Genomic DNA, 115,343 nt, shown 5'->3' with positions numbered 1-115,343 from the left:
ACCATCGAAGAGTTTAATGAGACATTCGGAACCAACTTCAGCGATGAGGAAGTTGATACCGTTGGTGGTATGGTCATGACTGCCTTTGGTCACTTACCTTCTCGTGGTGAACTGGTTGAAATTGAAGGCTACAACTTCAAAGTCACCGCTGCCGATAACCGTCGTGTCATTCAACTCCAAGTGACGATCCCAGACGAAGAAACCCTGGTTGAAGCCACTCAAGAGTAACGCGATACCCATTGGGAATCTCAGAAATTACAATGATGAATGAACTCTTTCATCGCCTTAAGCGGCCCTTAGTGGCCGCTTTTGTTGGCGCCTCTACTACACTCGCTTTCGCTCCTTACCAGCTGTGGCCTATTGCCATTCTTAGCCCAGCAATTCTACTGATTCTTCTTGCTAACCAAACTCCGAAACGCGCACTATGGATTGGTTATGCTTGGGGGTTAGGTCAATTTGCAACTGGCGTTAGCTGGGTTTACGTCAGTATCTCCGGTTTTGGCGGTATGCCGCTCATTGCCAATTTATTTTTAATGGGCTTGCTTGTTGCCTACTTGGCTGTTTATTCAGGCTTATTTGCTTGGCTCAACAACAAGCTGTTTCCTCAATTTACGCTCACAAAAGCACTTCTCGCTGCACCTGCTTTATGGCTGATCAGTGATTGGTTACGTGGTTGGGTGATGACTGGCTTCCCTTGGTTATGGCTAGGCTATAGCCAGATAGATGCTCCACTCGCAAGCTTTGCACCAATTGGCGGCGTAGAACTGCTTACTCTATTTATCCTTATCAGCGCAGGGGCGTTAGCCTACGCATGGATTCATAAGCAGTGGCTGATGGTGATTATCCCTGCGGTACTACTCAGTACTGGCTTTGGGGTTCGCAACTACGATTGGGTAACACCCCGACCAGAAGACACGACTAAGCTCGCGCTGATTCAAGGTAACGTAGACCAGAACCTAAAGTGGCTACCAAGTCAACGCTGGCCAACCATCATGAAATACGCTGACTTAACTCGTGAAAACTGGGACGCTGACATTATCGTTTGGCCAGAAGCAGCAATTCCCGCTTTTGAAATTGAAGTGCCTTCATTTTTGAGCAATATCGACAGCGCTGCAAAAATGAATAACAGCGCAATCATCACCGGTGTCGTCAATCAAGCTGAAGATCGACAGTTCTACAACAGTATTCTGTCCCTCGGCATCACACCATACGGTGACTACAGCTTCGATTTAAGCGAACGTTACCATAAGCATCACCTACTACCGTTTGGTGAGTTTGTACCATTTGAAGATATTTTGCGCCCATTAGCGCCATTCTTTAACCTACCGATGTCATCGTTTAGCCGTGGGGCTTTTGTGCAGCCAAACATCGTTGCGAATGGCATGCACATGGCACCAGCGCTTTGCTATGAGATCATCTTTAATGAGCAAGTGCGTCAAAATGTGACTGACGAAACAGACTTCATTCTAACGCTTTCAAACGATGCATGGTTTGGTCACTCTATCGGCCCTCTTCAGCATATGGAGATCGCCCGTATGCGTGCCTTAGAGTTGGGCAAACCGCTCATCCGCTCGACTAACAATGGATTAACAGCGGTAACCGATCACAAGGGTAAAATCGTTGAGCAAGTTCCGCAGTTTGAAACTGCAGTACTGCGCGCAGAGCTCACCCCAACCGATGGGAAAACGCCATATCGAATCGTTGGTACTTGGCCATTGTATATTTGGGTAGGGTTAAGTTTAGCGCTGGCTTTCGGTTTAAGAAGAAAACAGAGCTGATAACAGCTTGAAAGTAGAAAAGACAAAAAAGAGGCGACTAAGCCTCTTTTTTATTCATTGCATTATACAGTCGTTACTCGCCATTTATGGCTTTAATGACTGACGAGTAAAGCCTTTGTGACCACACTTAATACACGGAATGATTACTGTTGGGTGGTTATACGTTGTCTTGTGACCACACTCATCACAGACTAAAGTTCCTAAGCCTATCACCTCTCCTGCTTCATATAGCCCTTGATGCTCTAAGTCATCGAACAACTCAACCCACTCAACTTTAGTTCGGTCTGTAATCTCTAACAGCCCTTGCCATATCGAATCCGCAATCGTTAAGTAAAACGGACCGCTTTTGCTATCCTCGTAACTCTCTGAAAACTCTTTTAAGTCTGCTTTAAGGTACGCTTTGATTAAAGCCAATTCATCTTTGGTCAAGTCATTAGCAGCATCCACCACTTTGCCCGACGTCTCAATCGCTTTGTTAACTTCTTCCGGACTGTGCTTCAAGGTTTCAATCACATCCTCGAGCATTTCCTCATAACCTGTTTTACGTTTAGGCATAACTGACCTCCATCTTTCTCCTACCTGCGTCACTTAAGGGCGCATGGGTACAGATTGGCTATTGTTGTGATCCCTAGCTTTAGGTATTCTATGACGATCTATTTAAGTCTGTTCTAACCGAACTCACAAATTCCAAGATAACGGATACCATCGATGCAAGAACAATACAACCCACAAGATATTGAACAAAAAGTTCAAAAGCACTGGGATGACAACAAAACCTTTGTTGTAAGTGAAGACCCAAATAAAGAAAAATTCTACTGTCTGTCCATGTTCCCATACCCAAGTGGTCGACTGCACATGGGTCACGTGCGCAACTACACTATCGGTGATGTAGTATCTCGTTTCCAACGCCTACAAGGCAAAAACGTGATGCAACCAATCGGTTGGGACGCATTCGGTCTACCTGCAGAAAACGCAGCAGTAAAAAACAAAACTGCGCCAGCACCTTGGACTTACGAAAACATCGAATACATGAAGAACCAACTTAAGCTTCTAGGCTTTGGTTACGATTGGAACCGTGAATTCGCAACATGTACACCGGAGTACTACCGCTGGGAACAAGAGTTCTTCACTAAACTTTACGAGAAAGGTTTAGTTTACAAAAAGACTTCTTCTGTTAACTGGTGTCCTAACGACCAAACTGTTCTTGCAAACGAGCAGGTTGAAGACGGTTGTTGTTGGCGTTGTGATACGCCTGTAGAGCAAAAAGAAATCCCTCAATGGTTCATCAAAATCACTGAGTACGCTCAAGAGCTACTAGACGACTTAGACAAGCTTGAAGGTTGGCCTGAAATGGTGAAGACCATGCAGCGCAACTGGATTGGTCGTTCTGAAGGTGTTGAACTGAAGTTTGAAGTTAAGGGTCAACAAGACCTAGAAGTTTACACAACACGTCCAGATACGCTAATGGGTGTGACTTACGTGGGTATCGCAGCCGGCCACCCTCTTGCAGCTCTTGCAGCAGAGAACAATCCAGAGCTTGCAGCGTTTATCGACGAATGTAAGAACAACAAGGTTGCAGAAGCTGAGCTAGCGACAATGGAGAAGAAAGGTATGGCAACTGGCCTTACTGCTATTCATCCATTGAACGGCTGCGAAGTACCAGTATACGTAGCAAACTTCGTACTGATGGACTACGGTACAGGCGCGGTAATGGCTGTACCTGCACACGACCAACGTGACTACGAGTTCGCAACGAAGTACGGTCTAGACATCGTGCCAGTTATCAAGCCTGCTGATGGCAGCGAGCTAGACATCTCTGAAGCGGCATACACAGAGAAAGGCGTACTGTTCGATTCTGGTGAATTCGACGGCCTAGAATTCCAAGCGGCGTTCGATGCAATTGCAGCGAAGCTAGAAGCAGAGGGCAAAGGCACTAAGACTGTAAACTTCCGTCTACGCGACTGGGGTGTATCTCGTCAACGTTACTGGGGCGCACCAATCCCAATGGTAACGACTGAAGACGGTGAAGTTCACCCAGTACCTGCTGACCAACTACCAGTGATTCTTCCAGAAGACGTGGTAATGGACGGCGTAACGAGCCCAATCAAAGCAGACAAAGAGTGGGCGAAGACAACCTTTAACGGCGAACCTGCTCTACGTGAGACAGATACGTTCGATACGTTCATGGAATCTTCTTGGTACTACGCGCGTTACTGTTCACCACAAGCGGACGACATCCTAGACCCAGAAAAAGCAAACTACTGGCTACCAGTAGATCAGTACATCGGTGGTATCGAGCACGCTTGTATGCACCTACTGTACTCACGCTTCTTCCACAAACTACTGCGCGATGCGGGTTACGTAACGTCTGACGAACCGTTCAAGCAACTACTGTGTCAAGGCATGGTACTGGCTGATGCGTTCTACTTCGAGAACGAGAAAGGCGGCAAAGAGTGGGTAGCTCCAACAGACGTAGCCGTTGAACGTGATGGTAAAGGCCGCATTACTTCTGCTAAAGACACTGAAGGTCGTGATGTAACGCACTCAGGCATGATCAAGATGTCTAAGTCTAAGAACAACGGTATCGACCCTCAAGAAATGGTAGACAAGTACGGCGCTGACACAGTACGTCTATTCATGATGTTCGCGTCTCCAGCGGACATGACACTTGAATGGCAAGAGTCTGGCGTAGAAGGTGCGAACCGCTTCCTAAAACGTGTTTGGAAACTAGTGAAAGAGCACACAGCGAAAGGCGCAGCAGAAGCAGTAGATACCGCAGCGCTTTCTGGTGATCAAAAAGCACTTCGCCGCGACGTTCACAAAACTATCGCGAAAGTGACGGACGATATCGCTCGTCGTCAAACATTCAACACCGCGATCGCAGCGATCATGGAGCTGATGAACAAACTAGCGAAAGCGCCTCAAGAATCTGCGCAAGATCGTGCAATCCTTGACGAAGCACTGAAAGCTATTGTTGTCATGCTTTACCCTATCACTCCGCATATCTCATACGAGCTATGGGCAGCACTAGGTGAAACAGACATTGATAACGCGGCATGGCCGACGTTTGACGAAAAAGCGCTAGTTGAAGACGAAAAAACCATCGTTGTTCAAGTTAACGGTAAGCTACGTGCGAAGCTAACAGTCCCAGCGGATATCTCTAAAGACGATATCGAACAGCTTGGTCTAAACGACGAAAACGTGGTTAAGTTCACTGATGGCCTGACTATTCGTAAAGTCATTTACGTTCCAGGTAAACTGCTGAACATCGTTGCAAACTAATCACAGCTTGCAATTTGTCTCAGTTTAGCGAACTTATTTGTTAACCAAGAGTCATTAAACAGGGTAGTTCGCTACCCTGTTTATTTACCTCAAACCATTCACATGAGTGGTTTAAGGTAAATAACCCCTTCAATTTAGGATGAATACAATCAATGCGCTTTTTCTCTTTGATTAAACTACCAGTGGTATTGGTATTAGCGGGGCTTCTTTCTGCCTGTGGTTTTCACCTTCGCGGCGAGTATTCCGTACCGGAAGAGCTGCACACTATGTCTTTCTCCAGCTACGATGAATACAGTGAATTAACTCGCTATGTACGCTCTCAACTCGAACTGAACAAAGTTGAACTTGTTCAACCATCATCGACGGTACCCAACCTTCATTTGACGGAAGCGACAATCGATGAGCGTACACTATCGCTTTATCAAAATAGCCGTGCAGCAGAAAAAGAGCTGACATACGTAGTAAAATACCGTGTGACAATTCCTGGCTATGGTTCTAAAAACTTTACGACAACAGTAAACCGCAACTACCTAGACAACCCGTTGACCGCACTTGCAAAATCTGTTGAGCGTGACGTAATTGAAGACGAGATGCGCTTGCAAGCTGCAAAACAGATGATGCGCCAGTTGGGCCGTATTCGTGCCGAATATGAAGCAGGACAAATCTCTGAGCCAGCGAACAAAAACTCTTAGTCACTATGCGAATTTATGCCGATAAGCTAACGGATCATTTAACTAAACAAGTTAAACAGGTTTACTTAATCTTTGGTAATGAGCCGTTACTGATTCAAGAAAGCCGCCAAGCCATCCAAAAGGCAGCGTTTCAACAAGGTTTTGAGGAAAAACACCGTTTTGCTGTGGATGCTAGCATCGACTGGAACCAAGTTTACGACTGTTTCCAAGCGATGAGTCTGTTTTCAAACCGTCAATTGATTGAGCTTGAAATTCCTGAAAGTGGCGTGACAACCGCCGTCAGCAAAGAGCTGCAAACACTGTGTGATATGCTTCATGATGACATCATGCTCGTCATTGTTGGTAGCAAACTGACCAAAGCCCAAGAAAATGCGAAATGGTTTAAAGCATTAAGCTCAAAAGGCGATTGGGTAAGCTGCTTGTCGCCAGACCTTCAACGCCTACCTATGTTCATTCAGACACGTTGCCGCACGTTGGGACTAAAACCCGATCAGCAATCACTGCAAATGTTGGCTCAATGGCATGAAGGTAACCTATTTGCATTGACACAAAGCTTAGAGAAATTGGCCCTACTCTACCCGGATGGTGAGCTGACCATCATACGTTTAGAGGAAGCCCTAAGTCGCCATAATCACTTCACTACCTTTAACTGGATCGACGCCTTACTGGCAGGTAAAGCAAACCGTGCACAACGTATTCTTCGCCAACTTGAGGCGGAAGGGGTTGAGACCGTGATCTTGATTCGAAGTGTACAAAAAGAGTTGAGCCAACTTTTAAATATGCATCAAGACTTAAGTCAAATGGGAATGAACCAGGTATTTGAGAAATATCGAGTTTGGCAAAACAAGCGTCCACTCTATAACGCAGCACTGACCCGCTTATCAGCGAGTCGTATTTGTGCATTGCTCTCCTTGTTGGCTCAAGCCGAGATAAAAGCCAAAACTCAGTATGACGAGTCTGTATGGCCAACTATTCATCAGTTGAGCTTAGAAACCTGCTCTCCTGATATTAAGCTGGCAATTTAAAAATCAAAGCGTGATATAGTGCGCGACCTGTTTTGCAAGCAAGAATGTAAAACACTGTAGAGATAAGAGACAAACCGAGGAAAACCGAGTGCTTCGCGAAGAACTGAAAGACTTTTTAGCTGATAAAGCCGACGACATGAAAGCGGAAGACATTATCGTCCTAAATGTGGAAGATAAATCAAGCGTGACAGATTACATGATCATCTGTACTGGTACATCCAAACGCCACGTTTCATCCATCGCTGACCATGTTGCAACAGAGGTGAAAAAAGCCGGTCTTGAGCCACTAGGAATGGAAGGTGAAAACGAAGGTGAATGGGTAGTCCTTGATATGGGCGACGCCATGCTTCACGTGATGCAAGAAGAGCACCGCGAACTCTACCAGCTAGAAAAACTCTGGGGTTAATCTTTTGAAAATTCAACTAATTGCTGTTGGTACAAAAATGCCAAAATGGGTTGAGGAAGGCTTTCAAGAATATCGTCGCCGTTTCCCGCATGATATGCCGTTGGAGTTGATTGAAATCTCTGCTGGCAAACGCGGAAAAAATGCCGATATCGCTCGCATCCTGCAAAAAGAAGGGGAAGCGATGCTCGCTGCGGTACCAAAAGGCAACCGTATCGTCACGTTAGATATCCCAGGTAAAAAATGGGACACTCCTCAACTCGCTGAGCAGTTAGAAGCTTGGAAATTAGATGGCCGTGATGTATCAATATTAATCGGCGGTCCCGAAGGACTCGCTCCTGCATGCAAAGCTGCAGCAGACCAAAGCTGGTCATTGTCTGCCTTAACGCTACCCCACCCTCTAGTGCGTATCGTAATGGCAGAAAGCTTGTACCGAGCGTGGAGCATCACCGCTAACCACCCTTATCATCGCGAATAATCGTTGTTTAACTTTAGAGCCAAGCGTTAATGATTCGTAAACGCCGCAGTCAAATCCGAGATTATCAAGCCGAAGCGCGTCTGTTTGCCAGCCGCGCTATTGTTGCTTTTATCGGCATTGTTGTCTTGATGGGAGCTCTGGTTGCCAACATGTACAACATTCAGGTGAACCAGTTTCAAGACTATCAAACCCGCTCGAACGATAACCGCATCAAAGTAGTGCCTATCGCGCCTAACCGAGGTCTAATTTATGACCGAAATGGCGTTTTACTGGCAGAGAACCGTCCCGTCTTTAACTTAGAACTGACCCCAGAAAAAATTAAAGACATTGATGCAACCATCCAAGAATTACAAACTATTCTGGAAATTACACCAGACCAGATTGAACGTTTCCACCACGAGCGTAAACGGACTCGTCGATTTAAATCGGTCCCACTGCTTACCCAACTGAACGAAAAACAAGTAGCGGTATTCTCCGTCAATCAGTACCGCTTTCCAGGTGTGGAAATAAGTGCGACCTTAAAGCGCTACTACCCTTTCAGCGAAGTCTTAACCCACGTGATTGGGTATGTTTCTCGAATTAATGATCGCGACATGCAACGCCTGATCCGAGAAGAAAAAGACGCAAACTATCAAGCCACTCGCGACATTGGTAAGCTGGGTATTGAAAAATACTACGAAGACCTCTTACACGGTACAGCCGGATATCAAGAAGTCGAGGTAAACAGCCGCGGCCGAGTAATTCGTACCTTAAAGTACGTTCCACCTGTACCCGGAAAAGACATCGTTTTAAACCTTGATATCAACTTGCAGTTGTACGTACACCAATTGTTGGACGGCCGCCGAGGCAGTGCTGTAGTAATCGATCCTAGAGACAACGGCGTACTGGCTATGGTTTCAAGCCCTAGCTACGATCCTAACTCGTTCGTGCACGGAATCTCAGGTAAAGATTATCGCGCCCTTTTGAACGATAAAAACCGTCCTTTGGTCAACCGCACTACACTTGGCATTTACCCTCCTGCGTCTACCATCAAACCATTTATGGCGGTAGCCGCGCTGCAAGAAGGTGTCGTCACACCTAACACCACACGAAATGACCCTGGTTATTGGCGCATACCAAACTCCAACACACGCCCGTTTCGTGACTGGTTGCGTTGGGGACACGGGCGCGTCGATATCATTAAGTCGATCGAAGAGTCTGTTGATACCTTCTACTATCAAATCGCTTATGACATGGGTATTGACCGTATTTCGAATTGGATGATGATGTTCGGTTTTGGTGATTACACTGGCATTGATATCTACGAAGAAAGTAAGGCGAATATGCCGACTCGTGACTGGAAAATGTCTCGCCATAAAACCCCATGGTATAAAGGTGATACGATCCCTGTAGGTATCGGCCAAGGATATTGGACAGCAACACCAATGCAAATCGCCAAAGCAACCTCCGTATTAGTAAACGAGGGAGAAGTGATCGCACCTCACTTGCTCAAAGCGACGATAGAAAATGGTAACGACTTCGAAGAGCAGCAAACGACAGAATACGTGACTTACCCACCAATCAAGAATGTGCCTAAAAAGTACTGGGATATGGCGAAAGAGGGCATGCGTCGGGTAAACCATGGCACGCGCGGAACAGCTCGCCGCTCATTCTACAAAATGAATTATGAAACAGCGGGTAAATCAGGTACTGCACAGGTCTTCGGTCTGGGTGAAAACGAAGAGTACAACGCCGATGAGATCGCCGAGCACTTACGTGACCATGCGTTATTTACTGGCTTTGCACCATTTGATGATCCTAAAGTGGTCGTCACTGTAGTACTAGAAAATGCCGGTGGTGGTTCTAGTAACGGTGCCCCAGTAGTAAGGAAAATTTTTGACCGAGTCGTTCTTGGTCCAGAAGAAATTGAGCCTGAAAACAATGCGAAGAAAGAGGTAAAACAGTAATGAAGATGGATCCCTCTACAGGTAAAAATCGCGCCCTGTTTGAACGCTTCCATATCGACTTACCACTCCTACTTGGCATACTGGCCCTGATGGGGTTTGGCCTGGTGATCATGTACAGCGCCAGTGGCCAAAGTTTACTGATGATGGATCGCCAAGCCATGCGAATGGTGCTTTCACTCGTTGTGATGCTCGTCCTTGCACAGCTTTCTCCACGAACTTACGAAAGCTTGGCACCTTTGATGTTCGTTGGTGGCGTTATACTGCTTTTCGGCGTGCTGTTTTTCGGTGAAGCATCGAAAGGCGCGCAGCGTTGGCTTAACCTCGGTTTTGTGCGCTTTCAACCGTCAGAGCTATTGAAGCTCGCAGTGCCATTAATGGTGGCTCGCTATGTCGGTAGACAGCCCCTTCCACCAACGCTAAAAACACTCATTGTTGCACTGATTATGGTCTGCTTACCAACCATTCTCATTGCAAAGCAGCCTGACTTAGGTACCTCGATCCTGATCGCCGCTTCCGGTATTTTTGTTATCTTCCTCGCCGGCATTAGCTGGAAAATCATCGCTGGTGCTGCGATTGCATTAGGTGGTTTCATTCCAATTCTGTGGTTTTTCTTGATGCGAGAGTATCAAAAAGTGCGAGTTCGTACTCTATTTAACCCGGAATCTGATCCGCTAGGAGCGGGCTACCACATTATTCAGAGTAAAATTGCGATTGGCTCCGGTGGTATTTCCGGCAAAGGTTGGTTGCAAGGTACGCAGTCACAACTAGAATTTCTTCCAGAACGACACACTGACTTTATCTTTGCAGTAATTGCTGAAGAATGGGGTATGATTGGCTTCCTTTGCCTTTTAGCCATCTATCTATTTATTATTGGACGAGGTTTATATCTCGCCAGCCAAGCGCAAACCGCATTTGGACGAATGATGGCAGGCAGTATTGTACTCAGCTTCTTCGTGTATATTTTTGTAAATATTGGCATGGTAAGTGGCATCCTACCTGTAGTAGGTGTACCGTTGCCACTCATCAGTTATGGCGGCACATCAATGGTAACCTTGATGGCTGGTTTTGGTATTCTGATGTCGATTCATACGCACCGAAAAGCATTCTCTAAGGCGACCTAGACATGCAAAAACGCGCTTTATATTCCTTGGTTTTCTCTGCTCTTATTTTGGCAGGCTGTTCATCAACTAGCCAAAAAGAACAAGAAGGCCGTTACGAACTCGAATCCGATGTTGCACCGGATACACCGCTTTCAGTCGAACACATCGAGGATGCGCATCCTAAATATGAACCGTACAGCCTAGGTGGGAACAAAGATTACCACTTGCGAGGCAAAGACTACAAAATAGTTCGCAATGCGAAAGGCTTTAAAGAAAAAGGCCGCGCATCTTGGTATGGGAAAAAATTCCAAGGTCATTTGACTTCTAATGGCGAAATCTATGACATGTACTCAATGACGGCAGCGCATAAAACGCTACCGTTACCAAGTTACGTAAAAGTTACCAATACTGACAACGGCAAAACCACCATAGTACGAGTTAATGACCGAGGTCCTTTTCACGATGGCCGTATCATTGATTTAAGCTATGCCGCCGCGCACAAGTTAGATGTCATAAAAACAGGCACCGCGAACGTGGAAATTGAAGTGATCAGTATCAATCAGCCCACGGACAAAAAGTCATTAGAAGCGCACCCTAGGTACGTTATTCAAGTGGCATCATCAAAAAATGAAGAACGCGCGCGAACTTTAGGTACCGAGCTTGGTCAAAAATTGGATACAGAAACTTTCCTAGAGAGTGCGAAAGAGTCTTATCGCTTGTTGTTAGGGCCATTTACTGACTATTCCCTGACGCAAGCCACATTAGATAAAGTAAAGTTGCTCGGCTATTCGTCTGCATTTATTAAAAAACACAACACTGCCAAATGACCTCGTGTCATGAATTTCTCTTTGATCCCCCTCTTACATAACTAGGGATTCTGATAAGATGTCTGCAGTTAACCCAAAAATTTGAATTACCATGAATAAAAATAAGTTTGTGAAATCTATTCTCGTTTCTTCGGTTGCCCTTTCTGCAACTTTCGCTCAATCTGCTCTTGCATCACCTATCGTTGTTCCAGATGCCCCTCAAATCGCGGCGAAGGGCTACGTGCTGATGGATTACCATTCAGGTAAAGTACTGGCAGAGAAAGAGATGAACACAAAATTGTCTCCAGCTAGTCTGACTAAGATGATGACCAGCTATGTAATCGGCCAAGAGCTAGCGCGTGGTAATATCTCAGAAGATGATGATGTCACCATCAGTAAAAATGCGTGGGCGAAAAACTTCCCTGATTCATCAAAGATGTTCATTGAAGTAGGCACAACAGTTAAAGTACGTGACCTGAACCGAGGTATCATCGTCCAGTCAGGTAACGATGCCTGTGTTGCGATGGCAGAACATATTGCAGGTTCAGAAGATGCATTTGTTGACCTAATGAACGCTTGGGCCAACACATTGGGTATGACTAACTCGCACTTTGCCAACGTTCATGGCTTAGATAACGCAGAATTGTACTCAACACCATACGACATGGCACTGCTAGGTAAAGCACTTATCCGTGACGTACCAAATGAGTACCGAGTGTACTCAGAGAAGAAATTTACTTACAACGGCATCACCCAATACAACCGTAACGGTCTACTTTGGGATAAGAGCATGAACGTTGACGGCATCAAAACGGGTCACACAAGTAATGCGGGTTACAGCCTAGTAAGTTCAGCAACTGAAGGTCAAATGCGCTTGGTTGCGGTCGTTATGGGTACTAAAGATGCCAATGCTCGTAAGTCAGAAAGCAAAAAGCTGCTAAGCTACGGCTTCCGTTTCTTCGAAACAGTGGCACCGCACAAAGCAGGTGAAACGTTCGTAGAAGAAAAAGTGTGGATGGGTAACAAAGACACCGTAGCACTGGGTCTTGACCAAGATACTTACGTAACACTACCGCGTGGTGAAGCGAAAAACCTAAAAGCAAGCTTCGTCCTTGAAAAAGAGCTAGAAGCCCCAATTAATAAAGGTGATGTAGTTGGTAAGCTATACTATCAGATCGATGGTGAAGATATTGCCGAGTACCCACTAATGGCACTAGAAACCGTAGAGCAAGGTAGTCTATTTAGCCGCATGTGGGATTACATCGTATTGTTATTCAAGAGCTTCTTCTAAAAAGAACGTTAGAGTAGCAAACTTATTCGCAAAGCCGCCTGAATGGGCGGCTTTTTAAGTTTGAGCTCCTCGTCTTGAGTTCCCCCTAATTTGACTGTACTATTTCGCACCGCAACGAATATCTACTGGAGTTATCGATATGCTAACCATCAACTCTGATGCAAAATTAAAAGACCTGCTTGAGTTCCCTTGTTCATTTACTTACAAGGTAATGGGTCATGCAAAGCCTGAACTTCCAGAGCTTGTTCTTGAAGTTATTCAGCGCCATGCTCCAGGTGACTACAGCCCGACCGTTAAACCAAGTGCTAAGGGCAACTACCACTCTGTGTCAATCAACATTACTGCAACCTCTATCGAGCAGGTTGAGACACTGTACAAAGAGTTAGGTGAAATTGACATCGTACGCATGGTTCTATAATTTTTTGATATATTAAATTTTTTTTGAAAGCAGCCTTGGCTGCTTTCTTTTTATTTATCAAAGAGATAACGAGGCTTTACATCGCTTTCAGTTAAAAATCTGTTACGCAGCGGTAGAGCATCAGGGTTATCCGGTTTATAATCCAAAAACTTTATATATTAGCAACAGGAATTCCCATGCAACACCAACTTGTTGTAAAACGACTTGGCCGCCAAGACTATGAGCCTGTATGGAAGGCGATGCATGAGTTCACCGACCAACGCACAGAAGAAACCCGTGATGAAGTCTGGTTGGTAGAACATAACCCAGTATTTACGCAAGGACAGGCAGGTAAAGCTGAGCACTTGATTAACACTGGCGATATTCCTGTTGTACAAAGTGATCGCGGAGGCCAGGTTACGTATCATGGCCCTGGTCAGTTGGTCGCCTACTTCTTGATCAACCTACGCCGCAAAAAATTAGGTGTACGAGATCTCGTTACCACAATCGAGAACCTCGTGATCAACACGCTAAAAGCATACAATATTGACTCAGCCGCGCGACCTGACGCACCAGGTGTCTACGTTGCCGGTAAGAAAATATGCTCTCTCGGTTTACGCATTCGTAAAGGGTGCTCGTTTCATGGTTTAGCCTTGAACGTAAATATGGATTTAACACCGTTTCTGCGTATTAACCCTTGTGGTTATGAAGGTATGGAAATGGTTCAGGTCAGCCAATTTGGCGGCCCAGACAATGTAGAAGCCGTAGAAAAACAATTAATAGAAGAACTCGTTACTTTGCTCGATTATGAGCAAGTAGAATTCAGCACAGAAGCACCTTCTCAAGGTAATAAAGCATGAGCAAACCAATCCAGATGGAAAAAGGCGTTAAATATCGTGACGCCGATAAAATGGCATTGATTCCCGTAAAGAACATGCCTACAGAGCAGAAAGAAGTGCTACGTAAGCCTGATTGGATGAAGATCAAGCTACCAGCCGACAGCCAACGAATTCAAGACATCAAAGCGGCGATGCGTAAGAATAAACTTCACTCCGTATGTGAAGAAGCATCTTGCCCGAACCTAGCGGAATGTTTTAACCACGGTACAGCAACCTTCATGATCTTAGGTGCTATTTGTACTCGTCGTTGTCCTTTCTGTGACGTTGCTCATGGCCGCCCATTACCACCGGAAGCAGAAGAGCCTCAAAAACTGGCGAAAACCATTGCCGATATGAAGCTGAAATACGTAGTAATCACTTCTGTTGACCGTGACGATCTGCGTGACGGCGGTGCACAACACTTTGCCGATTGTAACCGCGAGATCCGTGCGTTAAACCCGCATATTAAGATTGAAACACTGGTTCCTGACTTCCGTGGTCGCATGGATGTAGCGCTTGATCTAATGAAAGACAATCCGCCAGATGTCTTCAACCACAACTTAGAAACCGCGCCACGTCTTTACCGTAAAGCTCGCCCAGGTGCGAACTACAAATGGTCACTTGAGCTCCTTAAGAAGTTCAAAGAGCAGCATCCAGATGTACCGACCAAGTCTGGTTTGATGATGGGTCTTGGTGAAACCAAAGAAGAAATCATCGAAGTACTGAAAGATCTACGCGCACACGGCGTAACGATGCTGACTCTAGGCCAGTATTTAGCGCCAAGCCGTCACCACTTGCCAGTAGAACGTTACGTTCCACCATCAGAGTTTGACGAGCTAAAAGAAGTTGCACTAGAACTTGGCTTCACGCATGCAGCGTGTGGTCCATTTGTTCGCTCTTCTTACCATGCCGATATGCAGGCTCAAGGTATCGAGATTAAGTAAGCTCTCGTTTGTTTTCAAAAGAAAGGTTGGCTCAGTGCCAACCTTTTTTGTATCTGTCAAATGATGATAAAAAGCCATTCTACCTCCGTCATTCTGAACAGCGAGGAACGAGCGTGATTCAGAATCTGTTTTCAGAATACTGATGATTTTTAGGGAAACGCTGAGTAAAAGAGTGTGCCTCAACAAGATTCCTGCTCTCGCCTAGGCTCGTCGGAATGACGCGGTTTGGATATATTGAAAGGGACAGTGTTGGTAGCCATCTCCTTATCACACACTCTTCGCTATATCTCATTCCAAACGCCAGACAAACAAAAAGGCCCTCAATTGAGGACCTTTAGTATATCAATGTTCAAAATAGATGAGTCGAGTTCTAGGAGAACACACGGAGTTTGCGCGAGCAAATGAGTATGTTCGACACCGAAATCGACTCACTCGATGAAAAGCAGTTATGCGTAAACTGGTAGACGCTTACAAATTTCTAGCACTTTCTGTTTAGTCGCTTCGATAACTTCTTCGTTGCCGATGTTATCTAGAACGTCACACATCCAGTTTGCTAGCTCTTTTGCATCTTCTTCAGTGAAGCCACGGCGAGTGATCGCTGGCGTACCTACACGAATACCAGACGTTACGAATGGGCTGCGTGGGTCATTTGGTACTGAGTTCTTGTTTACAGTGATGTTTGCTGCACCTAGTGCCGCGTCTGCGTCTTTACCAGTGATATCTTTGTCGATTAGGTCAACAAGGAACAAGTGGTTTTCTGTACCGTTAGATACGATTTTGTAGCCACGCTCTTGGAACTGACCAACCATTGCTTTTGCGTTTTTCACTACGCGAGCTTGATAAGCTTTGAACTCTGGCTCCATCGCTTCTTTGAACGCTACTGCTTTACCAGCGATAACGTGCATTAGAGGACCACCTTGACCACCAGGGAACACTGCTGAGTTCAGTTTCTTGTACATATCTTCGCCAGCATTTGACAAGATAAGACCACCGCGAGGACCTGCTAGTGTTTTGTGCGTCGTTGTTGTTACCACGTGAGCATGCGGTACTGGTGTTGGGTATTCACCGGCAGCGATAAGACCAGCTACGTGCGCCATATCAACAAATAAGTAAGCACCTGCTTTGTCAGCGATTTCACGCATGCGTTTCCAATCAACGATTTGCGAGTAAGCAGAGAAACCACCGATGATCATCTTAGGTTTGTGTTCAAGTGCTAGCTGTTCCATCTCGTCGTAGTTGATTTGACCAGCTTCATCGATACCGTAAGGGATAACGTTGTAGTGCTTACCAGAGAAGTTTACTGGTGAACCGTGAGTTAGGTGACCACCGTGCGCTAGGCTCATGCCTAAAACTGTATCGCCTGGGTTAAGAAGCGCCATGTAAACTGCGCTGTTTGCTTGAGAACCTGAGTGAGGCTGTACGTTAGCGTACTCACAACCAAATAGTTGGCATGCACGCTCAATTGCTAGTGCTTCAGCTTTATCTACGTACTCACAACCGCCGTAGTAACGCTTACCTGGGTAGCCTTCAGCGTATTTGTTCGTTAGCTGAGAACCTTGCGCTTCCATTACACGTGGGCTTGTGTAGTTTTCAGAAGCGATAAGTTCAATGTGTTCTTCCTGGCGAAGGGTTTCTTCCTGGATAGCTGCGAACAGTTCCGCATCGTAATCTGCGATGTTCATATCACGCTTAAGCATCTGTATCTCCTGACTCAGATTAGTACTGAAAGTTGCAAAAAAACTGTTGAATGACCCAACGCAAACGTTTTCGTCACCCTAATGGCGCGCATTCTACATAATTTGATTTAGGTCATAAAGAGAAATTTACAATTTTTCTCATGCAGTTTTTTCATGATGACAAGCAATGTTTACCATGCCAGCATTGCAATCGCATAACGACAATCTATTGCCTGTCAAATTTGTGCTTTACACCCTGTAAAACAGCAATTACATAGGTTTACCGTAAATTTTACCCTCTAGCTACCGAAAAGATCATCTTTTTACTACTATGCACGCCTTATTTATCACTAATGACTGCAACATTGATGGAAAAACACTCATTAAAAGAAGACTGGATAGCGATTCTCACGGGTACCTTTTTAGTAGCTCAAGGCGTTTTCTTTCTCCAATCCGCGAACCTTCTAACGGGAGGCACGACTGGATTGGCTCTGCTTATTAGCCAATTTACACCTTTTACCTTTGGTGTGCTGTACTTTTTAGCAAACAGTCCTTTTTACTTACTAGCATGGAAACGCTTCGGCCGTCATTTCGCCATTAATAGTGCCATTTCTGGCGCGTTGGTTTCTATCTTTGCCGATCATCTTTATTTGCTAATCTCGCTCGAATCGGTAAATGAAGTTTATTGCGCCGTCGCAGGCGGACTTTTAATGGGGCTTGGTATGCTGATCCTATTCCGACATCGCTCCAGCTTGGGTGGCTTTAACGTGCTGTGTTTGTTTATCCAAGACAAATTTGGCATTTCAGTTGGCAAAAGCCAAATGGCAATCGATGCATGTATCCTGTTTGCTTCATTCTTCTTTGTCACACCAGAAGTGATTGGCCTTTCAATTTTGGGGGCGTTTGCACTCAATCTCGTGTTAGCGATGAACCACAAACCGCACCGCTATTCCGTGACCTACGGTTCATAAATTTTTGATAATGATTGAAGCGCGATTTATAAGATTTCGCGCTCCAATCGCTATATAATACTTCGCGATTTCCAAATAGATCGGTACGGTATGCGCGACTTTCTGCAACAAGCTAAACAGACTCACAGTTGTATTGCGATTGGAGAGCTGATCTATAACCCGAAGACACAGACCCTTCATCAAGATGCTATCGCGATTGATCTTGAACCTCGCACCATTGAATTATTAGAACTGCTGTTAACAAGCGTTGGCCACCCACTCTCTGCTGACACCATTATTGAAACCATTTGGCAGAGCAAGTTCATCTCTAAGAATGTGCTCACGAACCGCATTAGCACCTTACGTGCCCTGCTACAGCAGTACTTACCCGAATACGATGCCGCTAAGCTCTTGGTCACTTACCCCCGCAAAGGCTACTTTCTTAACCCTGCCAATATTCGTTTAGTGCCACCAGCGAAAAACCATCGGCGCGTTATCTCAACCCAGGTGGCGAGTAATAAGAACTTCAAGCTGATTTTTGCTTACAGCTTATGTGCCATACTTGCGGTATGTAGCATGACACTCGCAAGCTTGTTATGGCAACGCCAAGAAATCTCAACACAACAAACACGTCATCAACTACTGATTCCCAAAGTCGAGCTACTACTCAACCGTGTCGATTCAATCGGCTCTCAGGCGCGAAAATACCGCATACTGGTCAAAGCCATCTTGCTGCAACAACAGGTCGAATATCCATACACCGACATCGCCAACCAAGATGCTCCCAGTTACTTTCTTGATCCTATCGGTCATACGCCATATTTCCCTGGCGCACGAAACATGCAGACCAGCGACTACGAGCTCAATATCGAGTTAAAAGACGGCGCAGAGCAAGGCATCTTGAAAGCGCAGATGAACCTTATTTATCCTGCGACGGGCAAGCTGGCGTTTCGCAATGAGTACACACTGCGTTTATCTGACCTACAATCGGATATTTTCCAAATGCACTCGGATGTCGCGCAATACTTCAATCTGCCTGCACCTTCGGCAAGTACGTGGCAGCTTTCGGATCTTCACAAAAAAATGTTATTCGAGAATGCCTTTTCTAGCCAACCTCTCCGACAATCTGATGAGTTTGCGGCTATAACAACGGCAAGACATCTCGCCTTATACGAGCACGAACATCAAAAGCTGGAAGCGTATTTAACTCAAGTACAATCGTCGTTTGATGTTTTGCCAGATGAGCTGAGCCTCTGGTTAGGTCTATTGCATTTCAAATTAGGTAACTTAGACAGGGCAAAAGCCCTGTTAACGACACCAGATGGCGACTCACGTATCCAAAACGCACTGATTTATACCTTTGTGTCTCACATTGCTTACAAGCAGAACAAACTTGAACAGTTCCGTCTCAACTACATGGAATCACTGGTGGCGCTGCTGCGCGTTTTACCTTCCGAAACCTTGTTTGAGCGTCTTTCTCAATCTGAATCAAAAGAGACTTGCCTCCAACCGTGGAAAACGTTGCATGTTAGTGTGACCGATCAAGAAATCATAAGCCGATGGAAAGCGCTCATTAACGAGTATTGCACTAATGTAGCCAACGAAATAAATCCAAATAAAACAAAGACCTAAATATAAAATTAAGCTTTCATTAACCCCTGTTATCTTTTGTTTTTTGCCCTTTTTCTCTCGCTGAACTTAGCATGCTCGCATTCAAGCAACGGCCCAACATGAAGCGGCCTTATCAATCAGGAATGTAAACCATGCTAAACAAAATGACGCTTATCGCAGCAGCAACTCTGGCTCTTTACGGCTGTGGCGGAGGTTCGTCTTCTGGCAGTGCGAATCCAAACAAAGTGCCTCAAGAAAGTTTCGACGTCTCGATTCACAACTCCATTTTCGCTCCTGTACCAAACACACAATTGAGCTATTCGTTTAGCTTGGATGGCCAACCAGAGGGCGACATGAAACTGAGCTTCCAAGCGATGGATAGCGAGCAAATATTGGCAGCATTGGCACAAATCCCAAACAGCGAGGCAATGGTCCAGTTGGTTAATGACTTGATGAACTACGGCGCCGAACAGTTCTACTATTCAGACGAGCAGTACAACGACGACGAAGAGAGCAATACGCTTTACTTTGCAGGATCAGATGGTGCACTCCATGAAATCACTGACGCTTATTTCATTGGTCATCAGTTTATTGCCATGCTTATGCACAGCGGTCCGATTTTCCGCCTAAACGGTGACGACGTAAAAGAGAAAAGCCCGAATATTGACATCGGTGAAGAAACTATGTCTCTGCAAACCACTCTTACAGGCTACTCAGTTCACAACCTACTAGACCGTTTTGAAGAGCATGAGTGGGTACAAAACCTTCCTATGACAGCATCTTGCCAAGTGGTTTGGCAACAGCAAATCCGAGAAACTGGCGTGCGTAAAGCGTTCTCGATCTCAGGCAAGAAAATTGAAGCGGCATACCTGATGGAAGAGAACATCTACAACCTAAACTGTGATGATATGGACTCAATGGAGTTCGCCACTTCGGCAGAACGTTGGTTTAATCCGAGCTTAGGTCTGATAGAACAAATTGAACTGCTGAAAGTACAACAAGTACAAATCAACGAAGAGAAAGTGCAGCTAACAGCGATTGAAACAAAATAAGCTTGCATTTTTTATAGATATCTCAATAAAAGAAGGCTTTGGGGAGCACACCAAAGCCTTCATCTCGAACATCAATCTTAGGGGTGATGACACCCGAGTTTATTCTTCTATCAATAAAATACGAGTTTCGTAAGGTCGTAACACTTGATGGTTTGACGCGACTGCGCTCGCTGAGTTTTGATAGTTAGATAGCAAGTTTTTCGCTTTACTCATATCAAAACGTTCTGGCAGAACGCATTCCACCTCTTCAGCATAGTAGTTATTGATACACAGCAGCGTTTGCTTATCGTTCTGACGAGCGTAAGCGAAAATACGTTTGTGCTCTGGCAGTAAATCTTCATAACGGCCATCGGTGATGACTGGAACCTGTTTACGCAGTTCAATCAGACGCTTGTAAAAGTAGAACACCGAGTTCAAATCGGCAACCGCAGCTTCAGCATTGATTTCAGAGTAATTCTGCGCCACTTCAAGCCACGGCGTTCCCTCAGTAAAGCCCGCGTGTTTTGCACTGTTCCATTGCATTGGTGTACGTGAATTATCACGCGACTTCTGTGCCAAGATCGCCATCATATCGTCATGAGATACACCATCACGGTTGACCATGATGTCGTACATGTTAGTACTTTCAACATCACGATATTGGCTGATTTCGGTATAACCCGGGTTGGTCATGCCGATCTCTTCCCCCTGGTAAACATAAGGTGTGCCTTGCATCATGTGCACTGATGCCGCAAGCATCTTGGCAGATTCAACACGGTATTGCTCGTCGTTACCTAATCGGCTCACAACGCGTGGCTGGTCGTGGTTACACCAGAACAGCGCCCCCCACCCTTTGCCATTTAAGCCCGTTTGCCAATGATTGAAGATCTGTTTTAACTGAATGAAATCAAACGGCGCTTTGGTCCATTTTTCACCATTTGGATAATCGACTTTCAGATGATGGAAGTTGAACACCATGGATAGCTCTTTGCCGTCTAGCGAAGAATATTGCTGGCAGTGCTCTAGCGTAGTGGAAGACATTTCACCCACCGTCACGCTGCCGTATTTTTGAAACACAGATTCGCTAATCTCTTGAAGGTATTCGTGCACACGTGGACCATCCGTGTAGAAACGACGACCATCACCAATATCGTCACTTGGAAAATCTTGCTGCTTGGAAATCAGGTTGATAACGTCGAGACGGAAACCATCGACACCTTTGTCTGCCCAGAAGCTGATGACTTCTTTCACTTCTTCACGCACTACTGGGTTTTCCCAGTTTAAGTCCGCTTGCTCTTTAGCAAAAAGGTGCAAATAGTACTGGCCTGTTTTTTCATCCAGCGCCCAAGCGTTACCACCAAACTTAGATTGCCAGTTGTTTGGTTCTACACCATCTACCGGATCTTTCCAAATGTAGTAATCACGGTATGGGCTGTTTTTATCACCCAGTGCGGATTGGAACCACTTGTGTTCTGTCGACGTGTGGTTCACTACAATGTCCATGATAATACGAATGCCCAACTGATGCGCTTCTGCTAGCAAAGTATCGAAATCTTCCATAGTGCCGAACTCAGGGTTGATCGAGTAGTAATCGGATATGTCATAACCGTTGTCGATCATTGGTGATTGGTAAACCGGCGTCAGCCAAATCGCATCCACACCAAGATGCTTAAGATAATCCAGCTTAGAAATGATCCCTTTGATGTCGCCCGTGCCTTTACTGCCACTGTCACAAAAGCTTTTTGGGTAAATTTGATAGATGGTTGCGGTTTTCCACCAGCTCTCATCATGCTTGGTCATAGCCATTTCTAACACTCACTTACCAGTAATCGGAAACTTAAAATTTGAAAAGAAAAATAGGAGGAGGCAGCCAAGTCACTGCCTCAAATAGAATTACGCGTTTGCAGGCTCAAGCTCACCTTTGGCTTGTGCACGCTTATAAAGAATTAACGTTAATGCAGCAGGTACTAGCATTGCGACTAACATAGCCAAAGCAAAAATGCCCCAGAACTGCGGTTGGATAGACAAGATGCCCGGCAAACCGCCCACACCGATACCGTTCGCCATTACGCCCGCACTACCACAAATAGCAGCAGCACACGCACTACCGATCATCGCGCTCAGCATTGGGAACTTGTATTTCAAGTTGATGCCGTACATCGCCGGCTCGGTCACACCAAGGTAAGCAGAGATAGCCGCAGGTACTGAGATATCACGCTCGCCATGTTTTTTACTGATGATAATGATGCCGACGACCGCAGACGCTTGAGCAATATTTGAAAGCGCAATCAGAGGCCAAATTGGCGTGCCGCCTAGCTCTTGCATTAATTGAAGGTCAACCGCGTTGGTGGTGTGGTGAATACCAGTAATGACCAATGGCGCGTATAGGAAGCCGAAGATGGTTGAGCCAATCATTGCGAAGTCACCTGTCATGGCTGCTTTTGCTGCGAAAGCAACACCATCACCCAACATACGACCGAATGGGCCAATGATAGAGTGCGCAAGAATCACAGACACAATGATAGAGACAAACGGCACAACCACTAGGTAAAGGTAAGACGGAATGATGCGTTTTAAGTTGGTTTCAATAAACGCCAGTGCCATACCAGCGAGCATTGCCGGAATCACTTGCGCTTGGTAGCCCACTTTCTCGATGGCGAATAAGCCAAAATCCCACACTTCGGGTACTTGCTTACCAATTAGGTAGGCGTTCATTAACTGTGGCGAAACCAGCGTGACACCCAATGTGATACCCAAAATCGGAGTACCGCCGAGTTTTTTCACTGTCGACCAACACACGCCAACTGGTAGGAAGAAGAAGATTGCTTCACCAATTAGCCATAGGAAAGAGTGTACCGTTGCCCAAAACTGGCTGATTTCCGTTAGCGTTTGACCATCAAACATCTTGATGTCGCCAATCACGTTACGGAAGCCAAGAATCAGACCACCGGTGATGATCGCAGGTAGCAGTGGTACAAAGATTTCAGCAAGGTGGGAAATACCACGCTCAACGATGTTCATGTTTTGACGAGCAGCGTTCTTAGATTCATCTTTGCTCGATTCACTTTTGCCGCTTAGCTCGATCAGTACTTTGTAAACTTCATCAACTTCAGTGCCGATGACGACCTGAAATTGACCTGCGTTGGTAAAGCAGCCCTTCACCATAGGCAGTGCATCTAACTGTTTTGTATCGGCTTTGTCAGTGTCATTCAACACGAAACGCAAGCGAGTTAAGCAGTGGCTTACACTGGCAATATTGTCCGATCCCCCGACCAGCTCAATAAGACGCTGTACATCTTGACGCGCAATCTTACTCATAACTTTGTCCACCCTGTATTGGATACATTCGATTCATCATTTTGTTTTTATAAATGGGAACATTCCCATTTCTTAATTTTAATATTGCCATTCGAAGACAAAAAACAAAATGGGAACAGTCCCATTAATTGAGAATGATCACAGTATAATTTTAGAGCAGATCGTTTTAGTGTGGATTAACAAACGATAGGCTGTTGAGTAAAGTGAACCACTTCCTCATCGCCATTTAATTGATTGATCAGCATGTTAGCGGACTTCTCACCTGCAAGGGTATAACCTGGGTCGACACTAAATACTTTAGGGAAAAGGAAAGAGAGCAATTCATTACCACCAACACCTGTCACAACCACGTCTTCACGTCCTAACTCTTGAAGACGCTTAATCACGCCCAACGCGATAGTGTCACTGGCGCACACGATGGCCTGAGTATCAGATTGAAGGACTTTGTCTACCAACTGATAAGCACTTTCATGGCTCAACTTACCCGTTTGGAAACAAGGTGCAATTTGCTTGCGTTGACACCAAGCTTTATAAGCATTTAGACGAGCTAAGCCAGTGGTTTTGTCTTCAGGATCAACACCAATATAAGCAATGCGAGATAAAGATTGCTGCTCAAGGTGAGACAAAGCCATGTCTATCACACCTTGGTTATCGTAGTTGATCGAGGAAACCATTTGCGTGTCCATCGCGATCACGACGATACGATTCCCCCACTCCGCCAATGCTCGCTCATCACATCCAGTAAAGCCAAACACGATCACCCCATCGACGTTGCGACGTTTAAGCACATCCAAATGCTCATTGGTTTTATCGCGATCGAATTGGCTTTCCATGATCACCGCATCATAACCAGCGGAATACAAAGCATTGAGCATGGTACCAACGGCGCGATTTTCTGATGGTGAGTCTAAACGGGAGATGATAACCCCAATGACTTTTTGGCTGCCACCACGCATCGACTGCGCCGACTTTGATGGGACGTAGCCTGATTCACGAATGATTTGCTCTACCTTCTCACGCGTTTGCGGTTTTACCTTGGGATCGTTAGTAAGCACACGGCTTACTGTTGATTTGCCCACGCCTGCCAATTTTGCGATATCAAGAATGGTGAGTTTTTTGCTCATAAGTGTTCAGATTAAAAGAAGGAATCAAACAAAAGGGAAGCAGTGGCTTCCCTTATCTCAGTCAGTAATGAAGATTACTTGTTTAAGTACGCAGGCACATCTGCAATGCTATCTAATACTACCGTTGCAATGGCTTCGCCCTGTTCCGTTACTGGCTTACCAGTGCGAACCAAAATCTTAGTGCCAACGCCTGCCGCTTCTGCTGCCATCATGTCTTCAGCTTTATCGCCGATCATCACAGATTTCTCCATGTCGATCTTCAAGAAGTCACGCGCAGAAATGAACATGCCTGGTTTTGGCTTACGGCACTCACAATCTTGCTTGTACTCGCCAATGCCATGTTCTGGATGATGTGGACAGTAATAGATACCATCGAACTCAACACCTTTATCAGCAAAGTTCCAATCCATCCATTGAGTCAGAGACAAGAAACGGTCTTCACTGAATTTACCGCGTGCGATGCCCGATTGATTCGTCACTAACACTAGAAGGTAGCCTTTATCTTTTAGCGCTTTCGTCGCTTCAAATACACCATCAATGTACTCAAAATCATGTTCGTCATGAACGTAGCCGTGGTCAACGTTTATCACGCCATCACGATCGATAAAAACAGCAGGTTTTGCCAAAACGTATTTCTCTATTAACTCGGTTTAATCAGATTATTACATACCTTATAAACTTCAACACTATCTAATTCATTCTAGGCCTCGACAAAACGGTTGATTTGTTGGGCAAGAATCGGTAAATCTGAGGGTGCCCTGCCGTCTACCTCCTCCTTTCTATCTATACATCTCCGTTTCGAAACAGAACATCCATACATTTAGACGTCTAGACGTAAAAATATCTATTGACTTCATTCAGCTTAACCCATAGCATCAACTGAAAATTGAGATAAAGCTCAACATTAAGTTCTGTCAAAGGCCGTTTTTGACAGCGAAGTTCCCCGTATCTTTGGGCAGGTTGAAACATGATAGAAATAAAAAACGTCAATAAAGTGTTCTACCAAGGCAGTAAGGAAATCCTTGCCCTGAAAGACATTAACCTACACATCGACAAAGGCACCATCTTTGGTGTTATCGGTTCATCAGGTGCTGGTAAAAGTACGCTGATTCGCTGCGTAAACATGTTAGAAGCGCCGACCTCTGGTTCCATCATCGTTGATGGTGTGGATCTAACCAAACTCAGCAAAAAACAACTAGTCGAAACACGCCGTAACATTGGCATGATCTTCCAGCACTTTAACCTGCTTTCGTCTCGTACTGTGTTTGATAATGTAGCACTGCCACTAGAACTGGCAGGTAAAGACAAATCGCAAATCACAACAAAAGTAACTGAGTTGCTAAAGCTTGTAGGCTTAGCCGACAAACACGAGAGCTACCCATCTAACTTAAGTGGCGGCCAAAAACAGCGTGTGGCAATTGCTCGTGCATTGGCATCCGATCCTAGCGTGCTGCTTTGTGATGAGGCCACTAGTGCGCTAGACCCGGCAACAACTCAATCTATCCTTGAGTTATTGAAAGAGATCAACCGCAAACTCAACATCACGATTTTACTTATCACTCACGAAATGGAAGTCGTAAAAAGTATCTGTCACGAAGTAGCAATCATCGGTGGTGGTGAGCTGGTGGAAAAAGGCACCGTTGGCGATATTTTTGCGCACCCTAAGACAGAGCTAGCGCACCAATTCATTCGCTCAACGCTGGATCTTTCCATTCCTGAAGATTACCAAGCTCGTCTGCAAGCAGAGCGTGTTGATGGCAGCTACCCGTTGGTTCGCTTAGAGTTTACTGGCGCAACCGTCGATGCACCGTTAATGTCGCAAATTTCTCGTAAATACAATATTGATGTGAGTATTTTGAGTTCCGACCTTGATTACGCTGGTGGCGTGAAATTCGGCATGATGGTCGCAGAGCTATTTGGTAACGAAGAAGATGACAACGCAGCTCTTGAATACCTGCGTAAGCACAACGTAAAAGTAGAGGTACTTGGTTATGTCCTTTAATACGATTTCTGAATGGCTGAGCTTAAACAGCAAACTACTTTTAGGTGCAACGTGGGAAACGCTTTACATGGTTGCGGTTGCCGGATTAGTCGGCTTTGCTGTGGGTATTCCATTAGGCGTAATCCTCCATATTACTAAGAAAGGCGGCCTACTTGAAAACACCAAACTAAATAGCGGCTTAGGCGCTATCGTTAACATTGGTCGTTCTGTGCCATTCCTCGTACTGATGGTTGCGATTATTCCAGTGACAAAAATGCTAGTTGGAACCTTTATCGGTACAACCGCAGCAATCGTCCCACTGACTATTGGCGCCATTCCTTTTGTCGCTCGTCTTATTGAAGGTGCTTTATTAGAAGTACCGACAGGCTTGGTGGAAGCAGCGCAGTCAATGGGGGCGACACCAACACAGATCATCACAAAAGTTCTACTACCTGAAGCAATGCCGACTATTGTTAACTCAGTAACGATTACCTTGGTCACTCTCGTTAGCTACTCAGCTATGGCGGGTACGGTAGGCGGCGGCGGCCTAGGTGACGTAGCCATTCGTTACGGTTTCCACCGCTACGATGTAACTATCATGGCCGTGACTGTCGTGATGTTGATTGTTCTAGTACAGATTATTCAGTCTATCGGTGACGCAGTGGTGCGCCGTGTAGACCACAGATAAGTATCAAAAATACAAATTATAAGGAGATAAAGATGAAATTTAGCCTTAAAGGTCTTTTGACTGTAGCAACGGCTGCCTCTGCTCTTGCTCTAGCGGGTTGTGGCGACAAAGAAGTAGACGTAAACAAAGTAAAAGTTGGCGTTATTGCTGGTGCTGAAGCACAAGTAGCCGAAGTTGCCGCTAAAGTAGCAAAAGAGAAATACAACCTAGACGTTGAGCTAGTAACATTTACCGATTACGTAACACCAAACGCCGCTCTGGATGATGGTTCAGTAGACGCGAATGCGTTCCAACACAAACCATACCTAGATCAACAAGTGAAAGACCGCGGCTACAAACTGGCTATCGCGGGTAACTCATTCGTTTACCCTATTGCTGGTTACTCAAAGCAAGTAAAATCAATTGATGAAATTCAAGATGGCGCACGCATCGCAGTACCAAACGACCCAACTAACCTAGGTCGCTCACTACTGCTTCTTGAGCAACAAGGTTTGATTACGCTACGTGATGGCGTTGGTCTACTCGCTACAGTACGTGACATCGTAGGCAACCCTAAAAATATCGAAATCATTGAACTAGAAGCCCCACAGCTTCCGCGTTCATTGGATGACGTAACGCTATCTATCATCAACACCACTTACGCAAGCTCTATCGACCTATCGCCAGAGCGTGACGGCGTGTTCGTTGAAGATAAAGACTCACCATACGTAAACCTAATTGTCGCTCGCGAAGAAAATGTTAATGCGCAAAACGTACAAAACTTCGTAAAAGCTTACCAAACGGAAGAAGTTTACGAAGCGGCAAAAGAGCTGTTCAAAGGCGGTGTTGTGAAAGGTTGGTAATCCCACTTTTCAAAACATGACTGAAAACAACGTTCTAAACATAAACGTTCTAAACACAAAAGGGCTGATGTGAAAACATCAGCCCTTTCTATTTGTCTATCTACCCATTTAAGTAGCTTCAATTCGCTACTTAAGATGGTCCCAAGAGATATTCGACACGATTCGGCAGTCATCACACTTAAAATGAAATATGTCATGTAGTGGCTCATCGAGTAGCCACTCGCCATCGCATTTTGGACACTTGCGCGCTTTCTCGCTCTCCAGCGACTGACCACCGACACGATACTGGTAATAGTACGTAGGGATCTTCGTGATGTATTCGATACGGCCACGTAAGTCCCAACCTCGGCGAAACAGCACACTATCCACATCGCAAATTTCGTGCAGCGCCGCATGTTCCGCTCGGCAACCCCCTGCCATTTGGATTTCATCACACGCTTGCCACTCAGTCTGCCACTTAATGACGGCTTTATGGTCTCCATTAAGTGTTGGCTCATTACGATACAAAGGAATTGGCAACAGGGTTTCACCACTTCGCAAAGGCGAACACGTATGAACATAAGTCGTGTACAACACTTGCCAGCTAGGTGTCTCTTCTTCGGCTGCTTGTTCTGAATTCAAATCACGCCCCAGCATGCGCATTTTCGGTGCAAGCAAAGACGCATCCGACAAACGGTTCATGCACACTTTGACGAAATCTGAGTGATAACGTGGATGCAAGCTGTCTTGTTCTGGGCAAACAACACGAACGAAAAATTCACCTTCTCCCATCACTATTGGGAATTCACGACCTAATACTTGGCCGTTGTAACGCAGAGCATCCATCAAGCCATTAATGGCTTTGTCTACCGCGCTGACGGTGGTGTTATCAAAACACTCAAACTGCAACTCAACAACATACATACTTAGACGGCAGCCTCTAACTTATTCAAGAACTCAACCAATGAATCTGCCAATACATCACGTTTAGAGGTGCCCAAACGCTCTAGAATCACATTGCCAGTGAGGTTACAAATAGAAATCACATCCATTTCCTCATCTGTCGCTGCTATAAATACTGTTGGTTTAAGTTTCAAGCGGCGCTGCGTCACCAAATGACCAAGAATATTTTCTTGTAGACGCACGAAATCGTCATCGCTCCACACTTGCAGCAGCGTCAACGAATTACCTTGCCAAGTTGCCTCCATATCAGCGCAGTATTGAGAACCATAAAAGGCTTTAACATCATCTTGCAGTGACAACTCAATCGCATTTTCCACATTGGTGAAATCGGCCATTTCATCACGTGCGACCGCTTTCCAAAGCACCTTTCCATCACGCTTCTCTTCGACACAAGGAGAAACAAGCTCTGCAAGCTCTGCAAGCTCTTCACTGCTTGGCAACTCATTGTGCTTAGCTTGCCAAGCTTGTTGGTAGCGCAGGCTGAACTCTTGTAGCGCCTGAGTAACGTTTTGGGTCATGAAGGTCTCCTCATTCCTTATTTATCAGATAGCCGTACTTGCCGGATGGCAATTGACCAGCGGATTCAGTAAAATTCTCGCCATTCTAATCGAAAACGACCACAAAGTATGAGCAAATATTCTGACGCTAAAGAGCTTGCTGGCTTAACACTAGGTAAAACGACCGAGTATGCGAACCAGTATGACCCAAGCTTGCTGCAACCAGTCCCTCGCAGCCTGAACCGAGATGACCTCCAGTTAGGCGATACTCTGCCTTTCATGGGGCACGACATTTGGACGCTGTACGAACTGTCTTGGTTAAATAGTAAAGGTTTACCACAAGTGGCCGTTGGCGAAGTATACATTCCAGCCACCAGCGCAAACTTGATTGAATCGAAGTCTTTCAAACTGTACTTAAACAGCTATAACCAAACCCGCTTTGCAAGCTGGGAAGAAGTGACTGAGCGTTTAACACAAGACCTTTCTGAATGCGCAGGTGAAAAGGTGCTGGTTGAGGTGAATCCAGTGACCCACTATACCAATCAACCTATCGTGACAATGGACGGTGAATGTGTAGATGACCAAGACATTGACATCACCAGTTACGATTTTGATGCCGATTTGCTTGAAGGTGCGGCAGGTGAAATACAAGTTGAAGAGGTGCTACATAGCCACCTATTGAAATCAAACTGTTTGATCACTAACCAACCCGACTGGGGCAGTGTAGAAATTCGCTACCAAGGCGCAAAAATAGATCGTGAGAAGCTGTTACGTTACTTAGTGTCTTTCCGCGAGCACAATGAGTTCCACGAACAGTGTGTAGAGCGTATTTTTACGGATCTAATGAAATATTGCCAACCAAGCAAACTGACCGTATTTGCCCGCTATACGCGCCGTGGAGGCTTGGATATCAACCCTTACCGCTCAACGGAACAAGATAAGCCAGCTCACAATCACCGTATGGCTCGTCAGTAAGCGCATAGGCAACAGAAATAAGTTCGGCAATCTAAAGGGTTGCCGGACGTTTTTATTGTCCAGGCATGTTACTATATCAAATGGCTTCAACCCGCATTTAAACGGCTAATTGAGGCTTTTCGCCGTTATCGCCATATCTAAAAACAGTTCGAGGGAACGAAAGGATGTTTTGGGACAGTTCGCGTCTATTCAAGTTGATTGGCTTTCTTTGCTTGCTGTTTGTACAGCCACTTCATGCTACCATTTTATCGTCCGCGTTACTCAACGAAGCACAACAATTGGCGGAAATAGAGCCATCACAAGCAAAACAAGCGGCAACCAACTATTTGTCACAGCGTGAACTAACAGAACGCAAAGAAAGTGACAGCCCTTCAGCCATGTCTCGCGACGAAACAGATCGTAGCGTTCGCACACCAAGCAGCACCATCGAAGCGCACAAGATTATCGCTCAGGCAGATTACGCCATGGGTAATGTTCGTTCGGCTATCGAGCACCTAAATAAAGCGGAACGCTTAGCGCAAGAATATCAATTGCCGTACATGGACTTAGATCTCCAGCTGATGCGCAACCAAATGATTTGGATGTACGACGAAAACTACTCAAAAGCGGAAGACACGCTTAACCAAATTGAACAACAGCTCGATGAAGCCGATGCCGTATTACAACGCACCGACAGCGTTCGCTACCGACTAGTGATGCAAAGAGCACTCCTCGCTTCACATAGTGGCGATGTCATTAAAGCGGAAAACTTGTACTCTGAAGCAAAGACCATGCTTGACGATAGCCGCTCTGAGTTAGCCTTGATCGACTACTACACTGCCGTCGGCGAGTTTTACCTCAATAGCAAGAAATACAATTTGGCTTTGTCAGAACTGCTATACGGTTATTGGCAATCTATTGAAAGTAACAGTGGTGCAAGATTAGCAAAAGTGAATCGCCTTTTGGCTAGGCTCTTCCAGGAGCGACGAGTGTACGACAAAGCGATCGAATACTTATCTCAAGCCGCAGATTTTTATGACTCTTACCCTAGCTCTCCGATCCTAGCGGACGTCCTAGAGCAAATGGGCGACATCTACTTTTATCAGGGTAAGTTTAACCTTGCGTTAGTGCATTACTTCAACGTGCTTGACCATGAAAGTACCAGTAAGAACATCAATAGAATCATTAAAATTCGCTTAAGCTTGGCGGCTACCTACCTACAACTCTATAACTACGCGCTAGCAGAGCAGTACTTAGACCGCTCTAAAGAGCTTTTAGAATACACCAATATTCCTAAGCTTGAAGCAAAGGCTGCCCTGCTTCAGTCAGGTCTGGCTTATCATCAAAATGACAGTAAAGACGTCATTACTAATGCTAAGCTGGCGTTAGCGCTTGCTGAAAAGTCACCTGAAAATAACAACTTCATTAAGCAGCAGTCATACCGTTTACTTGGGTTGGGTTACGAGCAGGCAGGCGAATACAAACTTTCTCTGCAAGCTTATAAAAAATACACCAACCTCGTTCGTCTAGAACAAAAGCAGCTTAACCAAATCAGTGAGGATGCGTTCCGTCAGCAAAAAGAATTTGCCGAACAAACCATCCATTACATCGGTCAATCAGAACGCTTAGAGCAAGTGGAAAGAGAGCATCGTAAATTCCAGAAAATCTCATTTGCATTGTTTATTACTGTCTTGGTCATGTTTTTGTTCATTATGCGCCGTGGTGTCATTATGCAGCGCCAAGCAAGTGAAATCGAAAAACTGCGTAACGACCTCTTCACCCACTCTCGCTCTCGTTTACGTAACTTGCGTATGCTGAATGTTAAGCTTTCTCGCTCATTGAAAAAGTCGAGCGAAACTTTCGAGCAATGGCAAATGGGTGAATTGATCCACGAACCACTTAATGATCGCCTACGCTTTGTTATGATCGATTTGCCATTCTTACGAAGCATGTACGTCCATAACGGCTATAAGGCAGGTCTAGAACTAGAACGGGCATTTGGCGACTTCCTTGCGGAAAAAATAGAAAAACCGTCGCGTCTTTACCATTTCTCAGATGCGAACTTACTCTACATAGAACCGAACGCTGACCGTGATGCTTCTGCCGAAGTCATGTTCGAAAAATTCCAGACTTGGGTGGATGAGTTCGCACAGCAGCACAACGTCAATCGTATTATTCGTATGGGCATCAGTGATTATCCGTTCTTACCCCGAGCCTACACTGCAATTAACGATGAGGAATTACTCGATCTGTTGTTGCTTGCGACTCACATCGCACGAGAAGTCAGCTTGAAGGATAAGCAAAGCCACTGGGTGTTCTTAAAAGCCATCGATAATGCGCCTGCTGCTAGCTTTGCAACAGGTAACATAAGAACTGCCTGTCAACATGCCATTAGCCAAGGCCTGATCAAGATCCATTCGTCCTACAAGAATGAGGACGACATCAAGAAAATATTAAAAAATGGATAATTAAACGCCTGTTGAACGTAATAACTAATGACGCTATAAAGTTTTTTGTTATTATCAGATAATTGTCAGTAGTACATGGACTTAACCGTAGTCACTTCATGGGAATCTTGGAATCCGATATTCAGTCGCAGCTGCATCAGCTGAGTTGTCAACTTGACCAACTCAGACTGACTCATCGTGATACTTCACTCAAATTCAAACGTGAACAACAAGTTCTTAAACGCGTTGTGGCATCATTGTCTTCAGCTTGCCAGGGTTCGAATACTCAGGTATCCAACTACCTATTTGAAATCCAACAAGAGCTGCAACATCAAAAAGATATCAGCACTCTTATCCCGCGTTTAGCGGTATTAGAGAGGATGCTCAAACAGCAGTCGAAGACGATGGATAAACAAAACGGTTACCTTGACGAACAAATCAAGCACAGTGGTGAAACACTGCAACGTGTCACGGGCTTACCTGCGCAGTTAAAACGTGAACTACGGAACCTGATGAGTTTCTCTGAAGTTCACGCCAGCAATAAAGCTGATCAAGCCACTAAGCTACTGAGTATTTACGAACGCGCTCTGAAAATCATCACGTCTAATTCACGTCTACATCTTAGTGAATTTGAAAACAATCCCGACAGATCTCAGCTTGAGTGCTTAGCCAGCGACCTCCAACATACTATTACAGAGCTGGATTTCGAGGGAGAATCAGGCGATAGATTGCTGGATATTCGCGCTAAGTTGCTCCTTGGCGTGAGTGCCGAGTCTCTCATTGAGCTTACGCTCTCAACGCTGAAATTGGTTGTCGAAGCAACAAAGTTCGAGCGCGAGGCGTCTAGCCAATTCCTTGATCAGCTGAACACTTCTCTCGCAAGTAACCTAAAAACCGTTCATCAGAACGTCGACCAGCATCATACCTACTTTGAACACCGCCAAGAGCTCAACACAGAAATGAACAGCTTGGTTGAATTGAGCCAAAAGTCACTTAATCAAGCTCAAGATATCGCGGTTGTGAAAAAAGAAATCACGCCTCTTCTCGAAAAAATGGCGTCGCTGACAGAGCGATTGAAAATGACGGAAGAGCGAGAGCAAGCGCTGCAAGAACGGTTAAGTTACAGTAAGAACCAACTCGAAGCGGTATTTGAAACTACGCAAGATTATCGCCGACGCTTAGATGACCAAGCTCAGCGCATGTTGCTTGACCCGCTGACTAAAGTTTATAACCGCACTGCATTTAACGATCGACTAGAGCTAGAGTATCGCCGTTGGATTCGCTCTCAGCAAAACCTTCGTGTTGTGCTGTTTGATGTAGACAATTTCAAAGCGGTGAATGATAGCTATGGTTATACGGCTGGCGATAAAGCGCTGAAGATTATCGCTCGTACTATTAACAAGCGCGTATCAGAAACGGAAACAGTGGCTCGCTTTGGTGGCGAGGAGTTCATTCTACTCGTCCCGGAACAATCTGAAGAATACACACTGGATCTGATTAAGCATATCCAGCGTGATATTAGCCAATTACCCTTTAAGTTCCGTGAGCAAAATATCATGATTACCTTAGCTGCTGTATCGACGTCTTTCAAAGAGTCCGATACGCCAGAGTATGTGCTCGATCGTCTTGGCAAGATGCTTGCGGACGCTAAAAAACGTGGAACAAACCAGCTTAACTGGAGCTAGAATTCGTACAAAAAGCGAGCAAACAAACCAAATTTGGTGCAATCTACGCTTTATAACCACCCATTTTCAACGAGTTATCACATTTCTTCCCTTTTAGTCTGCTAAGCTGTAAAAACCCAAGTCACTTCAAGATGATGTATTTATAAAAGGCAAATGTATCATCTTGAGGTTGCTTGGGAGTTGATAACCATAAAACCAAATCGGCCAACTACCTTTCATCAAACCATACGTATAACACCAAAAAGGTAAGTTGGTACTTTCCCTCAAATTAATGCAACACAAGGAGGCGTTATGATTACCCATATAAGCCCCGCTGGTAGCATGGACTTGCTATCTCAACTAGAAGTAGAGCGCTTAAAGAACACAGCCTCGAGTGAACTTTATCAGCTGTACCGTAATTGCACATTAGCGGTGTTGAACTCCGGTAGCCATACCGATAACTCGAAAGAACTGCTCGATAAATACCAATCGTTTGATGTCAACGTCGTGCGTCGTGAGCGTGGTATTAAGCTTGAGCTGACTAATCCGCCAGAGCACGCTTTTGTTGACGGCGAAATAATTAAAGGTATCCAAGAGCATCTGTTCTCCGTATTGCGTGATATCGTTTACGTAAACATGCACTTGGCAGACGCCCAACGGCTCAACCTTACTAACCCAATTCACATTACGAACCTCGTGTTCGGCATTCTTCGTAATGCCAGAGCATTAACTCCAGGTATCGCACCCAATCTTGTCGTATGTTGGGGTGGTCACTCTATCAATGGAGTGGAGTATCAGTACACACGTGAAGTGGGTAACGAACTGGGCCTGCGTGAACTTAACATCTGCACAGGTTGCGGCCCTGGTGCAATGGAAGGGCCGATGAAAGGTGCAGCAATTGGGCACGCAAAGCAACGTTATACTCAGCAACGTTATCTTGGTTTAACCGAACCCTCGATTATTGCTGCCGAGCCACCAAACCCAATAGTAAATGAACTGGTCATCATGCCCGACATCGAAAAGCGCTTGGAAGCCTTCGTCCGTATGGCTCATGGTATCGTTATTTTCCCAGGTGGCCCGGGCACAGCGGAAGAGCTACTGTACATTCTTGGCATCATGATGCACCCGGATAACGCCGATCAGCCAATGCCTATCGTATTAACAGGACCAAAAGAGAGTGAAGAGTACTTCCGCTCTATTGATGAGTTCATTCGCGACACACTTGGTGAGGAAGGGCAAAAGCACTACGAGATCATCATTGACGACCCGGCAGAAGTCGCTCGTATTATGAAACGCTCCATGGACTCGGTACGCCTTCACCGAAAAGAGAAAGGCGATGCGTACAGCTTTAACTGGTCATTGAAAATTGAGCCAAACTTCCAACTGCCATTTGAACCTACTCATGAGTCGATGGAACAATTGGATTTAAGCCTAGATCAAGAACCGCAAGTTTTAGCGGCCAACTTGCGTCAAGCCTTCTCTGGCATAGTTGCAGGTAACGTAAAGGCTGAAGGTATTCGAGAAATAGAACGTAGAGGGCCTTTCACCATTCATGGCGACGCAGTCCTCATGAAAAAACTCGATAAGTTGCTAAAAGACTTTGTCGAACAGCACCGAATGAAATTACCTGGCGGTTCAGACTACGAACCGTGTTATCGAATCGCTCACCCGGAAATTGGTGGTCGATAGTCAGGCTAGCATTCGTTACACTAGGGGCATTACGCCCCTTTTTTATTGCTAAGTCATTATGTCTATTCATCTTGTTATCATTGATGCCCTAAACCTGATCCGCCGAGTGCACTCAGCACAACCAGATCCAACCGACATAGCAAGAACCATAAGCACAACGCAAAGAACCCTCACTCGCATTCTGTCAGAGGCCAACCCGACACACATCATCGCGGTTTTTGATCACCACGAACAAGACAGAGGTTGGCGCGCTGAAATTCTCCCTGACTATAAGCAAAACCGAAAACCAATGCCTCAGCCATTACTGCAAGGGTTAGATGCGATTCAACAAGCGTGGTGGGAGCAAGGTATTGATTCATTGCTGTCTGAAGGCGATGAAGCAGATGATTTGGTTGCTACACTCGCAACGAAAGTGGCCAGCCATGGTGAAAAAGTCACCATCGTTTCCACAGACAAAGGTTACTGCCAGCTACTTTCCCCTACCCTACAAATCCGTGATTATTTCCAACATCGTTGGTTAGATGAACCATTTATCGAAAAAGAGTTCGGCGTAAAACCAAGTCAACTAGCGGATTACTGGGGATTAACAGGGATAAGCTCTAGCCAGGTTCCGGGCGTACCTGGAATTGGTCCGAAAGCAGCGAAAGAGATTCTCACTCAGTTTAAGAGTATTGAAGCTGCCTACGCTAGTGAAGATCTCGTACCGAAATACCGTAAAAAATTGGATGAGCACATTGAGTCTGCTCGTTTATGTAAACGCGTCGCCGCTTTAAAGTGCGATATAGAACTAGGCTTTAACTTGCAAGATATTCGCTTTTTAGGGCCAAACAAAGCGGAGTAGTGTCCGATGGTAGTTTCACACCATGAAATCCGGCAGATATTAAAAAAGCGCCATTTGAAGGCGCTTTTTCTATTCTAATCACTATTCCCAAAAGACTCGGGGAATAAAGTTAGTAAGGTGAAATATTCGACAGACATTGGATATGAATCGTGATCTCTTCACGATCATGATACAAATGTTTAGCTTGTAGCTTGAACTTTACCTTATTATCAATGAGGAACTGCTTCAGATTTTCAAGGTCTTGCAGCACTTCGTCATAACGCCCTTTCATTGGCAGCTTAAGGTTAAAGATAGCCTCTTTTGCCCAACCTTTTAACAGCCACTGTCCCATCAGGTGAGCAACACGAGCTGGCTTTTCCACCATGTCACAAACAATCCATGTTACGTTCTTGCGGTCTGGTTCGAACTTAAAGCCATCCACCATATGGTGCTTGATCTGGCCAGTTTCCATCAAACTATCTGCCATCATGCCGTTATCAACGCAGTGAACGAACATTGAGCGCTTCACTAATTGGTACGTCCAACCGCCTGGACATGCACCTAAATCCACACCCCACATACCTGGTGCCAAACGCTCATCCCACTCTTCACGTGGAATAAAGACATGAAATGCTTCTTCCAGTTTAAGTGTTGAACGACTTGGAGCGTCTGCTGGGAATTTAAGGCGAGGGATACCCATGAAGAACTGTGAGTTGTTGTCGGTGTAAGAGTAACCAACGTAACAGTGGCCAGGCTCAACAAAGCAAATGTGCAGTACTGGTTTTTTCGCGTTATCTTTGTTCAGCATTAAGCCTTTGCCGCGCAACGCTTGACGCATTGGGACGGTAAACTTACGGCAGAATTTCAGTAGCTCTTTCGCTTCATTTGTATCTGGCGTTTCAATTCTCAAATCACCACAACGAGGGAATGCTTCGATGTCTGCTAGTTCATTCAAAATTGGACTAATGCGGTCATCGCTTGGCAACGATTGAAACTCAGCTGCTACCGCAAACATTTGTCGAGCAAAAATTAAAGACTTAAAGTCTAAACCTCTCGCAAGTTTGTCGGCATCTCCATCTTGGTAACACTCGAAGACAACATAACCTGAGTTTCTCTTCACACGAGGGAAGCCATACACTTCCAACTGTGTCGCTTTATCCTGAATTTCACCAGCACACTCTTTCTCAAAGCCAGAACGGCAATAGAGCATTAGTTGTTTCACTTGGAGACCTCTTTGATATTGAACGCAGCAAAAAAGAACAGACACCAACCAATCATGAACAGCAACCCTCCTACAGGAGTAATTGGCCCAAACCACTTAATGCCCGTCAGCGCCAGCGCGTAAAGACTGCCGCTAAAACAAAAGATGCCGATAATAAAGCAAATCGCCGCAATGAAAAAATATTTTTGCGCTTTTTGTCCCAAATTGAGCAGAAGCAGAATGGCACAAAACACTATCGCCAACGTGTGAATAAATTGATACAGAACTCCGGTCTCAAATACACCGAGCAAATAAGGGGTCAGTATCGCTTTTAGCCCATGAGCAGCAAATGCTCCAAGAGCGACCGAAATCAGCCCAGACAGAGCAGAGAATGAGAGTAACCACTTACTTTTCACTGTACACCTCTTTTATAAACGCCGCTAACTTCTCTATCGCGAGTGCAATGTTACCCACTTCAGTATGACCTGAGATCTTGCGCGGTTTGAAGCTGTGGTCACCATCAGGCAAAAAGCTCACCGTTACTTGTGACGAAAGGACGAAATCATCGAATTCCTCACGCTTACCAAAGGTGTCTCGTTCCCCTTGCAGAATCAGCGTGGGTTTCTCAATGGTTGCTAAGTGCTCGCCTTTGTATTTCTCTGGCTTTCCTGGCGGGTGAAATGGAAACCCTAAACAGGCAATGCCCGCCACCAGCTCATTTTCAGCCAACAAGCTCGACATACGACCGCCCATTGACTTACCACCAATAACCACGGGAGAAGAAGTAAAGTGAGCGATCACTTCGCTGTATGCTTCGAGCAACTTTGGCGCGCGATCGGGCGGACGCTTTTTGCCATCTTCCGAACGTTTCACCATGTAAGGGAAATTAAAACGCACTACACGAATACCTTGCTCCACTAATCCTTTGGCGACAGCTGTCATGAAGTCATGCTCCATCCCCGCACCTGCGCCGTGAGCAAAAATAAACAGCGGTCCGTTTTCAGGCCCCTCAGCTATCCAGTGATTCATCCAATACTTCCTCTTGTTCTTTTCTCGCGGTTGCTAACATCCAGTCTCTAAACGTTGCGATTCGGCCCATGTCTGCCTGCTGTTCATGACACACCACATAGAATGCATTCTTAGATATCAACACCTCGTCGAATGGTGCAATGAGTCGTCCGGCTTCCATTTCAGGTTTGGCGAGTACGTTGTTACCGAGCGCGACCCCCTGACCGTGCGCAGCAGCCTGTAGCACCATCGTTGAGTGACTAAAAATAGGACCGTGGTTTACGTTGATGCCTTCAATGTTGTAATGACGAGCAAACTGCTTCCAGTCTTTACGCGAAGTATCGTGTAACAAAGTATGTAATTTGAGGTCACTTAAAGATTCTAATGGTTTGTTACCCAAAAGTAATGAAGGTGAACAAAGTGGGATCAAAAACTCTTGGTACAATTTATCTGCTCGCAAACCTGGCCAGTTCCCACGGCCATAGTAGATCGCCACATCAACATCATCAGTCAGTGAGCCTTCATCCATATCTACGGCTTTAATACGAACATCGATATCGGGCTCTTGAGCATTAAAATCGGCCAAACGAGGTACAAGCCATTGGATAGCAAAACTCGGCGGTAGGCTAATCGTCAATGCCCCTTTTTCGCTACGTTCCAACACCTTATCTGTCGCTTCCGCAATCGAGGTGAAAATATCTTTGATATCGAGAAAGTAACTTTGGCCTTCTTCTGTTAACAACAAAGAACGATTACGTCGACGGAAGAGCTTCAATGATAAGAACTCTTCAAGCGCTTTAATCTGGTGACTGACCGCGGCTTGAGTAACAAATAACTCTTCTGCTGCTCGTGTAAAACTGAGATGACGAGCAGCCGCTTCGAAGACTCGAAGCGAATTTAATGGAGGCAATCTGCGAGACATATGGGACCTCTAATAGGATTAGTTTTTTTAATCTGAAACATTATAAAATGTCCGTTGTCGAACAGCCAGATAAATTCTATATTTCACCCCGCAACACGGGCCTGAACGGCTTGATTTCTTTGGAAATCAATTGGCTTCGTTGTTGCGATGTTGTGTTTGCAAACTCGTATTTCGAGTTAGGTAGATTTCTACCATAATGTTTTGTCCACACTCCCTGTGACAAAACATATACTTCCTGTATTTATTTTTGACCTGTCTGTCAAATTTGTTACACCGCCTAAATTAGGCGGTGTTTTTTTATCTATCAAAAATCTCATCCGCATATCTGGCAGCAATATCACTTTATTACTCTTCTTTCGGATTAATTATCGTTATATCAACACAAAGTGTATGGCTTTGCGATAAGCCTCAACATTATGCTAAGTAATGGTTGTCTGTAACGCGATCAAAAACAAAAAAGGCGCAAATTGATGTCTCAATTTGCGCCTTTTAACGTATTTTAACAGTCAGCTATGGACGGTAAACTTTTACGTTGCTGAAGCCTTGCTCTTGCAAGTAAAGCGCTTGCAGACGGCTCATCACACCGCGGTCACAGTAAAGTAGGTATGTCTTAGACTGGTCTAAGTCACCAAACTGTGTACCCAGCTTGTAGAAAGGGATATGTTTCACATCCACACCTTCGATTTCAAGTGGGTTATCGTCTTCCTCTTCAGGACTACGAATATCTAGCACAACCGCGTGCTCTTCTACCGCTTGAACTTGCTCTACTTCTGGTGCGGCTTGCTCAGACTCTTTCGCAATATCACGAATGTCCATCATGCGAGCTTCTTGAACCACTTGCTCAAGGATACTAAAGTCGAACTTCTCTTCTTCAGCTTCTAGCTTGCCTTTCACCGCTTTCACGGTTGGCTTCTTAGAGATAACACCACAGTATTCTGGCATTGTCTTCGCGAAATCTTCTGTGCCGATTTCACGTGCTAGATTGATGATGTCTTCTTTATCCCAGTTGATAAGTGGACGCAGAATCAGCGTGTCAGTTACGTTATCGATGTGGCGTAGATTGGTTAGCGTTTGGCTCGATACTTGACCTAGCGCTTCACCTGTTACCAATGCTTCGATCTTCATCTTCTGAGCGATCATGCCTGCTGCACGCATAAACATACGCTTCAAGATCACGCCCATTTGGCCGTCATCGACTTTCTCTAGGATTTCCGCAACCACAGGCTCGAAATCAACTGAGATAAAACGTACTTTTGCTGAAGAACCGTATTTGTTCCATAGGTAGTGAGAAACCTGCTTAACGCCGATTTCGTGTGCTGGACCACCTAAGTTAAAGAAGCAGTAATGTACTTTTGAACCACGCTTGATATGAAGATAGCTTGAAACACCAGAGTCGAAACCACCCGAGATCAGGCTTAACACGTCTTCTTGCGTACCCAGTGGGAAACCACCTAGGCCTTTATGACGAGACAATACTTGGTTTAGCTTGTCGTTCGAGACTTCTACCTTGATCGTCACGTCTGGGTTTCGTAGCTTAACACTAGCGCTTTCAATCGCTTGATTTAAACCACCGCCTACATAACGCTCTAGTTCAATAGAGGTAAAGTCATGCTTGCCACGACGCTTCGCACGTACAACAAAGGTTTTATTTTCGAGTGCAGCACGGTTGAGTTCTAGTACTTGCTCGAAGATATCGTGCAAGTCTTTAAATTCAGTTTGCTTCACTTCCAGTACGTGGTGAATGCCTGGTGTATGAGTCAAAACCTCAAGAACTTCAGCGTGGAATTCGTTACTCTCAGAGGTCACTTCAATGTGATCACGACGGTTAAATACCGCGACAGACTCCGTGCGGCTCTTAATGATGTTACGAATGTTGCACTCTAAAATCTTTGTGAAGCGCTTACGCACAGATTCACTTTTTACAAAAATTTCTGGATGGGGCTTTACAATAAATTTCATAGTCTAATTCGCAGGTTAGTTTCGCAATCAACAAAGAGTGACACTCAACTTCAATACTTCATACGCAGTAAAACCGCGTTTCAGTCACAAAAAGTAGTCTGAGCTCACTTTTAAGGCGCAAGATTATACACCCAAGCGGATTGGAAAAACAAAAAAAGCGAGCAATCTGCTCGCTTTCTTATCTCTTTACTGACTTAAAACTAAAGCCTAGTTATTGAATTACTGGCACTTCTTCACTGTAGAGAGGCTCTCCTTGCATAATGCTGATTTCAACCCGTCGGTTAAGCGCACGATTTTCATCAGAATCATTCGGTAACAAGGGCTCCGTATCCGCCATGCCTCGTACTCTTAAACGTTGATGAGAGAAGCCTCTCACTTTCTCCATCTCTTGCGCGACTGATACTGCACGCTGAGAAGAGAGATCCCAGTTAGAACGATAAAGTTCCGAGTCTAGCGGTCGATTGTCTGTATGACCAGATACTCGAACAATGCCTGGCACGTCTTTTACTAGCTCTGCAATCTGACGAACTAAAGGACGAAACTTAGGCTGCAAGAAGGCCGAACCTTCTGGGAATGCACCTTTTTCACGCATACGTATAACAATCTGCTGACCGAGGTTTTCAACTTCAATGGCGCCTTGCTCAATCTCTCGCTCTAAGGCTTTCTTGATGCTTTCCATCAAGGTTTCCATCTCTTGCGACATCTCTTTAGATTGCTGTTGTTGCATGTCCGCTTCGGCAGACTCATTGTTTTGAGTTGACGTTTCTGGCGATTGCCCACCCGTTAACTTGCCTTCATCACGTTTTGTGCCACCAGCTCGATCAGACTCTCCTTCATGGAATTCAAGCGTCTGCTGAGTGATGTCCATGGTTTGCTGCATGATGACATCAATCGGAGTTGGTTCCGGCCGACCCGGTCGAAACTCTTGGGCAATAATGCTAGTACCTTTGGGAATGTCTTTCACTTCAAGCTGATTTTGCACACCGAAGGCAAATTTCATTGATCCTGCAATTTGTTTGAACTTCAGTACATCCATCTCAGAAAACGAGAGCAGAAGAACAAAGAAACACATCAGTAGCGACATCAAATCTGCGAATGTCCCCATCCATAACGGGAGGCCAGGTGGCGGACAATCGCATTTGTTATCTTCATCATCCATCACGACTCTCCAAGTTACTCGTCAATCTCAAGGGCACGTTTACCTTCATTGAGGTAGTTCTTCAAGTAACTATCGATCACTCGCGGGTTTTGGCCATCTTGAATCGCTAATACGCCATCCATGATCAAACGGCGATTTAGCGTTTCTTGGTCACGGCGAAGAGAAAGCTTATCCGCAATAGGGAAAAACACCATATTGGACAGGATCGCGCCATACAATGTGGTCAAGAGTGCAACGGCCATTGCTGGTCCAATCGCTTTAGGGTCATCCATGTTTGAAAGCATCGCAACAAGACCAACCAAGGTGCCAATCATTCCCATTGCAGGAGCAACGTCGCCAAAGGCGCGAAATACACCAGTACCTTGCGTATGTCGTTCATCTGTAAGCGCGATGTCTTTTTTGAGTGCCGCTCTCACAACGTCGGCATCATGGCCATCAACCAGTAGATCAATGCCTTTCTGCATGAATGTGTTGTTTATTTCCATCTCTTCAAGAGCAAGAAAACCACCTTTACGCGCCGCATCGGCCATTTCCACAATTTTTGCGATCAGGTCTTCGGGTTCATCCGCTTTAAACATGAAAGCTTTGCCTGCAATCTTTGTCGCACCAAAAAACTGTCCCATTGTGAACTTCATCAACACGACGAATATTGAGCCACCAACGACAATAAGGATCGACGTGACATCGACAAACATGCCGATGCTGCCACCAAGCACCATCGCCATAATGACGAATGCAAAACCACCAATCAAACCTAATAGGGTTGCTAAATCCACAAAGCACTCCTCACGCTATACTCAAATACTGCCATTGGGCGGATTATTACCTGTATCGACAACTCGCGCAGAATTTTTAGAAAAATCTTAGCTAATGGATCACAAATTACACCTAACAACCTCAACCAAAATATGGGGTTTCACCGCTTAGACTCGTTGAACGCTAATTTTGTGACAATTATATAAGGTTAAATTTGACCAAGTTACTAGGCTAAGGTAACTTTCGTGCATCTTACCCGAGGCTTGATTAAGGCAGAAAAAAGATGGCGGTCAAGAAACCAGAAAACATGACCTTTGAAGCAACCATTGAAGAGCTTGATAGCTTGGTTGATCAATTAGAAAATGGCGATCTTGCTCTAGATGATGCCCTGCGTAAGTTTGAACGAGGCATTGCCTTAGCTCGTGCAGGCCAAACTAAATTAAGCGACGCCGAACAGCGCGTGAGCATTCTTCTTAATGAAGATGATGAAGCACCACTGAGTGACTTCAAACCAGATTCAGAATAACAATCAGTAGTGAGCAATGTGATGCAACAGACATTGACGTCTTTTCAACAAAGAAACAATCAGCAATTGAATTTGTGGCTCGATCAGCTTCCATATCAAGAGCAGCCATTGATTCAAGCAATGAAATACGGCCTTTTGCTAGGTGGGAAACGCGTTCGCCCTTTTCTTGTTTACATCACAGGTCAAATGCTCGGCTGTAAACCTGAAGACTTAGACACCCCCGCCGCTGCTATCGAATGTATACATGCCTACTCACTCATTCATGATGATCTGCCAGCCATGGACGATGATGAACTGCGTCGAGGTCAACCAACTTGTCATATTAAGTTTGATGAAGCAACCGCAATACTGACAGGTGATGCACTACAAACTCTTGCCTTCACTATTATTTCTGATGGTCAATTAAGCTCGGCGGCAGAAGCTCAACGCATCAATATGATCAAAGCCTTAGCGCATTCCTCTGGTGCCAGCGGCATGTGTGTAGGGCAAGCCTTAGATTTAGGCGCGGAAAATCGCCTAGTTTCTCTTGAAGAAATGGAAGAGATACACCGTAAAAAAACCGGAGCTCTGATTGATTGTGCGGTAAAATTAGGTGCATTAGCTGCTGGTGAGAAAGGTATCGAGGTTCTACCTCACTTGGAGCGCTACTCAAAAGCAATTGGTTTGGCGTTTCAGGTTCAAGACGATATTCTTGATATCATCAGTGACACAGAAACACTGGGTAAGCCTCAAGGTTCCGACCAAGGTCTGAATAAGAGCACTTATCCTTCCCTGCTGGGTTTAGAGGGAGCCATAGAGAAAGCTCACACTCTGTTACAGGAAGCACTTCAAGCATTGGAAGCTATCCCATACAATACTCAGTTACTCGAAGAGTTCGCCCGATATGTCATCGAGCGCAAAAATTAACACTATAAGCGCGCATTTATATGACTCTTGATATTTCAAAGTACCCAACACTGGCGTTAGCAAATACACCGGAAGAATTACGTCTTCTTCCGAAAGAAACATTACCAAATCTGTGTGATGAACTGCGAACGTATCTGCTAAATTCAGTGAGCCAATCTAGCGGACACTTAGCGTCTGGCTTAGGCACCGTGGAGCTAACTGTCGCTCTGCATTATGTTTACAACACCCCTATCGACAAATTGATCTGGGATGTTGGTCATCAGGCTTACCCGCATAAAATCCTCACCGGACGTCGCGATAAAATGCCAACAATTCGCCAAAAGGATGGTCTACACCCTTTCCCTTGGCGTGAAGAAAGTGAATATGACACCTTATCTGTCGGCCACTCTTCGACATCGATTAGTGCAGGTCTTGGCATGGCCATCAGCGCACAAAAAGAAGGTAAAGGTCGCAAAATCGTCAGTGTGATTGGTGATGGCGCAATTACAGCAGGCATGGCATTCGAAGCCATGAACCACGCTGGCGACGTTCATCCTGATATGTTGGTGATTTTGAACGACAACGAAATGTCGATTTCAGAAAACGTCGGCGCCCTGAATAACCACCTTGCGAAAGTACTTTCTGGCAGCTTGTACACTTCTATCCGTGAAGGCGGTAAGAAAGTGCTGTCTGGTGTTCCACCTATTAAAGAGTTGGTTCGCCGTACGGAAGAACACCTCAAAGGCATGGTAGTGCCTGGTACTCTGTTCGAAGAGTTCGGCTTTAATTACATTGGCCCGATTGATGGACACGACGTCAATGAACTCGTCAAAACGCTAAAAAACATGCGTGAGCTCAAAGGCCCTCAATTCCTGCACATCATGACCAAGAAAGGCAAAGGTTATGAGCCTGCCGAGAAAGATCCTATCGGCTACCATGGTGTTCCTAAATTCGATCCAACGCATAATTGTCTGCCGAAGAGCAGTGGCGGTAAGCCAACTTACTCAAAGATCTTCGGTGACTTTTTATGTGACATGGCGGCCCAAGATCCTAAGCTAATGGCAATTACGCCAGCAATGCGCGAAGGATCAGGTATGGTGCGTTTCTCAAAAGAGTACCCAGACCAATACTTTGATGTGGCGATTGCTGAGCAGCACGCAGTGACACTGGCAACAGGCATGGCAATTGCGGGCGATCATCCAATCGTTGCTATCTATTCGACTTTCTTGCAACGTGGTTATGACCAATTGATCCACGACATCGCGATCATGGACTTACCAGTGATGTTTGCGATCGACCGCGCAGGTCTCGTTGGCGCAGATGGTCAAACTCACCAAGGTGCGTTCGATTTGAGCTTTATGCGCTGTATTCCGAACATGGTGATCATGGCGCCAAGCGACGAAAACGAGTGCCGACAAATGCTTTACACTGGCCATAAGCATTCTGGCCCGAGTGCGGTTCGATACCCTCGTGGTAGCGGCATGGGCGTAGAAATCGAAACTGAGTTTACGGCGTTAGAAATCGGTAAAGGGCACATGGTTCGCCAAGGTGAAAAAGTTGCTATTCTGAGCTTTGGTACTTTCTTGGGTAACGCGCTAGAAGCGGCAGAATACCTTAACGCCACTGTTGCTGATATGCGCTTTGTGAAGCCGCTCGATGAAGCATTAATTCGTCAATTAGCCGCAGATCATGACGTGCTCGTGACGTTAGAAGAAAATGTTATCGCAGGTGGTGCAGGTGCGGGTGTCGTTGAGTTCATGATGAAAGATAAAATCATTAAGCCAGTCTTAAACCTAGGTTTACCCGATGAGTTTATTCATCAGGGAACACAAGATGAACTGCATGAAGAGCTTGGTCTCGATGCAAAAGGAATTGAAAAAGCCATCTTGGATTATTTAGCAAAATAGCATGTAAAAAGGGATGCTCATGGCATCCCTTTTTTACGTCCAGTGTTTAGTTCATGGTTTAATTCATCCAGCCAGCGTATTTTGCGACTAGAAACAGGGCAACACCAGCCATAATTCCCGCCACGATATCATCAACCATAATACCCAGCCCACCGTGAACTCGCTTATCTAGCCACCCAATTGGCCAAGGTTTTACCATATCGAAAAAACGAAATAAGATGAAGCCAGTGATCAACCACTTCCATTCAGTGAGTGGAATATTCAGTGCAGGTACAATGCTCATCGTAATCCAAAAGCCCGCAAACTCATCCCATACGATTGAACCATGATCATGTACTTTCATGTCTGCAGACGTCACTTGGCATATTTGAATGCCGATCACACACGAAATCAGAACAACAATGACATACGCCGTAAATGGTAATTGTGCCAACAGCAAAAAGAAAGGCACGGCCGCCAGTGTGCCCATTGTTCCAGGGATAAACGGGGATAATCCACTGCCAAAACCCGTCGCCAATAGATGCCACGGATTCTTTAATGAAATCAGAGAAAGAGGGTTGGTCATATCCTTAAACCTATACTGCTAGTTTGGTTTCAATCGTCATGCCTGCGAGTTACTCAATAGTAACAGGCTCTTGGCTAGAGCTTAGCTCAGATCATTTAAAGTGGTCGAAGCCACTTAAGTCCCAATCAAGTGGTTGATTGTTATCATGCAGCTCGAAGGTTCCATTTGGTCGGATTTGACCAATACATGTGACCTTACAGCCAGTATGAGATAAAGCGCTTTGTAACGAGCCTCGATTTTGCTCCGGCACGGTAAAACACAACTCGTATTCTTCGCCACTTGCTAAAGCATACTGCTGCGCGCTGATCTTATCATCTAAAAACTGGACTAATTCTGAAGAGATCGGTAGCTGAGAGACATCAATACTAACCCCAACCTGAGATCGCTGTAAAATGTGCTTAATATCAGAGATTAAACCATCTGAAATATCTATCGCCGACGAGGCTAAGCCAACAAGAGCTTGTCCAGCAAGCACACGCGGAGAACTAAGGTAATGAGCTCGCTCTAGTGCTTCCGCGCCGGCTCTGCTGCGCAGAGAGTCATCTAGAATCACATCCAAGCCAGCTTTTGCATCGCCAAGGTTTCCCGTTACATATACCCAATCCCCAGGCTTGGCTCCGGATCGCGTGAGCGCTTTGTCTTCAGGTACAAAACCTTGCACCGTGAGTGTCAGACACAATGGCCCTTTGGTGGTATCACCGCCTATTAACTGAATACCATAGTAATCAGCCAGTTCGAAAAATGCATCACAGAAAGGAGCAAGCCATTTTTCATCTGGCTCAGGCATCGTTAATGCAAAGCTCACCCACGCAGGCGTTGCGCCCATCGCCGCCAAATCACTGATGTTAGAAGCCAATGCTTTGTGTGCGACCCATGCTGGGTTCGCGTCGGCTAAGAAATGCGTTCCAGCTACCAATGTATCCGTGCTAATCGCAATCTGAACATTAGCTGGCGCTTTGACCAAAGCGCAATCATCACCAGCGGCTAGATGGACATCTTTACGTTGGCTCTGACGACCGACGAAGTATTTGTCTATCAGATTAAATTCACCAGACATAATTCACTTACTTTTTGATGTAAAAGCTTTTGATACAAAAAAGGTCAGCATGTGCTGACCTTTTCATTGAAGAAATCGTTATTTCTTACGAATGTGAGGTGCTGCTTTATCAAGTACACCATTCACAAACTTGTGGCTATCTTCTGCTGCGAAAACTTTTGCAAGTTCAATCGCTTCATTGATAACAACTTTGTAAGGAACATCTTCGCGACGAGTCATCTCGTACATAGCAAGGCGAAGAAGAGCAAGTTCCATCATATCTAAATCCTGCATAGGACGAGAGATGTATGGACGAATTTTGCTATCTAGCTCAGCGTGGCTAAGTACAACACCGCTTAATAGTTCACGGAAGTAAGCTACGTCTGTCTCTGGAGCAGCAAGCGCTGGCTCAGATGCATGAAGTTCTTCTTCATCGTATTTGTCGCCAGACAAAAACTGTTCTTCAATCTTGGCAACATTCTCTTTAGTAATTTGCCATGAGTAGATCGCCTGTAGAGCGAATTGACGTGCGTTACGACGTGCGGCTGGTTTCACACTGGCCCCCATTAGGAATCAATTTCAGATAGTACATTAATCATTTCAAGTGCGCTTAGTGCAGCCTCTGCACCTTTATTACCAGCCTTGGTTCCTGCGCGTTCAATCGCTTGATCGATCGTATCAACAGTCAAAACACCAAATGCTACTGGAATGCTGAATTCCATAGACACTTGTGCTAGACCTTTGTTCATTTCACTACAAACATAGTCAAAGTGAGGCGTTCCACCGCGAATAACAGACCCTAGAGAAACAATAGCGTCGAATTTGCCAGTTTTAGCAACACGCTGAGCTACTAGAGGTAGTTCTACGGCACCTGGACAACGCACAACCGTGATGTTGTCTTCGCTTACTTGTCCGTGACGCTTTAGTGTATCGATCGCACCAGAAAGTAGGCTTTCGTTAATAAAACTGTTGAAACGAGAAATAACGATAGCAATTTTTGCATTTGGCGCTGGGAAGCCACCCTCGATCACTTTCATAAGCTTTCCTTTAACTCTATTTATAAGTGAAATATGTTCATCAAGTGAGAATCGCCGGATTCTAGCACAAATTTGTGAGCAATATCTAATGGAAATTGGAGGCAAATCACCGGTTCCTAGCCATTGACGAGTTAAGCACGTCAAAGACTAGGAACTTATTGTTCGGTTGTTACTCGCAGACGTACTCAACAACGTTCAGACCAAAACCACCTAACGCGTGGTACTTTTTGTTGGTCGATGACAGAAGGCGCATATCATGTACACCGAGATCCGCAAGAATCTGTGAACCAACGCCAACACGGCGAGACGTGCCTTGTTTTTTAGCAAGCGTTGGGGCTTCACCTTTGTCTTGCGCTTCGAACATCTTCACGCGATGAATAAGTAGATCGGTCGATTCTTCATGGCCAAGAACAACCAGCACACCGCCTTCTTCACCAATGCGTTTCATTGCCTTATCTAGTGTCCAGCTGCGCTCTGCATTACGATCGCTACGTAGTAAGTCGGTAAAAACGTCTTGAAGATGAACGCGAACCAGTGGCGCTTTTTCTTTCAAATCGCCCTTGCACATTGCGTAGTGCACTTGGTTATCAATGGTGTCTTTGTAAGTGACTAACGTGAACTCGCCAAACTCTGTCGGTAGCTTGCACTCTGCCACACGTTCAATCGTTGTCTCAGTGTTATTGCGGTACTCAATTAGGTCGGCAATAGTGCCCAATTTAATACCGTGCTTCTCTGCAAAGATCTCTAGATCTGGGCGACGAGCCATGGTGCCGTCGTCATTTAAGATCTCAACAATCACCGATGCTGGCTCTAAACCAGCAAGACGAGCCAAATCACAGCCAGCTTCAGTGTGACCTGCGCGAGTCAGTACACCGCCGTCTTGAGCTGCGAGAGGGAAGATGTGACCAGGCTGCACCAAATCCGCAGCTTTAGCGTTTGGCGCGACTGCTGCTTGAACGGTACGTGCGCGATCTGCGGCTGAAATACCAGTCGTTACCCCTTCTGCTGCCTCAATCGAAACAGTAAAGTTGGTGGTGTATTGCGCATTATTGTCTTGCACCATTGGTGGCAGACCTAGACTTTCGCAACGATCTTTGGTCATGGTTAAACAAATCAGGCCACGGCCATAGGTTGCCATAAAGTTGATGGCTTCCGGCGTAATATGCTCGGCAGCCATGATCAAGTCACCTTCATTCTCGCGGTCTTCATCATCCATTAGGATGACCATTTTGCCTGCGCGAATATCATCAATAATTTCTTGTGGCGTACTGATTGGCATAGTCTGTTATCCCGTTATTCTAAATTTGTTATTGCGACAGCAATGAAAAATTACGTTGCAGTGAATGCTAGTTAGGTCAATAGTTTGAGCTTTGCATTAAGCAAGTCAATGAATCTCGCGGTGTTCTGTGAGTCTGCTCTTTATCGCATGCCTCACGCAGCCACTCCCAAGACTTATGCAAAACCGTTTTGCTGTAAAAAGTCCATCGTGATACGAGACTCGGCCTTATCTTCTTGTTGTCCTTGCAGTAAACGCTCCATATAACGCGCAAGTACATCAACTTCTAAGTTGACTTTGCGCCCCACTTGAAACTGGTCAATCGTAGTTTCTTCACTCGTATGAGGAACGATCGTCAGCTTAAAAGCATTTTTACGTAAGTCGTTGACGGTTAGGCTAATACCATCAACAGTAATCGAGCCTTTCTCTGCAACGTACTTGCTAATTTCCGCAGGCATTGCAACCCAAAACTCTATCGCACGGCCAACTGAATTGCGTTCGACAATTTCACCAACCCCATCGACATGGCCAGAAACGATATGTCCACCCAATCGCGTTGTTGGCAACATGGCTTTTTCTAGATTCACCTTATCGCCTACTTGGTAATCAGCAAACCCAGTTTTCTTCAAGGTTTCTAATGACAGATCAGCACTGTAATAGTGGCTTCCGAAGTCAACTACCGTTAAGCAAACACCATTGGTCGCAATGCTATCGCCTAACTTAACGTCTGACATATCAAGCGTACCCGTTTCAACCGTGACGGTGATGTCTTCGCCCTTCGGCGTAATCGCAGCTAACTTGCCCACTGCTTCTACTATTCCTGTAAACATACTATTTCTTATCTAATTTCATTACGTTTTATCGTGGCGGTGATGCGAATGTCTACCCCAACCATACGAACGTCTGTAATGTTTAAATCTATGACGTCAGCCATAGCGCTTAACCCTAAAGCACCGATAAGCCCCCGACCATCGCTGCCCATGAGTTTTGGCGCAAGGTAAACAATGAGCTCATCTACAAGATTAGCCTTTATCATCGCACTCGCTAGCGTAGCTCCAGCTTCAACCCATAAGTGATTGATGTGGTGCTCATCCGAGATACGTTTTAATGTCGTTGATAAGTCAATTTGGTCAGCGCTGTCCAATAGAGGGATACAGTCTCCATCAGAGCGAACAATAACTCGTTCTCCATCGGTATGGAACAGCTTGAGCGCATCAGTTAAATGGTTCTGACGGTCTAAGATTACACGTACTGGTTGACGAAGCTCTTCTTGTAAATACTGCGCTTGAACACTATTAGGTAAGTCATCCCAGCGCACATTGAGTGATGCATTATCATCAATCACCGTTTTGCTAGTAGAAAGAATGCCACCACTTATCGCTCGATAACGCTGCACATCTTGGCGGGCCGCTGGGGAGGTGATCCATTGGCTCTGACCATTATTGAGTGCGCTTTGCCCATCCAAACTGGCCGCCATTTTTAATTGAACAAACGGCATGCCTGTACGCATGTACTTTATAAAACCAGGGTTAAGGGCAAGGGCATCTTGCTCTAACAAGCCGATTTGAACTTCAATTCCGGCATCACGTAACATCTGGATGCCGCGACCTGCAACTTTCGGGTTTGGGTCTACCATGGCGCAAACCACACGTGCCACTTTCGCTTTAATCAGCCCTTCGGCACATGGCGGTGTACGGCCGTAATGAGAGCAAGGTTCTAGCGTCACATAAGCGGTTGCACCAACTGCTTTTTCACCCGCCATGCGCATCGCGTGCACTTCGGCATGCGGCTCACCAGCACGATGGTGATAGCCTTCACCGACAATTTCTTCATCACGAACGATGACACACCCTACATTTGGATTAGGGGCGGTGGTATAAATGCCACGTTTCGCTAACTTAATAGCTCGTGACATCATGGCGAAATCTAAATCAGAAAACGCGCTTTCAGGAGTGTGTTGAGTCATGAGCTACTCAGTCTTCTAGGCGGGCAATCTCTTCGCCAAACTCGCGAATATCTTCAAAGCTGCGGTAAACGGAAGCGAAACGAATGTAAGCCACCTTATCGAGCTCTTTGAGCTGGTCCATGACTAAATTACCAATCATTTCACTCGGAACCTCTCGCTCACCCGTCGCACGCAGTTGTGATTTGATCATACTGATCGCTAACTCTATAGAATCGGCACTCACTGGGCGTTTCTCTAAAGCTCGTTGAATACCGCCAACCATTTTATCTTCATCAAATGGTTCACGGTTGCCATTCGATTTGATCACTTTAGGCATCACTAACTCTGCGCTTTCAAAAGTAGTGAAACGCTCGCTACACGCCAAGCACTGACGGCGACGTCGAACTTGATGGCCATCAGCCACTAAGCGGGAATCAATAACTTTGGTATCGTTCTCGGAACAAAAAGGACAATGCATATCACCTCCATATCTATACCAAAATAACCTCATGAGCAATCACGGATAACCACGCGTTCATGGTTATACGGACTCTATTAAAGCTATTTGGGTATAACGCTTTCAAACCGAAATAAAAGCTCATGTAGTGTAGCGGAATTGGTATGTTAGACAAAACAAAAAGGGGCGCAAAGGCCCCTTTTTCACTCAAGATCTCGTCGAATGTGTTAACTGCGTGCTAAGTAGTTCGCTTTACCAACCCACTTGTAGCTAGTTAGCTCTTCTAAGCCCATCGGACCGCGTGCATGTAGCTTTTGCGTAGATACTGCGACTTCTGCGCCAAGGCCAAATTGCGCACCGTCTGTAAAGCGCGTTGAAGCATTCACATAAACCGCCGCCGAACCGACAGAATTGATGAACAGTTCTGAGTTTTCCAAACTATTGGTCATGATCGCATCTGAGTGGCTCGCGTTATGGACACGCATATGAACAATGGCATCTTTCACATCAGACACAACTTTTACACCAAGAGTGTAGCTCAACCATTCCGTATCAAAGTCACCTTCAACAGCATCGCGAATTTGTGTTGCTTGAGCCATCAGTGCTTTTGCCTTAGGCTCTGTCACGAAGGTCACTTTATCGTTCATGCGCTCTACGATCATTGGTAGGAATTGCGCTGCAATTTTTTCATGCACGAGCAGCGTATCTAATGAGTTACACGCAGATGGACGTTGAACTTTAGAGTTCTCAACCACATTCAGGGATTTCTCTAGATCAGCGGATTCGTCGACAAAGATATGGCTGATACCAAAGCCACCAATAATCACCGGAATCGTGCTGTTTTCTTTACACATTTTGTGTAGGCCAGCACCACCGCGTGGAATGATCATGTCGACGTAATCGTCCAACTTAAGCAATTGAGAAACAAGCTCACGATCTGGTTTTTCAATGTACTGCACAGAAGCGGCTGGAAGGTTCGCCTTTGCGAGCGCAGACTGAATAACCTTCACTAATTCCATATTCGAGAAAAAGGTCTCTTTGCCACCACGTAAAATGCTTGCGTTGCCGGTTTTCAAGCACAACGCTGCAATATCAATGGTTACGTTTGGACGCGCTTCATAAATTACGCCCACGACACCAAGCGGCACACGACGACGAGACAGTGACATCCCATTTTCCAGTACCTTACTGTCTATTTCGCTGCCTACAGGATCGTTCAAGCTAATGACGTTGCGAACATCATTCGCAATTGCAGTCAGTCGTTCTTCATTAAGCAAAAGGCGATCGAGCAGCGCATCGGTTAAACCCGCTTCACGGCCAAGTTCGATGTCTTTAGCGTTTGCCGCCAAAATAGCAGCAGAGTTTGCTTCTAGCTCATCAGCAATGATGGCTAATGCTTGGTTCTTTTGCGCAGTTGACGCTGTCGCTAATTCGAAAGCTGCATCTTTAGCAGCTTTACCCATATTCGTTAAATCCACTTTGCTTCCCTCTAATTCTATTCCTGAATGACGACCAAATCATCGCGGTGAATCACCTCAGAGCCATAATCATGCCCCAAAATAGAGATGATATCTTTACTGTGTTTACCAGTAATTTTAGTTAGGTCATCACTTGAGTAGGCGCTGATGCCACGAGCCACCAACTTACCGTGAGCGTTTGTTACACGCGCCACTTCGCCTCGTGCGAAGTCACCACTAACTTTGATGACCCCTTTAGCAAGTAGGCTACTGCCCTTGCCGACCACAGCATTGACTGCACCATCATCAATAACGATGTCGCCCGATGCCGCAGGTCCCGCTAGAATCCAGCGTTTACGGTTCTCTAAGGCTTCAGCGCAAGGTAGGAAGCGCGTGCCCTGAGGTTCAGCACTTAAAGAGTCAAAGATAACATTCGGCGCACTACCAGCAGCAATAATAACCTCGATACCTGCGCGGCGAGCGATGTCTGCGGCTTGCAGCTTCGTTGCCATACCACCAGTACCCAATGTTGTACCGCTTCCACCTGCGATTTTACGCAGCGTATCGTCGATGGTTTTTACTTCCTTGATAAGCTCTGCGTTCGGATCTTTACGAGGGTCAGCAGTAAACAGACCTTTTTGGTCCGTTAAAAGCAAGAGCTTATCTGCACCACATAAAATGCCTACCAAAGCGGAAAGGTTGTCGTTATCGCCAACTTTAATCTCGCTAGTCGCAACGGCATCATTTTCGTTTACGATAGGAACAATATCGTTCGCAACGAGCGCATTAATAGTGTCACGCGCGTTAAGGAATCGCTCACGATCTTCTAAATCGGCACGGGTTAGTAGCATTTGGCCAATCTTGATACCATAAATACCAAACAAAGACTCCCATGTTTGAATCAAGCGACTCTGCCCCACCGCGGCAAGTAACTGCTTACTCGCCATCTCGTTGGGCAATGCGGGGTAACCAAGATGCTCACGGCCTGCTGCAATCGCACCAGACGAAACCATTACGATTGAATGGCCTTGTTTTTTAAGCTCAGCACACTGGCGTGCTAACTCAACCATGTGTGCACGGTCGAGTGCCAGAGTGCCGCCTGTCAGCACACTTGTACCCAGTTTCACAACGACAGTTTGTGGTTGTGAAACAACTGCATTTTGTTGATTCGTTGTCATGATGTCTTCTGAAGTGAAAAACAAATAAAGAGAGGATGTTTTAACAATCAAATAGGGAATTAACAAGAGAAAAGGTGCGTTTTCGCACCTTTTTGTTTGGTATTAAATGAAAACAACCAAATTAAGCGAAATCGAAAGACTCCGTGTGATATTCGACTTCTAATTTGAAGTGTTCTTCTAAAGTATCAACCAGCTTTTGATGGAATGTGCTCTGCGTGAGATACACTTCCTCTACCACTTTTTTGGGAAGGGCTTCAGATACCCATTGCCCTTCTTTGTTGTACTTGCCAATATGATATTTAGCAGTAAAGCCTCCCTCGATGGATTCCAAATCCATCCACCAGCCCCAAAATTCACGCTTCTCAGGCGATTTTTTGTCGTCTACACATACAGATAAACAATCAAAATAATAGCGCCCTTCTTGCGATTGTGGTTCGCGCAGGTAAGGCCCTATCGCCTTCAACTTTGACATCAAGCGAAAGTGAGTCGGGCCCTGAGTCGTCTCTGACATATGAATCTCCGTTTTCATAGTTAAAAGTAAACACCCAAGAATGATTATTATTTTTAATTATCATGAGCTTATTTTTTGCTCAGATATATCACTCTTAACTAATTTAGGAGAATTGTCACCCTAATAATTCATCTTCTAGCCACTTTATGGCTAAATCGAGGGATTGCTCATATCCTTTTGTAATTGTTTTGGAACTGATTTTTTTCGCTCTACCATACTGGCTAAATAGAGCAACAAGTTGATTATCACTGTGTGGCGACACTGGATCGCCTTCAAGACTCAAAGCCAAAATAGGCACTTTGGTTTTTCGACTGCTCAGGAAGCCCTGAACCTTCAATGACCACGCCATCATCTGACCAGCCATGCTATTAATATCAACCGCATTTTTCCCCAAACGGGAAGCCAAAAGATCTAAATACATCTTCGGCATTTTTTGTAACTTCTGAGGGGAAGTAAAAATATCATGTACGGGTGCGCCTAGAGCGACACAAGCTTTGATCTTTTCCTGCTCGACAAAAGAGAGTCTGATCATGGCATTACCACCAAAACGAAACCCAACTAACCCCACTTTGTGATGATCAACCCAAGGTAGCGAGTAAAGCTCATTCAATACCGCTTGATGTAGGCAACTTGAATTCTCGGTCAAGGGCCAATGAGAGCTATGCCCTACTGAAGGCATGTCTACGGTTAACATCGCAATATCTCGCGGTGCAAGACGATTACGGAACAAACGCCACATGTCGGTTTGTAGAGTATCCAAACCAGCGCTCACCATGACCACAGGCAACTGTTTATCCGTTCTTGGTAAATGGAGGTTCGCGATGATTTTGCGATTTTGGTAAGGCACTTCAATTTGCTTGATGGTGTACTTAGTTTTTTCTGCGCCGTCAGAATACGCTTTGTTTGCCAGTACTTGAGCCTGCGATGCCAAATTGTCATTTTTTAAATGTGGGTAGCCTGCAATACTAAAACACAAAGAAGCAGTGAAGAGTTCATCCGCTGCCTCTTCTCCTTGCATTTCATTTGCTCGCTTCTGATGATCCATACCAAGCTTGATCCACTCAAATGTCCAGTTACCACTGTGATAACCCATTACAGTGTCTAACCAATCATCATTGGTTCGCGAGTGAGATGATGAAGCAATTTTGGACAGTACGCCTTCCATTTCGATCGGAGACAATCCTTGCCAAGCCCATTGCAAGCGACGCAAATGACGATACCAAGCACGATCACCCTGCGCTTCTCGTTCATCAAGTATTTTTTTACTGGTCGGCATGTACTGGGTAAGCGCGGAGGTTTCTTTTGCTTGCTTATGTTTCACGAACAAAGTTTCGGAAAGATTTTTACTGACGTCTTCAGACATAGGAAGAACCCTAGGCTATTAGCATGATTTAATATCATAATAAAAAAAATGCCCCTATAAAGGGGCATTTCTCAATATTCTTTAACCGCGCTTATTTTTGCTTGCGGTTTACTGGCTCAGCATACTGGATTGACATATCCCAAGGCTGCTCGATCCAAGTGTCTTGAGCAATATCTACAACGTAATCATCCAGCAGCTCTTTGCCTGATGGTTTCGCACACACAGCGATCATTTTCGCTTTTGGATACATCTCACGTAGTTTGCGCGCTGTATCACCACTGTCTACTAGGTCTTCAACGATTAGGTAACCTTCGCCATCACCTTCAGGTGCTTTTAGTACCGTCATATCGCGCTGATGATCATGGTCGTAGCTTGAAATACAGATTGTATCAACGTAACGAATACCCAGTTCACGAGCTAAAATAGCGCCAGGAACCAAACCGCCGCGGCTTACCGCCCAAATTCCTTTCCATTGCTCAGCTGGCATTTGTTTCTCAGCCAGTTCACGGCAGTAAGTCTGCATTGCATCCCAAGTGATAATGAATTTTTTACTCATTGTAATAACCTAATAATTTGAAAATATGCATCCTCAAAATCTAGCGAAGTCACTCAAAAGCGGAATGCTCACTAACTTCTCCAAAATGTTTGGAGACGAGGATTTCAAGCTGCGCAAACGATTATTCTACCGAAACACACCGCTAATACCAACGGTGATATCAAAATTCTCTGCCTATTCCGCAGAAAAACCGTCTTCTGTGAACAACGTAAAAAAGAAAAAGCCAGCGTGAATAAATCCACACTGGCTTTTTGCTCGAGAAATTAACCGACGAGGTATTTAACGATGAAGATGGCTGACATCACCCATACACTCATCGACACTTCACGGCCCTTACCGCTGAATAACTTGATCGCCGCGTATGCGATAAAGCCTAACGTGATACCTTCTGCAATCGAGAATGTTAGCGGCATAACTAAACAAGTCACAACAACTGGGGACGCTTCAGTTAGGTCACGCCAATCAATGCTTACTAGCCCAGACAGCATCAAGATCGCCACATAGAATAGCGCACCTGACGTTGCATAAGCAGGGATCATACCCGCAAGTGGTGAGAACAATAGAGCAAGTAGGAAGAGTACACCAACAACCACGGCTGTTAGACCAGTACGCCCACCCGCAGCCACACCAGAAACGCTTTCAATATAAGATGTCGTGTTAGAAGTACCAAGTAATGCACCTACTGACGTTGCTGTTGAGTCTGCAAGTAACGCTTTGTTTAAACGAGGGATGTTGCCATTCTCATCAGTTAGACCTGCTTTTTGAGAAACGCCAACGAGCGTACCTGCGGTGTCAAATAAATCGACAAATAGGAAAGCAAATACGACGGAAATCATGCCTACTTCAAACAAACCAGAGAAATCCAGTTGCATGAAAGTTGGCGCAATGCTTGGTGGCGTTGACATAATACCGCCCCACTGCACATCACCAAATAGAAGACCAAGCGCTGTAACGCCAAGAATAGCGATCATCACCGCACCTTTCACACCACGGTGAACCAATGCAATCGTAAGAAAGAAGCCAATCGCGGCCAATACAGATGGCAATGATGTGATCTCTCCCATAGAAACTAATGTCGCTGGGTTATCAACGACAATACCTGCATTTTTTAATGCGATAAACGCTAAGAAAAGACCAATACCAGCTGAAATACCTGTTCGTAGAGAATGCGGGATCGAGTTAATAATCCACTCACGGATCTTAAATACGCTTAAAAGAATGAACAGAAGGCCAGAAACAAATACAGCCGCCAACGCAACTTGCCACGTATAACCCATTCCTAATACAACAGAGTAAGTAAAAAATGCGTTCAGGCCCATTCCTGGTGCCTGTGCGATTGGGTAATTGGCAACAAATCCCATGATAAAACAGCCGATTGCGGCAGCAAGACAAGTTGCGACAAAAATGGCGCCACGGTCCATACCGGTATCCGACAGGATCGCTGGGTTTACAAAAATAATGTAAGCCATAGTTAGGAAGGTTGTAACACCTGCAATGATCTCAGTGCGCACATTTGTGCCATTTTCACTGAGTTTAAAAAGCCTCTCGAGCATGATCGAATCCTGTAAAGGTAAAAAGTAAACGGTTGCGTAATCGATTGGCGGGAATTATAAAGTTATCAAATAGCAAATTCTAGATAGAATCTTCACTCTAATGCGTTTTTTTTCTTTGGATATGAAACACATTCTCTAACCCATCAAAGCAAGTAAAGAAATATATTCTTATAAAACAATAGGTAACCCAGATAACACAGTTCTCTAAAAGAGAATAAAAACTGAGCAATGTACTAAACTTTCAGATGAAAAAGGCCCATTTTAAACATGGTATCTAACAGATTTGATGGAAAAGTCGATAAAACCGAAGAATGGGGAATAGAAGAAGGCTTTGATGGCAATAAGTGAGTCAGGAAGAGAAAATAGAGATAAAAAAACGCCACCCAATTTGGGTGGCGGTGAATCATGTCAGCACTATCACTGAAAAAAAATTCCAATTTATAGGGGTGAACAAACTGTTCGAGTCACATGCGTTGACTTCACTTAGTAGCCAAAGCTTGTTGGGTATACAAAGTTACCGGTGTAAACAGACTTGCTATTCCAGAACATTGTACTTGGTAAACCTTTCATAACTATCACCTTTTAAATCAATTAAACATTCGTTGATTTCTCGGTTCCTTGGAGGCGATAAAACGGACTCATCCTTTGAGCATTTCATTCTTCTCTCAGAAGCTGGTTACAAATATACCACCAAGAAATTTAATTACAAGCATTTTAGTGATTGGAATCACAAAAAATACATAAATTGACCTTTATCAAAGTTTATATGTAATTAAATTACAATTTTATGAATTAAAAAAATAAAGCCACTTTCAGAATGTATGATAGAGAACACATAGTGCTTGTTATTGTATTCACAAACTGTGACAGTTCTGAGAGAAATCCTTGTGATCGCGACTACTCGTACTCCTTATCTGGTGGTATGCTAACGGCAATTTGAAGGCCAAATCGTCTAGCATTTAATGCTACCTTGACAACATTTTTACGGTATATATTTGGCAAAGCACATCAAAAGGAGTCCTCCGTGTCTGAGTTCCATTCTGAGATCAGTACCTTATCACCTGCTCCACTTTGGCAGTTTTTCGATAAGATTTGTTCTATCCCTCATCCATCGAAACATGAAGAAGCATTAGCACAGTACATTATCAACTGGGCAACAGAGCAAGGCTTTGACGTTCGCCGTGATCCAACCGGTAACGTGTTCATCAAAAAGCCCGCGACACCAGGAATGGAGAATAAGAAGGCTGTTGTACTTCAAGCACACATCGACATGGTGCCGCAGAAAAACGAAGACACTGAACACGACTTCACCAAAGATCCAATCCAACCTTACATCGATGGCGAATGGGTAACTGCGAAAGGCACGACGCTTGGTGCAGATAACGGTATTGGTATGGCTTCTTGCCTTGCTGTATTGGCATCTAAAGATATTAAGCACGGTCCACTCGAAGTTCTGCTGACGATTGATGAAGAAGCAGGCATGACTGGCGCATTTGGCCTTGAAGCTGGTTGGTTAGAGGGTGAGATTCTTCTAAATACAGACTCTGAGCAAGAAGGCGAAGTCTACATGGGTTGTGCAGGTGGCGTTGATGGCACCATGACTTTCGATATTTCTCGAGAATCAACGCCTGCAGGTTTTGTAACACGCCAACTGACGCTGAAAGGCCTAAAAGGTGGTCACTCAGGTTGTGACATTCACACAGGTCGCGGTAATGCCAACAAATTACTTGGTCGTTTCCTTGCCGGTCATGCTCAAGAGCTTGATTTACGTTTAGTCGAATTCCGTGGTGGTAGCTTACGTAATGCAATCCCTCGCGAAGCGTTTGTTACTGTCGCGCTTCCTGTCGAAAACCAAGACAAACTTGCTGAGCTGTTCAACCACTACACTGAGCTGCTTAAAACTGAATTGGGTAAAATCGAAACAGGTATCGTAACCTTTAATGAAGCGATCACGACTGACGCGCAAGTATTTTCAATCGCCGATCAGCAACGATTCATTGCGGCACTTAACGCTTGTCCAAACGGCGTAATCCGTATGAGTGATGAGGTGGAAGGCGTTGTTGAAACTTCTCTAAACGTTGGTGTGATCAGCACAGAAGAAAATAAAGTCACCGTGCTTTGCTTGATTCGTTCTCTCATTGACTCTGGCCGTAGCCAAGTGGAAAGCATGCTGCGCTCGATTACTGAGCTAGCAGGCGCACAAATTCAGTTCTCAGGCGCTTACCCTGGCTGGAAGCCAGATGCAGATTCCGAGATCATGGCAATTTTCCGTGATATGTATGAAGGCATTTACGGTCATAAGCCGAACATCATGGTCATCCATGCTGGTCTTGAGTGTGGCCTATTTAAAGAACCATACCCACACATGGATATGGTTTCTTTCGGTCCAACAATAAAATTCCCTCACTCTCCAGATGAGAAAGTGAAGATTGATACTGTTCAGTTGTACTGGGATCAGATGGTCGCGCTTTTAGAAGCGATTCCAGAGAAAGCATAATTCAATCACGAAAAATGACAAAGGGTGCCATACGGCACCCTTTTTTTGGTTTAGTTGAACCCAACTACACACGGTTTTGCGCGTAAGCGGCTAATTCATCCATTGAGGTTTGTGCAGCAACTTCACCATCAATGTAGTAAGTAACAAACTCACCATCGCGTACACCCATGAGTGTCGCCTTTTCACCGTTACTGTAAGTAATATCCATTTGAACAGTGTTCTCATCGATTTGCTGCATTCGCCCCTGCTCAATGACACGGTTATCCGCTAATGGTGCGATTGGTGCCGTCGTTAACGACTTATCTAACTGGTGATTGACATCAATGTAAGTATCTACCTTTGTATCGAAGATATGTGGCTTACCATTTAACGGGTTCTTACCCGTCCAAAATTCTAGAGAGTTAAACACGATATAATCCGCTGCGATCGCGACACCATAAACAGGCGCTAAAAGCATATTTAGACCACCTCGAGCGTAACGGTTGTCAACAGCTTTCAAGTTAAACCCCATAACATAACCTGTCACGGCATTACTACCTACGCAACCTGAAAGTGAAACTGCTACCGCAGTCAATGCACCAATTTTAGCAATTGCCTTTTTCATCAAAACCTCTAGTTAGAAAGTGTGAAACCTCAAATTCGGCGCGGATATTATCGGATAAAAAGTAGGGTTAAAAGTCCGTTTTTTTGTCCTCCATGAACAGTATTATTTTTAATACAGTCACATTTTTTAAGGCTATTATTGCGCACTCTTCTCTATGTCTTGTTATGTATTAAACTGATAGAAAAGATCATATTGAAAACAAAAACTTCACACATACCAAAATTTCACGCATGACGATTAAAGTAATTTGTCGTGTCCTTAATGAGAATGATTAGTGCGATTTTGCAGCAATTGTTACATTGCTGATGACGCATTTGACAGAGATGGTTTATGGCCAGAAGTAAAAAAAGCAAAGTGTTTGAGCTCTTAGGACATCAAATACAACCAGGACAACGATTAGAGATCGAATTTGAAGCAGCGAAGCTATATACACATTCGCCTTTATCTATTCCTGTGGAAATCATCCATGGGAAACAAGAAGGACCAGTGTTAATGGTGAATGCTGCTATCCATGGTGATGAGCTTAATGGCGTAGAAATCGTTCGTCAGATCATTAACCAACTGGATCCACAAAAACTGAAAGGCACTGTCATTGCAGTACCTATCGTTAACGTTTTTGGTTTCATCCATAAATCTCGTTACTTGCCCGACCGACGAGATCTCAACCGTTGCTTTCCTGGCAGTGAAAAAGGCGCACTTGCATCTCGTATGGCACACGGGTTCTTTAACAACATTGCCAAGCGTTGTGACTACATTTTGGATCTACACACAGGGGCAATTCATCGCACGAACTTGCCACAGATTCGCGCAAACTTAAGCAACCCAGAAACTCTACGTATTGCTCAAGCATTTTCGACGCCAGTGATTGTTGATTCAGCATTGCGTGATGGCTCTTTACGCAGTGAAGCAGAAAAATGTGATATTCCAGTGCTCACCTACGAGGCTGGCGAAGCATTGCGTTTTGATCCACTTTCGATCAGCGCTGGTGTGCTCGGGGTTCGGCGCGTAATGCAAGCCATTGGTATGTTGCGAGCGAGCAGGAAAAAGCTGCCTGAGCCTATCATAGCGAAGTCCACCAGCTGGGTTCGCGCGTCAGGTAACGGCATTTTGCGTACTGTCGTTAATCTGGGAGACAAAGTAGAACAGGGTGAAACGCTCGCTTATATTAGCTCTCCTCTTGGTCATGATGAGATAGAACTAAAAGCCCCGAAGCGTGGTTTGGTTATCGGTCAACAAACATTACCGTTGGTGAACGAAGGCGATGCAATTTTCCACCTTGCCTATTTTAACCAAGGTGATAATGCTTTAGAGCAAGCAGTCGAAAGCTATATTGAAGGCCTCACTGAATTCGATGCCGAGCCGCTGACCACCGGACAGATACCGTTAGAAACTCAGTAATTCCTACCAAGTAGGGGCCTGATTAGCTCAAAAGGAGCAACAGTGCTCGCACTATCTTGTTTAAAGCCAATAAGCTCAGCGTCCATGATGCTGGGCTTTTTGTTTTATGTACGCTAACGATACTTATCGTAGTTTCCACGAATGGATAAAAAACTTTACAATCCGTCGCAAAAACACATTTGATAATTAATCTCATTATCATTTATTAATCGTAATAATGTTCTTATAATCCCAGCTTCATAAAAACACTATAAATCATCAATATGAAACGATTAAAAAGTCATCCATTCAAAGTAAATCTCATTTCACTGGCTTTGCTCTTCCCTTTTTATTCATATGCCGAGACAGCGCCAAATGAAGAGCTTGAAGTCATAGGCGTTCGTTATGCCAAACCTATTACCATTGCTGAGCCTGCGCAAACCACCATTAATTGGTCAGAGATTGAAGAGCAACAGTACTCTAATTTTGCCTCAATGATCGATGCCGTTCCCGGTGCATCAATAGATGGTGGCGGTCGTTCTGGTGGCGAACGTATTAACATTCGTGGTTTTGATGATCCAAGCGATATCGCCGTCTTTGTCGATGGCGCTCCAATTGGCTTTCAACAATACCGCTACGGTACCTTCTTTTTTGATCCGTTCTTAATTGGCGAAGCAGAAATTATCAAGGGCGCGCACGACTATCGAGCACTCAACGGGAAGTTTGGTGGCTCCATTCGCATTAAAACCAAAAGTGTCGATGATCTCCTGTACGGCGACAGAAACTTTGGTGCTCGCATCTCAAGTGCATACAACACCAACGGCGATGAGAACGCCTACACGCTAACACTCTATGGTAAAAACGATACTGGTTTTTATTTTCTAGCGAATGGCTCGGTAAAAGATTCTGATGACATTAAAGTCGGAGGTGGTGAAACGCTGGATTACTCAGGTTATGAGCAAGAAAACATGCTCGTAAAGGTCGGTTATGAAAACAACGATCACGAGTTTGAAATTAGCCACACTCGCTACAAAGATGAAGGTCGTAAACCTTGGGCTAACCGCCGCGGAAAAATGCCTAACATCACCGAATACAATATCAAGAAATACGGCTCATTAGAAAAAGCCCAATACGCTTACACCGTCGATAACAAATACACGGACAACACCACGACCATCTCTTACCACTACATGCCGACTAACCCGTATATTGATTTCAATATCAAAATGGCACGTTCCGAAAACGATCGTCATTGGGTTCGCCCTGACGTAGCATTCGAGAAAATGTTCGTTTCTGTTGGCAGTTACGGTCATGAGTCATGGCTGAGTTACGAGCGTGACTACGTTGATGTGTTTAACCAAGCACAATTCGGAGACCACACTCTAGTCACTGGGCTTCAATATCAAAAAACCGATAGAGACTCGTTAGTATTCAACGCATCATACGACAGTAATGAAGCGAAAAACTACGGTTGGTACACCCCTTACTACGAACCATCTGGCACGCAGTCAATTTATGCCGCTTACATTGCTGATCACTATCAAGCAACAGACCGCCTAACAATCACACCTTCTCTGCGTTACGAATACATCAAGAGTGAAGGAAAAGGGAACGCAGCGCCGGATTATAATGATCCAGCTGCCGGACATAACTACGGTGAAACGACGCATAAAGGCTTTAGCCCACGTTTGGATATCGACTTTGATGCGAGCAATAATACGCGTTTAAACGCCTCCTACGCCTACGCTTTAAAAGCACCAACCGTTGATAACATCTACTCAGTGCAATATGCGCGAGCTACCGCTACGGCTACTGCTTTGAATCTGGACGTGTCTCGTATCCATGCTTATCAAGCAAGCGTTATCAACTTAACGGAAGGGCTGGTGAACTCTCGCGATAACCTCGCAACAGAGTTAACTATGTTCTATAACGATGTTAGCGACACAGTTGATATACGAACGGGCGAAAACCTCGACAAAAATACTACTGAGTTACAAAGCTGGAATACAAACTTAGATGGCTTTAAAAACTATGGCTTTGAGCTAATTTCACAATACCGGATTGAAGATTTCTACAGTAATTTCTCAGCAAGTTACATTCGCGGCAAAAACAAAGGTAGCCTATCTGACTCTACAGGTTCAGATGATGATCATCCTGATGTACCGCCATTAAACATTAATCTGGGTTTAGGTTACGAATGGATTCCTGGTTTACGTACGGGCTGGGAAGTCCGTTGGTATGATGCGCAAACCAAAACCAAGGCAAGCGGTAACAATTTAAAAGTGAAATCGCCAAGTGAGCAATACACGCTACAAAACGCTTACGTGGTTTGGGAAATACAACAAGTCGAAGGCTTGAGCGTTGGCGCGGTTGTGAAAAACTTAACCGATCGTTACTACGAAGCATACCTATCTAATGGCGTGCCTTCGCCTGGTCGCGAAGTCAAACTGCACCTCACTTATCAATACTAACCATACCTAAAAGATGCAGGGCAGACATTAACTGCCCTGTTATATCGTATCCAATGGCCATAATTGCACGCCGTTTTATTTATCAGTATTATCATTTCCTTTTGCTTGCATACACATTATGAACAATCTAAAAACACGGCTTCTTCTGATTTGCTTCTTCCCTGTAGGTAGCCTAGCGCAAGCTTCTGAGAACATTGCAGACTACTTACAAGAACAAAGCAAGCACCAAGTTTCAGAAGATTTTTACGCACAGCCAACAGCAAATAACCTGAATCTAGATGCAAAAACTAACTCTTTAACTTGGCACGAAGATGGTAAGCCGGATCACTGTCGTTACGCCAAGCAGCCCAAAGACGTCGCAACACATTTCGACTACGGTGAAGCAAACGATCTATCTGACGGCTTACAACACTTTGATTTACCGGAAAGACATTCTGCAAAGGTCAAATCGACACATCGCACTTATGCTAATAACCCTCACCTTCTTCCTGGCAATAAACAATTTGCAGCCCCTGAAGACGGCACGTTTAGCCTGTCCGTATCATCGGATTGTTTTTAGCCGATATAAATAAAAAATGCCCTGAGACAAAACTCAGGGCATTTTCACTATTTGTTTGATGGGTAACGTCACCATCTCACCGATTTAAACTTATTCTTCGTCAGTGTCTACTTCGGTTTCACGTGCTTTGCGGGCTTCTTCTTTACGAACTTTTGCCGCTAGTTGTTCTGCTTCACGCTCTTGACGTTGCGCTGCTTTACGCTCGTTACGAACCACTTGGTTTTGGATAAATCCAGCCAGTTCTTGTTCAGCCCAAGCTTGTGCTTTCTCTTCGCTGTCAAAGCCTGTTTCACGCTTTGATACTACAGTCTTACGAGATGTCACTTGGCGAGTGATTTCTGCGCTCCAGCCGTTACGTTTTTCAGTGACGCGGATAGCAAATTTTGGATTCTTAGACATTTCTTTCATTTCCTAAGGGATTTAGGGATCAATCAGGGATTCGGTCAACTTGATAACTCCATCTAAGCTGAGCTGTTTAACACCATCCCTTGGTAAGCGCGGTATTAGAGCATAAAAGTAATCTAAACGCTGCAAGTTTTTTACGCTAGATAATAGATGACAAAGAAGAGGCAGAACAAAGCAACGTTTCGCCAAGTCACTAGAAAGAGCGACGAAGAAAAAAGAGTGATAAGAAAAAAGAAAGCGCTGGTCTCTCAACCAACGCTTTACTTAAGCTAGATTAACCTTTGGTTAATTAACCGATATTCTTACGGGCATTTTGGAACATACGCATCCAAGCGCCATTTTCACCCCAACCTTCCGGAGCCCAAGAATTTGCAACTGTGCGGAATACGCGCTCTGGGTGAGGCATCATGATAGTTACGCGACCGTCTGCTGTTGTTAAACCGGTAATCGCGTTTGGCGAACCATTCGGGTTGTTCGGGTATTGTTGTGTTGGGTTACCGAGGTTATCCACGTAACGAACCGCAACCGTACCTGATGCTTCAATCGCTGCTAGGTGCTCTGCATCACGTACTTCTACACGCCCTTCTCCGTGGGAAACCGCGATTGGCATACGCGAACCAGCCATGCCGTCGAAGAATACAGAATCAGATTTCTGAACTTCAACTAGACTAAAGCGCGCTTCAAAACGCTCAGATTCGTTGCGCACAAAACGTGGCCACAAGTCTGCACCTGGGATCAGCTCTTTCAGGTTTGATAGCATCTGACAACCGTTACATACACCTAAAGAGAACGTCTCTTCACGGTTGAAGAAGGCTTGGAACTGTTCACGAGCTTGTGCGTTAAACAGGATAGACTTAGCCCAACCTTCACCCGCACCTAGTACGTCGCCGTAAGAGAAGCCACCACAAGCTACTAGGCCATGGTATTCATCCAGTACCGCTTGGCCTGTTAGGATATCGCTCATATGGATGTCGGTTGCTTCAAAACCAGCTCGGTCAAACGCTGCTGCCATTTCGACGTGGGAGTTAACGCCCTGCTCACGTAGGATTGCCATCTTAGGTTTAGCACCTTTCGCAATGTACGGTGCTGCAACGTCTTCATTTACGTCGAAGCTGAGCTTAACGTTTAGACCAGGGTCAGAGTTGTCTTTCTTAGCTTCGTGCTCTTGGTCTGCACACGCTGGGTTATCACGTAGACTTTGCATCTTATGCGTTGTTTCAGCCCAGATAACGCGTAGTTCGGTACGTGAACGTTCAAGCACAACTGCATCACCAGAAGTGATAACAAAGTCGTCTGAAGCTTCAACAGAACCAATCACATGTGAGCATGCCTCTAAGCCGTTTGCCGCCAGAGTAGATAAAACTGAATCTAGATCATCATTCTTAACTTGAACAACCGCACCTAGCTCTTCGTTAAATAGAACGGCTAGCGCATCATCACCCAGCTCTGCGATGTTCGCTTTTACGCCACAGTGACCCGCGAACGCCATCTCAGCCAGTGTAACAAAAAGACCGCCGTCGCCTTTATCGTGGTAAGCCACTAGCTTGTCATCACGTACTAACGCTTGCATTGCATCAAAGAAGCCTTTTAGCTGCTCTGCATTATCTACGTCAGCAGGTTTGTCACCCAGCTGTTTGTATACTTGTGCCAATGCTGTCGCACCTAAGCGGTTTTTTCCGTTACCCAAGTCAACAAGAACTAGAGAGGTATCTCCTTTGTCAGTGCGTAGTTGTGGAGTCACGGTCTTACGTACGTCTTCCACACGACCAAATGCCGTGATAACTAGCGACAGTGGAGAAGTGACTTCTTTGCTCTCGCCGTTTTCTTCCCACTTGGTTTTCATCGACATGGAGTCTTTACCAACTGGGATCGTCAAACCTAACGCAGGACACAATTCTTCACCAACCGCTTTCACTGCTTCGTAAAGACCCGCATCTTCACCTGGGTGACCCGCTGGAGACATCCAGTTCGCAGACAGTTTAATGTGTTTAATATCACCGATGTCTGTTGCCGCAATGTTCGTTAGTGACTCACCAACGGCTAGGCGAGCCGATGCTCCAAAGTCTAGTAATGCCACTGGCGTGCGCTCACCCATCGACATTGCTTCGCCATGGTAAGTGTCGTAGCTTGCCGCTGTTACTGCGCAGTTTGCTACTGGTACCTGCCAAGGACCAACCATTTGATCACGAGCAACCAGACCCGTTACTGTTCGGTCACCGATAGTAATTAGGAATGTTTTTTCTGCAACAGCAGGAAGACGAAGTACGCGATCCACCGCTTCATTAAGCTCTATACCATCACGAACAATGGCAGGGCTTTCCACTTTTAGTGTGGTTGCGTCACGGTGCATCTTCGGTGGCTTACCAAGCAGGATATCCATTGGCATATCGATTGGCGTATTGTCGAAGTGAGAATCTTCTAGCGTTAGATGACGCTCTTCTGTCGCCACACCCACCACTGCATACGGTGCGCGTTCACGCTTACAGATGGCGTCGAATGCTTCCATGTTTTCTGGCGCTACCGCTAGAACGTAACGTTCCTGTGATTCGTTACACCAGATTTCCAGTGGGCTCATGCCCGGCTCATCGTTTGGTACATCGCGTAATTGGAACTTACCGCCACGCTCACCGTCGTCGACAAGTTCAGGCAATGCGTTAGAGATACCGCCTGCACCCACATCGTGGATAAATGCGATTGGGTTATCGTCGCCTAACTGCCAACAACGGTCGATCACTTCCTGACAGCGACGTTCCATCTCTGGGTTTTCACGCTGTACGGAAGCGAAGTCCAGATCTTCTGCTGACTGACCAGATGCCATGGAAGATGCCGCACCACCACCAAGACCGATGTTCATTGCCGGACCACCAAGTACGATTAGGCTCGCACCTACAGGGATCTCTTTCTTCTGTACGTGTTCATTGCGGATGTTACCCATACCACCAGCAATCATGATTGGTTTGTGGTAACCACGAATTTCTTCACCCGCATGAGAAGTGACTTTTTCTTCGTAAGTACGGAAGTAACCCAATAGATTTGGACGACCAAATTCGTTGTTGAAAGCCGCGCCGCCAAGAGGGCCTTCAAGCATGATGTCTAACGCATTCACAATACGACCCGGCTTGCCGAAGTCGGTTTCCCATGGCTGTTCAAAACCAGGAATACGTAAGTTAGAGGTTGTAAAACCAACCAGACCCGCTTTTGGCTTACCGCCGATACCCGTCGCTCCTTCGTCACGGATTTCACCGCCTGAGCCAGTCGATGCGCCCGGCCATGGAGAGATTGCCGTTGGGTGGTTGTGCGTTTCTACCTTCATCAAGATGTGCGTATCTTCATGGTGGTACGTGTATTGACGAGATTTAGGGTCAGGGAAGAAACGCCCCGCTTTAGAACCTGTCATAACGGCTGCGTTGTCTTTGTATGCAGACAGCACATAGTCAGGTGTCGTTTCAAAAGTGTTTTTGATCATTTTGAACAAAGACTTAGGTTGCTCTACCCCGTCGATAGTCCAATCTGCGTTAAAAATTTTGTGGCGACAATGCTCTGAGTTCGCCTGAGCAAACATCATCAATTCAATGTCGTTTGGGTTACGCCCAAGCTTAGTAAAGTTCTCTACCAAGTAATCAATTTCATCTTCTGCGAGTGCCAAGCCAAGGGAAACGTTTGCCTCTTCAAGCGCAAGACGACCGCCAGCTAAGATATCAACATGTGCGACAGGCTTAGGCTCTGCAACAGTAAATAATGCTGATGCGGCTTCAAATTCTGTGAATACTGTTTCCATCATGCGGTCGTGAATTAACGCTTTAACAGCGTCAGCTTGAGCTTCTGAGAGAACAACTGAAGATTCGACATAATAAGCCGTACCACGCTCTAGACGTTTCACTTTCTCCAGACCACAGTTAACAGCGATATCGGTAGATTTAGAAGACCAAGGCGAGATAGTGCCAGGACGAGGCGTGACAAGAAGTAGAAGACCTTCAGGCTCATGCTCTTCGATGGTTGGGCCGTAAGTTAGTAACTTTTCAAGTTTTTCTAACTCTTGGTCATCAAGGTCTGACTTTAGATCGGCAAAGTGCATAAACTCGGCATAAATGCCAGTTACAGGCAGATCTTGTTCACGACAAAGTTCCAGTAGTTTATTAACACGAAACTCAGAAAGAGCTGGGGAGCCACGCAAAATTCTCATGTGCTTAGGTCTCTTATGCAATTGATTAAGGTGATATTGGAATAAATTCAGACACTTAAAATAAGCCCTGTCGAACCTATGCCGATTCCACCTCGTCATTGCGAGCGCATTATATAGTAATTGTTTTTGTGATGTAACACCAAAAGCAACCGTTTGCGTCATTTTTTTTGTCAAATTTGAATTACAACTAAAATGTCGATAAAACACACAATGTCACGTTATAAGTGTGTGATTCACTTTGCCCCATGAGCTCGCTTTGATATAAAGGCAAATAGAAATTTTCCAAGATGTACCTATCAATGCAAATAAGTCACTTCAACCGGCTCAAGCGCAGTGCTCTAATTTTAGTTTCTGTTCTTTTACTCTCTGCTTGCCAGATTGAGTCGGAGCCCAAAAGTGAATTTGAAAAAATTCAAGAACGTGGTGTGCTTCGTGTTGGCACGCTAAACAATCAGCTTTCCTACTACATAGGTCCCGATGGTCCCGCAGGGTTGGATTACGAATTGGCGCGTCAGTTTGCGGAGCAGCTCGGCGTCAAACTCGAGATTAAACCAGCCTTTCGCCAAGCTGAGCTTTTTCCTGCTCTTAAGAAAGGAGATATCGATATCATCGCTACGGGTTTAAATCAAACGTCACAAGCAGTCAAACGATTTAGACCAGGCCCTGCCTATTATTATGTAAGCCAACAAGTGGTATATAAAAAAGGGCAACTTCGACCACGTGATATCGAACAACTCATTGAATACCAAGCCTCGAAAGACGACGAGTCCGACGAAGATACAAATGCAGGCGCTCAAACATTAAAGATCGTTGAACAATCGCAATATGTTCCGACCCTAACAGCGTTAAAGAAGCAGTATCCAGAACTTCAGTTTGAAATTGTTGGTGATGCTGACACGAGAGACTTACTCAAATACGTATCGAAGGGTGAGTTACGTTTTACTGTGACTGATTCGGTGGAACTTTCCCTAGCTCAACGCCTTTACCCCGATCTTGCGCTCGCGTTCGAACTTACAGAAGATCAACCTGTGTCTTGGTTTACTCGACGTTCTGAAGACGAAAGCTTGTATGCAATGCTGATAGAGTTTTTCGGTAACATCAAACAATCAGGAGAACTGTCCACCCTCGAAGAAAAGTACATTGGTCATATTGAAGCATTTGACTACGTTGATACTCGCGCATTCATTCGAGCTCTGGATGACAAATTGCCTAAATGGGCACCTTTATTCCAAAAATACAGCGAAGAGTTCGACTGGCGATTAATTGCAGCATTGGCTTATCAAGAGTCACATTGGAAACCAACAGCAAAATCGCCAACGGGTGTTAGGGGGATGATGATGCTTACTCTGCCAACAGCGAAAAGCGTCGGGGTAACAAACCGTTTAGACCCTGAGCAATCTGTTCGTGGTGGTGTCGAGTACTTACGTCGCATTGTAGGTCGCGTGCCTGATAGCATCAACGAGCATGAAAAAATATGGTTTGCGTTAGCTTCATACAATATTGGTTACGGCCACATGATGGACGCACGACGACTCACCAAAGCACAAGGTGGCGATCCGAACGCTTGGGCCGATGTAAAAGATAGGCTGCCTTTACTGCGTCAGAAGCGCTATTACAGCCAAACTCGCTATGGGTACGCCAGAGGCGATGAAGCGCGTAATTACGTAGAAAATATTCGACGTTACTACCAATCCATCATTGGTCATGTCAGCCAACAGCCAGCGATTGATGAGAATAGCGATGACTTGCAAGTGATTCCGCCGCTCAACCCCGACATTTTGATATCGGGCGCAGTAGAGACCGTCGTAGAACAAGTCTCTGGCGCTTCTGACGTCACGGTTGAAGAAGACACCGAACAAGAAAGCATTGAAGAATAAACCCGCGGTAAACTAGAAAATGACGAGCCTATGAAGCTCGTCATTTTTGTTGAGTCCTAACGAAAACTTATCTAGACTCCAATATTCTGAGTGACACCAACCACACTCAACCATTCCTTTGGTTGGTCGCCTTTTCTTCATCGTTAGTAAAACTGATTGCTTTGTAACAGATTACTTTACAACCACATGGTTTAGCTCACTTGATGAAGCGGCGCTTTCGGCTACACTCTGCCGAAATAACGTCACTCCTATTATTAAGCATCGTATTGAAATTGTTTGCTGGCTCTGTGCAATGCAGAAGTCAAATGAAGAACGTTTAAACCATACAATGTTTAGTGCGATTATCGAGCCTATTGCCAAGCATCGATGAGCCGCGCTTTACTGGTATAAGTCTTGTCTGCAGGAGGTTTTGAATATGAGAAGACGTAGAGTGCAGTCAAAGCGTTTAAATAACACAGTAGCTGCTATCCGACGTAAACGTAAACTGACATGTATGAAAAAGAAAGTAAGTTCACGTAATCGTGTTTTTGTACATTTAGTCAATCACTAGTGCGTCCAAACAAACATCTACCACGTTGTAGGTGTTTGCTAGCCCTCACTACTCCCACTACCTTGCTCGCTCTCTCGATTTTCTAATGCTTTTTGTGCTTGCTTCTTCGCTTTAATTTCCTTTCGGCGACGCTTAAAAAACGCTTGTAGCTGAGTGCGGCACTCATCTTCTAGCAGCCCCTTTTCAACTAAGGCGTAATGGTAAGCGGCTTGGCTTTCAAACAAATTAAGCACTGTTCCTGCAGCTCCAGCTTTTAAATCTGGCGCTCCAAAAACAACCCGCTTAACGCGGCTATGCAATAAGGCTCCGGCACACATTGGGCATGGCTCAAGTGTTACATATAACGTCGTATCCAGAAGGCGGTAATTTTCTAGCTTTTGGCCTGCTTTACGCAGCGTTTGGATCTCAGCATGTGCGGTAGCGTCATTAGTACCAATAGAGCGATTCCACCCCTCAGCGATAATTTCACCATCTTTGACAAGCACTGCGCCAACAGGTACTTCCCCCTCAGCTTCTGCTTGCTCAGCAAGCTCCATCGCTCTGCGCATAAACAATTCATCTTGAGGGGTAAACGGATGGTTAGACAAAGGAGGCTCCAAAGAAACAAAAATGATTGAAGTCGGGAATTTTATCACCAACTTCGGCTTCACTACAGCGACACATCACGGGACAAAGTCTGCAACTCCAAAAAACTAGTTACAAGACCTATCGATGTTCGTTTTACGAGAACAAAAAAGCGCAGATCGAAGACCTGCGCTTTTTGGCTGCCAATTAGCGGCTTTCACACCCTAAACGTTTTTACATTGTGTAAGTGTAAGGAGCTTGAATGCCTAGCGGGATACCTACCATCCAATAAGCAACTAGGAAGATAGACCAACCGATCAGCATTGCGATCGAGAATGGCATCATTAGTGACGCAAGCGTACCGATACCAGCCGACTTCACATAACGCTGACAGTAAACCACTACAAGAGGGAAAAATACCATTAGAGGCGAAATGATGTTCGATACAGAGTCACCCACACGGTAAGCCGCTTGAGACAGCTCAGGCGAGATACCAACCGCCATTAGCATTGGCACTAAGATTGGACCAATTAAAGCCCATTTTGCCGATGCCGAACCAATAAGTAGGTTTACAGACGCGGTTAGAAGGATCATACCGATGATGGTCACTTCACCTGGTAGGTTCATCGCTTTTAAGCCTTCTGCGCCATACAACGCTAGCATCGTACCGATGTTTGACTGAGCAAATGCAGATAGGAACTGAGCACAGAAGAACGACATAACAATGTATGCGCCCATGGTTGACATAGTATCAGCCATCGCTTTGATAATGTCGTTGCTGGTCTTGAACGTTCCAGACACTTTACCGTAAACGTAACCAGGAATGATAAACAGAATAAAGATCAACGGCACGATAGACTTCATTATCGGTGCTGAGAAGGCAGTAATTTCACCTTCAGGCGAGCGAAGTGCTGATGTTTCTGGAATTAACGCTGCAACAAGTAAAGCAATACCCGCCATCATTGCCCAACCTGCATAACGGAATGCTTTTGATTCCAGTTCAGTAAATGAACCTAGGTTTGGCGCGGTTTCCGCATCATCATCAATTGGCATTTTTGATAAACGAGGCTCGATAATTTTCTCTGTCACGTACCAACCAATCCCCACAATAATGATAGAGGATAGGCCAGTGAAGAAGATGTTCGCTAATGGGTTAACCACATATTCAGGATCAAGAACCTGCGCCGCAGTTTGCGTAAAGCCAGCCAATAGCGGATCGATACCTGAAGGGATAAAGTTTGCAGAGAAGCCACCAGATACACCTGCAAATGCTGCCGCAATACCTGCTAAAGGGTGACGACCTGCCGCATGGAAGATAATACCGCCAAGAGGAATAACCAGAACATAGCCTGCATCTGCCGCAGTATGCGACACAATAGCAACCAAAATCAGCATTGGAGTAAGAAGCTTAGCTGGCGTGAAGTTCAGCATCTTCTTAAGACCCGTCGTAATAAAACCCGAAGAATCTGCAACACCCACACCTAGCATTGCGACAAGTACGATACCCAGTGGCGCAAAGCCAGTAAACGTCGTCACCATGTTAGCAAGGAAACTTGCTAGCGCTTCGCCCGTAAGTAAGTTGGTGATAGTAAGAGCTTCGCCCGTTCGAGGGTTTGGAAGATCGAATGATACATTCGACAAAAGTGCTGACGCCGCCCAAGTAATGATCAATGCCCAGAAGAACAAAATCGCAGGATCAGGGATTTTGTTACCTGTCCTCTCGATAAAGTTTAAAAAGCGCTCCATCCCGCTCGGCTTCGATGATGGTGCTTTATTTACAGCTTGGTTACTCATGGTAACTCCATAGTGAATGATGTTGGTGCCAAGGCCTATTTGAATAATTATAACGGCCTACTATCCAACGAGTATTCTAGTAAACACTAATGGAGAAAGCACAAGGTTCTAGATTTTTTTTCATAATTGGAGACATATTTTGCAAAAAAACAAAACCAAAGATACAAGCCTGAAACATTATGGAAAAATCAACATATACATTTAGTAAACGAGCTGGCAAAAACAGAGGTTGCATAGAGCGATGAATAGATAGTTTTAAGAAAAGAAACTATACGTGATGAGAAGCAAGAAATAATTCTCTTCAATATAAAAAGGGCAACGCGGACAGTGAACACCTTATCCAGAACTCCAATCGGTTTTGATTGAATCGGCGTAAAACAGGAACCTAGACTATTTAATCAAATTCGCTATGTTTAGAGATCATGGTTTTCAGCTCTACCGATTGTATTTTACCGTGGCGATCTTGCCATAGAGCTTCCATATGTATCGTTTTAAGTGCGCCCGACAGAGTTGCCGTTGGCACAGACCAAGATAAAGTATACAAGGGGTGCGTAGTATCTTCCCCAGAGACAATATTTGTATCAAAATTAGCGGCGGGCATCGAGGGGACTGCAGAAATAGCCCCACGCGTACGAAACCACTCTAATTTCTGCTCAGCAAGATTTAGCGCTTCAATGCTATGCATCGCGTAATCTGCCCGCAGCTCAATGTAAGCTTGCAACTTAACCAATCCAAGAGCACCGACACCAATTAAAATAAAAGAAATCATTATTTCAATTAAACTAAAACCATGTTGTTTACTTGGCATTCCAACTTCCCTCTTGCCAACGAACATCATTTCTCCTTGTTGTAGGTCTTTTGCTGGAATCAAATAGTAACTCCATTGAGCCCGCAATTGAGGTTTTTAACCCATCAGTATCAAAACCATAACCACCCGTTGCGTGAAATGCCCCTGCATCAACATAAACAGTTTGTGTAAGATCAGTATATTGTTTACCAATGGTAAAATTAGTCGGTGAGCCATCAGCATTCGAGAACAAACTTTCCCAATAGCTTTTTAACTCATCAGGAGCAAACTGTGGTTTAGTTTTATCGACTAAATGAAAAAGCGAACCCTGAAATGTTGTTGAACCAGTATTGATAAAAATACCATCTTGAATAACTAACGTATATTTCTCATGGTTGCCTTGAAGTGCTAAATTCCCGTGAATGGCGCAGTCACCAGTAATCCAAACCTTATCTACTTCCTTAAAAGCATTTTCGATAGCTGATTTACACTGTGTCGCATTTGACAAATTTATTTTCCCAGCTTTCGGAAATGAAGCTTTGACTTTATCAATGTTTTCCGGTGTTTTTTTGTAATCAAAAAAGGTTTGGAATGGATCGACTTCAGAGTCATAAACAAAATCGCCTTTTAGCTGCGGATCAGAAGTTTCAGGTTTATTAGTTTTCGTAATTGCATTCCCAGCTTTTACTGTAACATTGGTTGTCGTTGCAGCGGTACACCCTCCAGCAGGAGAACCATCATATAAGCTATTCGCTCTTATTGATGCAGTGTTATATTTTGATCCTGTGCTTCCGCCTTCCATGGTATAACTATACCGATAAGTCAGTGATATGCATTCATACAGATTGTCAGAATTAAGATCACCTTTCGCATCTGGATGAACCTTTAAATCACCATAAGTAGTTAACTTGGATGTGGTTTGTATCGCTCCTTTTCCACGATTACTTAGTGTACTGAAAGTTTTATTGAGCTGGGCCCAACCATTGTGAGATATAGAATTAATACGATAGACTCCTGCCCCTATATCAGTAACGTTCAGCTGGCTAAGGTTTAATTCCCTCTTACATAAGGTATTTAAATTATTGTGATTAATTGGGATGAGCTCGTTCACTATGGATACATCATCTGTGACATAAGCAAATAGACACTCAAGCCCTCCTTCCGCTTCCCAGTGCTGTTGCCGAGAACTAACTTCATTCTGCGCACGCTTAATTTGATAAAATAGATTCTTATATGAGCCTAACGTCACAACCAAAGCGACAGAGAGCAGTATGGAAGTAATAAGTAACGTGGCCACTCCTTGTTGATGCTTACGTATCATTGCCAATTCCTTTGCTGAACCTGTAATAAAATGGCGTGAGAAATTGCCGGATCATTTTTTAATTCAGCGGCCATTGAAATAGAAATAAACGCACTCTCTATTGACGAACCTGATAGTAATGTTCGACTAACACCAAATTGAGTTACTTTAATTTGCTTAGGATCAAAAAGGTCAAAACATCCACTAGCAGCAGACACGACACTTAAAGGTGATGGTGAATCATCCTGGCAATATTCCAACATATTATCCTTTAACCGATATATCGTATTACTCACAGAGCTTGCTGTGTTTCGATAAACATAACCGATTTTTTCGGATTGTTGATATAGAACGCTAGGAGAACCGGAAAGCATCATTGATTTTGTCGTAATACCATCAAACCCTGCTCGCTGAATATCCTCTTTCACTTGTTGAATTACACTACTCATCTGCTGAAGTAGCATTATTTCCTTGCTTCGCTGCACAGCTGTTTTTTGGTTAGAAAGAAACACTGCGCCAACAATGCCCAAAGCGACAAGTCCTAACAACGCAGCAATCATAAACTCAACAAGTGTACTACCCTGCTGTTTAGCATTGTTCAAAGCCATATTTTGCCTTATTCATAGCGCACACTTTTACTCGCCCTGCTCCGTTATGAACAGTTACTTTTATCGGACTGGTATCCGCTTGAGATTTCTTCAGGTGAATACTTCCCGCATTTTTGGGATTCCCCATAACACGATCAAACTTGACGCTAGTTATATTACTCGACACCACCAGACCCCGATATAGATGACCTTGCAGCTCAGCAACAGTATTCATTGAAGTAATGTCAGTGACATTCGATACACTCGAGAGTGTGAGCTTCCAGCTTCCGGTGGATGAAGGCAAGCCTTGAATATGAACCCAAAAATCTTGATTTCTCATCACCGATTCCGATTTCGCTTGGATCAAAAAACCCTGTAATTCGTTGGCTAAATTCACTATTTTCATGTGTTGGCTAACTTTTGAAAAACTTGGGGCGACAAAAAGTAGTAGTACTGACAAGACAGCAACAGTAATAAGAAGCTCCAACAACGTAAACCCGCGAGGCATTTCCCAAATTCCTATGTAAACGGCAAAAGGGCCGTAATTCATCTTGCACAGATGCTATCACCTGCCAAAAATAGGCGGAAAAGTGAAAAGGAAACTACTCGTGATGATTCGAATTTCTCGTTGTAACGGCTACAAAAAAGGATTGAGAGGGATGACATTGATCGAATTACTGATAGCTGTCGTGATTGTCGGGATCATTGCTGCGATCGCCTACCCTTCTTACACTAATCATGTAATCAAGTCTCATAGGACGGTTGCCTTGAGCGATCTTAGTCGAATTCAGCTAGAGCTAGAGACATCTTATGATGGTGGGTACGACTGGAGTCATATTCTCTCTGGAGGCACATGCGCTCTATGCGATTCAGACACAAATAGATTTTCTTTCGATATTGCGAGCTCTGCAAGTACGGCCTATACCATTACAGCAACAGCAAAATCGGCTCTGGGACAAGACGACGACGAGTGCTTGACTGGTTCTAAAACGATTACTTTAACGTCAACAAATGTCGAAGAACCAAGTGATTGCTGGAATTAGGAAGAACACCGAGATGCAAAAAGGCCTGCATTTTAGCAGGCCTTTGTATTTGTGCTTTTCACTAACGTCTTAGCTGGTTAAATCATCAAAGAACTTTTTCACACCGTTGAAAAAGCCTTCTGATTTAGGCTTGTGCTTAGTTGCCGCTTCACCACCACAAGACTCTTCAAACTCTTTGAGCAGTTCTTTTTGGCGTGAGCTTAGGTTTACTGGTGTTTCAACAACCAACTTAACAATAAGATCACCAACACCGCCACCGCGAACGCCTTTCACACCTTTACCACGCATACGGAACATACGACCTGTTTGCGTTTCTGAAGGCACTTTTAGGCTTACGCGACCATCTAGGGTTGGTACTTCAACTTCACCACCTAGAGCTGCCATCGCAAAGCTTACTGGCACTTCACAGTATAGGTTGTTGCCATCACGCTCGAAGATATGGTGCTCTTTCACGTGCACTTGTACATACAAGTCACCCGCTGGTGCTCCCATTTCTCCCGCTTCACCTTCGCCAGATAGACGAATACGGTCGCCAGTATCAACACCTGCTGGGATCTTAACGTTAAGTGTTTTTGTTTTCTGCTTACGACCTTGACCATGACACTCATTACAAGGGTCTTTAATGATTTTACCTTTGCCGTGACAGGTAGGACAGGTTTGTTGCACTGCGAAGAAGCCCTGGCGCATCTGTACTTGACCATGACCATGACAGGTACCACATGTTTCAGCAGATGAACCTTTCTTCGCGCCACTACCATCACAGGTATCACAGTGTACTAGTGTCGGTACTTCGATCTCTTTCGTTACACCACGAACCGCTTCTTCTAGCGTCAATTCCATGTTGTAACGTAGGTCAGCACCTCGCTGGGCACGGTGGCCACCACCGCCACGACGACCACCACCAAAGATGTCACCGAATACATCGCCAAAGATGTCGCCGAAATCAGCACCGCCGCCGCCAAAGCCGCCGCCACCGAAACCACCGCCGCCTTGTTCAAAAGCTGCATGACCGTATTGGTCGTACGCCGCTTTCTTTTGAGGGTCGGTCAGAACTTCGTACGCTTCTTTTACTTCTTTAAACTTGTCCGCCGCAGAATCATCACCCTGGTTTCGGTCTGGGTGGAATTTCATCGCTAGACGCTTATACGCCTTTTTGATATCGCGCTCTGAGGCATCACGGCTTACGCCTAATACTTCGTAAAAATCACGTTTTGACATGTTCTTCGTCACCAGTTAATTACTACAAACGGCATCGATTCACCGCTTGGTGTTTGTATCGTTCTAGGTAAGTGCACTTGTCTGCAACATACTTAACTAGAAAGACAGCGTTTACAAACAGACGGGCGTAAGAGTTGCCCCAAACGCCCGCACACGAAGTCTTATCGACCCCAGATGGCTATGCAGCCATCTGGTTAAGAAATATTATTTCTTGTCGTCTTTAACTTCTTCGAACTCAGCATCTACAACGTCGTCTTCTTTAGACTGTGCACCTGCGTCAGCACCTTGTGCTTGCTGCGCTTGAGCTTGTTGTTGAGCGATTTCCATCAGCTTTTGAGAAGCAGTCATTAGTGCTTGAACTTTAGCATCGATAGCTTCTTTGTCTTCGCCTTTACGTGCTGTTTCTAGCTCAGAAATTGCTACTTCAATCTTCTCTTTCTCTTCTGCAGGTAGCGCTTCACCAGCTTCTTCTACTTGCTTACGAGTACCGTGAATCATTTGGTCAGCTTGGTTACGTGCAGTTGCTAGCTCTTCGAACTTCTTGTCCGCTTCTTTGTTAGCTTCTGCTTCTTGAACCATTTTCTCGATGTCTTCATCGCTTAGACCGCCAGAAGCTTGGATAGTGATCTTCTGCTCTTTACCAGTCTGCTTGTCTTTCGCAGATACGTGTAGGATACCATCCGCATCAAGGTCAAACGTAACCTCGATTTGTGGCATACCACGTGGTGCAGGCTGGATGCCTTCTAGGTTAAATTGGCCTAGAGACTTGTTGTACATCGCTTGCTTACGCTCACCTTGTAGAACGTGGATAGTTACCGCGCTCTGGTTGTCTTCCGCTGTAGAGAAAACTTGGTTCGCTTTAGTTGGGATAGTTGTGTTCTTCTCAACTAACTTAGTCATCACGCCACCCATTGTCTCGATACCTAGAGACAGTGGAGTTACGTCTAGTAGTAGTACGTCTTTAACGTCACCAGCAAGTACACCACCTTGAACTGCAGCACCCATTGCTACTGCTTCGTCAGGGTTTACGTCACGGCGCGCTTCTTTACCAAAGAACTCAGCAACTTTCGCTTGAACCATTGGCATACGAGTCTGACCACCAACTAGGATTACGTCAGTGATGTCGTTTACTGATAGGTCAGCGTCAGCTAGAGCTACTTTTAATGGCTCAAGAGAGCGTTGTACTAGGTCTTCAACTAGAGATTCTAGTTTTGCACGAGTCACTTTAATGTTCATGTGCTTAGGACCAGTTGCATCTGCAGTAACGTAAGGTAGGTTTACGTCTGTTTGAGAAGTAGAAGAAAGCTCGATTTTCGCTTTCTCTGCTGCTTCTTTAACACGCTGCATTGCTAGTGGGTCGTTCTTAAGGTTGATGCCTTGCTCTTTGTTGAACTCATCAACCAAGTAGTTGATTAGACGGTTATCAAAGTCTTCACCACCTAGGTGAGTATCACCGTTAGTTGCTAGAACTTCGAATGTTTTCTCGCCTTCAACTTCATCGATTTCGATGATTGAAATATCGAATGTACCACCACCAAGGTCGTATACCGCGATAGTGCGATCGCCGCCTTTCTTATCAAGACCGTAAGCTAGCGCAGCTGCTGTTGGTTCGTTGATGATACGTTTAACTTCTAGACCTGCGATACGGCCAGCATCTTTTGTCGCTTGACGCTGAGCATCGTTAAAGTAAGCAGGTACTGTGATAACTGCGCCAGTTACTTCCTCACCAAGGAAGTCTTCAGCAGTTTTCTTCATTTTCTTAAGAACTTCAGCAGAAACCTGAGGAGCTGCCATTTTTTGGCCTTTCGCTTCTACCCAAGCATCACCGTTGTCAGCCTTAACGATTTTGTAAGGCATGATTTCGATGTCACGCTGAACTTCTTCGTCTTCAAAACGACGACCGATTAGACGCTTAATTGCAAATAGCGTGTTTTCTGGGTTAGTTACTGCTTGACGTTTCGCTGGTTGACCTACTAGCGTCTCACCGTCAGTGTAAGCAATAACCGATGCAGTAGTACGTTCGCCCTCTGCGTTTTCAATTACACGTGGTTTGTCGCCGTCTAATACAGCAACACATGAGTTAGTAGTACCTAAGTCAATACCAATGATTTTACCCATCTGGCTATCTCCGAATAAATTCTATTTTCGTTTGGTTATAACCCCAATGTGGGGGGAGGAGAATCGGGTTTCAACCCTTGCTCACAAACAAAAATAATCAATGTTTGCTTCTCTATGCCACATAGATAAGGGCGGCAAAATGCTTTTCAAGGGCAGAATTAAAAAAAAGCGTCTTTTTTCGAAATTTATGTGTTTCTTTCTGATTAGTTGGGAACTCGTCACACTGCTGTAGCGCAACAAAACGTCATTTCCCAGATAAATTTATTTATGTCCGACTCTTCCTAAATAAAAAACGAGCTCATAAGAGCTCGCTTCAATATTAGGGTTAAAATAAATTATTCAAGGTATTAGGCGTTCGCTTGAGCAGGCTCAGCATCAACACCTTCTTCTTTACCTATCTCACCTTCTGTTTTTGCAACAATGGTGTTCACTGCCGTGTCGCCGACAACGTTAGATGATGTACAGAACATATCATTTATACGGTCGACCGCTGCAATGATTGCTAAACCTTCAGGTGGTAAACCTAGTTGGTGAAGCAAAACGCCTACCATTACCACGCCGCCCCCAGGAACGCCGCCAGCACCAATAGATAACAGAAGAATAGTTAAGCCAAGTGTGAAGATGTCTGCGGTGTTAATTGGCTGGCCAAAAGCGTTCGCAACAAACATCGTTGCTAGAGCAATATAGATAGACACACCAGACATATTCATCGTTGCGCCCAGTGGTACACCGAAGCCAGCAACCGATTTAGAGACCTGAAGCTTTTCTGTCAGTGTGCGCATCGTTACCGGGATAGTCGCGTTTGAGCTCGCGGTAGATAGAGAGAAAAGAATCTGCTCACGAGTTGCACGTAGGAAAGTCTTTGGAGAAGTTCCTGTCGCAATACTCACTGCCATTGGGTAGAAGAAGAAGATCCAGAACACCAACATCGCAACCACCAAAGCCACGTAACCGGCAACGGACATTAATGTATTGGCGTTTAGCGTTGCACCTAGTTGAATCATTAGTGCGAACACACCATATGGTGCAAGACTCATCACTAATCCAACCAATTTCATCATGATTTCATTTGCCATTTTGAATGTGCGAATAGCTGGGCCACCACGAGAATCCAAAGCTTGAATTGCAAGCCCCGTCAAAATTGCCATAAAGATGATTTGCAGCATGTCGCCGCTAGCAAACGCTTGTACAGGATTGCTAGGAACAATGTTAACAACTAAAGAGAAAATGTCCGGCGTCTCTGTCGTTGTCAGCTGTACAGCCTCAGATACCGTTCCTGCTAGATTAGCGCCCGCTCCTGGCTGGAAGATCAAGCCGACAGTCAAAGCCGCCGTAATCGCAATGATGGTGTTAAGAATGTAAAGGGTAAAAGTTTTTCCACCAAGACGACCAAATGCACTGATGTCTTTCAAGTCAACAATGCCGCATACGATTGAAACGTAAACTAAAGGAACAACAAGCAATTTGATCAGTGAGACGAACATGCCGCCAACACCTTCTGCTGCTCCAAGTAGGTATGTATCAAAAATCGCAATACCGCTAAATAAGTACTGAATTGCTGTCCCCAGCACAAGGCCGGCAAACAAGCCTATAAAAATCTTACTAGAAAGCGATTTATCCATTATAAATCTCCGATATGTTGTGTTTACTATTTACATTTTTGTAGTTATATATGCTTACTTTTAAAGCATTAGTCGTAAATCATACACACCGAAGTTACAAAATAAAGTGATAATTTACATTTTTGTTAACGACATTGTTTTAGAAAAAATGACTATATTTACATTCCTATGCAGAACAAATATTCACACAACGAATGATTACAATCACTTATAGCCCTTTCCGTTAATAAACACGCAGCGAGATGAGAGAAAATCTCCTATAGGAAAATAATTAACCAATAGGAAAAAATATGAAGGGGATCAAATTTTCATTTATCGATATACAACGAAGTTCGATGCAGTCATTTATGTTTAAAACAAAAAAGCGCCCATCAAAAATGATGGGCGCTTTTATATTTAAAAAACAGGTAGTTAAAGTTACTTAGCAACCATTACCATTGCCGGACGAATCACACGGCCGTTTAGTTCGTAACCTTTTTGCATAACAAACATAACAGTGTTTGATTCATGATCAGGGCTCTCCTGAATCGACATCGCTTGATGGAACTCTGGATTGAATGCTTCACCTTCAGGGTTGATTGCTTTCAAGCCAAATTTCGCTACAACGTCTACAAACGTTTTATGTGTTAGTTCAACGCCTTCTAGGAACGGCTTCACAGTTTCATTCTCTGTATCTGCCGCTTGAATTGCACGCTCTAGGTTATCAATAACAGGAAGCAGCTCTTCTGCAAACTTGTTCAACGCAAACTTACGTGCTTTATCGATCTCTTGCTCAGTGCGACGACGCATGTTTTCTACTTCAGCTTTAGAACGCAACACCGCATCTTGTTGCTCTTTTACTTTTGCCTCGCTAGACAATAGTGCCGCTTCTAGTTGAGCAATCTTAGCGTCTGTCTCATCACCAAGCTCTTCAAGCTCAGCTTCAACTTCTTGTGCTTCAGCTTCTACTTTTTCAGCCTCTTCGATGATTTGATCAAGCTCTTCTTCTGTAACTTTGTTTTCTTCGTTGCTCATGATATCTCCAGAATTCAACATAATGCCCTTAAAGCCATGCGCGTTTTTGCGGGCTTTAACCACATAAAAATTCGCATATTTAGGTGACTTGCCATTATTATGGGGATGAAGATTCCTGATTCAAGCCTCTTTAATGCGGAAATGCTATGAAAAATCCATGTAACGTGATCGCGATTATCGGAAAACCAAGAGATCAACAAGCAATTCAAACTCATAAAGAGTTGTACCAATGGTTGACCTCTGAGGGCTATAAAGTATTCATTGACGATCGCCTTGCCGCAATACTGGATGATATCCCACAGAGTCAGTTTGCTAGCTTAGTTGAACTAGGAAAAAATGCCGATCTAGCCATTGTGGTTGGTGGCGATGGCAACATGCTAGGTGCAGCAAGAATTTTATCCCGATTTGATGTACCAGTTATAGGCGTGAACCGTGGAAATCTGGGCTTCTTAACTGACTTGAACCCAGACGACTTCCAAGCGTCTCTGCAAGCGGTACTCGACGGTGAGTATATTGAAGAGGAGCGTTTTCTTTTAGAGGCGGAAGTACACCGCCACGGACAAATAAAGAGCCATAACGCTGCGCTAAACGAAGCCGTACTTCACCCAGGGCAAATTGCTCATATGATTGAATTTGAAGTGTACATAGATGAAAGCTTCGCCTTCTCTTTACGGGCCGACGGTTTGATTGTCTCCACTCCGACTGGCTCGACGGCATATTCACTTTCTGGCGGCGGCCCAATTCTTTCTCCTAGCTTGAATGCCATTTCACTCGTGCCAATGTTCCCTCATACATTGTCGAGTCGACCTTTGGTGGTTGATGGAAAACGTCGAATTAAATTGGTGGTATCACCAGAAAACCGTGGAACACAAGAAGTTAGCTGTGATGGACAAGTCTCGCTTCCAGTTACCCCTGGCGACGAAATTCACATCTATCAAAGTCCAAATGTACTAAAGCTCATCCATCCAAAAGACTACAGCTACTATCACGTCTTACGGAATAAGCTTGGCTGGTCTAGTAAATTGTTCTAACACTTGTTACTCAGGGCAATAACTTCAATAAAAAAGCCAGCAGCTCAATTGCTACTGGCTTTTGGCTTTCTTAGACAAGAAATAGACACAAAGTAGTGAGGCGACACGATATTTGTCATCATTAAAGAGAAGCTTATAAATTTTGATCCTGTGGGCAAACTTTACACAAAAGATAGAAAAGCAAATTCAATGATCTATGTCCGGTGATATTCTCACCATGAATAGAGTATTAACTCTATTTCATAAAATCAATAAAGGACATATTATGAAGAAAACCATCATTCTGTCTGTTCTCAGTACATTAGCACTTATTGGCTGCCAATCAGAGGAAACGCAAGTCAACAGTGTATCCAACGCAAAAGCGGAAGATATCACTAAGACGAAGCGTGCCCTCGCTCAACAATTGAGTGAGAACTATGCTGCCATTGAACCCATGTTGAGAAGAGATATTACTCCACAACAGACTAACGTGTCTGTATCAGCATTTGTTAAGCAAAACCCTAACTCAGAGTTCAGCCGCCAGCTTGTACAAGCTGACACTCAAATTCGTAGCTGGAAAGGTATTTCTGAATACTCAGATCAGTTGTTAGAAGTTCGCTTGGCAAATGAAGCCATGATAACAGCATGGCAAAGTGGCGAGGTCGAGCCATTATTTGCATTTGAACCAAGTGGTGATGATGAGAATTGGCAATACATCGAAGCATTTGATGTTTATGGCAACGTCCATCAACTCGATGTTTACCAGCTCCCTGAGGTACCTGTACTTGTCGTTGATAACAATAGCTCTGCAGAGCTAAAAGCAGGCTTGCAAGCTATGCAAGCTGAGATGAAAAAACTCGGTCAACCAGCTTTAGTTCAACCATATATTGCTGATGAACAACGCCAAAATACACCGCTATTGTCAAGTAGCGCAGTAGGCGAAGCGGCTCCAATTCAAACCACGCAGTTGAAAAAGATCCGTCTAGCCGATGACAAAGAACCTTGGATCTCTGGCAAGGCAGAAATCTACGCTATCGTAACGGGCGTCAATCCAAGTCGTGATGAACCTACTCTCGATTTGGTGGAGCTTCCATACTTAGACTACGATAACCAAGATTACTATCCGAATCAGATCATTATTCACTGGTCTCGTTACCGCTGGGGTGCGGCAGACATTGTGCTCATGGAGCAAGATGACGGCACAGACTATAAACAATTGGCAAAACTCCTTGTTCAAGTTGCCGAAGAAGTATTGAAAGCGATTCCAGATCCAGAAGTTCAGGCTTACGCGATTATTCCGCAAATCACGAACAAGATCATCGACACTATCCCCGATGGTGTACTCACGAATGATGATGACTTCGTCGACGTTTACTACACTCTAATGCAAGACACTTCATACGTGGATCACCCAGGTGCAGGTGTGAATGCAGTCGTCACACTAGAACCACTAACGATTAACCCAACTCGTCCGTAACCTGTTCAACTTTAATGAGTCGTTGTAATCACATCGGCTCATTTTTCCCACTTCATCACAAAAAAACAGCCTACAAAGAAAATTTTCCTTACCCGACTTTACTGTATAAAGAAACAGTATATACTGTTCTCTTATACAGTATTGTTCAGTTATACAGGTAAATAAAATGCTGGCTCATCTAAGTGTTAATAATTTTGCGATTGTTAAGTCTTTACAACTCGAGCTTTCTAAGGGCATGACCACCATTACAGGTGAAACAGGCGCGGGTAAATCCATTGCTATTGATGCTTTAGGGCTCTGCTTAGGCGGACGAGCCGATGCCGGCATGGTGCGACAAGGTGAAGAGAAAACCGAAGTTAGCGCCGCTTTTTTATTGGACAACAACTTACATGCAACACGTTGGTTAGAAGATAACGATCTGCTAGATGGCAGTGAGTGTATTTTGCGTCGTATTATCACAAAAGAAGGCCGCTCAAGAGCCTTCATTAATGGCAGCCCTGTTCCACTATCACAGCTCAAATCTCTAGGGCAGCTACTTATCAATATCCATGGGCAGCACGCTCATCATCAATTGATGAAAAGTGAGCACCAAATGGCCATGCTCGACCAATATGCTGGGCATTTAAACCTACTAAAAAGCACACGAAGTGCTTACCAGCATTGGCGTCAGGCGGATAATAACCTCAAGCAGCTAAAAGAAAATAGCCAGCAAAACCAGGCGCAAAAACAGTTGCTTGAATACCAAATCAAAGAACTGAATGAGTTATCGCTAGGTGAAGAAGAATTTGCAGAGCTCGAGCAAGAGCACAAACGACTATCCAACAGTGGTGAACTCGCCACTACCTGTCAGCAAGCCATCGAACTTATTTACGAAGGTGAAGAAGTCAATGCGCTTGGTATTTTGCAATCGGCCAATCACTCCCTAATTCAATTAGCCGAATTAGATGAAAAGCTATCTGAGCTACCTAACATGCTGTCAGAAGCAATGATTCAACTTGAAGAAACGAAGAATGAATTACGCAGCTACTTAGATGGCATCGATGTTGATCCAGCTCGTATGGCTTATGTAGAAGAACGTTTTTCTAAAGTGATGTCTGTAGCTCGTAAACACCACGTAATGCCAGAAGAACTCTACCAGCATCATCAAGATCTTCTGACCCAAGTAGAAGCGTTAGATTGCTCCGATGAACGTTTAGATGAACTTGCTCAAGAAGTAGAACACAAGTACCAAAGCTTTCTAACACAAGCAGAAAAACTGCACAAATCACGCAGCCGTTACGCAAAAGAACTGAACAAACTGATCACACAAAGCATGCACGAATTGAGCATGGAGAAAGCAGTATTCAGTATCGAAGTTAGCAATGACAACACGCACCCATCGCCGCTTGGCATGGACAGCGTGTGCTTCTTAGTATCGACCAACCCGGGACAACCATTGCAACCTATAGCAAAAGTTGCGTCAGGCGGTGAGCTATCACGTATCTCTCTAGCTATCCAAGTGATCACCGCTCAGAAAGTAGATACACCAAGTTTAATCTTCGATGAAGTGGACGTAGGTATTAGTGGCCCAACAGCTGCCGTAGTGGGCAAAATGCTACGCAAGCTTGGCGAATCTACTCAAGTATTGTGTGTCACTCACCTCCCTCAAGTTGCCGGATGCGGCCATCAACAAATGTTTGTTGCTAAGCAAACCAAAGCAGGCCAAACCGAAACCCAAATGCACGCATTAGATGAACAACAACGTGTGGCAGAATTAGCTCGCTTACTTGGTGGTAGTCAAATAACCGACTCAACGTTGGCAAACGCAAAAGAACTGCTTATCGCCGCTTAATAAATCGACAAGGGATGAGATATGGATATCAGAGCAATACACAAAACCAACTGCTTAGATCTCATCCCTATTTTTATTGAGTTAGAACATTACTACTTCAAAGAAAAAGCTTCATCAAAACACGATCTGGTCCATTATCTAAAGAGCCAAGTCTTCTCTGAACATTCTGGTGTTAATATCATTGCGGTTTACGATAATGATGACGTCGTAGGCTTTGCATCTTATACCGTCATGTTCCCTGCCCCAAAACTCTCAGGGCAGATGTACTTAAAAGATCTGTTCGTATCTTCGAAGGTTCGAGGAAAAGGGGTTGGTCTCAAGTTAATGAAGTATCTGGCATCTTTGGCGATCAAGTGTGGATGCCAAAGGTTGGACTGGACAGCTGAAAGTAGTAACCCTACCGCAGGTCAGTTTTACCGCTCAATTGGTGCAACACTAATTCATGAAAAAGAGTATTATCGTTTTTCAGGTGATGCATTACGCGAATTCGCCAAAACCGACTAACGAGTCACTAGGCTTGGCTCACCGCTGAAAGCGTCCATCACCCTATCTCCGATTGAAATGTGCTCTTCGTCACCTAACTAATACGTCATGTGGTGACATTTACCGCCTAATATCGGTGAATAAATGCAACTCAACTCAAAATTCGTTGTCAGATTGTCTACCATACGACGCATAGCTTTTTACATCTGCGTCGAGCTTGTTTATTATCAGCGCAGTATTTTAAAGGTTACTAAGAAATTATTATGCAATTAAAGAAGTGGTTAGTTGCCGTACCATTAGCAATGACATTGCTGACAGGATGTTCGGTATTGGAAAGACTGGTTTATCGTATTGATATCAACCAAGGCAACTATGTAGAACAAAGTGCGGTTGATAAATTAAAGTTTGGGATGACTAAAGCACAGGTTCGCTTCGTATTAGGGTCGCCAATGCTTATTGAAAACGGCTATCCAAACACTTGGTATTACATCTATCATCATACTCCTGGCCATGGCGAACCAGTACAGAAAGATCTGATTGTAAACTTTAATGACCAAGGCACACTCGCAGACATCAGTGGTGACTTTCCAAAAAGTGACGCATTTTACGAGCAAATTCAGTAAACTGACTTTTGCAAAAAAACCTCCCGTTTGGGAGGTTTTTTATTATATAGAAATCACGTTAGTCAAACTTTGAGTAACTCACATGAGCTATTGGGTTTATATTAATCCTGCTTATTTTTACGTACAGAACTAGGCTTGCCACCGGTGACTGGGTCTGCACTTCTCTCGGCTTTAGCCTGCTCCGCCCTTTTACGGCGAATCTCTTTCGGATCGGCGAGTAACGGACGATAAATCTCTATTCGGTCTCGATCTCGAACGGTCGCATCCAACTTCACGTTACGACTAAACACACCCACTTTGTTCTTGGACAAATCAATTTCAGGGTACAACTCCAATACACCGGATTGTCGAATGATCTCTTCTACCGTTGCGTGATTATTTACCACTAAGTTAAATACACGCTGTTCATGAGGAAGAGCATAGACAACCTCAACGTGAATCATATCTGACTCAATACTCATAACACTCGTAGACCTGTTTTGCGCGTTTAGTAAATGCATTTACCATATTACTAGTAAGCTCGTTAAAAATCTTACCGAAGGCCATCTCAATCATTTTACTTGAGAATTCAAACTCAAGCTTTAGTTCAACCTTGCAAGCTTGCTCATCTAGCGCGGTAAAAATCCAACCACCACGCAACGTCTTAAACGGGCCATCCACCAAGTTCATCATAATTGCCTGACCTGGGATCAACTCATTTGAAGTCGTAAACGTTTTGCTGATTCCAGCCTTCGCCACATCGACAGAAGCCACCATACCATTCCCCGAAGACTCAATGATTCTAGAGCCCGAGCAACCAGGCAGAAATTCAGGGTATTTAGCAACATCATTAACCAGATTGAACATCTGTTCGGCGCTAAAAGACACAAGCGCAGAACGGCTGACTTGCTTCATACATACTCCTATCGATACATGTACAGATTTAAAGCTACTCGCCAATTTTACTTTTATTCCACGATTGCGCAAATAAAAGGATTTCCTATCCGATATCCAACCCGTATAATGACGCTATTATGGCAAAGAAAAAAACGAAACAAAAAGCGGGTAGCAATACTATCGCGCTGAATAAAAAAGCTCGCCACGAGTATTTCATCGATGATGAAATCGAAGCTGGCTTGGAGCTCCAAGGTTGGGAAGTGAAAGCCCTTCGCCAAGGTAAAGCCAATATTTCTGAAAGTTACGTATTTATGCGTGACGGTGAAGCCTTTGTGAGTGGCATGACAATCACTCCTTTAAATCAGGCATCGACACACGTTGTGGCGAACCCTACACGTGTGCGTAAACTACTAATGAGTCGTCGTGAGCTGGATAATCTATTCGGACGTGTAAACCGTGAAGGTATGACATTAACGGCCCTCTCACTGTACTGGTCTCGCTCTTGGGTGAAACTAAAAATTGGCGTAGCAAAAGGTAAAAAGCTGCACGATAAACGTACGGATCTAAAAGAAAAAGACTGGGCAAGAGAAAAAGCACGCGTAATGAAGAGCGCGCTGCGTTAATCTTGACCACTTAAACGCATAGTACTGGACAGCCAATGCTTTTCTGTTACTATGCGAATATTACCTGGGGCTGATTTAGGATTCGACGGGAATTCAGAAGTCTGAGGTGCATGCCGAGGTGCGGTAGGCCTCGTTAACAAACCGCAAAAAAATAGTCGCAAACGACGAAAACTACGCACTAGCAGCTTAATAACCTGCTAAGAGCTCTCTCGCCCTAGCTTCCGCACGTAAGACGGGGATCAACGAGGGATCAAACCCAAACGCGCTAGCCCGGATTCTCCCGCCTGAGAGATGAACGGCGAATTTTAATTCAGGCTAGTCATTCATTAGCGTGTCGGTTCGCAGGTGGGTGGCGAAATTAAAGATCGACTAAGCATGTAGTACCAATGATGAACGGTTTTCGGACGCGGGTTCAACTCCCGCCAGCTCCACCAAACGTTTGGAAAAGGCCACCCTCGGGTGGCCTTTTTTGTATCAACAACCCACTATCCACATTGTCTTCTTTTCTCACGCACTCATGCTACCTGATAACTTTTCACGAGCATTACTGCATAACTCTGAACGTACACCGATTTAAAAACTCGTTGAGTATTAAGTAACAGGCGATACGCTCATAAATACACCACCAAAAACACATGGAAGTTCAGAAGAACTCATTCAAGGACAAAAAGTGTGTACTATATGCTCTTCGATTTAAAGTGTTCTAAGTTTTTGGGGTATCAACAACTACGAGTGCTAAATCTAAGTTATAGAATTATGATGGGTTAAAGTTGAACAATTTGGGTTTATCACTAACCATCAAAAGATACTCAATAAGCCTTTTCTTTTGTTCTTGGTTATCACAATTGGCGGAAAAATAAATTATCAAGTCAATCTAGCATTACGATGTAAAGTAATAAAAACACCTCTTGAGCAAGCGACTAATTAACTATTTTCAATACGATTTCATTGTCTGAAACCTAGTATTTATAGAGCTCTTTCCCATTCGATAGCTCTCGTTTATTTTGCTTCCACATTACCTGATGAAAGCCTAAAAAATCCAATACAATATAACTACCTAAGGTTAGCGTAGACTGAGTATTCCAGATTTAAACTTTATTAATGCTAATAAAAATCGGTCAAGTAGATAAACATAAATCTAAAAATGTAATTTTCAAATTCACAAGTTACAAGGGCAATGCAGTACGAATCACATAGTTAGCATTAAATATTGTAAAAACACACAATACATATACATTTATAGATTTTTAAAATGAAAAAAGTCGATGTGAGAAATTACTTAGTTGGATTTATTACAATCATATTGTTGAGCATTAATATGAGTTTTGGAGAGAGTATATTGAATAGCGATAAAGTTAACCAATACACACCACAAATCAATGGTGTGCTAACAAAAAAAGGGAAGCCGATTGATAACCAAAAGGTTAGTCTTAGTATTGGTTTAAGCGCTTCAGGAAAATCAATAGACTTATCAACATTTACTGACAGCAATGGTCGGTTTGAATTTTCTCCTGTGTATGAGAACAAAGAGAGCGTTAAGATCCCGCTTATTGAACATTATGTAACTATTGTTTTAACCACAGAACTAGATATTGATGAAAGCGTTATTATTTGGGAAGGTTCGTTCGATGGCTATGAAATAGAGGATTACGTAAAAAACAATATGGCTAATCTAGTCTGTGATGCAGCAAACCCTCTTAAGTACTTTGCTTTTTCAATTGATGATGACGAAAACGATGACTACTACGTAAATAGTCAATGTGATTTATTTGGATATATTGACTCTGATTTATATGGAAATTAAAGAATGCAATCACTCTCACCAAAGCTATCATCTAGAATCGCAGAAATCCCTTATTCTGTATTCGCAACTAATGTTCGTAACGTTAGTGGTTATATAGCAAAGTTTTTTACATTTGATCTAAGGAATGATGTCAAAAAAGGAACGACAAGTGGCTTTATGGGATTTGGTGGAATGACATCAGATTTTGTAGCGATAGGTCGAGGTAAGGGCGAGTTTACCGATACTTTAGTATTTTCCTTTCGTGGCACTCAAGCAAACATCGGCGACATTATGACCGATGGAAACATTGGGATATCAGGTACCTCATCAGGTTACAGGGTACATGCAGGTTTTGTAAATCTCTTCAATACGATAAAGCCACAACTTGCAGCATACATCGCTGGTTATTCGAAAAAGAACATGAAAGCACCGAAGGCAATACACTGTGTAGGTCATAGTTTAGGTGGTGCTCTTGCTTCATTAGCGGCAGATTGGGTGAAGAGTCAGTACGGCTATAGCGTACACCTATATACTTTTGGCGCACCAAAAGTTGGCTTTAAACCATACGCAAGAAGGGAGTTAGATTCTTCATATCGCTGCACTCATGGTGCAGATCCAGTTCCTATGTCTCCTCTTTGGCCATTTACTCACGGTGGTATTGAGTATCGGCTAGATGGAAGTTCTGGCATCTACTTCTGCGCTCATGGACTAGGAAAAAAATCTGTTCCGGGTTATGTCAATACCGCTACAAGTAATGAGTGGTCGGCACTACAACCCAAATCTCAAACTTACCTAGAACGCAACGTATTTCTTGACTTCAACAATAGATATAATGCTCGAATGACTGATGGTTGGGTAAGTAAAATAGTCTCTTCAATTTTGACCTTACTAAGAATTTCAGGTCTGGGTCATATAATACAACAAATAGCAACCGTAGGCCTTACTGCTTGGGATCAACTAGCTAAAGCTATGGCGTACATTTCAAAACTAAAAAACGAGTATACAGAACACGTCCGCGGTATTTTAGGTCACATGAATGTAATGTCAGGTAGCGCAGCGATCGACCTATCGAGTATTACTTATAGAGTGATAAAACTTTGTTTTTCGAGACTAGTAAGAAGGTTAGACAGTCATGTTAGAAATGCTCTAAATATAGTAGCGTAACAGTAAAAGACACTAACAATTATTCTAAAAACCGCTCAATTATCCTCAACTAGATTGAGTTCAGAAAAAGCGAAGCTATTTAGGCTTCGCTTTTTATTAGGGCTTAGAGTTGTTAACAATATTAAAATCTATATTCCACACCTAGTGATGCTTGGTTAAAGTCTGTTTCCGTGTTTGCACCGTTTGCGACATTCTCCGCATTGAGTTCTACGTCGTACCACATATATTCTGCGTTAACTAAGAAGTTATCAGTAACTTTAAAACCAACACCGGCACCAGCGAATACACCTTCATCATCTTTGTTGCCTTGGAAGCCCGCAACGTTGTAATCCGTCGAGTACCACATTTGACCGCCTTTTGCGTAAAGGTCGACACGATCAGCAATGGGAGCAGTAACTTTTAGAGCCGCTGTATAGCCGTCCGTTTCGGCATTTGCTAGGTTATTACCATAGCTACCGAAATCAATGTAACCACCTTCCAACGCTAAGTAAGGATTAAAACGGTAACCAACTAAACCTTGAATAACATCGCTGTCATCATCAAAGTCATCTTGTCCATCAACTTTTAAGTAACCGTAGTTGGCGCCAACATATACACCATGATCGTTGGAGTCCGCAGCATGTGATAAAGTACTAAACGTTGCTAAAGAAAAAAGGCTAATCAAAGTAACAACATTGCTTTTCATTTCGTTCTCCTAATATAAGTTCCATTGAAGGTTCGAATAGTAAAGAGCAAATGCAATGCCAACTTTAAATTAATGAAAAATATATTTAATTTTATAGAATACTGACAATCCTCTAAAGATCGCCGAACAAAAATAGAAAAAAGAGCTGTCTGTTTACTTTATATAAACAATACTAAATTGAGGTTAATCTCTGATGTGAAAAAGATTCTTGTTAATTTGTAGATTTTTCAAAGAAATTAAATAAACATCTAAAATACTCTTATAGATTAATCAGTCAAAAAAAAATGCTTAGCTAGTTTTTATAATAAAGGAAGCTAATCACACATACGTTGCATCTTACTTTGCTTCAAGCCGTGAATACTCTACTCTTTGCCTAAGCAGAGTTTAATGGAACTGAAGTATGTTAAAAGGCAGTGAATACCCTTCTATTCGAGCATTAAGGACGTTTGTCGCGGTCTCTAATTACCTCAGTTTCTCTAAAGCAGCGGATGCACTATGTATTACGCAAAGCGCAGTAAGCAAACAAATCGCATCGCTGGAGCAATTGGTGGGTTTACCTTTAATACAAAGAGGGGCGAGTGGTATTGAGTTAACCGAAGAAGGCAAGCGTTATCTGCCGCAAGTCACAGAAGCTTTGGAGCTTATTCAGCATGCAACTGCCAACTTAATCCAGTCAGATTCAAAGCAAGAATTACTCACCGTGGACGTAACCCCTTCTTTTGCCAGTCTTTGGTTGATACCTAATATTGATGACTTCCACCAGCAACATCCTAACATCCGAGTAAGAGTCTGTACCGGGGATGGGAACGTCAAAGATTCGAGCAACGAAAGTGACTTACATATTCGCTGCCTTCCATTATCCACACATTATGAATACAGCCACTTACTATGCGAAGAAACATTGTTATTAGTCGGTTGCACAAATGCTCCTGTAATTGAGAGTGTGCACGCTGTTAGTAATTATCCGTTTATACCTCAAATCACTCGCCCTCAGCTATGGGAGCAATTTAAAGCGGTCTACACTGTAGAATCTCCCGTTACCTATCAACCTGTAGGCGTCGAACATTTTTACCTAGCTTGCGAAGCTGTCAGAATGGGAAAAGGGCTCGCCTTGCTTCCTGATTTTATGGCGCAGTATTCGATTTTAAGAGGGGACATTCAGCATGTTCTCAACCTTTCTTTACAGAGCGGTTATGGTTATTACGTGATGATCCCAAATTATCGCCTTTCGGCTAAAAAAGTAGCGGTGTTTCACGAATGGCTGAAGAGCAAGCTAAGTTAATGTTGTTTCTTTAAGCTCGTTTAGGTAAACCAAAACAACTCAAAGACTTCGGTATCTGTCTGCTCAAATTTATGGCATTCTCATCCATACTATTTAAAAAGGATAAATGGATAGTAGGATATGGACAGCAACACGCCAAGACTCTCTTTACGCACCATTGAGCCGACCGATTACCCAGAGCTCGCGGAATTAATGGACCTTGTTTTTCCTGATGTTGGTGGCTCATGGCCACGCCTGACCATCATGGATCTTATTCATCAGTTTCCTGATGGACAAATCTGTATTGAGGATAACGGAAAAATTGTCGGCGCAGCGCTAACAATCAAAGTGGACTACAACCGATTTTCACTTCCTCACCTGTACACCGACATCATCACCGAGAACAACGTCATCCAAAACCAAGTGACCGGTGACGCCATGTATGGTCTCGATGTATTTGTCCACCCGGACTATCGAGGGCTACGTTTAGGTCGACGTTTGTATGATGCGCGTAAAGAGCTTTGCCGTAGTAAGAACTTCAAAGCAATTTTAGCCGGTGGTCGCATTCCTAATTACCACCAATACGCAGATGAACTGAGCGTTGCAGAGTACATCGACAAAATAAAACGCCGTGAGCTTCATGACCCTATTTTGTCTTTTCAGCTTGCTAACGACTTCGATGTAAAACGAATCATGCGCGGCTACTTACCAGAGGATAGCGCTTCTAAAGGTTACGCGACACTGCTGGAGTGGGATAACTTTTTCTACGAAGAGGATATTCAATCCGTACACGATGTAGAAAAAACACTGATTCGGATTGGTGTCGTCCAGTGGCAAATGCGCGCGATGAATGACCTGGAGGATTTGCTCGATCAGGCTGAGTTCTTCATCTCTTCTCTTGCGAACTATAAAGCCGATTTCGCCCTATTCCCTGAATTCTTTAACGCGCCGCTGATGGGATTGCAAAACGACCAAAATTCCGTCGAAGCAATTCGCTTTTTGGCTAGCTTTACAGAAGAGATCAAAAACCGCTTCTCGCAGATGGCCGTCACCTACAACATCAACATTATTGCAGGCAGTATGCCCGTCATCGAGGATGGCAAGTTGTATAATGTGGCCTACTTGCTGCAACGAGATGGTGAAATAAACGCTCAATATAAGATCCACATCACGCCTCATGAACAAAGAGACTGGGTGATCGACGGTGGTGACAATGTTCAAGTGTTCGAAACCGATGCGGGCAAAGTCGGCATACTGATTTGTTATGACAGCGAGTTCCCAGAGTTGGGAAGAATGCTCGCCGAGCAAGGCGCACAAATTGTGTTCGTTCCTTTCTGGACAGACACAAAAAATGGCTACCAACGAGTACGAATCTGTTCCCAATCACGAGCCATCGAAAACGAATGCTACGTTGCAATTGGGGGCAGTGTCGGCAACTTACCTCGTGTTGATAATGTCGATATCCAGTACGCACAATCTGCCGTATTCTCACCGTCGGATATCTATTTCCCGCACGATGCGACCTTGACAGAAGCAAGCGCCAACACCGAAATGATAATCTTCGCTGATGTTGATTTGACTAAGTTGAAACAGCTTAATACCGAAGGCTCTGTCACCAACTTACGTCATCGCCGCCTTGATTTGTATGGCGCATTCACCAAAGCCAAAGAGTCATAAGGATCTCCCTAGTTCGCCGCTACCAAAGAGCGTGGCGGCGAGTAAAGCCAGCTGCAGGTTGATTCTGCGCAATTATCAGAGGCATGTCAGTTTTTCTCAACGGTGAGAAACAAGAATTGACCCAATAGGACATTCGGAGTATCACTCCAACTTCGTTCCGCTTTTATTAGGGGAAAGCTTTTGGAACATATTAACGAACTTCTCATGTCAATGAAGCCTTTGCTCGAGCAATATGGCTACGTTGCTCTGATTGTCAGTATATTTCTAGAAGGGATAGGTATCCCGATGCCTGGTCAATCACTGATGATCGCGGCATCTTTGCTCTCGTCAGAACAAGTCATGAACCTAAGTATGGTAATGATGGTATCGTGGCTGAGCTGCTTTTTTGGTAATACCTGTGGCTACTTAATCGGTTATTACTTTGAGGGGTGGTTAGATAAAAAAGGCTACATTTCCGGCCCGAAGATGCAAACGCTTCAATTGACTATCCAGAAATACGGCCCTACGTGCTTGGTGGTCAGCCGCTTTATTGAAGGAATGAAGCAATTTATGCCTCTTGCATGCGGTATCGCGAAAATGCCACGTAGAGCGTTTTTGCTCGGTAACGCCCTCGCGGCGACGGTTTGGGTATTGGTATTCAGCTTGTTAACTCACTTTGCATTTGAACATTTAAGCGTGTTGAGCAACCTGTACACCGAATACAAATATCTGGTATGGGCATTTGCTGCTGTCTTATTTACGTGGATGGTTTTAGGTATTGTTAAACGCAAAAAAGCCAAATCAATGCAATAACGACAGTCTCTTCATTAGCGCATAACTAAAGCTCGTGGTATCAGTGAGATACGCAACACGAGCTTTTATCTTTTTCTTTACGTGTAAAATTTAAACAGCCATTTAGACGTCTAGACGTTGACAATGTAGAAATGTGATATTAGTCTGCTCTTCTCTCTTATCATTAACATTGTCGTTTACATGTCCGGTTCCCAACAAACTACTAAAACAGTTGCACCGTCTGCGGTCGCACTGATCCCATTAATTGTATTCCTTGCGCTATTTATTGGCGTAGGCACTTACTTATCTTTGCAAGGCGTGGAATTTGCCTTCTACCAGCTGCCTGCACCCATCGCGGTATTACCAGCCATCATCATTGCGTTTCTTTTAAGTAAAGAGAAACTTAACCGCTCAATCGAACACTTCATGCGTGGTGTTGGCCACCCAGACATCATCGCAATGTGTATGATCTATCTGCTTGCAGGTGCCTTTGCTGCGGTAGCAAAAGCCTCTGGCGGTGTTGATGCAACAGTGAACCTTGGTTTATCCGCTATTCCAACCAGCATGATTTTACCGGGCATTTTTCTGATTTCTGCTTTTATCGCAACAGCAATGGGGACTTCGATGGGTACCATCGCAGCCGTTGCCCCCGTAGCGTTGGGTATTGCTGAATCAGCAGGAATGAGCTTACCGTTAACCGCAGGCGTTGTGCTGAGCGGCGCTATGTTTGGTGATAACCTTTCTATCATCTCTGACACCACCATCGCGGCGACACGCTCTCAAGGTTGTGAGATGAAAGACAAGTTTAAAGAGAACATTCGTATTGCTTTACCTGCGGCGTTGATCGCGATTGCAGTGTTCGCTTTCAACAGTACCGCGACTCAAGTGCCTGCAACTGGCGATATTGAGTGGCTAAAAGTCTTGCCGTACATCACTATTTTGATCCTAGCGGTATCTGGTGTAAATGTGTTTGTGGTTCTGTCGATTGGCATTCTTTTGGCTGGCGGCGTGAGCTTGGCATCGATTGACAATTACGGACTAACTAATCTAGCCCAAGACGTTTACAAAGGCTTTGGTAACATGCAAGAGATCTTCTTGTTATCCATGCTGATTGGTGGTTTGAGTGAACTAATGCGTCGCCAAGGTGGTCTTGCTTTTCTAACAAATTTCGTTAGTAGCCTTATCCACGCGTTTGGCTCTAGCCACTCTAAGCATGCGAACAGTCGTGCAAGCGAGCTAGGTATTGCAGGTTTGGTTTCAATGGTCAATGGCTGTACGGCAAACAACACCGTAGCCATCATTGTATCGGGCAGCGTTGCTCGCCAACTGGCGGAAGAGAATAATGTCTCTCCTCGCCGCTCAGCAAGCTTGTTAGACATTTTCTCATGCGTGGTGCAAGGCGTGTTGCCTTACGGTGCTCAAGTACTGCTGCTAGGTTCCGTGTTCAACCTCTCGCCACTTGAAGTAGTTGCCAATTCTTACTACTGTTTTGCATTAGCGATAGCGGCTATTGTCGCGGTGTTTATCAAACATCCCGCTCGTCAACCTGTAGCGCAAACTGAGAACTAACGACAAATACCGAAAAGGCTCCGATGGAGCCTTTTTACTTTCCTTTCTTCTTTTTTTCTTTTCCGCGAGCAGATTTACTTCAAAGCTGAACGCAAACTTTGCGCACTGTGTAAAGGAATCGCAAAGCGATGCGCCACATCGCGTAGAGCTTCCACCTGAGCCGCGTTACTGATTGCTAATTCGCCTGCCACATCGACGTGGTTATTCTCAAACCCCACTCTCACATCGAATCCAAGTAACATCGCACTCGCTAAACAGTCTTGCTCTCGCGCGCCAAAAGCACAAATGGCACATCGAATTTCTTCCTCGACAAAATGCGCCAAATTCAAACCTCGTAAATCCCATGGCGAAGACTGTTGAGCTTGGTGATAACGCCCTAACACCACTAATGCATGCTGATACGTTTTAGGTAACACGCCCGCATCACGCAGTTGGAAATAACGTTCAATGTCGGTTGCATCGTAGAGAATAATTTGGCTCACGATGTTGTGTTCTGCCACCCAATGGAAAAAGGCATACCCTTCTTTCTCACTTGCTCGATCAGGGATTAACTCCCTCAATGCGAAAGAAGCCGCTTCTGGTTTCACAGCTTTAACTAACGCCATCTGTTGTGGCGGAGAATACAAGCCCACCGCCTCTGTGGTGAGCTGTACCATCATGTTTTGTCCCACCGCTTCTTTCACGGCATAGTAAATTGCCATGTTGTCGTCGATGTCTAATGAATGACGTCCGTTGGCGTCTCTAGCATGTAAATGGATCATGGCAGCCCCTAGCGTTTGACAAGCGATAGCCTCTGCAACCAGTTCGTCTGTTGTCATGGGTAAGCTGGCGTGATCGTGCTTAGTTTTTCTTGCACCGTTTGGGGCCACGATAATGGCGATAGGTTCTCGCAAATATTGGTTTGCTACTTCCATGTCTCCGCCACCTCTTTTAACGTTAATGAGAGTTTACCGACTAGTTCATCAATATGATGAGACTGAATAATGAATGGCGGTGCGAGCAAAATATGGTGCCCATTAACGCCATCAATCGTTCCGCCCATTGGGTAGCACATTAAGCCATTTTCCATTGCTCGCTGTTTGATGCGTTTGTCTGCCAATGTGGCTTTACTCAGAGGCGCCTTGCTTTCTTTATCCGCCACCAGCTCAATGCCAAAAAACAAGCCTTTACCACGAATGTCGCCAATGTACGGTAAATGGGCCAATGCAGAAGTAAGCTCATTACGCAGCAAAGCACTTTGCTGATTCACCGCCGTTAATAAATCATCTTGGAAGATGGTTTCAATTGTTGCCACGGCAGCAGCGCACGCCACAGGGTGCGCCATAAAGGTATGACCGTGTTGGAAAAAACCGCTTCCATCAGCAATAGCTTGATAGACTCGATCATTCGCAACCACCGCGCCAATAGGTTGATAGCCCGCACCAAGCCCTTTAGCCATACACACCAGATCGGGTTCTGCCTCTTCTTGCTCAAACGCAAAAAAACTGCCACTGCGTCCAACGCCACACATGACTTCATCCAAGATCAATAACACATCGTATTGGTCGCATATTTCGCGAATACGCTTGAAGTAACCTTGTGTGGCAGGCACAGCTCCAGCGGTGGCTCCCACAATGGGCTCAGCGACAAAAGCCATGACATTATCAGCCCCCAACTCAAGAATTTTTGCCTCTAGCTCATTCGCCGCTCGCAATGAGTAATCCAATTCCGACTCATGACTCTGCTGATAACGATAAGCATAGCAAGGGGCGATATGATGGCTCGGGTGTAAGATGGGTTTGAACGGTTCACGTCGCCATTCATTACCTCCGACAGCCAGAGCCCCCAAGGTATTACCGTGATAACTTTGCTGACGCGCGATGAATTGCTTTTTCTCTGGCTTACCTGATTCCACGAAATACTGCCGCGCCATTTTTAGTGCCGACTCCACCGCTTCTGATCCTCCACTGACTAAATACACATGGTTGAACTGTTCAGGCATGTACTGACAAATCAATTCTGCTAGGCGCTCACTGTTGTCACTAGTAAAAAATCCAGTATGAGCAAATGGCACTCGCTCGATCTGTTCCAACATGGCTTTTTTAACGGCGTGATGACTGTGGCCAAGGTTTGATACCGCAGCACCACCACAAGCATCGAGATACTGCTTTCCATGCTTATCGAATAGATAAACACCTTCACCTCTATCGATGATTGGTAGCGTGGCATGGCAATGACGGTAAAATACGTAAGACATTTGAGTCCCTTCCAATGTGTAATACTTGCACACATCATCAGGAACAAACCCAAACGTGACAAGAGAATAAATCTCACCCTCTATGAGCTTTTGGAATGCCACAAACCAAAAACACCAAAACCCTTGATATTTAAACAATAAAATAAAAATAGGCCAGCTTTTTTAAAGGCTGGCCTATGGGTAACCCAAAGCTAAAAACAGAATCGTTTTACGAGTTTAGTGCCTGTTCTAAATCGGCTAGAATATCGTCAATATGTTCAATACCCACCGATAAACGAATCATCTCTGGAGACACACCAGCTTGTTTTTGTTCTGCTTCGCTCAATTGACGATGAGTCGTCGATGCAGGATGGCAAGCCAATGATTTTGCATCGCCAATGTTCACCAAACGCTTAAAGATTTTCAAAGCATCATAAAAACGCACACCAGCGTCATAACCATCTTTTAAACCAAACGACAAAATCGCAGAAGGCTTACCTTTCATGTATTTTTCGGCGAGATGGAAGTGTTCAGAACTTGGCAATCCGGCATAACTTACCCAACTGACTTTGTCATTCTGTTCCAAGAATTCAGCCACTTTGAGTGTGTTCTCGGTATGGCGCTCCATACGCAGCGGTAACGTTTCTAACCCTTGCATAAGCATAAATGCATTCATCGGTGATAATGCTGCTCCGGTATTACGCAGTGGTACGGTACGCGCACGCCCGATAAATGCCGCCTCACCAAACGCTTCGGTATACACCACGCCGTGGTAAGAAGGTTCTGGTTGGTTGAAAACAGGAAAGCGGTCTTTGTGCTGTGCCCAAGGGAATTTACCGGAATCCACAATCACGCCACCCAATGTGGTGCCATGCCCACCAACGTATTTAGTGAGAGAGTGAACTACGATATCCGCACCAAATTCGATGGGTTTGCAAAGCACTGGCGTCGCAACAGTGTTATCCACAATCACAGGTACGCCTTGTGCATGAGCAAGCTCCGCCACACGTTCTAAATCGATGATATTACCCGCAGGGTTCCCAATGCTCTCGCAGTACACCGCTTTGGTATTTTCATCAATTAACTCGGCCAAACTTTCTGGCTTGTCATCTTTGGCAAACTTCACTTGAATACCTTGATTTGGCAGCATGTGCGCAAACAAGGTGTAAGTACCGCCATAAAGTTGCGGCGTAGAAACGATGTTATCGCCCGCTTGCGCTAACGTCAGAATCGCATAGTTAATCGCTGCACTCCCCGAACTCACGACCAACCCGGCAATGCCGCCTTCTAACGCTGCCATGCGTTTTTCCAGCACGTCATTAGTCGGATTCATGATGCGAGTGTAGATATTCCCCGGCACTTCCAAGTTAAACAGATCAGCACCATGCTGCGCGTTATCAAACTCGTACGCAACCGTTTGATAAATCGGTGTCGCGACAGATTTGGTGGTCGGGTCAGTTTCGTAACCAAAATGGATGGATAGCGTTTCGTCTTTCATGTTCTTCCCTGTCTTTCATCACTCAAATAGCGGCAAGAAAAGCACTTACCTTGCTTAAAACTTATATTGCCCAATTTTTCAACAAATAACGTAGGGGCGAATCACAGAGATAAAACGCTAATTCAACTGTCCAAGTAACCAGTGACGAAACGTTTCTGTCGCATTCGTACGTGTGTTCATGATCAAGTAATACCCTGCATTGGCAGGAATCGGTTTGAATGGAGAAACCAAACGCTCTGTCGTCAATTCATCCTCAATCAGTGCCATTCGTGCCATCGCAATCCCAACGCCAGCTTCGGCTGCAGACATCGCCATATCCGTTCGATTAAAAAAGTGTCCGATATCGGTTTTAAAATCCAACCCCATCGCTGACGCCCAATATAGCCACTCATAGTCACGCGTCGCTTTTTCCCATGGCATCGCATCGTGTAGTAGCGTCGCCTCTTGCCATTGCTTCACTGGCATTGAGTTTTTTTGCTCACCAAACAACGTTTTTAGCCAGCCATGATCCTCAAGGTATTTTGGACTCATCACCGGTAGCAGATGCTCATCCAAAATCAGCTCCGCGTTAGCATTTCTATAAGGATGAAGACCATAGTCAATTGCGACGTCATAGTCTTTTATCTCACTATTTACCAGCGCACCTTCCGCAAAGATTTGTACTTGGATATCCGGATTATCATGATGGAAGCTTTCGAGCTTTGGGACTAACCATTTGAAAGCAAAAGAAGGCGTCAACTTCAAACGAATTTCATTGGTTTGCTTTTCTACTTTGAGCTCATCAAGCAATTTGCTCAGTTCCGAAAAGTGAAACTGCGTCGCTTGGTGTAACTGAGTGCCTTTTACGGTTAAACGAATACCGCGAGAGTGGCGTTCAAATAAAGTAAAACCTAATAACGCTTCCAAATGAATAATTTGTTGGCTTATGGCACCAGTGGTGAGGTGTAAATGTCTTGCGGCACCAGTAAAGCTGCTGTACTCCGCGACTTGGCTAAATAGGCACAAACCACTTATCAGATTACTTTTCATCCTTGAGCCTATAGTTTTTCTAAACGCAGTGTGTAATTTATATCGATTGTTAACAAAAGGTAAAGAAAAGAAACTGAGCACTCTGATAAATGTGTGGAGTGCATCAATGGAAGTCATCGTATTAGGCAGCGGCGTTATCGGCTTAACCTCTGCTTGGTATTTATCTCAAGCAGGCTATCAAGTTACCGTCATTGACCGCCAAGCAAGCAGTGCCATGGAAACGAGCTTCGCCAATGCCGGGCAGATCTCATATGGCTATTCTTCGCCTTGGGCTGCGCCTGGTGTTCCTGTTAAAGCCATTAAGTGGTTAATGGAGGAGCATGCTCCACTTAAAATCAAACCCACTCTGAATGCCGACATGATCCGCTGGGCGAGTAAAATGGTCGCGAACTGCACCCTACCTCGCTATCAAGTTAACAAGGCTCGCATGCTTTCGATCGCTAACCACAGCCGTATTTGCTTAGAACAGTTACGCCAAGAACACGCCATTGAGTATCAAGGACGTCAGTTTGGGACCTTGCAAGTATTCCGAACACATCAACAGCTGCAAGCCATTGAAAAGGACATGCAGCTCCTTGAACAAAGCGGAACCCGATTTAAGCTAATGGACGTCGAACAATGTATTGAACAAGAGCCAGGGCTTGCACTTGTGAAAGACAAACTGGTTGGTGGCTTGCATCTACCTGATGACGAAACGGGCGATTGCCATCAATTTTGCCAACAACTAACGGAGCTTGCTAAGGCACACGATGTCCGATTTGAGTTCGATACTGAAGTAAGCAATTGGGTTACAGTAGGCAAAAAGATCATAGGTGTCCAAACGAACCGAGGACAATTTAAAGCAGACCAATATGTAGTGGCCTCTGGCAGCTACTCTACAGCGCTACTCAAGCAACTCGATATTGATATTCCGGTCTACCCTGTCAAAGGCTATTCACTCACCATCCCGATGGAGGATGAACACTTCTCTCCTCGATCTACTGTGATGGATGAAACCTATAAAGTCGCTATGACTCGATTTGATGACAGAATTCGCGTAGCTGGCACCGCAGAATTAGCAGGGTTTGATGCTTCCCTTCCACAAAAGCGCAAAAACACCATCGAAATGGTCATCCGTGATCTTTTTCCTCGTTGTGGTGACTTCAGCCAAGCTGAGTTTTGGAGCGGCTTTAGGCCAATGACGCCTGATGGCACACCAATTATCGGCGCGACTAAATACGATAACCTTTTTACTAACACCGGACACGGAACTCTGGGCTGGACGATGGCTTGTGGTTCAGGTCAATTGCTAGCAAGCGTAATGAAAGGTGAAAAAGCAAAAGTGATGGATAATGCGGAGCTTAACCTTTGTCGTTACGCCTGAGGACATCACTGAACAAAAAACAGGCAGACACTTACTCCACAAAATGCATAACCACTGGCATTTTTAACTCATCAAAATCGCAGCACATTTAAATGACAATGTGCTGCATAATTAATCATCAGGCAAATCTTCTACCTAAAAGGAGCAAATAAGCAACAAGAACCAAATTTTAACAACTACTCTCCATTCTGTGTTCATCATCACGCTACAAAGGATTTGTAGCTAAAAAGTTAACAATTGCATTACATAAAGGGTAATGTATTGTGTGAAAAACAACCACAAACACAACTAACAGGGAAAATACTCATGCAGTCATTAGTTGATTTTCTGAATGGAATTATTTGGAGCCCGGTACTGATCTATTTGTGCCTTGGCGCAGGTTTGTTCTATTCAATCATGACGCGTTTTGTACAAATTCGTCACTTCTTTGAGATGTGGCGCTTATTACTTTCAGGGAAGAGTTCAACAAAAGGGATATCATCATTTCAGGCACTTGCCGTTTCACTATCTGGCCGTGTAGGTACAGGTAACATTGCTGGTGTTGCTGCTGCTATCGGTTTCGGTGGCCCAGGTGCCGTATTCTGGATGTGGGTCGTTGCCTTCTTTGGCGCTGCAACCGCATACGCAGAATCAACACTTGCACAAATTTATAAAGAAGAAGACGAAGGCGAGTTCCGTGGTGGCCCTGCTTACTATATTGAGAAAGCAATGGGACAAAAATGGTACGCTTGGATCTTTGCTATCGCGACCATCTTTGCTTGTGGTGTTCTACTTCCTGGCGTTCAATCGAACAGTATCGGTAACGCAGTAGAAGCCGCATTTGGCTCAGGTGACATGATTGAAACCGCTATTGGTACCTTCAGTTTTGCTAAAATTTTCACTGGTACGGTTGTTTGTGTCATTTTGGCTTTCATCATTTTTGGTGGCGTAAAGCGTATCGCGAACTTTACCCAAGTCGTTGTGCCATTTATGGCGTTAGCTTACATCATTACTGCGTTTGTCATCATCCTTCTAAACATTGGTGAGGTTCCACGCATTTTCGGCATGATCATTGGTGACGCGTTCACACCAATGGCAGGCGTTGGTGCAGCAATCGGCTGGGGTGTAAAACGTGGTGTCTACTCCAACGAAGCAGGTCAAGGTACTGGTCCTCACGCAGCAGCAGCAGCGAGTGTTGATCACCCTGCTCAGCAAGGTCTTGTTCAATCTTTCTCTATTTACATCGATACACTACTTGTGTGTTCAGCAACCGCGTTCATGATTCTTATCACTGGCGCGTACAACGTAAATGGTGCGATTGAAGGTACATTCCTGGTTCAAAACCTACCAGCGGATATTGGTGCAAATGGCCCTGTGTTTACACAGATGGCGATCGAAAGCGCACTACCTGGCGTGGGTAAACCATTCATCGCAATCGCTCTATTCTTCTTCGCGTTTACGACCATTCTGGCTTACTACTACATTGCAGAAACGAACATTGCTTACATTCGTCGTACGTTCAAAGTAAATGGACTGATGTTTATTCTGAAAGTCATCATTATTTCATCCGTGTTCTACGGAACCGTGAAAACCGCCAACTTAGCATGGGCGATGGGTGATGTAGGCGTAGGACTGATGGCGTGGCTAAACATCATCGGTATTTTGATCATTTTCTTTATGTCGAAGCCTGCACTCAAAGCACTGAACGACTACGAAGAGCAACAAAAACGTGGTGTGACCGATTTTACATTTAACCCTGTTGCACTGGGCATTAAAGGCGCAGATTACTGGGAAGATAAGTACCGACGTAAAACGGGTAAAGCTCCAACGGCAGACAGCAATAGCGCAGAAACTGTTGAGCAACCATCAACGTAGCGTTATCACATAAATAAGAAAAAGCAGTGGTCCGATTGAGGACATAAAAAAGGGGGATTAACCAATAGTTAATCCCCCTTTCTTCATTATGAGTAACAGCTTAGGCGATAACCGCTTCAACTTTACGAGCGATTTTTGCTTTACCGACAGGTAACACTTCACGACCAAATTCGTTGTTCAGTACTTGCGCCATTGCGAAGTAAATTGCACTTGCGCCACAGAAGATACCCTCGAAGCCAGCGATAGCACCGATCACTTCGCTACCAGTGAAATCACGAGCAGCAAGCAAGAAGAACAGGATAGTTAGAGAACCAAATACCACTTGCTTCGCTGTTGGGTAACATAGAGAACCAATGAACATGAAACCAGTGAAGATGCCCCAAAGCGCTAGGTACCAACCCATAAAGCTTGCAGGGCTTGCAGGAAGACCCATGTGAGGCATTACGATTAGACCTACCAATGTTAGCCAAAATAGACCGTAAGAAGTAAACGCAGTTGTGCCGAATGTATCACCGCGTTTAAAGCACATGATGCCAACGATTACTTGGCTAAGGCCACCGTAAAAGATGCCCATCGCTAGAATCATAGAGTCAATTGGGAAAAATCCTGCATTATGAATATTGAGCAGAATAGTGGTCATACCGAAACCCATAAGACCTAGCGGTGCTGGGTTAGCCAGTTTTGTCGACATGTACAAATACCTTTTTTCAAAAATGTTGATAAAAAATGCGCGCGAATTTTAATGGGCTCCAGAACAAAAGAGAAAAGCTGTTATTGAAAACTTAGATTCCATAAATAAACCACTACATATATAAAAAAGACCCTGCAAAAAAGCAGAGTCTTTATAGATGGTTAGGTTGTTTTTTACTCGATCACTGACAAGAAATCTCGTCCCAGAACCAGTTGCTTTGCGTTGGGCTTTCCCACACTCCTGGGCCATTTTTCGCAACAAAACATTTGTTTTGGTACGTCACTTTATCGCCGTTAGCGACTTGCGTTACACCCGGCTCCCACTGAATAAAATTGCCTGTCACTGGTGGTTCTGGCTCGGTTACTGGCGGCTCTGGCTCAGTCACCGGTGGTTCAGGTTCCGTTGTAGGCGGCTCCGTAGGAGTGCCTGAAACCAGCTTCCAAGGGTCTCCTTTCGTTGGCTCATTACCTTGTGACCACCATTTCGCTTCGTAAACAGCACCTTGGTAAGAAACTTGATCACCCGTGTTATATACTTTGCCAGAATCCCAAGCTGCCACACCACCTACAGGCGGATCGACCGGATCCACTGGGTCTAACTTGTCAACTACACGAACTTCTGGCCAACCCGCATGAGATTGGTAGAAGTTAGTTACACATTTCTCATAGTCACCCGCAACTAGCGCAGAGTAAGCCGTTTGGAAACCAACAAGTTCACATTCAAAAGAGTGGCCTCCCGGACGATCTGAGTAGTATTTCCAGTTCCCATCCCAGTTGGTGTACAACACGTCTGTCGCACCATTCAGATTTAAGCTGCCGTAAGGCGTCTGCTGCCAACAGGTATTGGTCTCATCGGCTTCAATTGGAATTTGATAATGAGCGGCAAGTCCTTCCCAATAGCGAATACGGTTAACAGGTTGACCTTTATCTTTGTTTTGCTCTCCACACTCAATACCACCATTGATCACGTTGATGGTGGTACCAAAGCCGTAACCAATGCCAGCATCAAGCTCACGCTGTGAAGGCACCCAAGTACGGTCAATCACATGTAGCATTGCAGGTTTCGGTGCTTGTGGGGTTAGGAAGAACCAGATAGCCGATGCTAAGTTCAGCCACGAATCCGCAACCAAGCCTGGATTTTTCAGCAATACAGATGCATCGCCATCAAACATCACTTCAGAGAACGCGCCATAGTTAAAATGGTAAGAAAGCTGCTTTGCACCACGTCCAAAGTAACCTTGTCCAGACTCACATGGCCAGCGTTTGTTTTGCCAGTCATTTTGACCACAACCTGTTGTGTAACCTTCTTGCCCTTCAGACCATCCCATTTCTCGCACATGAACCAAAGCTTGCTGCCACTCTTCCAACCCTAGCGGATTATCCGATACGTTATCAATCGAAATATGGCCACCGGTTTCTTGTGCAAAGTGAGCAAACGCTGTCACGATCGATTTTTTACAAATTGCATCCGAATCACGACCGTCTGTGTACTCACCACAGAATGCAGGGAACTTACCAATTGCACGTAGGAAACGCGTGTAAGTGTATTCAGGTGCCGCCATTTGAGTCAGGAAGTCCCACTCACTTTCGGGGAATACACGCTCTACACGCTTCACGTTTTCTGGGTTGGTTGTCGCCCCTGGAACAATCGCTTCAACCACTGAGTTCGGGCGTGTCTCTAATGCTTGTGACCAAATGGCATACATAGGATCAGAAGTTTTGCTTTGCTCTACGGCTTGAACGTCACCACGAGCAATAACATAACCATTCGGATTTTGCGGATCGGGCTGAATATTCATACTCGCATTCACTTGTGCTGCTAAGACACAACTCAATGCAAGAGGAAGATGTTTGAGTGCAAACATGTCTAGTCTCCGGATTTCAACAATACAATATACGAGGAATAACTAGACATATAGTGGATCATATATACGAAACACCGAGCCAAGTACGTTGATTCTGCGAGACAAAATGAATAAATAGGTCCTCACACACATTTTGTCACAAGAAAAATGTTACCTTGACTCAAAAGAAAAGCGGAGACCCTGTGAGCCTCCGCTTTGTGATGTTTCTCTCTTTATTGTTCTGCCGAAACCACCTCTAGCTTCGCGGTTGACTTTTGTTTAGACAGCACAAAATAAACCACACACTGAGAAATAATTGCGGCAAGCACAATCACTGGTGAGGCGTTGATTCCAGCTAAAAGAAAACACCCCAATGCGATCATTCCATTGAGTAATGCGTAAGGCAATTGTGTACGGAAGTGCTCATACTGTTCACACCCCGCTCCTGTCGACGACAAAATCGTAGTTTCAGAGATGGGAGAACAGTGATCGCCAAACAAGCCACCAGATAATACCGCACCAATACAAACCAACAGTGGTGCATCAATCGCGACGGCAGTTGGGATCACTAATGGCATCATGATGGCAAACGTCCCCCAAGATGATCCCGTAGCGAACGAGATAATACCGGCCAGTAAAAACGCAACCGCTGGCAATAACCAGTAAGGGAAACCGGCTTGAGCTTGTTCAGCAATGTATGCAGCTGCACCTAATTCTTTCCCAACCGAGCTAAGCGCCCAAGCCAATACCAGAATCACCGCCACTGACATCATGTTTGACATCCCTTTCAGATAAACCTGAATACCATCCGAAAGCTTTCTTACGCCATAAAACGCCATCAGCGCAATTAAAGTGAAGGCCGCGAAGAAATATGCAGAAGAAAGTGCAGCCCTAAACGTTGATCCTGCCACTTTTTGAAATGGAAAACCGTGTGGCACGAGGATGGTACATAGAACCACCAGCATAACGAGCAAAGGTGCCCATACAAAACTAGATTTTGCATTTTTATGCGTAAACACATTCATGGACTCCTGCACTTTCCCAAAGTCGGAGCCCTGCTCTGCTAGTTGCTCAGCCTTCGCCATCGGTCCGAAATCTAATTTGAAGAAAGAGACAATCGGCACAATCGCGATCGCAAGAAAGGCGTAAAACTGATACAGGATCGCACCAATGAAAGCATCCCAATCACTCATACTGACATTCAGGGCAGTAAACTCTTTTTGAATCAACCCCATGATGTAAACGCCCCATCCGATAAAAGGGATCAAGATTGCGACGGGAGAGGAAGTAGAGTCGATAATAAAAGCTAATTTTTGGCGTGATACTTTTAACTTATCAAATAAAGGGCGAAAAACAGGACCAACAATCAACGGTGTACCAAGGTCAGAGAAGAAAATAACCACACCACCGAACCAAGCGGACAGTTGAGCTTGGCACTTACTCGCCACCCATTGAGTGACCTTTTTAGCAAACGCCACACCACCGCCAGATTTCTCCATCAAGGCAACAAAGCCACCAATAAAGACCAAGAGCAAAATGACGCCCGCATTGTAGCTGTCAGTTAATTGCGGCAGTAGATAGCTTTTCATCAATGCACTAAACGAGTCTAGTGGCCCTTTTTCGACAAATGTCCCTTCAAGCATAGCGACACCACTCACCACACCGGCGAATAAACCAACAACGACATTTCTTGTGGTCAGCGCGAGGAAAAGAGTAATAAGGATGGGAATGAGAGAGGTAACGTCAGCCTGTTCCATAGCAATACCATTTATGATAATTAAACAATTAAAATGAATATATATTTAATTTAACCGCATGTATATATCTCTCAAAAAAAGTTGAGCCACCTCTTCACAAACTTGAAGTACAAAAAAACCAGCCCGAAGGCTGGTTCTTATAAACTCAACTGTCTAGAGGAAAATTATTCCCACTCGAT

At 44.7% G+C, this 115,343-nt stretch carries 101 protein-coding genes and 1 other RNA gene (2 of these 102 cut by a window edge); 49 read left to right on the top strand and 53 right to left on the bottom strand.

The annotated features are described in order from the left end of the window. On the top strand, positions 1-228 hold the final stretch of the coding sequence (gene corC / locus MTF70_RS19480; RefSeq protein ID WP_005384118.1) for a CNNM family magnesium/cobalt transport protein CorC. It extends 672 nt beyond the left edge of the window; 228 of the gene's 900 nt are visible here — the last part of the coding sequence; its start codon lies beyond the left edge, outside the window; it ends in the stop codon at positions 226-228. A gap of 32 nt (positions 229-260) precedes the next feature. After that, on the top strand, positions 261-1,778 hold the full coding sequence (gene lnt, locus MTF70_RS19475) for an apolipoprotein N-acyltransferase (protein ID WP_205460845.1): 1,518 nt from the start codon (positions 261-263) through the stop codon (positions 1,776-1,778). An 84-nt stretch (positions 1,779-1,862) separates the two neighbouring features. On the opposite strand, the gene MTF70_RS19470 is transcribed toward lnt, so the two are convergent. Beyond that, complete coding sequence (locus tag MTF70_RS19470; protein WP_005373024.1) at positions 1,863-2,333, bottom strand: zinc ribbon-containing protein; 471 nt, start codon at positions 2,331-2,333, stop codon at positions 1,863-1,865. 153 nt (positions 2,334-2,486) lie between these two features. Here MTF70_RS19470 and leuS point away from each other — a divergent pair, with 153 nt between their 5' ends. The 12 genes from leuS (at position 2,487) to lipA (ending at position 15,020) form a co-directional block, all read left to right on the top strand. Next, positions 2,487-5,060 carry a leucine--tRNA ligase gene (gene leuS, locus MTF70_RS19465; protein ID WP_054730409.1) on the top strand — a complete coding sequence of 858 codons (2,574 nt, stop codon included), beginning with the start codon at positions 2,487-2,489 and terminating at the stop codon, positions 5,058-5,060. A gap of 152 nt (positions 5,061-5,212) precedes the next feature. After that, complete coding sequence (lptE, locus tag MTF70_RS19460; RefSeq protein ID WP_005384122.1) at positions 5,213-5,752, top strand: LPS assembly lipoprotein LptE; 540 nt, start codon at positions 5,213-5,215, stop codon at positions 5,750-5,752. A 5-nt stretch (positions 5,753-5,757) separates the two neighbouring features. Next, positions 5,758-6,777, top strand: a complete 1,020-nt coding sequence (holA, locus tag MTF70_RS19455; protein ID WP_033905862.1) for a DNA polymerase III subunit delta — start codon at positions 5,758-5,760, stop codon at positions 6,775-6,777. Positions 6,778-6,865: 88 nt separating this feature from the next. Beyond that, positions 6,866-7,183: a ribosome silencing factor gene (rsfS, locus tag MTF70_RS19450; RefSeq protein WP_005373015.1), complete on the top strand. Its 318-nt coding sequence runs from the start codon at positions 6,866-6,868 to the stop codon at positions 7,181-7,183. 4 nt (positions 7,184-7,187) lie between these two features. Then, complete coding sequence (rlmH, locus tag MTF70_RS19445; protein ID WP_017821762.1) at positions 7,188-7,658, top strand: 23S rRNA (pseudouridine(1915)-N(3))-methyltransferase RlmH; 471 nt, start codon at positions 7,188-7,190, stop codon at positions 7,656-7,658. A gap of 29 nt (positions 7,659-7,687) precedes the next feature. Continuing rightward, a complete protein-coding gene (mrdA, locus tag MTF70_RS19440; RefSeq protein ID WP_005384126.1) occupies positions 7,688-9,604 on the top strand; it encodes a penicillin-binding protein 2 in 1,917 nt (638 codons plus the stop codon). Next, on the top strand, positions 9,604-10,725 hold the full coding sequence (gene rodA / locus MTF70_RS19435) for a rod shape-determining protein RodA (protein WP_005373004.1): 1,122 nt from the start codon (positions 9,604-9,606) through the stop codon (positions 10,723-10,725). The genes mrdA and rodA overlap by 1 nt, the downstream gene beginning before the upstream one ends. Positions 10,726-10,727: 2 nt before the next feature. Next, positions 10,728-11,531, top strand: a complete 804-nt coding sequence (locus MTF70_RS19430) for a septal ring lytic transglycosylase RlpA family protein (protein WP_017635670.1) — start codon at positions 10,728-10,730, stop codon at positions 11,529-11,531. Positions 11,532-11,622: 91 nt separating this feature from the next. Then, on the top strand, positions 11,623-12,801 hold the full coding sequence (locus tag MTF70_RS19425) for a serine hydrolase (RefSeq protein WP_005384132.1): 1,179 nt from the start codon (positions 11,623-11,625) through the stop codon (positions 12,799-12,801). A gap of 139 nt (positions 12,802-12,940) precedes the next feature. Then, entirely contained in the window at positions 12,941-13,219 is a 279-nt protein-coding gene (gene ybeD, locus MTF70_RS19420) for a DUF493 family protein YbeD (RefSeq protein ID WP_005384135.1), read from the top strand. Between the two features lie 176 nt (positions 13,220-13,395). Then, the gene (gene lipB / locus MTF70_RS19415) at positions 13,396-14,058 is read left to right on the top strand and encodes a lipoyl(octanoyl) transferase LipB (RefSeq protein WP_005384137.1); all 663 of its coding nucleotides are present in this window, start codon (positions 13,396-13,398) and stop codon (positions 14,056-14,058) included. Further along, the gene (gene lipA / locus MTF70_RS19410) at positions 14,055-15,020 is read left to right on the top strand and encodes a lipoyl synthase (protein WP_005391329.1); all 966 of its coding nucleotides are present in this window, start codon (positions 14,055-14,057) and stop codon (positions 15,018-15,020) included. The genes lipB and lipA overlap by 4 nt, the downstream gene beginning before the upstream one ends. Positions 15,021-15,466: 446 nt before the next feature. Here lipA and glyA read toward each other — a convergent pair whose 3' ends face one another. After that, the gene (gene glyA / locus MTF70_RS19405; RefSeq protein WP_005381985.1) at positions 15,467-16,717 is read right to left on the bottom strand and encodes a serine hydroxymethyltransferase; all 1,251 of its coding nucleotides are present in this window, start codon (positions 16,715-16,717) and stop codon (positions 15,467-15,469) included. Between the two features lie 347 nt (positions 16,718-17,064). Between glyA and MTF70_RS19400 the strand changes: the two genes are divergently transcribed. From MTF70_RS19400 to MTF70_RS19390, 3 genes are all read left to right on the top strand, one after another. After that, on the top strand, positions 17,065-17,667 hold the full coding sequence (locus MTF70_RS19400) for a YitT family protein (RefSeq protein WP_017635671.1): 603 nt from the start codon (positions 17,065-17,067) through the stop codon (positions 17,665-17,667). Between the two features lie 90 nt (positions 17,668-17,757). Continuing rightward, entirely contained in the window at positions 17,758-19,278 is a 1,521-nt protein-coding gene (locus MTF70_RS19395; RefSeq protein WP_191116342.1) for a winged helix-turn-helix domain-containing protein, read from the top strand. A 131-nt stretch (positions 19,279-19,409) separates the two neighbouring features. After that, positions 19,410-20,309 carry a hypothetical protein gene (locus tag MTF70_RS19390; protein WP_132937043.1) on the top strand — a complete coding sequence of 300 codons (900 nt, stop codon included), beginning with the start codon at positions 19,410-19,412 and terminating at the stop codon, positions 20,307-20,309. Between the two features lie 99 nt (positions 20,310-20,408). On the opposite strand, the gene treC is transcribed toward MTF70_RS19390, so the two are convergent. The 4 genes from treC to gmhB form a co-directional block, all read right to left on the bottom strand. Continuing rightward, a complete protein-coding gene (gene treC, locus MTF70_RS19385) occupies positions 20,409-22,094 on the bottom strand; it encodes an alpha,alpha-phosphotrehalase (protein ID WP_191116343.1) in 1,686 nt (561 codons plus the stop codon). An 87-nt stretch (positions 22,095-22,181) separates the two neighbouring features. Beyond that, positions 22,182-23,606 carry a PTS trehalose transporter subunit IIBC gene (treB, locus tag MTF70_RS19380; protein ID WP_054729996.1) on the bottom strand — a complete coding sequence of 475 codons (1,425 nt, stop codon included), beginning with the start codon at positions 23,604-23,606 and terminating at the stop codon, positions 22,182-22,184. 176 nt (positions 23,607-23,782) lie between these two features. Then, complete coding sequence (treR, locus tag MTF70_RS19375; protein WP_005381960.1) at positions 23,783-24,730, bottom strand: trehalose operon repressor TreR; 948 nt, start codon at positions 24,728-24,730, stop codon at positions 23,783-23,785. Between the two features lie 74 nt (positions 24,731-24,804). Beyond that, positions 24,805-25,356 (bottom strand): D-glycero-beta-D-manno-heptose 1,7-bisphosphate 7-phosphatase, encoded by a 552-nt coding sequence (gene gmhB / locus MTF70_RS19370; protein WP_054729997.1) that lies wholly within the window; start codon positions 25,354-25,356, stop codon positions 24,805-24,807. Positions 25,357-25,697: 341 nt separating this feature from the next. Here gmhB and metN point away from each other — a divergent pair, with 341 nt between their 5' ends. The 3 genes from metN to MTF70_RS19355 are packed head-to-tail and all read left to right on the top strand — an operon-like array spanning position 25,698 to position 28,241. Further along, the gene (metN, locus tag MTF70_RS19365) at positions 25,698-26,732 is read left to right on the top strand and encodes a methionine ABC transporter ATP-binding protein MetN (protein WP_005381962.1); all 1,035 of its coding nucleotides are present in this window, start codon (positions 25,698-25,700) and stop codon (positions 26,730-26,732) included. Continuing rightward, positions 26,722-27,399 (top strand): methionine ABC transporter permease, encoded by a 678-nt coding sequence (locus MTF70_RS19360; protein WP_005383604.1) that lies wholly within the window; start codon positions 26,722-26,724, stop codon positions 27,397-27,399. The genes metN and MTF70_RS19360 overlap by 11 nt, the downstream gene beginning before the upstream one ends. Before the next feature lie 32 nt (positions 27,400-27,431). Further along, positions 27,432-28,241 carry a MetQ/NlpA family lipoprotein gene (locus MTF70_RS19355; RefSeq protein ID WP_005381966.1) on the top strand — a complete coding sequence of 270 codons (810 nt, stop codon included), beginning with the start codon at positions 27,432-27,434 and terminating at the stop codon, positions 28,239-28,241. A gap of 126 nt (positions 28,242-28,367) precedes the next feature. Here MTF70_RS19355 and MTF70_RS19350 read toward each other — a convergent pair whose 3' ends face one another. Beyond that, positions 28,368-29,144, bottom strand: a complete 777-nt coding sequence (locus MTF70_RS19350) for a Zn-ribbon-containing protein (protein ID WP_005383605.1) — start codon at positions 29,142-29,144, stop codon at positions 28,368-28,370. A 2-nt stretch (positions 29,145-29,146) separates the two neighbouring features. Then, entirely contained in the window at positions 29,147-29,701 is a 555-nt protein-coding gene (gene syd / locus MTF70_RS19345; protein ID WP_205460844.1) for a SecY-interacting protein, read from the bottom strand. A 108-nt stretch (positions 29,702-29,809) separates the two neighbouring features. Here syd and queF point away from each other — a divergent pair, with 108 nt between their 5' ends. The 5 genes from queF (at position 29,810) to xni (ending at position 37,275) form a co-directional block, all read left to right on the top strand. Next, the gene (gene queF, locus MTF70_RS19340; RefSeq protein WP_149192382.1) at positions 29,810-30,655 is read left to right on the top strand and encodes an NADPH-dependent 7-cyano-7-deazaguanine reductase QueF; all 846 of its coding nucleotides are present in this window, start codon (positions 29,810-29,812) and stop codon (positions 30,653-30,655) included. A gap of 164 nt (positions 30,656-30,819) precedes the next feature. Beyond that, positions 30,820-33,102, top strand: coding sequence for a hypothetical protein (locus MTF70_RS19335; protein WP_080773725.1), 2,283 nt, complete (start codon positions 30,820-30,822; stop codon positions 33,100-33,102). A 98-nt stretch (positions 33,103-33,200) separates the two neighbouring features. Continuing rightward, the gene (locus MTF70_RS19330) at positions 33,201-34,766 is read left to right on the top strand and encodes a GGDEF domain-containing protein (RefSeq protein WP_005381978.1); all 1,566 of its coding nucleotides are present in this window, start codon (positions 33,201-33,203) and stop codon (positions 34,764-34,766) included. Positions 34,767-35,057: 291 nt separating this feature from the next. Continuing rightward, a complete protein-coding gene (ppnN, locus tag MTF70_RS19325; protein WP_005383611.1) occupies positions 35,058-36,434 on the top strand; it encodes a nucleotide 5'-monophosphate nucleosidase PpnN in 1,377 nt (458 codons plus the stop codon). 58 nt (positions 36,435-36,492) lie between these two features. Then, positions 36,493-37,275, top strand: a complete 783-nt coding sequence (xni, locus tag MTF70_RS19320) for a flap endonuclease Xni (protein ID WP_170890795.1) — start codon at positions 36,493-36,495, stop codon at positions 37,273-37,275. Between the two features lie 109 nt (positions 37,276-37,384). Here the strand turns inward: xni and rlmM are convergent, their stop codons facing one another. The 7 genes from rlmM to pomA form a co-directional block, all read right to left on the bottom strand. After that, positions 37,385-38,476 (bottom strand): 23S rRNA (cytidine(2498)-2'-O)-methyltransferase RlmM, encoded by a 1,092-nt coding sequence (gene rlmM, locus MTF70_RS19315; protein ID WP_017820611.1) that lies wholly within the window; start codon positions 38,474-38,476, stop codon positions 37,385-37,387. Further along, positions 38,473-38,871, bottom strand: a complete 399-nt coding sequence (locus tag MTF70_RS19310; protein WP_065274233.1) for a DUF423 domain-containing protein — start codon at positions 38,869-38,871, stop codon at positions 38,473-38,475. Before MTF70_RS19310 ends, rlmM begins: the two co-directional genes overlap by 4 nt. After that, positions 38,861-39,484 (bottom strand): alpha/beta fold hydrolase, encoded by a 624-nt coding sequence (locus tag MTF70_RS19305; RefSeq protein ID WP_137281757.1) that lies wholly within the window; start codon positions 39,482-39,484, stop codon positions 38,861-38,863. The genes MTF70_RS19310 and MTF70_RS19305 overlap by 11 nt, the downstream gene beginning before the upstream one ends. Continuing rightward, the gene (locus MTF70_RS19300; protein ID WP_005383616.1) at positions 39,465-40,385 is read right to left on the bottom strand and encodes a transcriptional regulator GcvA; all 921 of its coding nucleotides are present in this window, start codon (positions 40,383-40,385) and stop codon (positions 39,465-39,467) included. The genes MTF70_RS19305 and MTF70_RS19300 overlap by 20 nt, the downstream gene beginning before the upstream one ends. A 510-nt stretch (positions 40,386-40,895) precedes the next feature. After that, positions 40,896-42,344 carry a tRNA uracil 4-sulfurtransferase ThiI gene (thiI, locus tag MTF70_RS19295; protein ID WP_005383617.1) on the bottom strand — a complete coding sequence of 483 codons (1,449 nt, stop codon included), beginning with the start codon at positions 42,342-42,344 and terminating at the stop codon, positions 40,896-40,898. A 211-nt stretch (positions 42,345-42,555) separates the two neighbouring features. Beyond that, the gene (locus MTF70_RS19290) at positions 42,556-43,503 is read right to left on the bottom strand and encodes a flagellar motor protein MotB (RefSeq protein ID WP_042521210.1); all 948 of its coding nucleotides are present in this window, start codon (positions 43,501-43,503) and stop codon (positions 42,556-42,558) included. Positions 43,504-43,517: 14 nt separating this feature from the next. After that, positions 43,518-44,279, bottom strand: a complete 762-nt coding sequence (pomA, locus tag MTF70_RS19285; protein ID WP_005381564.1) for a flagellar motor protein PomA — start codon at positions 44,277-44,279, stop codon at positions 43,518-43,520. A 263-nt stretch (positions 44,280-44,542) separates the two neighbouring features. Here pomA and xseB point away from each other — a divergent pair, with 263 nt between their 5' ends. Genes xseB through dxs form a run of 3 tightly spaced genes read left to right on the top strand, consistent with a single transcriptional unit; the run spans position 44,543 to position 47,577 of the window. Further along, complete coding sequence (gene xseB, locus MTF70_RS19280; RefSeq protein ID WP_017635682.1) at positions 44,543-44,785, top strand: exodeoxyribonuclease VII small subunit; 243 nt, start codon at positions 44,543-44,545, stop codon at positions 44,783-44,785. A 21-nt stretch (positions 44,786-44,806) separates the two neighbouring features. Then, a complete protein-coding gene (gene ispA, locus MTF70_RS19275; RefSeq protein WP_042521208.1) occupies positions 44,807-45,691 on the top strand; it encodes a (2E,6E)-farnesyl diphosphate synthase in 885 nt (294 codons plus the stop codon). Positions 45,692-45,711: 20 nt separating this feature from the next. Next, a complete protein-coding gene (gene dxs, locus MTF70_RS19270; RefSeq protein WP_248394212.1) occupies positions 45,712-47,577 on the top strand; it encodes a 1-deoxy-D-xylulose-5-phosphate synthase in 1,866 nt (621 codons plus the stop codon). 58 nt (positions 47,578-47,635) lie between these two features. On the opposite strand, the gene pgpA is transcribed toward dxs, so the two are convergent. The 14 genes from pgpA to MTF70_RS19200 all read right to left on the bottom strand — a co-directional run bounded on the left by pgpA (position 47,636) and on the right by MTF70_RS19200 (position 60,511). Beyond that, positions 47,636-48,142 (bottom strand): phosphatidylglycerophosphatase A, encoded by a 507-nt coding sequence (pgpA, locus tag MTF70_RS19265; protein ID WP_005381569.1) that lies wholly within the window; start codon positions 48,140-48,142, stop codon positions 47,636-47,638. A 91-nt stretch (positions 48,143-48,233) separates the two neighbouring features. Continuing rightward, positions 48,234-49,199 (bottom strand): thiamine-phosphate kinase, encoded by a 966-nt coding sequence (thiL, locus tag MTF70_RS19260; RefSeq protein WP_047102095.1) that lies wholly within the window; start codon positions 49,197-49,199, stop codon positions 48,234-48,236. A 78-nt stretch (positions 49,200-49,277) separates the two neighbouring features. Continuing rightward, on the bottom strand, positions 49,278-49,745 hold the full coding sequence (gene nusB / locus MTF70_RS19255; RefSeq protein WP_005381571.1) for a transcription antitermination factor NusB: 468 nt from the start codon (positions 49,743-49,745) through the stop codon (positions 49,278-49,280). Further along, a complete protein-coding gene (ribE, locus tag MTF70_RS19250) occupies positions 49,745-50,215 on the bottom strand; it encodes a 6,7-dimethyl-8-ribityllumazine synthase (RefSeq protein ID WP_005381572.1) in 471 nt (156 codons plus the stop codon). Before ribE ends, nusB begins: the two co-directional genes overlap by 1 nt. Before the next feature lie 169 nt (positions 50,216-50,384). Continuing rightward, entirely contained in the window at positions 50,385-51,494 is a 1,110-nt protein-coding gene (ribBA, locus tag MTF70_RS19245; protein WP_005381573.1) for a bifunctional 3,4-dihydroxy-2-butanone-4-phosphate synthase/GTP cyclohydrolase II, read from the bottom strand. Between the two features lie 173 nt (positions 51,495-51,667). Then, positions 51,668-52,321: a riboflavin synthase gene (locus tag MTF70_RS19240; RefSeq protein ID WP_005383626.1), complete on the bottom strand. Its 654-nt coding sequence runs from the start codon at positions 52,319-52,321 to the stop codon at positions 51,668-51,670. Positions 52,322-52,329: 8 nt separating this feature from the next. Beyond that, positions 52,330-53,457 (bottom strand): bifunctional diaminohydroxyphosphoribosylaminopyrimidine deaminase/5-amino-6-(5-phosphoribosylamino)uracil reductase RibD, encoded by a 1,128-nt coding sequence (gene ribD, locus MTF70_RS19235; protein WP_205460842.1) that lies wholly within the window; start codon positions 53,455-53,457, stop codon positions 52,330-52,332. A gap of 7 nt (positions 53,458-53,464) precedes the next feature. Next, entirely contained in the window at positions 53,465-53,914 is a 450-nt protein-coding gene (gene nrdR / locus MTF70_RS19230; protein WP_005381578.1) for a transcriptional regulator NrdR, read from the bottom strand. Positions 53,915-54,120: 206 nt separating this feature from the next. Continuing rightward, positions 54,121-55,371, bottom strand: a complete 1,251-nt coding sequence (locus MTF70_RS19225) for a glutamate-5-semialdehyde dehydrogenase (RefSeq protein WP_025768889.1) — start codon at positions 55,369-55,371, stop codon at positions 54,121-54,123. A 17-nt stretch (positions 55,372-55,388) separates the two neighbouring features. Then, on the bottom strand, positions 55,389-56,528 hold the full coding sequence (gene proB / locus MTF70_RS19220; protein WP_005383771.1) for a glutamate 5-kinase: 1,140 nt from the start codon (positions 56,526-56,528) through the stop codon (positions 55,389-55,391). A 121-nt stretch (positions 56,529-56,649) separates the two neighbouring features. Beyond that, positions 56,650-57,039, bottom strand: coding sequence for a sigma factor-binding protein Crl (gene crl / locus MTF70_RS19215; RefSeq protein ID WP_005381584.1), 390 nt, complete (start codon positions 57,037-57,039; stop codon positions 56,650-56,652). Positions 57,040-57,154: 115 nt separating this feature from the next. Then, complete coding sequence (gene frsA / locus MTF70_RS19210; RefSeq protein ID WP_005381586.1) at positions 57,155-58,402, bottom strand: esterase FrsA; 1,248 nt, start codon at positions 58,400-58,402, stop codon at positions 57,155-57,157. 91 nt (positions 58,403-58,493) lie between these two features. After that, the gene (gene tet(34) / locus MTF70_RS19205; protein WP_005381590.1) at positions 58,494-58,958 is read right to left on the bottom strand and encodes an oxytetracycline resistance phosphoribosyltransferase domain-containing protein Tet(34); all 465 of its coding nucleotides are present in this window, start codon (positions 58,956-58,958) and stop codon (positions 58,494-58,496) included. Between the two features lie 263 nt (positions 58,959-59,221). Further along, positions 59,222-60,511, bottom strand: a complete 1,290-nt coding sequence (locus tag MTF70_RS19200) for an NCS2 family permease (RefSeq protein ID WP_005381592.1) — start codon at positions 60,509-60,511, stop codon at positions 59,222-59,224. 1,024 nt (positions 60,512-61,535) lie between these two features. Between MTF70_RS19200 and MTF70_RS19195 the strand changes: the two genes are divergently transcribed. Beyond that, positions 61,536-63,008, top strand: a complete 1,473-nt coding sequence (locus tag MTF70_RS19195; protein WP_005381594.1) for an aminoacyl-histidine dipeptidase — start codon at positions 61,536-61,538, stop codon at positions 63,006-63,008. A gap of 64 nt (positions 63,009-63,072) precedes the next feature. On the opposite strand, the gene MTF70_RS19190 is transcribed toward MTF70_RS19195, so the two are convergent. Beyond that, positions 63,073-63,612: a DUF3332 domain-containing protein gene (locus tag MTF70_RS19190; RefSeq protein WP_005381596.1), complete on the bottom strand. Its 540-nt coding sequence runs from the start codon at positions 63,610-63,612 to the stop codon at positions 63,073-63,075. Positions 63,613-63,942: 330 nt separating this feature from the next. Between MTF70_RS19190 and MTF70_RS19185 the strand changes: the two genes are divergently transcribed. The 3 genes from MTF70_RS19185 (at position 63,943) to MTF70_RS19175 (ending at position 68,019) form a co-directional block, all read left to right on the top strand. Further along, complete coding sequence (locus MTF70_RS19185) at positions 63,943-65,010, top strand: succinylglutamate desuccinylase/aspartoacylase family protein (protein ID WP_042521202.1); 1,068 nt, start codon at positions 63,943-63,945, stop codon at positions 65,008-65,010. Positions 65,011-65,273: 263 nt separating this feature from the next. Next, on the top strand, positions 65,274-67,460 hold the full coding sequence (locus tag MTF70_RS19180; RefSeq protein WP_205460841.1) for a TonB-dependent receptor: 2,187 nt from the start codon (positions 65,274-65,276) through the stop codon (positions 67,458-67,460). A gap of 118 nt (positions 67,461-67,578) precedes the next feature. Then, entirely contained in the window at positions 67,579-68,019 is a 441-nt protein-coding gene (locus MTF70_RS19175; protein ID WP_005381599.1) for a hypothetical protein, read from the top strand. Between the two features lie 90 nt (positions 68,020-68,109). On the opposite strand, the gene MTF70_RS19170 is transcribed toward MTF70_RS19175, so the two are convergent. Continuing rightward, entirely contained in the window at positions 68,110-68,418 is a 309-nt protein-coding gene (locus MTF70_RS19170) for a DUF3622 domain-containing protein (RefSeq protein WP_025998700.1), read from the bottom strand. A 295-nt stretch (positions 68,419-68,713) separates the two neighbouring features. Continuing rightward, positions 68,714-72,607 carry a phosphoribosylformylglycinamidine synthase gene (gene purL / locus MTF70_RS19165; protein WP_205460840.1) on the bottom strand — a complete coding sequence of 1,298 codons (3,894 nt, stop codon included), beginning with the start codon at positions 72,605-72,607 and terminating at the stop codon, positions 68,714-68,716. A 299-nt stretch (positions 72,608-72,906) separates the two neighbouring features. On the opposite strand from purL, the gene mltF reads away from it, so the two are divergent. After that, positions 72,907-74,484, top strand: a complete 1,578-nt coding sequence (mltF, locus tag MTF70_RS19160) for a membrane-bound lytic murein transglycosylase MltF (protein ID WP_025998701.1) — start codon at positions 72,907-72,909, stop codon at positions 74,482-74,484. A 588-nt stretch (positions 74,485-75,072) separates the two neighbouring features. Here the strand turns inward: mltF and tadA are convergent. From tadA to MTF70_RS19130, 6 genes are all read right to left on the bottom strand, one after another. Beyond that, the gene (gene tadA, locus MTF70_RS19155) at positions 75,073-75,621 is read right to left on the bottom strand and encodes a tRNA adenosine(34) deaminase TadA (RefSeq protein WP_025998702.1); all 549 of its coding nucleotides are present in this window, start codon (positions 75,619-75,621) and stop codon (positions 75,073-75,075) included. A 211-nt stretch (positions 75,622-75,832) separates the two neighbouring features. Continuing rightward, positions 75,833-77,392 (bottom strand): AbgT family transporter, encoded by a 1,560-nt coding sequence (locus MTF70_RS19150; RefSeq protein ID WP_017635695.1) that lies wholly within the window; start codon positions 77,390-77,392, stop codon positions 75,833-75,835. A 394-nt stretch (positions 77,393-77,786) separates the two neighbouring features. Next, positions 77,787-78,200: a prepilin-type N-terminal cleavage/methylation domain-containing protein gene (locus MTF70_RS19145; RefSeq protein WP_017635696.1), complete on the bottom strand. Its 414-nt coding sequence runs from the start codon at positions 78,198-78,200 to the stop codon at positions 77,787-77,789. Beyond that, on the bottom strand, positions 78,190-79,500 hold the full coding sequence (locus tag MTF70_RS19140; protein WP_006741845.1) for a hypothetical protein: 1,311 nt from the start codon (positions 79,498-79,500) through the stop codon (positions 78,190-78,192). Before MTF70_RS19140 ends, MTF70_RS19145 begins: the two co-directional genes overlap by 11 nt. Continuing rightward, on the bottom strand, positions 79,497-80,087 hold the full coding sequence (locus MTF70_RS19135; RefSeq protein ID WP_017635697.1) for a pilus assembly protein PilW: 591 nt from the start codon (positions 80,085-80,087) through the stop codon (positions 79,497-79,499). The genes MTF70_RS19140 and MTF70_RS19135 overlap by 4 nt, the downstream gene beginning before the upstream one ends. Then, positions 80,068-80,574 (bottom strand): GspH/FimT family pseudopilin, encoded by a 507-nt coding sequence (locus MTF70_RS19130; protein WP_017635698.1) that lies wholly within the window; start codon positions 80,572-80,574, stop codon positions 80,068-80,070. The genes MTF70_RS19135 and MTF70_RS19130 overlap by 20 nt, the downstream gene beginning before the upstream one ends. Before the next feature lie 103 nt (positions 80,575-80,677). Here MTF70_RS19130 and MTF70_RS19125 point away from each other — a divergent pair, with 103 nt between their 5' ends. Then, positions 80,678-81,109: a type IV pilin protein gene (locus tag MTF70_RS19125; protein WP_054865952.1), complete on the top strand. Its 432-nt coding sequence runs from the start codon at positions 80,678-80,680 to the stop codon at positions 81,107-81,109. Between the two features lie 69 nt (positions 81,110-81,178). On the opposite strand, the gene dnaJ is transcribed toward MTF70_RS19125, so the two are convergent. The 4 genes from dnaJ to grpE form a co-directional block, all read right to left on the bottom strand. Continuing rightward, entirely contained in the window at positions 81,179-82,327 is a 1,149-nt protein-coding gene (dnaJ, locus tag MTF70_RS19120) for a molecular chaperone DnaJ (RefSeq protein WP_005381620.1), read from the bottom strand. A 204-nt stretch (positions 82,328-82,531) separates the two neighbouring features. Continuing rightward, positions 82,532-84,445 (bottom strand): molecular chaperone DnaK, encoded by a 1,914-nt coding sequence (gene dnaK, locus MTF70_RS19115; protein WP_054865951.1) that lies wholly within the window; start codon positions 84,443-84,445, stop codon positions 82,532-82,534. Positions 84,446-84,792: 347 nt separating this feature from the next. Then, positions 84,793-86,067: a dicarboxylate/amino acid:cation symporter gene (locus MTF70_RS19110; protein WP_005381625.1), complete on the bottom strand. Its 1,275-nt coding sequence runs from the start codon at positions 86,065-86,067 to the stop codon at positions 84,793-84,795. A 417-nt stretch (positions 86,068-86,484) separates the two neighbouring features. Then, positions 86,485-87,081, bottom strand: a complete 597-nt coding sequence (grpE, locus tag MTF70_RS19105; RefSeq protein WP_021034134.1) for a nucleotide exchange factor GrpE — start codon at positions 87,079-87,081, stop codon at positions 86,485-86,487. 146 nt (positions 87,082-87,227) lie between these two features. On the opposite strand from grpE, the gene nadK reads away from it, so the two are divergent. The 5 genes from nadK to bamE all read left to right on the top strand — a co-directional run bounded on the left by nadK (position 87,228) and on the right by bamE (position 92,505). After that, the gene (gene nadK, locus MTF70_RS19100) at positions 87,228-88,112 is read left to right on the top strand and encodes an NAD(+) kinase (protein ID WP_005381631.1); all 885 of its coding nucleotides are present in this window, start codon (positions 87,228-87,230) and stop codon (positions 88,110-88,112) included. Between the two features lie 265 nt (positions 88,113-88,377). After that, positions 88,378-89,568, top strand: coding sequence for a DUF3103 domain-containing protein (locus MTF70_RS19095; protein ID WP_005381632.1), 1,191 nt, complete (start codon positions 88,378-88,380; stop codon positions 89,566-89,568). 166 nt (positions 89,569-89,734) lie between these two features. Continuing rightward, the gene (gene recN / locus MTF70_RS19090; RefSeq protein ID WP_054865950.1) at positions 89,735-91,399 is read left to right on the top strand and encodes a DNA repair protein RecN; all 1,665 of its coding nucleotides are present in this window, start codon (positions 89,735-89,737) and stop codon (positions 91,397-91,399) included. A gap of 21 nt (positions 91,400-91,420) precedes the next feature. Then, complete coding sequence (locus MTF70_RS19085) at positions 91,421-91,903, top strand: GNAT family N-acetyltransferase (RefSeq protein WP_005381636.1); 483 nt, start codon at positions 91,421-91,423, stop codon at positions 91,901-91,903. Positions 91,904-92,145: 242 nt separating this feature from the next. Then, complete coding sequence (bamE, locus tag MTF70_RS19080; RefSeq protein ID WP_017820585.1) at positions 92,146-92,505, top strand: outer membrane protein assembly factor BamE; 360 nt, start codon at positions 92,146-92,148, stop codon at positions 92,503-92,505. Between the two features lie 101 nt (positions 92,506-92,606). On the opposite strand, the gene MTF70_RS19075 is transcribed toward bamE, so the two are convergent. Then, positions 92,607-92,966: an RnfH family protein gene (locus MTF70_RS19075; RefSeq protein ID WP_054865948.1), complete on the bottom strand. Its 360-nt coding sequence runs from the start codon at positions 92,964-92,966 to the stop codon at positions 92,607-92,609. Further along, positions 92,956-93,399 carry an SRPBCC family protein gene (locus MTF70_RS19070; protein ID WP_005381641.1) on the bottom strand — a complete coding sequence of 148 codons (444 nt, stop codon included), beginning with the start codon at positions 93,397-93,399 and terminating at the stop codon, positions 92,956-92,958. The genes MTF70_RS19075 and MTF70_RS19070 overlap by 11 nt, the downstream gene beginning before the upstream one ends. A gap of 119 nt (positions 93,400-93,518) precedes the next feature. On the opposite strand from MTF70_RS19070, the gene smpB reads away from it, so the two are divergent. The 4 genes from smpB to MTF70_RS19050 all read left to right on the top strand — a co-directional run bounded on the left by smpB (position 93,519) and on the right by MTF70_RS19050 (position 96,951). After that, positions 93,519-94,004 carry an SsrA-binding protein SmpB gene (gene smpB / locus MTF70_RS19065; protein WP_005381642.1) on the top strand — a complete coding sequence of 162 codons (486 nt, stop codon included), beginning with the start codon at positions 93,519-93,521 and terminating at the stop codon, positions 94,002-94,004. Between the two features lie 66 nt (positions 94,005-94,070). Then, positions 94,071-94,438, top strand: a transfer-messenger RNA (tmRNA) gene (ssrA, locus tag MTF70_RS19060). A gap of 818 nt (positions 94,439-95,256) precedes the next feature. Then, positions 95,257-95,808: a DUF6795 domain-containing protein gene (locus tag MTF70_RS19055; protein ID WP_225466667.1), complete on the top strand. Its 552-nt coding sequence runs from the start codon at positions 95,257-95,259 to the stop codon at positions 95,806-95,808. 3 nt (positions 95,809-95,811) lie between these two features. Next, entirely contained in the window at positions 95,812-96,951 is a 1,140-nt protein-coding gene (locus tag MTF70_RS19050; RefSeq protein ID WP_025768873.1) for a lipase family protein, read from the top strand. A 121-nt stretch (positions 96,952-97,072) separates the two neighbouring features. Here MTF70_RS19050 and MTF70_RS19045 read toward each other — a convergent pair whose 3' ends face one another. After that, a complete protein-coding gene (locus tag MTF70_RS19045) occupies positions 97,073-97,636 on the bottom strand; it encodes a porin family protein (RefSeq protein ID WP_005381668.1) in 564 nt (187 codons plus the stop codon). Positions 97,637-98,036: 400 nt separating this feature from the next. On the opposite strand from MTF70_RS19045, the gene MTF70_RS19040 reads away from it, so the two are divergent. The 4 genes from MTF70_RS19040 (at position 98,037) to MTF70_RS19025 (ending at position 102,914) form a co-directional block, all read left to right on the top strand. Beyond that, the gene (locus MTF70_RS19040; RefSeq protein ID WP_104978838.1) at positions 98,037-98,918 is read left to right on the top strand and encodes a LysR family transcriptional regulator; all 882 of its coding nucleotides are present in this window, start codon (positions 98,037-98,039) and stop codon (positions 98,916-98,918) included. A gap of 120 nt (positions 98,919-99,038) precedes the next feature. Then, positions 99,039-100,574 carry a bifunctional GNAT family N-acetyltransferase/carbon-nitrogen hydrolase family protein gene (locus MTF70_RS19035; RefSeq protein WP_205460836.1) on the top strand — a complete coding sequence of 512 codons (1,536 nt, stop codon included), beginning with the start codon at positions 99,039-99,041 and terminating at the stop codon, positions 100,572-100,574. 204 nt (positions 100,575-100,778) lie between these two features. Beyond that, positions 100,779-101,366, top strand: coding sequence for a DedA family protein (locus MTF70_RS19030; protein ID WP_170890790.1), 588 nt, complete (start codon positions 100,779-100,781; stop codon positions 101,364-101,366). 180 nt (positions 101,367-101,546) lie between these two features. Continuing rightward, positions 101,547-102,914, top strand: coding sequence for a Na+/H+ antiporter NhaC family protein (locus tag MTF70_RS19025; protein ID WP_170890789.1), 1,368 nt, complete (start codon positions 101,547-101,549; stop codon positions 102,912-102,914). 74 nt (positions 102,915-102,988) lie between these two features. Here the strand turns inward: MTF70_RS19025 and MTF70_RS19020 are convergent, their stop codons facing one another. From MTF70_RS19020 to MTF70_RS19005, 4 genes are all read right to left on the bottom strand, one after another. Then, positions 102,989-103,828, bottom strand: coding sequence for a 3-keto-5-aminohexanoate cleavage protein (locus tag MTF70_RS19020; protein WP_205460835.1), 840 nt, complete (start codon positions 103,826-103,828; stop codon positions 102,989-102,991). Then, positions 103,819-105,150 (bottom strand): aspartate aminotransferase family protein, encoded by a 1,332-nt coding sequence (locus MTF70_RS19015; protein WP_205460834.1) that lies wholly within the window; start codon positions 105,148-105,150, stop codon positions 103,819-103,821. The genes MTF70_RS19020 and MTF70_RS19015 overlap by 10 nt, the downstream gene beginning before the upstream one ends. A 208-nt stretch (positions 105,151-105,358) precedes the next feature. Next, entirely contained in the window at positions 105,359-106,627 is a 1,269-nt protein-coding gene (locus MTF70_RS19010) for an O-acetylhomoserine aminocarboxypropyltransferase/cysteine synthase (RefSeq protein ID WP_248394210.1), read from the bottom strand. Positions 106,628-106,744: 117 nt separating this feature from the next. After that, positions 106,745-107,656: a LysR substrate-binding domain-containing protein gene (locus MTF70_RS19005; protein ID WP_137281744.1), complete on the bottom strand. Its 912-nt coding sequence runs from the start codon at positions 107,654-107,656 to the stop codon at positions 106,745-106,747. A 106-nt stretch (positions 107,657-107,762) separates the two neighbouring features. On the opposite strand from MTF70_RS19005, the gene MTF70_RS19000 reads away from it, so the two are divergent. Further along, positions 107,763-109,019: a D-amino acid dehydrogenase gene (locus MTF70_RS19000; RefSeq protein WP_171344843.1), complete on the top strand. Its 1,257-nt coding sequence runs from the start codon at positions 107,763-107,765 to the stop codon at positions 109,017-109,019. A gap of 306 nt (positions 109,020-109,325) precedes the next feature. Beyond that, positions 109,326-110,873, top strand: coding sequence for an alanine/glycine:cation symporter family protein (locus tag MTF70_RS18995; RefSeq protein ID WP_005381681.1), 1,548 nt, complete (start codon positions 109,326-109,328; stop codon positions 110,871-110,873). A gap of 100 nt (positions 110,874-110,973) precedes the next feature. Here MTF70_RS18995 and MTF70_RS18990 read toward each other — a convergent pair whose 3' ends face one another. The 4 genes from MTF70_RS18990 to guaA all read right to left on the bottom strand — a co-directional run. Beyond that, positions 110,974-111,564: a GPR1/FUN34/YaaH family transporter gene (locus MTF70_RS18990; protein ID WP_005381682.1), complete on the bottom strand. Its 591-nt coding sequence runs from the start codon at positions 111,562-111,564 to the stop codon at positions 110,974-110,976. A 181-nt stretch (positions 111,565-111,745) separates the two neighbouring features. Continuing rightward, positions 111,746-113,428: a chitinase gene (locus MTF70_RS18985; protein WP_005381683.1), complete on the bottom strand. Its 1,683-nt coding sequence runs from the start codon at positions 113,426-113,428 to the stop codon at positions 111,746-111,748. A gap of 212 nt (positions 113,429-113,640) precedes the next feature. Beyond that, positions 113,641-115,164, bottom strand: coding sequence for a Na+/H+ antiporter NhaC family protein (locus MTF70_RS18980; protein WP_205460832.1), 1,524 nt, complete (start codon positions 115,162-115,164; stop codon positions 113,641-113,643). Between the two features lie 164 nt (positions 115,165-115,328). After that, positions 115,329-115,343: the 3' portion of a glutamine-hydrolyzing GMP synthase gene (gene guaA, locus MTF70_RS18975; protein ID WP_005383721.1), read on the bottom strand. It continues 1,539 nt past the right edge of the window; the window shows 15 of its 1,554 coding nt (coding positions 1,540-1,554); its start codon lies beyond the right edge, outside the window; it ends in the stop codon at positions 115,329-115,331.

The sequence above is a fragment of the Vibrio sp. 2CM40D genome (assembly GCF_023161825.1).
Taxonomy (GTDB): Bacteria; Pseudomonadota; Gammaproteobacteria; order Enterobacterales; family Vibrionaceae; genus Vibrio; species Vibrio alginolyticus.
This window is presented reverse-complemented; position numbering and strand designations above follow the sequence as displayed.

Bases quoted from the DNA above. Each gene is read 5' to 3' on its own strand.
- lnt (WP_205460845.1), top strand. From the start codon at position 261: ATGATGAATGAACTCTTTCATCGCCTTAAGCGGCCCTTAGTGGCCGCT.
- MTF70_RS19470 (WP_005373024.1), bottom strand. From the start codon at position 2,333: ATGCCTAAACGTAAAACAGGTTATGAGGAAATGCTCGAGGATGTGATT.
- leuS (WP_054730409.1), top strand. From the start codon at position 2,487: ATGCAAGAACAATACAACCCACAAGATATTGAACAAAAAGTTCAAAAG.
- lptE (WP_005384122.1), top strand. From the start codon at position 5,213: ATGCGCTTTTTCTCTTTGATTAAACTACCAGTGGTATTGGTATTAGCG.
- holA (WP_033905862.1), top strand. From the start codon at position 5,758: ATGCGAATTTATGCCGATAAGCTAACGGATCATTTAACTAAACAAGTT.
- mrdA (WP_005384126.1), top strand. From the start codon at position 7,688: ATGATTCGTAAACGCCGCAGTCAAATCCGAGATTATCAAGCCGAAGCG.
- rodA (WP_005373004.1), top strand. From the start codon at position 9,604: ATGAAGATGGATCCCTCTACAGGTAAAAATCGCGCCCTGTTTGAACGC.
- MTF70_RS19430 (WP_017635670.1), top strand. From the start codon at position 10,728: ATGCAAAAACGCGCTTTATATTCCTTGGTTTTCTCTGCTCTTATTTTG.
- MTF70_RS19425 (WP_005384132.1), top strand. From the start codon at position 11,623: ATGAATAAAAATAAGTTTGTGAAATCTATTCTCGTTTCTTCGGTTGCC.
- ybeD (WP_005384135.1), top strand. From the start codon at position 12,941: ATGCTAACCATCAACTCTGATGCAAAATTAAAAGACCTGCTTGAGTTC.
- lipB (WP_005384137.1), top strand. From the start codon at position 13,396: ATGCAACACCAACTTGTTGTAAAACGACTTGGCCGCCAAGACTATGAG.
- lipA (WP_005391329.1), top strand. From the start codon at position 14,055: ATGAGCAAACCAATCCAGATGGAAAAAGGCGTTAAATATCGTGACGCC.
- glyA (WP_005381985.1), bottom strand. From the start codon at position 16,717: ATGCTTAAGCGTGATATGAACATCGCAGATTACGATGCGGAACTGTTC.
- MTF70_RS19400 (WP_017635671.1), top strand. From the start codon at position 17,065: ATGGAAAAACACTCATTAAAAGAAGACTGGATAGCGATTCTCACGGGT.
- MTF70_RS19395 (WP_191116342.1), top strand. From the start codon at position 17,758: ATGCGCGACTTTCTGCAACAAGCTAAACAGACTCACAGTTGTATTGCG.
- MTF70_RS19390 (WP_132937043.1), top strand. From the start codon at position 19,410: ATGCTAAACAAAATGACGCTTATCGCAGCAGCAACTCTGGCTCTTTAC.
- treC (WP_191116343.1), bottom strand. From the start codon at position 22,094: ATGGCTATGACCAAGCATGATGAGAGCTGGTGGAAAACCGCAACCATC.
- treB (WP_054729996.1), bottom strand. From the start codon at position 23,606: ATGAGTAAGATTGCGCGTCAAGATGTACAGCGTCTTATTGAGCTGGTC.
- treR (WP_005381960.1), bottom strand. From the start codon at position 24,730: ATGAGCAAAAAACTCACCATTCTTGATATCGCAAAATTGGCAGGCGTG.
- metN (WP_005381962.1), top strand. From the start codon at position 25,698: ATGATAGAAATAAAAAACGTCAATAAAGTGTTCTACCAAGGCAGTAAG.
- MTF70_RS19360 (WP_005383604.1), top strand. From the start codon at position 26,722: ATGTCCTTTAATACGATTTCTGAATGGCTGAGCTTAAACAGCAAACTA.
- MTF70_RS19355 (WP_005381966.1), top strand. From the start codon at position 27,432: ATGAAATTTAGCCTTAAAGGTCTTTTGACTGTAGCAACGGCTGCCTCT.
- MTF70_RS19350 (WP_005383605.1), bottom strand. From the start codon at position 29,144: ATGTATGTTGTTGAGTTGCAGTTTGAGTGTTTTGATAACACCACCGTC.
- syd (WP_205460844.1), bottom strand. From the start codon at position 29,701: ATGACCCAAAACGTTACTCAGGCGCTACAAGAGTTCAGCCTGCGCTAC.
- queF (WP_149192382.1), top strand. From the start codon at position 29,810: ATGAGCAAATATTCTGACGCTAAAGAGCTTGCTGGCTTAACACTAGGT.
- MTF70_RS19335 (WP_080773725.1), top strand. From the start codon at position 30,820: ATGTTTTGGGACAGTTCGCGTCTATTCAAGTTGATTGGCTTTCTTTGC.
- MTF70_RS19330 (WP_005381978.1), top strand. From the start codon at position 33,201: ATGGGAATCTTGGAATCCGATATTCAGTCGCAGCTGCATCAGCTGAGT.
- ppnN (WP_005383611.1), top strand. From the start codon at position 35,058: ATGATTACCCATATAAGCCCCGCTGGTAGCATGGACTTGCTATCTCAA.
- xni (WP_170890795.1), top strand. From the start codon at position 36,493: ATGTCTATTCATCTTGTTATCATTGATGCCCTAAACCTGATCCGCCGA.
- MTF70_RS19305 (WP_137281757.1), bottom strand. From the start codon at position 39,484: ATGAATCACTGGATAGCTGAGGGGCCTGAAAACGGACCGCTGTTTATT.
- MTF70_RS19300 (WP_005383616.1), bottom strand. From the start codon at position 40,385: ATGTCTCGCAGATTGCCTCCATTAAATTCGCTTCGAGTCTTCGAAGCG.
- thiI (WP_005383617.1), bottom strand. From the start codon at position 42,344: ATGAAATTTATTGTAAAGCCCCATCCAGAAATTTTTGTAAAAAGTGAA.
- MTF70_RS19290 (WP_042521210.1), bottom strand. From the start codon at position 43,503: ATGGATGATGAAGATAACAAATGCGATTGTCCGCCACCTGGCCTCCCG.
- xseB (WP_017635682.1), top strand. From the start codon at position 44,543: ATGGCGGTCAAGAAACCAGAAAACATGACCTTTGAAGCAACCATTGAA.
- ispA (WP_042521208.1), top strand. From the start codon at position 44,807: ATGCAACAGACATTGACGTCTTTTCAACAAAGAAACAATCAGCAATTG.
- dxs (WP_248394212.1), top strand. From the start codon at position 45,712: ATGACTCTTGATATTTCAAAGTACCCAACACTGGCGTTAGCAAATACA.
- pgpA (WP_005381569.1), bottom strand. From the start codon at position 48,142: ATGACCAACCCTCTTTCTCTGATTTCATTAAAGAATCCGTGGCATCTA.
- thiL (WP_047102095.1), bottom strand. From the start codon at position 49,199: ATGTCTGGTGAATTTAATCTGATAGACAAATACTTCGTCGGTCGTCAG.
- nusB (WP_005381571.1), bottom strand. From the start codon at position 49,745: ATGGGGGCCAGTGTGAAACCAGCCGCACGTCGTAACGCACGTCAATTC.
- ribE (WP_005381572.1), bottom strand. From the start codon at position 50,215: ATGAAAGTGATCGAGGGTGGCTTCCCAGCGCCAAATGCAAAAATTGCT.
- ribBA (WP_005381573.1), bottom strand. From the start codon at position 51,494: ATGCCAATCAGTACGCCACAAGAAATTATTGATGATATTCGCGCAGGC.
- MTF70_RS19240 (WP_005383626.1), bottom strand. From the start codon at position 52,321: ATGTTTACAGGAATAGTAGAAGCAGTGGGCAAGTTAGCTGCGATTACG.
- ribD (WP_205460842.1), bottom strand. From the start codon at position 53,457: ATGACTCAACACACTCCTGAAAGCGCGTTTTCTGATTTAGATTTCGCC.
- nrdR (WP_005381578.1), bottom strand. From the start codon at position 53,914: ATGCATTGTCCTTTTTGTTCCGAGAACGATACCAAAGTTATTGATTCC.
- proB (WP_005383771.1), bottom strand. From the start codon at position 56,528: ATGACAACGAATCAACAAAATGCAGTTGTTTCACAACCACAAACTGTC.
- crl (WP_005381584.1), bottom strand. From the start codon at position 57,039: ATGTCAGAGACGACTCAGGGCCCGACTCACTTTCGCTTGATGTCAAAG.
- frsA (WP_005381586.1), bottom strand. From the start codon at position 58,402: ATGTCTGAAGACGTCAGTAAAAATCTTTCCGAAACTTTGTTCGTGAAA.
- MTF70_RS19200 (WP_005381592.1), bottom strand. From the start codon at position 60,511: ATGCTCGAGAGGCTTTTTAAACTCAGTGAAAATGGCACAAATGTGCGC.
- MTF70_RS19190 (WP_005381596.1), bottom strand. From the start codon at position 63,612: ATGAAAAAGGCAATTGCTAAAATTGGTGCATTGACTGCGGTAGCAGTT.
- MTF70_RS19185 (WP_042521202.1), top strand. From the start codon at position 63,943: ATGGCCAGAAGTAAAAAAAGCAAAGTGTTTGAGCTCTTAGGACATCAA.
- MTF70_RS19180 (WP_205460841.1), top strand. From the start codon at position 65,274: ATGAAACGATTAAAAAGTCATCCATTCAAAGTAAATCTCATTTCACTG.
- MTF70_RS19175 (WP_005381599.1), top strand. From the start codon at position 67,579: ATGAACAATCTAAAAACACGGCTTCTTCTGATTTGCTTCTTCCCTGTA.
- MTF70_RS19170 (WP_025998700.1), bottom strand. From the start codon at position 68,418: ATGTCTAAGAATCCAAAATTTGCTATCCGCGTCACTGAAAAACGTAAC.
- purL (WP_205460840.1), bottom strand. From the start codon at position 72,607: ATGAGAATTTTGCGTGGCTCCCCAGCTCTTTCTGAGTTTCGTGTTAAT.
- mltF (WP_025998701.1), top strand. From the start codon at position 72,907: ATGCAAATAAGTCACTTCAACCGGCTCAAGCGCAGTGCTCTAATTTTA.
- MTF70_RS19150 (WP_017635695.1), bottom strand. From the start codon at position 77,392: ATGAGTAACCAAGCTGTAAATAAAGCACCATCATCGAAGCCGAGCGGG.
- MTF70_RS19145 (WP_017635696.1), bottom strand. From the start codon at position 78,200: ATGCCAAGTAAACAACATGGTTTTAGTTTAATTGAAATAATGATTTCT.
- MTF70_RS19140 (WP_006741845.1), bottom strand. From the start codon at position 79,500: ATGATACGTAAGCATCAACAAGGAGTGGCCACGTTACTTATTACTTCC.
- MTF70_RS19135 (WP_017635697.1), bottom strand. From the start codon at position 80,087: ATGGCTTTGAACAATGCTAAACAGCAGGGTAGTACACTTGTTGAGTTT.
- MTF70_RS19130 (WP_017635698.1), bottom strand. From the start codon at position 80,574: ATGCCTCGCGGGTTTACGTTGTTGGAGCTTCTTATTACTGTTGCTGTC.
- MTF70_RS19125 (WP_054865952.1), top strand. From the start codon at position 80,678: ATGATTCGAATTTCTCGTTGTAACGGCTACAAAAAAGGATTGAGAGGG.
- dnaJ (WP_005381620.1), bottom strand. From the start codon at position 82,327: ATGTCAAAACGTGATTTTTACGAAGTATTAGGCGTAAGCCGTGATGCC.
- dnaK (WP_054865951.1), bottom strand. From the start codon at position 84,445: ATGGGTAAAATCATTGGTATTGACTTAGGTACTACTAACTCATGTGTT.
- MTF70_RS19110 (WP_005381625.1), bottom strand. From the start codon at position 86,067: ATGGATAAATCGCTTTCTAGTAAGATTTTTATAGGCTTGTTTGCCGGC.
- grpE (WP_021034134.1), bottom strand. From the start codon at position 87,081: ATGAGCAACGAAGAAAACAAAGTTACAGAAGAAGAGCTTGATCAAATC.
- nadK (WP_005381631.1), top strand. From the start codon at position 87,228: ATGAAAAATCCATGTAACGTGATCGCGATTATCGGAAAACCAAGAGAT.
- MTF70_RS19095 (WP_005381632.1), top strand. From the start codon at position 88,378: ATGAAGAAAACCATCATTCTGTCTGTTCTCAGTACATTAGCACTTATT.
- recN (WP_054865950.1), top strand. From the start codon at position 89,735: ATGCTGGCTCATCTAAGTGTTAATAATTTTGCGATTGTTAAGTCTTTA.
- MTF70_RS19085 (WP_005381636.1), top strand. From the start codon at position 91,421: ATGGATATCAGAGCAATACACAAAACCAACTGCTTAGATCTCATCCCT.
- bamE (WP_017820585.1), top strand. From the start codon at position 92,146: ATGCAATTAAAGAAGTGGTTAGTTGCCGTACCATTAGCAATGACATTG.
- MTF70_RS19075 (WP_054865948.1), bottom strand. From the start codon at position 92,966: ATGAGTATTGAGTCAGATATGATTCACGTTGAGGTTGTCTATGCTCTT.
- MTF70_RS19070 (WP_005381641.1), bottom strand. From the start codon at position 93,399: ATGAAGCAAGTCAGCCGTTCTGCGCTTGTGTCTTTTAGCGCCGAACAG.
- smpB (WP_005381642.1), top strand. From the start codon at position 93,519: ATGGCAAAGAAAAAAACGAAACAAAAAGCGGGTAGCAATACTATCGCG.
- MTF70_RS19055 (WP_225466667.1), top strand. From the start codon at position 95,257: ATGAAAAAAGTCGATGTGAGAAATTACTTAGTTGGATTTATTACAATC.
- MTF70_RS19050 (WP_025768873.1), top strand. From the start codon at position 95,812: ATGCAATCACTCTCACCAAAGCTATCATCTAGAATCGCAGAAATCCCT.
- MTF70_RS19045 (WP_005381668.1), bottom strand. From the start codon at position 97,636: ATGAAAAGCAATGTTGTTACTTTGATTAGCCTTTTTTCTTTAGCAACG.
- MTF70_RS19040 (WP_104978838.1), top strand. From the start codon at position 98,037: ATGTTAAAAGGCAGTGAATACCCTTCTATTCGAGCATTAAGGACGTTT.
- MTF70_RS19035 (WP_205460836.1), top strand. From the start codon at position 99,039: ATGGACAGCAACACGCCAAGACTCTCTTTACGCACCATTGAGCCGACC.
- MTF70_RS19030 (WP_170890790.1), top strand. From the start codon at position 100,779: ATGTCAATGAAGCCTTTGCTCGAGCAATATGGCTACGTTGCTCTGATT.
- MTF70_RS19025 (WP_170890789.1), top strand. From the start codon at position 101,547: ATGTCCGGTTCCCAACAAACTACTAAAACAGTTGCACCGTCTGCGGTC.
- MTF70_RS19020 (WP_205460835.1), bottom strand. From the start codon at position 103,828: ATGGAAGTAGCAAACCAATATTTGCGAGAACCTATCGCCATTATCGTG.
- MTF70_RS19015 (WP_205460834.1), bottom strand. From the start codon at position 105,150: ATGTCTTACGTATTTTACCGTCATTGCCATGCCACGCTACCAATCATC.
- MTF70_RS19010 (WP_248394210.1), bottom strand. From the start codon at position 106,627: ATGAAAGACGAAACGCTATCCATCCATTTTGGTTACGAAACTGACCCG.
- MTF70_RS19005 (WP_137281744.1), bottom strand. From the start codon at position 107,656: ATGAAAAGTAATCTGATAAGTGGTTTGTGCCTATTTAGCCAAGTCGCG.
- MTF70_RS19000 (WP_171344843.1), top strand. From the start codon at position 107,763: ATGGAAGTCATCGTATTAGGCAGCGGCGTTATCGGCTTAACCTCTGCT.
- MTF70_RS18995 (WP_005381681.1), top strand. From the start codon at position 109,326: ATGCAGTCATTAGTTGATTTTCTGAATGGAATTATTTGGAGCCCGGTA.
- MTF70_RS18990 (WP_005381682.1), bottom strand. From the start codon at position 111,564: ATGTCGACAAAACTGGCTAACCCAGCACCGCTAGGTCTTATGGGTTTC.
- MTF70_RS18985 (WP_005381683.1), bottom strand. From the start codon at position 113,428: ATGTTTGCACTCAAACATCTTCCTCTTGCATTGAGTTGTGTCTTAGCA.
- MTF70_RS18980 (WP_205460832.1), bottom strand. From the start codon at position 115,164: ATGGAACAGGCTGACGTTACCTCTCTCATTCCCATCCTTATTACTCTT.